Source organism: Thiofaba sp. EF100, assembly GCF_039822285.1.
Taxonomy (GTDB): Bacteria; Pseudomonadota; Gammaproteobacteria; order Halothiobacillales; family Halothiobacillaceae; genus Thiofaba.
Window position 1 is genome coordinate 56,178 of the sequence record NZ_JBAJEY010000002.1, and the last position, 113,063, is coordinate 169,240.

Here is a 113,063-nt window from a genome sequence, read left to right on the forward strand (position 1 = left end):
AGGACCAGGGCGCGCACCTGGCCGCGGCCGGGCGGGCCCTTGCGGGTCGCATTCAGGCGCTGCAGGAGCGGCAGGGTGAAGCCGGCGGTCTTGCCAGTGCCGGTCTGCGCCCCGGCCAGAAGATCCTTGCCGGTGAGCACGGCGGGGATGGCCTGGGCCTGGATGGGGGTGGGGGTGGTGTAGCCGCGCTCTTCGACGGCACGGACGATCTCGGCGGACAGGCCAAGGGAGGCAAAGGACATGGATTTCTTTTCCGAAAAAAACATCGGCCTGTCGCCGACCCTTTCCAGATCGAGGCGCCAGTCTAAGGCAGACGAGGGTGAGGGCACGGGGCCCGGAAGACACGCGCCGCAAGACTGATGCGGAGCAGGGTGCGCATTGTAGCAGAGTTGGACCGCCCAGCCCGCGACTTGTTCAATCGGATCTTCCTGCACTGCGCGGCCAGCCGAGGGCCGCGAGCAGCGCGGCGAGGATCCCGCTGCCCGAGGCCATGAGCAGGTCGTCCCAGTGCAGCGGCTTAAGGTGCAGCAGATCCGCCATGGAAGGCACCTGCACCAGCAGCAAGGACAGGCCGAGGGTCGCCGCAACGATCGTCCGCGCGGACCTGCCGCGCAGGCGGCTGAGTGTAGCGGCGAACCCCGCGCTGGCGGCGCCCAGAGTCATCAGCGCCATCGCCCGTGCATGCTCGACGTTGTTGCCGCCACCCAGGCTGTAGAGATAGTTGAGCAGCACAAGTCCGGTCGTCATGCCTCCGGCGAGGGCGATCGCCAACCACTGCCGCGCACCGAAGAAGCGCACCCGACGGCCACGGTGGGGCGGCGCGAGACGGTGGTTGCCGGGCAAGTCCTGGAAGGCCAGCAGGGCGGTGGGGTGGATGATCAGCTCCAGCCAGACGATATGGATCGGCAGGTAGAGCAAGGGGTAGCCGAGCAGCGGCACCAGCGCCGCCGTGACGACCAGCGGGATGTGCACCATCAGCAGGTACAGGAAGCTCAGCTGCAGGTTGGTGAACAGCTGGCGCCCCTCGGCGATGGCGCTCACGATGCTGCGGAAGTTGTCGTCCAGCAGTACGATGGCCGCCACCTCGCGCGCGCTCTGGGTGCCACGCCCGCCCATGGCGATGCCGATGTCGGCCGCCTGCAGCGCGGGTACGTCATTCACCCCGTCGCCGGTCACGGCCACGATCTCCCCCTGCCCCTGCAGGGCGCGCACCAAGGTCAGCTTCTGCGCCGGCGTGGCGCGCGCCACCACGTCGATCTCACGCGCAATGGCCCCCTGCGTGGCCCGGATACGCTGCTCCAGTTCGTCACCGACGATGACGACCGGCGCGTCCCCGCCGAGGCCAATCTCCCGCGCCACGGCCCGCGCGGTGGCCGGATGGTCGCCGGTGACCATGACGACCTGGATCCGCGCATCCTGGCAGGTCCGTACCGCCGTCGACGCCTCGGGCCGCACCGGATCCTCGAACGCGAGCAGACCGGCGAAGGCAAAGCCCCGATCCGGCTCACCGCCTGCCCAGGCCCCGTCCAGTTCCCGACTGGCGCAGGCGATGACCTTATGGCCGCTGCCGGCCAGCTCAGCGACGCGTGCCAGCCAAGTCCCGGCCTCGGCGGCGTCGATGGCGCACTGCCCAAGCACCACCTCGGGCGCCCCCTTCACTGCCGCCAACAGCCGCCCGCCCTCGCGCACCACACCGGTCTCGCGCTTGCGGTCCTCGGTGAACGGGAAGCTCTGCACCCGCTCGCCCCCGGCCGACGCCCCGAACGCCTCGAGGATGGCCCGGTCCATCGGGTCGCCGCTCTCCGCGCGCGAGGCGGCCAGGGCGGCCCGCCGGATCGACGCCTCGCCTGCGGGATCGGCCGGGAGGATGTGGGCGAGGATCAAACGCCCCTCGGTGATCGTGCCGGTCTTGTCGGAGCAGATGGCCGTCACCCGGCCGATGTTCTCGACCACCACCGCCCGCCGCACCAGGGCCTGGCGCCGGGCCAGGCGGTACACACCGACACCGAGGAAGAAGGTCAGCACCACCGGGAATTCCTCAGGAATGGCGGCCACGGCGAGGGTCACCGCACTGAGGATGGCGTCGACCAGCCCGTGCCCCTGGGCCAGCCGCACGGCGGCGAGCGCCACGCAGATGACCAGCGCGGCCACGATGAGGATGGTGACGAGCCCAGCCACCGCCTGCTGCAGCGGCGTGCGTTCGCGCGAGCCGCTCAGGGCCGAGCGGACGATCTCACCGTACAACGTCTCCGCCCCCGTCCAGACCACACGCAGGCGCGCCGTGCCGGTCAGCACGCGGGTCCCGGCCAGGCCCAGATGCCCGCCCTCGACGGGGAGCTCGTGGCCGTCGGACGGCCAACCGGACAGGGCCTGCTTGCGCACGGGATAGGCCTCACCGGTGAGCGCCGACTCGTCGACCTGCAGCCCTTCCGCCCGGACCAGCACGCCGTCCGCCGGGAAAGCCTCGCCCGGGCCGAGCTCCACCAGGTCGCCCGGCACCAGCTCCGTGGCGGGCAGGGTGACGGCCCGTCCGTCACGAATGACGCGGGCCTGGGTGGCGAGCTGCCGGCTCAAGCCCGCGACCGAGGCCTGGGTGCGCCGGTGCAGGAAGGCATCCATGCCGAAGATCGGAATCAAGGCCAGCAGCAGGATGACCGATTCGGTGAGCTCGCCGACGAAGGCGAACAGCCCGCTCGCCACCAACAGGAACCACAGCATCGGGTCCTTGAGGGTGTCGGCGATCAGGGTCCGCCAGTCGTGCGGCGGTGTTTCGATGATGATGTTCGGCCCGTGGCGCCCCCGGCGGGACGCGGCCTCCTCGGCCGTCAGGCCCCGCTCGTCGTCCCCGAGCCCGCCGAGGCGCCCGGTGGGCAGCAGACGGTTCACACGCGGCCCCGCGCCAGTCTCAGCGCCCCCTCAGCCAGCCCGCCACGTCCAGCGCGGCGTAGGTCAGGATGCCATCCGCCCCGGCGCGCTTGATCGACACCAGGCTCTCGAGCATGCACTTCTCCCAGTCCAGCCAGCCGTTCTGCGCGGCGGCCTTAAGCATGGCGTACTCGCCCGAGACCTGGTAAACGAAGGTCGGGGCGCGAAAGGTGTCCTTGATACGGCGCACGATGTCGAGGTAAGGCAGCCCCGGCTTGACCATCACCATGTCCGCGCCCTCCTGCAGGTCCAGCGCCACCTCGTGCAGGGCCTCATCCGAATTGGCCGGGTCCATCTGGTAGGTCGACTTGTTGCCCTTGCCCAGGTTACCCGCGGAACCCACGGCGTCGCGGAACGGGCCGTAGAAGCTGGAGGCGTACTTGGCGGAATAGGCCATGATCCGGGTGTGGATGTGACCTTCAGACTCCAGCGCCTCGCGGATCAGGCCGATGCGGCCGTCCATCATGTCGCTGGGCGCGACCACGTCAGCGCCCGCCTCGGCATGGGAGAGGGCCTGTTTCACCAGCGCCTCCACCGTCTCGTCGTTCAGCACATAGCCGGAGGCGTCGATCAGCCCGTCCTGACCGTGGGTGGTAAACGGATCCAGCGCCACGTCGGTCATCACTCCAAGCTCGGGGAAGCGGGCCTTCAGCTCGCGCACCGCGCGCTGGGCGAGCCCGTCCGGGTTCCACGCCTCGGCGGCATCCAGCGACTTCTTCTCCAGCGGGGTGACGGGGAAGATCGCCAGCATGGGGATGCCGAGTTCCATGGCCCGTTCGGCAGTGGAAAGCAGCACGTCGATGGACTGCCTCTCCACGCCCGGCATGGAGACCACCGGCTCCGTACGCCCCGCCCCTTCCAGCACGAACACGGGCAGGATCAGGTCATCGGCGCTCAAGCGGGTCTCGCGCATCAGGCGGCGGCTGAAATCGTCACGGCGCATGCGGCGCATGCGGGTCATGGAAAAGGCACGGTTGAACATTAGAGAATCCTCATTCAGCATGCATCCATTCTAACGACCCTTACCCGAGATTGGGCCATGGCATTCATCGAGTTCGCCTTCCTCCACCCCGGCGCCCATGAGCGCTTCCTCGAGGCCGCCCGCGCCCGCGGCCTGACCGCTTCCTGGCATGAGGATGCCATCGGCACCGGCGCCACCATCGTCCGCGTGCAGGAAGAAGGGCTCACCCCCGAGATCGAGGACGAGCTGGAGGCCCTCGCCCTCGAGCTGGACGAGGAAGGCCAGAGCTGGGCCGATGCCATCGGCGGGGACGTCCGCCTCTCCGCGGTCGGCATCGTCGTCCACCTTGCGGACGGCAGCCAGTCCCTCGCCCGCGTCGAGCCCGACATGGTGCGCCGCATCCTCACCGTCCTCAGCCCCGAGGAGCTCGGCCAGTTCGTGGCGAAGATCGCGGACGCGGTCGAAAACCCGGACGACTCGCCCCTCTGCAAGGCCTTTCATGAAGGCTGAGGCCCCGTCCCGCAACAGGGCGGGGTGAGGGGCCATGCTCGACCTCGCCGCCTGGCACGCTGAACCCCTCGACCAAGGCGAGGCCGAGACCCGCCTCGCAAGGCTTGGCACGGCCACGGCCTGGACGGAGCGCCTCGAGGCCCTACGTCTGCGCCTCATGCTCGGCCTACCCGCCACGATGCAGCGCGAGGTGCTCATGGCCGAGGCAGACGACGACCTCCAGCGCGCCGCCGTCGAGCTCATCACCGGCCAGGTCATGCTGGCACGGCGGATGAAGGGGGCGTGGGACTGGCTCGACGCGGCGGAAAAACGGCTGGCCCATCGCCTACCCGGGCCGGGCTACCTTGCGCTGCTGCGACGGCACGCCATGCTGCGGACGCTTCCCCTGTTCGACCAGCCGAAGGCCATGCGGCCTTTGAAGGAGTTGCTGGCGATTGCGGCGGCGACCGCCCGGCTTGAAGGGATGAAGCGGCCTGACTATGCAGGGGATCAGCGCGATACGTTGGGCTGAGTTGATTTGCGTGGGAGCAACTGTCTTGTTTGCGTAGCCCCCCGAGTCCCTTGGACGTTTGGAGGTGGGCCAAGACCCGAGCGTGGGCAGCCCCTCCCCCTGGAGGGGGGAGGGTTGGGGAGGGGGTGAGCGAAGCAGCGACGCAGCCATCGGCCCCGCAGGCTGCGCCAGCGTCGCGTTCAGGAGGTTTGTCGAGGTGCCCTGAAGGTCGAAGGCCGCGATCCAGGCTGTGTCAAAAGCCTTTGACACAGCCTGGAAATGCGAGCCATGGATGGCTCGCGCGAGAATCAATCACAATAAGTGATTGATTCTCGGAGCCCGTCGCGGGCATGTACCGCGACGTTCTCGAAGGCCGAACCCCGCAGGGGCTTCCGGCATGGATGCCGGAAGGGCGTGAGAGGAGGACCAGGCGAGTTTCAAAAGGGCAGGACAGCCCTTTTGAAACAGTCTGGATCGTGGGGCTTTATGGCTCTTGCTGCGCTCCTTCCAGACCAGGTGGGTTTCACCCTCTCCCCCATCCCCTCCCCCCCTGAAGGGGGAGGGGAGCAAGGAGGCATTCCGGTTGTGGGAGCCGCGTGCCGCGGCGGCACGCCGCCCACATCGGAGCCCACCCAGTGCCTACCGCAACCTCGCCAGCCCCTCGCTCAGGGTCGGGTAGCGCAGCCTCACCCCCAGCACCTCCTTCATCCGCCGGTTGTCCAGTCGGCGCGATTCGTTCAGGTACTCCAAAAGTCCGGGTGAGAAGGTCCGGCGGGCCTCTTCCAGACTCACGCAGGGCGGGCGGTGGAGTCCTGCGGCGTCGGCCAACCGGTAGAGATAGTCGGTCATGCTGGAGGGCTGATCGTCGCTGGCGTTGTAGATCCCGGCCGGGGCATCGTCCTCGCCCGCACGGACGGCGATGGCAGCGAGGTCATCGGCATGGATGCGGTTGCTCCACGGGGCCACCTCCGGGCAGACCACGGGCTCGCCGCGGCGGAGGCGCTCCAGCGGCAGCCGGCCAGGGCCGTAGATGCCGGGCACGCGCAGGATGACAAGCGGGATGGCATGGCGCGCGGCGAAGTCGGCAAGCTGCCGCTCGGCATCCACACGGCGGCGGGCGCGGTCGTTGCCGGGGTTCACGGAGCGGGTTTCATCGACCCAGGCGCCGCCGCAGTCGCCATACACCCCGGAGGTGGAGATGTAGACGATGCGCCGGGGCGGGCTGGGCTCGAGCGCAGCGAGCAGGTGGGTGGTGCGGCAGTCAGCCAGGCCGGCGGGCGACGGCGGCGCGAAGTGGAACAGGATCGCGCCGTGGGTCGGCAGGCGGAGCAGGGTCTGGGGATCATCCAGATCACCCTGCGCTGGGCGGGTGGGTCCGGTGTCCCGCCTAGAACGCACAAGGGCGGCCACAGGGCCGCCCTTCTCATGCCACAAGGCCGCGACGCGCCGACCGATATCGCCATAACCGACGATGAAGACAGGAGCAACGCCGTCGGGCACGGCGCTGGGTCGCCGCAAGGCGACACCCGAAGGGCGGAACCCATGGATGGATTGCGCCGCACGGCTCATTTGCTGCCAAACTTCTCCAGCAGCAGGTTGAGCTTTTCCTCGGCACTGAGCACCGGCGCGCTGGGCTCCTCCCTGCGGGCCGGGCGCTCGGCACGCGCGGGGCGGGGGGCACCGGCCTCGCGGCGCGGCTTGCGACCCTCGCCCTTGCCCTCGGCACGAGCCTCTCCCCGCGCACTGGCTGGCTTACGCGGCCGGCGGGGACGCTCGGCCGGCGCCTCACCGCCCTCACCCTCCCCGGCCTTCCGGACCGGGCGCTCAGGACGCTTCGGCAGCTTGGGCGCCAGTTCGGCCAGCCGCGCCTCGGCATGCGCCTTCTGATCCTCGGAAACCTCACCCACGGCCTCGCCCGCCAAATTCACGCGCGCATCGCCGCGCGCCACGGCGCGATGATAAGCCGCGCCCTGGGTGTAGTAGCGCAGGGCGCGGCGCAGCTCCTGCATCGAGAGGCCATGCCCCCCCTCGCCTTCACGCGCGGCCTGCAGCTCCTTGAGGATGCCCACGGCGAGAGGACGCACCTTGCGGCCGTCAAGGGAGAAGGCGGTGGGATAGGCCTCCGCCAGACGGGCGACAAGGGTACGGGGGTGACGCGCCTTGGACTGCTCGCCCACATCGGAGGTGGCGAGGGTCGGCTCGGCAACGGCTTCGGCAGTCACGGCCTCAGCCAATTCCGGGGCGGCATCGAGGGGATGCTGGTTTTCCATCGGGGGTCTCAAACGATAAAGGAAGGAAGTCGTCCATGGAACAGGGGCAAAGGTCCATCCAGCCTGAGGCTCAACTATGTTCAGTTTATCAGCATGTCCCCGAAGCCCGAATCCGGTCTCTGCGCTTCAAATGCTTCCCCTGCATCATCCTCGGTGGCATGAAGCACCCCGCCGACCATCCTGGACTGCAGCACATCTCGTCGACATTCCCCTCATGGCACAACGCTTCCCCAGAGTGCAAAGAGCAAGCTCATCGCACCACCAAAATGCCCTTGACTTTTTTTGCCATTGATGTTCAATCCAGAAACCACCCAGGCGCAAGGATATTCCTGCCCCATGCTTCCCCGCACTAAAAGCCTCGGTTTCACTCTCATCGAACTGATGGTCACTATTGCAGTGCTGGCCATCATCATGGGGATCGCCGTACCGAGCTTCATGTCCACCATCGTGAATGCGCGGTTGACGACAGCCGCCAACGATTTACTGGCGGCCATCCAACTCACCCGCACAGAGGCCATACGCACGCACGGCCGTGTCACCCTGTGCAAAGCCACTCCCACGGCCAACCAATGCGACACATCCGCCGCCTCCGACTGGGGACGAGGCTGGATGGTTTTCACGGATCCAGTGACACAAAGCCCTCCCCAAGTCGAGGGCACGAGCCGCATCGTCTCCAGAGGCGGAGGACAGCTATCCAGCGATCTCTCGATCAAGAGTGGCGCCACAGATCTTCAGCTCTACATCTCGTTCACGGGCGACGGGTCGAGCCGACAGATGAACGGCAACTTTCTCGCCGGCACTATCCGCATCTGCTCGAGCTCCTCCTTCGTGGGCAATGACGACCGTGCACGAGACATCGTCATCAACAGCGCCGGCCGAGCCACGATCCAACGTCCGACGGGCCTTCCGGCGAGTTGCCCCGCACCTTGAGCATCTTCGGCAAGCCATGAATCCTCTGTTTCTTTCTCAACGATATCAGCGCGGTGTCGGACTCATCGAAGTTCTGATCTCCACGCTCATCTTGTCCATCGGCTTACTGGGGATTGCCGCACTTCAGGCAAACGCGCTGAAAAACAGCCAAAGCAGCCTCACACGTAGTCAAGTCGTGATGCTCAGCTACTTCATGCTCGATGCGATGCGGGTCAATCGTGCGGCAGCGATCAACGGCTCTTACAATCTTGGCAAGACCTGCACCATCGTTGCCGATGCGGGCAACATCATTTCCCATGATCAGCATGTCTGGCTTCAGGCCATCAAAGAAAACCTCGGCGACAACGCATCGACCTGCGGCGAGATCACCTGCCAAGGCAACGACTGCGTTGTTCGGATCTACTGGGATGACTCACGGGGAACGTCCGGCAGTGCTGACCAGATGATAGAAACGAGGACGCGGCTATGACCCACGCAGCCGCAAGATCGGCCAAGAACGCTGCAGCGCTCAGTCCGAAGGGGAAACATCCCATGGGACCAAGAACAAGTATCTCTGGTTTCTCCCTCGTCGAATTGATGATCGCCCTCGTCTTGGGGCTAGTTGTCATCGGCGCTGCCGTAAGCATCTTTTTGTCCAATCAGCAAACCTTCCGCACCACCGAAAATCTCGCGCGCCTGCAAGAGAATGCCCGCTTTGCCTTCGAATCCATGGCCAGGGAGGTTCGTGAGGCGGGTGGAACACCGTGTGGCACGAAACCGGTAGCCAATGTCATCAATGGCGGTGGGGGCTGGTGGAGCTGGAATGCCCAGGGCCCACTCAGAGGGTATGCCGGGAACACCCCGGGGCCGCAGGCCTTCGGCACCACCCCCGGGCTGCGGGCAACGAATACCGATGCGATTCTTGTCCTCTCGGCGAGCCTTTTCGAGGGGGTCACGATCACTACCCATGACCCCACATCTGCGCAATTCAAGGTTAACAAGACCAATCACGGCATTCAGAATGACGAAATCGTCATGGCCTGCGACCGCCAATCGGCCGCCATCTTTCAAGTGACGAACGCCAACCAGGCCAATGCAACCATCGTCCACAACACAGGCGGGACATCGCCTGGAAACTGTAGCAAAGGACTGGGCATACCCACCGACTGCACCTCGGCGAATGGCACAGCAAAAACCTTTAGCAAAGGCGGCTTCATTGCACGCCTCAATGCCTCGTTCTGGTACATCGGCAACAATGCCCGGGGGGGACGTTCACTCTATCGGCTCAACTTCAGCGGCGCGCCGCAAGCACAAGCCCAGGAAATCGCCGAAGGGGTTACCGACATGCTCCTGGAGTATCTCCAAATCACACCAGGCACCCCGCCAACCCTCCCCGCCAGCTACGTGAGTGCAGCATCCGTAACAGATTGGGCGAACGTCGTCGCTGTACGACTCACGCTCATCATGGCCACCACCAATAACGTCGGCGTGGATGGTCAGGCGATCCCCCGCACCTTCATGCACGTCATCAGTCTGCGCGAGCGGGAGTTTGCGTCATGAATGCGTATCCCAAAACGCCCGAACACCAGCAAGGCGCAGCTCTGATCGTTGCATTGATCTTGCTTTTGATCATGACCATCCTGGGGCTCAGCAGCATTCGCACCACCGTCATGGATGAGAAAATGACAGCGGCCAGCTACGATCGCAGCCTCGCCTTCCAGGCCGCTGAGGCTGCCCTTCGCGCGGGTGAAGCCGTGGCCCTTGCGCAGTCTACCGCCTCCCCGAAAAACTCTGCCTTCCCCAATGCGGGGCTGTATACAGACAGCGATAGCAACTGCAATACATCCCCATGCAATGCACAAGGATTGTGCGCACAGCCTGACCCAGACTGTGATGCGCGTTGGCTCGATTCCACCTTTAACAACTGGGCCAATGCCGCCAAGGTCAATGATCTTGCCGGAACCCCGCAATACTTCGTCGAATACCTCGGCAATAACTTTCCCTGCAACCCCGAAGATGCAACCAGCCAGCCCAATTGCGCCCAGTACCGGATCACCGCCAGAAGCATTCCGGGCGCCAATCGGGCACAGGTCATGCTCCAATCAACCTACTTGACGAACTAGGGTGGTCAATGATGAAACGCCCATACACTTCTCTGGTTCTGGCTGCGGCCTTAGCGCAATGGACTGCACACGCCCATGGGGCCTTGACCATTCCTGCCGTGCCACTTCAAACCGGGGCCGCTGTGGCTCCCAACCTTTTCTACCTGCTCGATGACTCCGGGAGCATGCAGTGGGAAATCATGCCCGAGGATTATCTCTATGCTTATTACATGTTCCCACCGCCGGGTGAGGGACAAGGCACCGGATACGGCGGCGCCCATGTCTATGGGGGCGACATGTACCCGTATTACGTCATGAAATTCGATACCACGGCGAATGAAGCCGTATATTTGCGGTCTTCAACCATAAACGTTGTCTACTACAACCCTCGCCAGGAATACACCCCTTGGGCGAAGCACGATGGGACGAGCTTTGACCAAGCGGTTGCGACCAACGCCTATTACAACCCCTATGAGCCCGGGCGCGGAAGCATCGATCTCACCGCGCAGCAAACCCGCTCCGCTTATTGGAATAGTGGCTCATGGTCAAGCCATACCTTCTGGCCCATTACTTATTATGTTTACAAGGGCTCCGGAAGCACCACCGACAAGACGAACTACATTCGTTATCAATATCGTAACGGCGCCCTTTATGAATGGGATCTAGCCAAGAAAAGCAGTACGGAAAAGAGCATCTCCACAACCCCGTGGGGGCGCACCGCCGCACAAGAGCTCCAGAACTTTGCCAACTGGTTTAGTTACTATCGCTCCCGTATCCTCGCCGTTCGAGCTGGAACGAGCCTGGCATTCAGCACCCTTGGCGACAACTACCGTGTAGGCTTTGCCACCATCCATCAGACGGGCTGGAAGCACCCGCCCCCCAACAATCTTGGCTTTACCACAAGCGAGCGCCTTGATTTCTATACCCGCCTGTTCCAAACCCCGATAGGAACGTCTGGCACGCCGCTTCGCTCGGCGCTCGATGCCGTGGGCAAGCAGGTCGAGACCAACCTTGATTATTTCCGCCCGGACCCCGCGCTCTCGTGCCGTCAGAATTTCACCATTCTCACCACCGATGGCTACTGGAACGATTCGGACATCAACGGTGGGACCGTAGGAAACCAGGACAACACGGACGGCAGCACGATCACCCACGCCGATGGACAGACCACCTACAAGTACACAGCATCCCGCCCATTCAAGGATGACTGGAGCAACACTCTGGCCGACGTGGCCATGAAATACTGGAAACGGGATCTGCGCACCGATCTCAAGAACGATGTGGCGACCACCTCGGCAGACCCCGCCTTCTGGCAGCATATGGCCACCTACGCCCTTTCCCTCGGGGTGAGTGGGTCCCTGAACCCCACGACTGACTTGGCCGCATTGACCTCCGGGGCCAAGAGCTGGCCCAACCCGAGCAATTCGAATGCGGCCAAATCCGATGACCTGTGGCACGCCACGGTGGATGGCCATGGGGAGTTCGTCGCTGCCCAGAACCCACAAGAGTTTGCGGACGGGCTCAAGCGCACCCTTGGTTCCATCGCCAACCGTGTGGCGGCCGCATCCAACGTTGCAGGGAACAGCACCAAGATCGACACGGGGAGCATGGTCTACCAGGCCCGTTACAAGTCTGGGGTATGGACGGGAGAGTTACTCGCCTACGCCGTCACCCAAAGCGGTGCCTCATCGATCCCCTCCTGGAATGCCGCCACGCTGATCCCCAGCGCAAGCAGCCGAAATATTTTTTCCGTCACAAGCAGCGGCACCAAAATCACGTTCACATGGAACCAGATCGACAACACCCAGCAGGCGAACCTCGGCTCGGAGGATGTCCTCAATTATCTCCGGGGTGATCAAACCAAGGAGCAAAATCAGGGGGGGACCTTCCGCAATCGGGAGGGCCGTCTGGGTGACATCGTGAACTCCTCCCCTGTCTATGCCAAGACAAGCGATACCCTTTTCGTCGGCGCCAATGATGGAATGCTGCATGCGTTCAATGCACGTACGGGCGAGGAGCTTTTTGCTTACGTACCCCTTGGCACCTATGCGTATCTGAAACAGCTTTCGGATCCGACCTACAACCACCGTTATTTTGTCGATGGCGAGATCGCGGTGTCCGACCCGTCTGAGACGGGAGGGCAATCCTGGCTCGTTGCAGCCCTCGGGCGCGGTGGCAAGGGCTTGTTTGGCCTCGATGTAGGCAATCCGGCCGGGTTCCAGAAAAACGACATCCTATGGGACCTCACGGCCAATAACGGTGACCCGGACATGGGGTTCATCCTCGGCAAGCCCGTGATTACCAAGGTCGATGGTTTGGGTTGGCGGGTGATCACCGGTAACGGTGTCAACAGCACCAATGAAAAAGCCGTTCTTTACATCATCAACCCCACAACGGGTGCCGTCGACGCCAAGATCGACACCAACACGGGATCGCCCACACAGAGCAACGGCCTATCCACACCCGGCGTTTATGATGTGGACGGCGACGGCGATGTCGATGTGGCCTATGCCGGCGATCAGCTGGGAAACCTTTGGAAATTCAATCTGACCACCCGGACCGTGGCCTTTGGCGGACAGCCGTTCTTCATTGCTCGAAACAATGCCAACCAGGCTCAACCCATCAGCGGGGCTCCTCTGGTCGTCAAGAACAACCAGACAAACGACCCTCACATAGGGAAAGTCTTCATCTTCTTTGGCACGGGGCGTTACCTCACGAGCGATGACCCGAACAACAAGAGCGTTCAGACTTGGTACGGCCTGATTGACGAGAGCTCGACGATCAGTGACCGCTCCCTGCTTCGTCAGCGGACCATCAGTTATTCGACCCTGCAAAGTGGAAAGCTGGTGCGCACCTTCTCCAAGGCCGCCAACAATGACATGGTCGGGATGAAGGGATGGTATGCCGACCTCGTCACGAACAACGTGGCTGAAGGAGAACGCATGGTGGGCACCCAGATCCTCCTCAAAGCGGTAAATCCGGTGCTCATGGCCAGCAGCCGCATCCCGGAGGGGGATAGCTGCACCCCCGGCGGTCGCGGTTACATCAATGCCATTGATCCATTCACCGGAGGCAATCTGTCATTCACGTTCTTTGACGTGAACGATGATGCGAAATTCGATGCCACCGATAATCGCGGTGATGACCCCATTGCATCGATTGATCTGGGAGTGGGCATGCCCACCGACCCCGTGTGCATTGGCGATCAATGCTTTGTCTCAGGTTCCACGGGGCAACTCGGTCGTGTACGAGTGAACCTGGGGGGAGCCACGACCCCACGCCGGATCGGCTGGCGCGAAATCATCACTCAATGAAACGTCTTTCCAAGGGGCAGGGCGGGGATGCTTTGGGTCGTCTCCCCCTTCCAAGATGGGTATAGGGCATGAAAAATTTTGTGAAAAATCGTTTTTCTGCACTGCTCTTGGGCCTGGGGATGGCCTTGGCATGCCCCATAGGACTCCATGCGGAAGAAAATATGGTTCGCCCCCTCTTACTGGAAGAAGGGGGTAATCTTGGCTTCTTCGATCCAGGCAGCATGACCCTCCTGGTTCAAGGCAAGGTCTATCGCATCGACCCACAAATCACGCAGGTTCAGACCAAATCCAGCCAAGGATCAAGGCTCACGACTGCAAGCCAAATCAGCGACTTACCTGAGCGACTTGCAAAACTACGCGGCTATCCGCTGTCTTTTAAATCACGCCCGGATGGCGTGTTGGAATTGATCGTCTTAGATGAGCAGCTCAAATCCGCTTCCCTTGCGCCATGATGCAAGCTGGAAGCGGGGTTTTCTGATTTCCGGCCGCATCATTCATCCGGAGATCCCACAGCATCGTCAGAGATCGAGGCGGAAGGCATCGACGATGATGCGTGCGCCCAGGTCGACGATGACGATGTCCGGGCCGACGATGAAGCGGGCATAGCCGCGCGGCAGCGGCTGGAGGTCGCGCTCAATGTAGTGAGGCAGAGAGTAGTAGGGTACGCCGGGCGGCCAAGGCATACCGCGTGCCAGGCGCTTGGCATGGCCCGGGGGGATCTTGCCCTGCTTGGCCAGCCCCGGCGGCAGGTTGCGGCGGTAGTAGTCGTTGAGATAGATCCGTTCGCGGTTGGTGAAGGTGAACTGCAGGCTCAGGCTGGCGTCCCCGCGGCGGTCGTCGTAGTACCGGTCGTCGTAATGCCGATCATCGTAGTAGCGGTGATCGCGCTCCGGATCAGCATGGACGCAGCCACCGAGCAGAACGCTGCTGGCAAGGGCGGCAAGGACAAGGTGTTTGCTCATGATTCACCCCCCGCGGGTGCATTAGGGTTACGGTGGGCCGCCTCGACCGCGGGGCGCATCCGATTCAGCCACCACAGCCCTGGCAGCGCGGCGAGGAACGTCAGTACAAAGAATAGCGGCCAATCCAGCCATGTCACCACGCCGCCCGCCACTGGGCCGAGCAGCACCCGCCCCAAGGAGGCCAGCGCGGAGAGCAGGGCGAACTGGGTGGCGGAGTAGCGCACCTCGCACAGCCCCATCAGCAGGGCGACGAAGGCCGCGGTGCCCATGCCGCCGGCCAGGTTCTCCAGCCCCACCACCACGACCATGAGCGGATAATGCTGCGGGCTCAGGGACAGCGCGAAAAAGCCGAGGTTGGTGACGGCCTGCAGGATGCCAAACAGCATCAGGGCACGGAACAGGCCGAGGCGCATCAGCCACAGCCCGCCCGCCAGGGCGCCGATCAGGGTGGCCGCAAGGCCAAAGCCCTTGTTCACCAGCCCGACGTCGGTGGGGGTGAAGCCCGCGCCGCGGATGAGGAAGGCCGTGGTCAGGCTGCCGGCAAAGGCATCGCCCAGCTTGTAGAGGACGACGAGCAGGATGAGGCCCCAGGCCTCCGGACGGGCGAAGAAGGCGGCCAGCGGGCCCACGACCGCATCGCGAAGGCTGCGCGGCGCGGGCACGCCCGCCGGCTCCGGGGTGAGCAGGGTGACGACGAGGGTGCTGGCCATGAGGCCGGCCATCAGCAGGAAGGTGTTGGCCCAGCCCCAGTGCTCCCCAAGGATGAGCGCCCCGGCCCCCGCCACCAGCATGGCCAGGCGGTAGCCGGTCACCGAGAGGGCCGCCCCCAAGCCGCGCTCGGTGGGCTGGAGGACATCGGTGCGCAGGGCATCGAAGGCGATGTCCTGGGTGGCGGAAAAGAAGGCGATCAAGAGGGCTAGGCCTGCGATCAGCAGCAGCTGGTTGTGCGGATCGAGACTGGCCAGGCCGGCGAGCGTGAGGGCGAGCACGGTCTGGGTGAGCAACAGCCAGGCGCGGCGGCGACCGACCGGCAGCGGCACGAAGCGATCCACCAGCGGCGCCCAGAGGAATTTGAGGGTGTACGGCAGCCCGGTGAGGGCGAACAGGCCGATGGTGGCAATGGCGACCCCTTCCACCGTCAACCAGGCCTGCACGGTGCTGGAGGAGAGCGGCAGGGGCAGCCCGGAGGCAAACCCGAGCGGCAGCATCAGAAGCAGGCGGCGGTTGATGGGCATACAGGGGAGGGGCAGGCGTCTTCGATCGCGGCGACACGCCGCTCCCACGAGGAGCCGGGGCAGGAGTGGGAGCCGCGTGCCGCGGCGATGGGGGCCGGCAAGCCCGCCATGGCGGTGCAAGAACCCAGGATCTGCGCGGAGCTTTCCGACATCAGTCGCTGTCCGGATGCTGGCGCCGATCCTCGCGCAAAAGCTCGATCAGTGCCTGCATGTCGGCGGGGATGGGGGCCTCCCAGGCCATCACTTCCCCCGTCGCAGGGTGCGTAAGCTCCAGCCGGGCCGCGTGCAGGGCCTGGCGGCGGAAACCTCGCAGCATCTCGATCAGCTCGGGCGAAGCCCCTTTGGGCAAGCGCAGGCGGCCGCCGTAGTCCGGGTCGCCGACCAGCGGCAGTTTGAGGTGCGCCATGTGCACGCGGATCTGATGCGTGCGGCCGGTCTCCAGCTGCACTCGCAGCAGGGTGTGCTGGCGGAACTTCTCGGCCACGCGGTAGTGGGTCACGGCCTCACGGCCGGTCTCGGTCACCGCCATCCGCGTGCGCTCGCGCGGGTGGCGGCCGATCGGCGCATCCACCGTGCCCCCAGCAACCAGCTTGCCTTGCGCCACGGCGAGGTACTCCCGGTGCATGTCGCGCTCGGCCAGCTGCTCGACCAGGGCCTTGTGGGCCAAGGGCGAGCGCGCCACCACCAAAAGGCCCGAGGTGTCCTTGTCCAGCCGGTGGACGATACCGGCGCGCGGAAGCTGACGCAGCTCGGGGAAGTGGAACAGCAGCGCGTTCATCAGCGTGCCGCGCATGTTGCCCGCGCCCGGGTGCACCACAAGGCCGGCCGGCTTGTTGATGACGATGAGGTGCTCATCGCTGTACACCACATCGAGCGGGATGTCCTCGGGCTGGGCTTCGGTCTGCGCGGAAGGCTCGGCCAAAAGCTCGATGTGCTCGCCACCCACAACCTCAGTGCGCGGCGGAAGGCCCGCCTGGCCATTGACCAGGATCTTGCCCTCCTTCAGCCAGCTGGTGAGGCGCGAGCGGGAGTAGTCCGGGAACACCTGGGCGATGGCCTGGTCCAGGCGCATGCCGGCCTGCTCCACGGACAGGACGGCCCGGTTGGGATCGACCTCGTCCGCCGTCTCCTCCGGGTCCAGGATATCGTCAAATGCTAGGAGTGTGTCGTTCATGACGCCATGGTAGCAGAGGGCAGGGCGGGCCCGATGTTTCCGCCCTGCCCTTTCGTCATGAGCCATGGTTATAATCGGGCAAATTTATCCCCTGCGTTGCGCGAGGCGACTGCATGTTCCGCCCCTCCCTGCCCTTTCTCGCCCTGGTGCTCAGCGCCGCACTCGTTTCCGGCTGCTCCTGGTTCAAGGACAAGAAGGAGTCCCAGGAAGACCCCTATGCCACCGCCGCCGACATCTACAGCCAGGCCAGCCGCGCGCTGAAGACCGGGAATTACGAGGAGGCGATCAAGCAGTTCGAGACCCTCGAGGCGCGCTATCCCTTCGGCCCCTACGCCGAACAGTCCAAGCTGGAAGCGGCGTACGCCTACTACAAGTACGGCGAGCAGGAATCGGCCATCGCCACCGTCGACCGCTACCTGCAACTGCATCCGCGCGGCGAGAACGTCGACTACGCCCTCTACCTCAAGGGCCTGGCCAACCTCAAGCGCGGCGCCTCGCTGACGGACGAATACGTGAAGGAGCGCGACCCGGCCCGCCGTGATCAGGGCGCGCTGCAGGAGGCGTTCAATGCCTTCAGCGACCTGGTCCGCCGCTTCCCGGCCAGCAAGTACGTCGAGGACAGCCAGAAGCGCCTGCTCGAGCTGCGCAACCTGATGGCCGAACACGAGCTGTACGTGGCGCAGTACTACATGAAGCGCGGCGCCTGGCTGTCCGCCGCCAACCGCGCGCAGGGCCTGATCGAGCGCTACCAGGGGGCACCGAGCATGCCCGAGGCGCTGAAGATCATGGTCGAGGCCTACACCAAACTTGGCCTGACCGATCTCGCGGCGGATGCGCGCAAGGTGCTTGAACTGAACTATCCTGAAGCTGCCAAGACGCTGAAATAAGGAGCGCGGTCATGTGGGATTTGTTCGCGACCGTCCGCCACCGCCACTCGGTCCGCCACTTCCAGAGCGACATGCCGGTGGAGCGCGAAAAACTGAACGCGGTGCTCGAGATCGCCTGCGCCGCCCCCAGCGCGGGCGGCCTGCAGGCCTACCGCATCGTGGCGGTCGAGGGCAAGGATGCACGCGCAAGGCTCGCCCATGCCGCGCATGACCAGACCTGCCTGGCCGAAGCCCCACTCACCCTCGCCTTCGTCACCCAGCCGATGCGCTCCGAACAGGTCTACGGTGCGCGCGGCCGCGAGCTTTACGCACTCCAGGACGCCACCATCGCCGCCGCCTACGCCCAGCTGGCCGCCGTCGCCGCGGGCCTGGCCTGCGGCTGGGTCGGCGCATTCGACGAGACGGCTGTGCGCGGCGTGCTCGGCTGCGAGGGCGACGAACGCCCCGTGGCCCTGATCCCTATCGGCTACCCCGCCGAGCTGCCCCAGGAGACCCCACGCCGCCCCCTCGCGGAGATGGTGCGCACGCTCTGATCCCGCCGGAGGATCAGACGGCGGACTCGTCCTCCTCGCCGGTACGGATGCGGATGGCGCGCTCCACGTCCATGACGAAGATCTTGCCGTCGCCGATCTTGCCGGTCTTGGCGCTCTTGAGGATGGCATCGACGATCGCATCGGCCTTATCGTCGGCCACCACCACTTCGATCTTCACCTTGGGCAGGAAGTCGACCACGTATTCCGCGCCGCGATAGAGCTCGGTGTGCCCCTTCTGCCGGCCAAAGCCCTTCACCTCGGTGGCGGTCATGCCCGACACCCCCAACTCCATGAGCGCCTCGCGCACGTCGTCCAAGCGGAACGGCTTGATGATGGCTTCGATCTTCTTCATCGGCTGACTCCAGGATGCAAAAAGGCCCGCCGAGGCGGGCCGCGAAATGACCGCGTAAGGACAGAGATTACTCGACCTTGAGCGCGAGGAACAACGGCGAGCCATCGCGCAGCAGGCGCAAGGCCACGGGACGCCCCTTGGTCATGCGCTCGGCGGCCTGCTTGAGATCCGCCGCCGAGGCGAGCTTCACCCCGCCCAGCTCGAGCAGCACATCCCCCGGCCGCACCCCGGCGCGGGCCGCGGCCCCTTCGCCGACCGAGCGCACCAGCAGGCCATGCCCCACGCCCAGTTCCTGGCGCTTGGCGGCGTCCAGCGGCTGCACCTGCAACCCCAGCGGACCGAGCGCCTCTGCAGCGGCGGCGGGTTCTGCAGCCTGGGCGGACTCCTCCGGCAGGGCCTGGATGGTGACCGCCAGCGTCCGCTCCTTGCCCTCGCGGAGGACCTGGACCTCGGTCCGCTTGCCGATCTCGGCCCCCGCGACACGTGCGGGTAGTTGGGCATTGTCGTCGATCGGACGGCCATCGAAGGCGAGGATCACATCGCCTGCCTTCAGGCCCGCCTTGTCTGCCGGGCTGCCCGGCTGCACTTGGGCGATGAGCGCGCCACGCGGGCGGTCCAGGCCGAAGGACTTGGCAAGGTCGGCATCCACCGGTTGGATCATCACCCCGAGCCAGCCGCGGGTGACCTTGCCGTGCTTGCGCAGCTGGTCAGCCACCTGCATGGCGGTGTTGATCGGGATGGCGAACGACAACCCCATGTAGCCACCGGAGCGCGAGTAGATCTGCGAGTTGATGCCGACCACCTCGCCACGCGGATTGAACAGCGGGCCGCCGGAGTTGCCCGGGTTGACTGCGGCGTCGGTCTGGATGAACGGCACGTAGTTCTCGTCCGGCAGGTTGCGGCCGATCGCGCTGACGATGCCCTGGGTGGCGGTGAAGTCCAGTCCGAACGGCGAGCCGATGGCGAGCACCCACTCCCCGACCTGCAGCCGGTCGGAGTCACCGATGCGCACGGTGGGCAGGCCCATGGCCTCGATCTTGAGCACCGCCACGTCGGTGCGCTCGTCCAGCCCCAGCACCTTCGCCGGGAATTCGCGCTTGTCTTGCAGACGCACGTTGATGCTCTCGGCGTCCTTCACCACATGGGCGTTGGTCAGGATGATGCCATTCGCCTCGATGATGAAGCCGGAGCCGAGCGACTGGGCCGGCTTGACGTTGGGCAGGGCCCCCGGGGGGATGCCCTCAAAGAAATGACGGAACAGCTCGTTGAACGGATGCCCCTCGGGCAGGTCCGGCAGCATGCCGGGCGGCAGCCCCGGTCGTTTCGGCATCTTCTGGGTGGTGTTGATGTTGACCACCGCCGGTGAAACCTCCTTCACCATCTGCACGAAGTCCGGCAGGTCGGCCGCCTGAGCCGCCGGCAGCACGGCCAGTGGGGCGCCCAAACTCAGTGCAGCGGCCAGAAGGGAGATTTTGAGGATGCGATGCTTCATCGAACTCTCCTTGCACAAAAGGTGAGCATTGGAGCGCCAAGGATAAGGTCAGGTTCCGTCCGTCCAAGAGAGGCCCAGCGCCTCGACCCCGGCCGCAAGGTCCCCCATGGCTGTCTCCACGACCTTCCGCGCCCCCTTCAGCCCCAACTCGATGCGCCGCCGGGGCTGCTGCTCCGTCGGCAACACCGGCAGACTGAACAGCTTGAGCGTGGGGTAACGCGCCGTGAGCTCACGCATCAGGTCCAACAACTGGCTCTCGGTAGCATCCCAGACCCAGAGCGCGCGCTCGGCATAGTCGGCATCCCCCACATTAGCGTAGTGCTGGGCCAGCACCCAGTCGAGCATGGCATGCGCCATCTGCGGGAAGCCCGGCATGAAGTGCATTCCCCCGACCGAGAACCCGGGCACGTTGTTGTAAGGGTTGGGGATCAGTCCCGCCCCGGCGGGCAGGTCGGCCATCAGTACCCGGTGAGGGAAGGCTTCCGCCCCGAACTGGCCGACGATCAGGGCCTCGGCCTCGGGATGACGCACCAGCGGGCGGTCGAAGGCACGCGCGGCAGCCTCGCGGGTCAGGTCATCCGGGGTGGCGCCAATCCCGCCGAAGCAGAACACAACCTCCGCTGCCTCCCGCGCCTCGCGCAGGTTCTGCACCAGCAGCGCCATGTCGTCGCCGACCATACGCGCCCAGGCCAGGCGCAGGCCGCGTGCACCCAGCCGCTCGATGACCGCCGGCACATGGCGGTCCTGGCGGCGGCCGGAGAGCACCTCGTCGCCAATGACGATGACCCCGAACCTCACTGCTTCGCCCCCAGTGCCAGTGCACGCTGGCGGCTCGCCTCCCACTCGGCACGCATCGCCTCGGCGTCATACGGCCCCGCTTCCGGCCAGCCCTGGATATGCTGCACCACCAGCTCGGCGAGCATGTCCAGGTGATCGGCGCGGTCGTTCAGGGCCGGGATGTAGCTGTACTTCTCACCGCTGGCCTCCATGAAGTACTCGCGGTTTTCCTGCTCGATCTCCTCCAGGGTCTCCAGGCAGTCGGCGGAAAAACCGGGACAGATCACCTGCACATCGCGGATGCCCTGCGCGGGCAGGGCCTTGAGGGTCATATCGGTGTAGGGCTTGATCCACTCCTCGCGGCCAAAGCGCGACTGGAAGCTGACCTGCCATTCGCCCTCCGCGAGCCCCAGGCGCTCGGCCAACAGACGGCCGGTGACGTGGCATTCGCAGTGGTAGGGGTCGCCGCTGAGCAGGTAGCGCTCCGGCACGCCGTGGAAGGACATGAGCAGCCGCTGCGGCCGGCCATGCTGGGCCTGGTGCTCGCGGACTGAGGCGGCCAGCGCCTCGATGTAGGCCGGATGACGGTGGTAGTGGTTGATGAAGCGCAGCTCAGGCAGCCAGCGCGCCTTCTGCAGGGCCGCAGTCACCGCATCGAAGGTGGAGGCCGTGGTGCTGGCCGAATACTGCGGGTAGAGCGGCAGCACCAGCACCCGGCGCGCGCCCTGCATGCGCAGCTCCTCCAGCGCGCGGGGGATGGAGGGGTTGCCGTAGCGCATCCCCAAGGCCACCACCACCGGGCCGGGCAGCCGCTCGCGCAGGCGCGTCTGCAGGCCCTCGCGCTGGCGCTCGGACAGGTACAGCAGGGGCGAGCCGGTACCCGCGCCGTAGTGGTCCCACACCTCCGCATAGGCCTCGGCCGAGCGCTTGGGGCGGGTGCGCAGCACGATCCCGTGCAGGATCGGCCACCACTTCCACCGGGGCAGCTCGATCACCCGCGGGTCGCTGAGGAACTCGGCAAGGTAGGTGCGCAGGGCGTCCTCGGTCGGCGCGTCCGGCGTGCCGAGGTTGAGCAGCAGGATGCCGAGCTGTTCGGGGCTGCCATGGCGGTAGTCGTTTTCACCCAGGTACATGTCCGTCTCCAGGAGGGAAGACCCGACATTGTTGGCAGCGCGGACAGGCTTGTCCACCACACGAGATCAATAGCCAAAAGCTATCAAAACCATTAGAACAATCCATTATGCAGATCATCAAGAAGGCGGCTATCTTCGGCAGGAGCCCACACCACCGAGGAAAACAACATGAGCGTCCTGGTTGCCCGCCACGCCCCCGACTTCACCGCCGCCGCCGTCATGCCGGACGGCAGCATCAACGAGCACTTCCGCCTGTCCGACCTACGCGGCCATTACGTCGTGCTGTTCTTCTGGCCGCTCGACTTCACCTTCGTCTGCCCGTCCGAGATCATCGCCCACGACAACCGCATGGCGCGGTTCAAGGAGCTGAACGTGCAGGTGGTCGGCGTGTCGATCGATTCGCACTACACCCACTACGCCTGGCGCAACACCCCGGTGGACAAGGGCGGCATCGGCCCGGTGCAGTTCCCGCTGGTGGCCGACATCAAGCACGAGATCGCCCAGGCCTACGGCATCGAGCATCCGGATGGCGTCGCCCTGCGCGCCTCCTTCCTGATTGACCGCGAGGGCGTCGTGCAGCACCAGGTGGTGAACAACCTGCCGCTGGGACGCGAAGTGGACGAGATGATCCGCCTGGTCGAGGCGCTCCAGTACACCGAACAGCACGGCGAGGTCTGCCCGGCCGGCTGGCGCAAGGGTCAGGCCGGCATGAAAGCCACCGCCGAAGGTGTGGCCGAGTACCTGGCCGGCCACGCCCGCGAGCTGTAATCGCACACCTTCAGCCGGAACGGCCCAGTGCGCTCCCTCCTCAGCGCATTGGGCAAGCCGGCTTTTTTCTTCTGCCCCAGTGGGCACGGTGAGCATGAGGCCCCCCAGCCCTGTGATCTCCGTGCCCACTGTGGCTAAATAACCCCCATCACGAATCTGCTGGAGCACTTCGCCATGAGTCAGTCCAACCATGCCCGTCTGATCATCCTCGGTTCCGGCCCCGCCGGTTACACCGCCGCGGTGTATGCCGCACGCGCCAACCTCGAACCCATGCTGATCACCGGCCTGCAGATGGGCGGCCAGCTCACCACCACCACCGAGGTGGACAATTGGCCGGGCGACGCGCACGGCCTGACCGGCCCGGCGCTGATGGAGCGCATGCGCGAGCACGCCGAGCGCTTCAACACCAAGATCGTGTTCGACCACATCCACAGTGCCGACCTGAGCCAGCGTCCGTTCCGCCTTGTGGGCGACTCCAGCGAGTACACCTGTGACGCCCTGATCATCGCCACCGGGGCCAGCGCCAAATACCTCGGCCTGCCGTCGGAGGAGGCGTTCAAGGGCCGCGGCGTGTCCGCCTGCGCCACCTGCGACGGCTTCTTCTACCGCGGCCAGGACGTGTGCGTGATCGGCGGCGGCAACACCGCGGTGGAGGAGGCGCTCTACCTCTCCAACATCGCCCGCCATGTGCACGTCATCCACCGCCGCGACAAGTTCCGCTCGGAGAAGATCCTGGCCGACAAGCTGGAGGCCAAGGCCAAGGAAGGCAACGTGACCATCCATTGGCACAGCGAGACGGATGAGATCCTGGGCGATGACTCCGGCGTGACCGGCATCCGCATCAAGAACGTCCACACCGGCGAGAAGACCGACATCCCGCTGACCGGCGTGTTCGTCGCCATCGGCCACACCCCGAACAGCGGCATCTTCGCGGGCCAGCTGGAGATGAAGGACGGCTACATCAAGGTGCACAGTGGCACCGAGGGCAACGCCACCGCCACCAGCGTGCCGGGCGTGTTCGCCGCGGGTGACGTGGCCGATCACATCTACCGCCAGGCCATCACCTCGGCCGGCAGCGGCTGCATGGCCGCACTGGACGCCGAGCGCTTCCTCGAGGGCCAGTAAGCCTTGGACCTCGGCGCGGCCCTGACCATCGCCCTGCTGGCCGCCCTACTCGGCCAGGCCTGGGCACTGCGCATCCGCCTGGGGGCGCAGGCCAGCTGGCTGGTCGCTGCGCTGATGCTCAACGCCATGAGCCTGCCGGCCGCCATCCTGCTCTTGGGCGATGCCCGCGAGGGCCTGGGCCTGCTCGCGGGCTTTGGTGCCGTGCTGGCCTCCAGCGCGGCGGGGCTCGGGGCACTGATCTGGCTGCGCCGAATGGAGCGTCTGCAAAAAATGGAGGGGCTCCCCACAGACCATGGATGACATCACCCTGGGGCTTGCCCTCGCCGGCCTACTCCTCTTGATCGGCATGCAGCGCATGCAGGTGGGGCAGACCGCCTTCCCTTGGTTCGCGGCGGGCCTCGCCGTCGCCGTACTGGCGCCGCTCACCCTGGGCGGCGGCGAAAACCAGCTCATGCTGCTGGCCGCCCTCGGTCTCGGCGTGGCGCTCGCGCTCATCCTCGGCCTGGCCGCGAGCATGGCGGACCTCGCCGCCCGTCTGGCCCTGCTGCATGGCCTGACCGGCGCGGCCACCGCGCTGGTCGCAAGCCTCGCCCTCATCGAGCGCCTGCTCGAACCGGGCCTGCCGCTCGGACTGGCCTGCCTGGCGATCCTGCTCGGGGCCTTTTCCGCCGCCGGCGCGGCCGTCACCCATGCCCGCCTGGCCAATCTGCTCCCCCAGGTCTGGCGCCATATCAGCCAGGCCGGTGCGGGTATCCTGCTGCTGGCTGCAACCCTCGGCCTCGGCGTCATCCTGGCCCTTGGACTGCGCGAAGGTCCCGCCTGGCTGCTGCTCTTCCTCAGCCTCGCGGCGGCTTCGGGGCTGACCTTCACCTTGCCACTGGCCGAGCGCGAGGCGCCACTGGCCGCCTCGCTGTTCGGCTCGCTGTCCGGGCTCGCCCTTGCCCTGCTCGGGACCGCCCTCGACCTGCCACCGCTGGTGGCCACCGGCATCCTCTCGGCCGGCCTCACCCTGCTCCTCAGCCTGCACTTGAGCCACAGCGTCCAGCTGCCGCTGCGGCGGCTGCTGTGGGGAGCGCCCCCGGCGGAAAGCGAGGAGGTCCCCCACCCCGCCCACCCCCTGGGGGCAGAGGGGGTGGCGGAGCGCCTGCGTGCGGCGCGCGAGGTGCTGCTGATCCCGGGCTTCGGCTGCATCGCGGCCGGGGCGTGCAGTGAGCTGATCGAACTGGGCCGGCACCTTGAGGCGCGTGGCTCGCGCGTGCGGCTGCTCGCCCACCCCCTTGCCGGCCGCCTGCCCGGCCAACTGCCCCTGCTGCTGCGTGAGGCCGGTGCCCCCGCGGAATGGCTGATCGAATGCTGGCCCCAGGATGCGGACACGCCGGAGATGACCCTCACCGTCGGTGCGCACGACCTGATCAACCCCGAGCTGGCGCGCCCGGGCCTCCCCGACCTGCGCCGCGCATCGAGCCAGGGGCACGAGGTCATCCTGCTGATGAAGAGCCTGGCCGGCTTTTCCGGCTCGATCAACCCGCTGCTGGCCCAGCCGCATGTGCATCTCTGGCAGGAGGATGCCCGGGCAGGGCTGGAGCGGCTGAACGAACTGCTGCGGCAGGGATGAGCACGCCACGCGCCGATCTGCTGGAGGCGTTCAAGCGGACGATCTACCGCGTCCATCTGCCCGGGCACGCCCTCGATCTTCGCATCGGCTCCCGACACCCGCCGCTCGATGCCTTTCTGCACGCCATCGGGGCACGCCGCTGGATCGTCTTCAGCCCCTGCAACCCGGGCGCGCGCCTGCTGGATCCGGAAACCAACACGGCCCGCATGACCGCGCTGCGGGGAGACCTGGACAGCGAAGGGCTGCGCCACTTCCCGGCCGAAGGCCTCCCGCCCGAGGGCGAGGACTGGCCGCCGGAGCCCAGCCTGCTGATTCTGGATGCACCCCAGAGGCAGACCGCACGATGGGCACACCGTTTCGGCCAGCTGGCCTGGGTCGCTGGCGAGCTCGGTCAGCCCGCCGAGCTAGTCTGGTCGTCGCTGCCTAAGGTGTGACTGAGATCGTCGAGCGACAGAGAAAAGGCCGGGACATAGCGCGTCATGAAGTCGCGCACCGCCGGAAGCGTGGGGTAGAAGGACTCGATCTTGGCCAGCAGGACGGCCTCGGCGCGGCGAAACTCGCGGTTGCCGGCCTGCGCCTCCTCCAGGCATTTCAGGTAACCGGCGAGGCTGTCCGCCGCCTTGACCAGGCGCTGTTCGGCAGGGCTCTGCCGGGCACTGTCCAGCAGCGGCGCGTAGTCCTCGCGCAAATCCTCCGGCAGCAGTTCGAGCAGGCGGCGCTCGGCCTGCCGCTCAAGCGCCTTGTAGGCTTCGCGGATCGCCGCATTGCCGTACTTGACCGGGGTGGGCAGGTCACCGGTCAGGATCTCGCTGGCATCGTGGAGCATGCCGAGCACGGCGACGCGGTCGGCATCGAAGGCGCCGCCATGGTGGCGGTTGCTGATCAGCGCCAGCGCGTGGGCGATGATGGCCACCTGCAAGCTGTGCTCCTGGACGTTCTCCGCGCGCGTGTTGCGCATCAGGCCCCAGCGCTGGATCAGCCGCATCCGGGCGAGCATGGCAAAAAATGGGCTGGGCGGGCTCATGCGTCCACCTCCCAGTCCCCTATCACGCGGTTGCGCCCGCCCCCCTTGGCGGCATAGAGCGCACGGTCGGCCCGCTCCAGCAGGTCTTTGAGCGGGATGAAATGATCCGGGCCGCTGCAGGAGACGCCCACGCTGACCGAAACGAAGCTGCGGGTGGGGTGAGGCAGCCGCAGATCGGCCACGTGCAGCCGAAGCAGCTCACCCAGTGCCCAGGCATCCGCCGAGGTCACCCCCTCGAGCAACACCGCGAACTCCTCCCCGCCGAGGCGGGCCGCCATGTCCAGCGGGCGCCGCGCACGCTCGCCGATCACTTCCGCCACCTTGCGCAGCAGGCCATCGCCAGCTTCGTGCCCCCACTGGTCGTTGACCTGCTTGAAGTGGTCGATGTCGATCAGCAGCACCGCCATCGGCTGCTGCAGACGCTGGGATTGGCGGGTCAAGCGCTGGAAATGCTCGTTGAAGGCATAGCGATTGAACAACCCGGTCAGCGCATCATGGGTGGCCTGCTCGTAGAGCTGCGCATGGGTGCTCTCGAGCTCGCGCCGGCGCTGGGCCTCGCGCAGCCCGCGTACGCGCAGGAACACCAGCAGGAGGACGCCGAGCAGGACGAGCAGGACCGCTCCGCCGACGCGCTTGGCGATGTACATGCGCTGTTGCCACCATGCCCCGGCATCCGGCTGCACCCCCAGGACCCATCCGGTCGAGGGGATCGCGACCCGAGCCAGCAGATCGGTCCGCCGGGCCGCCTCCTCCGGGCTCAACAGCACGCCGCGCTGCCCATCCAGGCTGAGCGTCTCGAGCAGCTCTGTGAAGGGGGCAAAGCCAAGACGCACCCACAGCATGAACTCGTCGCCCCCGGAATCCCGCAGGGGAACCAGGAGCGAGAGTGACTCGCCCGGATGGTCGGTCAGCACATGGGACGCGTAGGAGTCCTCCGCACAGTAGGACGCCCAGGCCGAGGGGAAGTGAATGTCGCAATCCGCGACAGGAAAGAACGCGTACGACTCGTAGTTCATAAACCACTGCGAGAGCAGGGCATCCATTTGCACCTGCTCCTCCTGCCGGTCCCCGATGCGCTGCAGGTGATCGGCAAGGGCGGGCATCGAGCGGCTGAACAGTGCACCCTGGCGCTGGAGACGCTGCAACTCGAGCTCGAGCATGTCCGCCCCATGCCAGGCGGAGGATGTCGCCAAGGCCGCGCGCGAATCGCGATAGGCCTGCCAGTCCTGCCAGCCGAGGACGAGGAAGACCAGCGCCAGGCCCGCGCCGGCCAGCGGGATGGACCACAGGCCGCGCCGCTGCTGATGCTTCACACGCTCCTCCGCGGAGGAGGCATGCCGTCGGGCGGACTGCTCCGATCCGGGCGCTGATGAGGACTCGGTCTGCATGAAACGCTCCCTGTCACGCCTCCGGGTGACCACGAATGCTGCGCTATCTTAGCGCATACCGGGCGGCGCCGTGGCCCGCCGCAATGAAGTGCGGCCGCAATTCGTCACGCAGGGTCAGGGCGTAGGAATCAGTCATGCCCGCGATCATGTCGGTCAACAGTTGGGCCTCGCGGTAGCGCAGCGGCATGGTATTGCGCGGCGATTCGAACACCCGCCGGTAGTTCTCCGAGATGCGCCCATAGGCATAGGCGGCAAACGGGCTGCGGCGCGACGACTCGGGGCGGGCGGGATCGACGCGGTCCGTGATGGCGAACCAGAGCATGTCCATCAGCTCGTGGATGACCTCGAAGCCGGTCAGCTCCACCTGCAGCACGCTGGGGTGGCGGTAAATGTGGCGCAGGTTGAACTGGCGCAGGGCACCGATGAAGGCCCCCGCGCTGGAGGCGGCGAGCAGCTCGCCCTCGAAACGGCCGGCGAGCATCGCCTCGTGATGCCTCAACCAGGCCTCCGTGAGCGCGCGGGTCAGGGCGCCGATGGCGCGGATGCGGAACACCTGCATCGAGATGTCGTTCAGCTCCGCCGGCGACAGCCCCGCCTCGCGGTAACCGTTGTGCTCACGCTCGGCCGCATCGCACACCCAGGCCACGGTCGCGTCCGAACCCGCCGCATGGCGCAGGTGGGCGAGGATGTCATGGAACGACAGCAGGCGCTTTTTCACCGCATCCTCGGCATCCAGCACGCAGTAGGCGATGTCGTCGCAGGCCTCGAGCAAAAAGCAGAGCGGGTGACGGCGCCCCTCGCCGAGCCCGGTCGCCCCCCACACCTCCTCGACCAGCGCGGCCTCGGACTGGAAGAAGCCATGCTTGCGCCGCACCGGCACGGTCTTGTCGGTACGGTCGGAGGCCACCGGATACTTGATCAGCGCGGCCAGGGTGGCATGGGTCAGGTTGAGGCCGTAGTCGTCGTTGAGGATCTGCAGCTTGGTCAAAAGGCGCAGGGCCTGGGCATTGCCCTCGAAGCGCAGGAAGTCCTGCCGCATGGCCTCGGAGAGCCCATGCTCGGGGCCGAGCACGGTGTCCGCATGGCGCTCGAACCAGGTCTGGATCGCCCGCTCGCCCTGATGACCAAAGGGCGGGTTGCCGAGGTCATGGGCAAGGCCGAGGGTCGCGAGCAGGGCGGGGATGTCGCGCTCCACATGCGGCCGCCCGCGCCCGACGCCGTGGTTGAACACCAGGTCCACCCCCATCGCCCGCGCGAGGTTCGCCACCTCATGCGAGTGGGTCAGGCGGGTGCGTACCACGTCGTTGCGCTCGAGCGGAAAGACCTGCGTCTTGTCCGCCATCCGCCGCACCGGCGCAGCGTAGAGGATGCGGTCGTAGTCGCGCTCGATCTCGGTGCGCACCTCATGCCCGCCGAGCGGCATCGGCGCCTGCGAGCTGGGGCGGCGGCGGGCAGGGTTGAGAAGGCGTATCCAGTCAGTCATCAGTGTCCCATGGGAGCGGCATCACGCCGCGATCGGTACAATGCCGGCAAGCATAACGAATGAAGGGGGGATTGCCATGAAGATCGGCCTGCTCGGCACCGGCCTGCTCGGCGCGGCGGTGGTCGAACGCCTGCTCGCGCAGGGCTTTCCGGTCACCGTGTGGAACCGCACGCCGGACAAGAGTGCCCCCCTCGTTGCACTGGGGGCGCAGCAGGCCGCCACGGCTGCCGAGGCCATCGCGGCGAGTGAGGTCATTCTGCTGTTCCTCGCCGACCGCACCGCCTGCGAGGGCGTCCTGCTCGACCCCGCCACCCGCGCGGCCCTGCCCGGCAAGCTCGTGGTGCAGATGGGCACCCTCGGCCCCGAGGACAGCCGCCAGCTTGCCCAAGCCCTGACCAGCGCCGGGGCCGAGTATGCCGAATGCCCGGTGCTCGGCAGCCTGCCGGAGGCGCGCGCAGGCACGCTGATCCTGATGTACGGCGGGGATGAGGGGCTGTTCGGGCGGATCGAGCCCCTGCTGCGCGCGCTCGGCCCCGAGCCCAAGCGCATTGGCGACATCGGCCAGGCCGCGGCGCTCAAGCTGGCCATGAATCAGCTGATCGCTAGCGAGACCGCCGCTTTCGCCATGAGCCTCGCCCTGGTGCAGGCGAGCGGGGTGGCGGTGGAGGACTTCATGCACATCCTGCGCGGCAGCGCCCTCTACGCGCCGACCTTCGACAAGAAGCTCGAGCGCATGCTCCAGCACGACTACGCCCGCCCCAACTTCCCGCTCGACCACCTCATCAAGGACGTGCGCCTGTTCATCCGCGCCGCCGAAGGGGCAGGCATCGATGCAAGCCCCTTGGCCGCGCTGGAGGCCGTGCTCGGCGAGGTGTCCGCCCAGGGCCACGGCGGCGAGGACTACAGCGTGCTGGCGGAGGGTTTCAGGCCCGTGTGACCGGCGGGTTACAATCCCGCCGATTTTGCCCGTTGACGCGAGTACCACCATGCACCACCACCTCACCCCCATCCGCCGCGCCCTGCTCTCCGTGTCCGACAAGACCGGCCTTGTGGACTTCGCCCGTTTCCTGGCCAGCCGCGGGGTGGAGCTGCTGTCCACCGGCGGCACGGCGAAACTGCTGCGCGAGGCCGGCCTGGCGGTGAGGGATGTGTCCGAGCACACCGGCTTTCCGGAGATGATGGATGGGCGGGTGAAGACCCTGCACCCGAAGGTCCACGGCGGTATCCTCGGCCGGCGCGGGGTGGATGATGCCGTGATGGCGGAGCATGGCATCGCCCCCATTGACCTTGTGGTGGTCAACCTCTACCCGTTCGCCGAGGCCACCGCCAAGCCCGGTTGCAGCTACGAGGACGCGGTAGAGAACATCGACATCGGCGGCCCGACCATGGTGCGCGCGGCGGCCAAGAACCATCGGGATGTGACCATCGTGGTCAACCCGGCCGACTATGCCGGCGTGCAGGCGGAGATCGAGACCCAGGGCGGAGTCAGCGCCGCCACCCGCCTGGACCTGGCCGTGCGCGCCTTCGAGCATACCGCCGCCTACGACGGCATGATCGCCAACTACTTCGGCCGTCGCGTGCCCGCGCACAGCGCCGCGCCGGTGGCCGAGGCGAGCTGGGAGAAGCCCGCCGACTTCCCGCGCACCTTCAACATCCAGGTCGAGAAATACATGGATCTGCGCTACGGCGAGAACCCGCACCAGCGCGCCGCGTTCTATGTCGAGCCCAACGCCCCGGCCGGTAGCATCGCCCGCGCCACCCAGTTCCAGGGCAAGGAGCTGTCCTACAACAACATCGCCGACACCGATGCAGCGCTGGAGTGCGTGAAGCAGTTCGATGCCCCGGCCTGCGTGATCGTCAAGCACGCCAACCCCTGCGGCGTGGCCGTGGGTGAGAACATCCTTGCCGCCTATGACCGCGCCTACCAGACCGATACCGAATCGGCCTTCGGCGGCATCATCGCCTTCAACCGCCCGCTGGATGCCGCCACCGCCCGCGCCATCGTCGAGCGCCAGTTCGTCGAGGTGATCATCGCCCCCGAGGTCACCCCGGAGGCCCTGCAGGTCACCGCCGCGAAGAAGAACGTGCGCGTGCTGGCCTGTGGCCTGTGGGGTGAGGACGACAAGGGGCGGCTGGATTACAAGCGCGTCGCCGGCGGCCTGTTGGTGCAGGACCTTGACCAGGGCATGATCAGCGCCGCTGATCTAAAGGTGGTCAGCCAGCGCACGCCCACCGAGGCCGAACTGCGCGACCTGCTGTTCGCCTGGAAGGTGGCCAAGTATGTGAAGTCCAACGCCATCGTCTACGCCAAGGACGACGCCACCATCGGCATCGGCGCCGGGCAGATGAGCCGGGTCAACTCCGCCCGTATCGCCGCCATCAAGGCCGAGCACGCGGGCCTTGAGGTCAAGGGCGCGGTGATGGCCTCCGATGCCTTCTTCCCCTTCCGTGACGGGATCGACAGCGCCGCCGCCGCCGGCATCACCGCGGTGATCCACCCGGGCGGGTCGATGCGCGACGAGGAGGTGATCGCCGCCGCCAACGAACATGGCATGGCGATGGTGTTCACCGGGATGCGCCACTTCCGCCACTAAGCGACCAGCGCGGCACATCGCGGCGACACGCCGGTCCCACCCGCAGCAGTTCGTAGGAGGCCCGCCCCGGGCCGATCTGCCGGCCAAGTCGCGCCGAGGGCGGCGCTCCTACCGTGCTTCGCTGGACCCATGGGAGCCGCGTGCCGCGGCGATGCTTATCTCCCCTCACCCCTGCCCCTCTCCCGCATGCGGGAGAGGGGTTCTCAACAAACCAACTTTCGCCCCATGCTCCGCATCCTCACCCTCAATGTGAATGGCATCCGCTCCGCCGCGAGCAAGGGCTTCTTCGACTGGCTGCCCGCCCAGCAGGCCGACATCGTCTGCCTGCAGGAGCTCAAGGCCCAGGTCGATCAGCTCACCGACCCCGTCTTCTGGCCCGAGGGCTACCACTGCTACTACGAGCCCGCCGAGCGCAAGGGCTACAGCGGGGTGGGGCTGTACGCCCGGCGCGAGCCGGATGACGTGATCGCAGGCTTCGGGGTGGAGGAGTTCGACCGCGAGGGGCGCTACCTGGAGGCGCGGTTTGGCCGGCTGAGCGTGGTGAGCCTCTACCTGCCCTCCGGCTCAGCCGGGCCGGAGCGCCAGGCCAGCAAGGACCGCTTCCTCGAAGCCTTCCCGGCCAAGCTGCGCGAGCTGAAAGCGGCCGGTCGCAGCGTCATCCTGTGCGGCGACTGGAACATCGCCCACAAGCCGATCGACCTGAAGAACTGGCGCGGCAACCAGAAGAACTCGGGCTTCCTGCCGCATGAGCGCGCCTGGCTGGACGAGCTCTACGACAAGGAAGGCTGGGTGGATGCCTTCCGGGTGGTCAATCAGGAGGCCGAGCAGTACACCTGGTGGTCCAACCGCGGCCAGGCCTGGGCCAAGAACGTGGGCTGGCGGATCGACTATCAGGTCGTCACGCCGGACCTCGCGGACAAGGTCCTGGCGGCCTCGGTGTGGAAGGAGACACGCTTCTCGGACCATGCCCCGCTGATCATGGATTACGATCTGCCAGGGCTTGCGGCGGAACCCCCCCTAGTTTCCGCCCTTCGGGTCTTGCCATGCGGCGAGCCAACGCCGTTCCAGACGGCATTGTTGAGGCCTGACGGCAGGTCGCAGACGGGTTGCGAGCTGCAGCCCGGAAGGCTCAAATGACCCCAGCGACGGCCTCGGCGGCCCGTTTCACGTCGAGGAAGATCAGGCCCAGCTTGGCCTGCGGCTTGGCCAGTACGGTCAGCACCGCATCCTCCCCAGCGTGGGTCATCAGGATGTAGCCCCTATCCCCCTTGATCAGCACCTGCTCCAGACCACCGCGGGCCAGCTCCTTCGCCGTGCGGTCCCCCAGGGAGAGCAGCGCCGCGCTCATCGCGCCCACCCGGTCCTCGTCCATGCCCGCAGGCAGCAGGGCGGCCATCATCAGGCCGTCGGTGGAGACAATGGCGGAGGCCTCGATGTCGGCCGAGGAGCCATTCAGCTCGGAGAGAATGGAAGTCAGCATGTCAGCACGCATGGGCGTTTCCTTGTTCCTTGAAATGGCTTCTTCGCCTCAAGCGGCCGCGGCGCGCACGGCGCCGATCACGCTGTCGATCTTGGTCATCACCAGGCGGTCGATCAGGACCGGCTTCATCCCGGTGGACTCGCCCAGGATGTCGATGAAGCTCTGCAGATAGCTCTCGACGATCAGCGCCTGCACGGTCGCGGCCAGCCGCTGCAGGCTGCACATCACCTGCCCCGCCTCCGCGGCCCCCATCCTGTGCGCGAGGGCAGTCGAGATGTGCGCGAGGATGTGCGACCACATGGCGATCACCATGGGGTTCTTGCCCTGCGCTTGATGTGCACCAGTCCGACGAAGGCCTGCCAGGAGAAGAAGTCGCTGTCATGCGGTCCCTCGCAGGTGCGCCGCCACCAGTCCGCCAGGGACGCGGCGCGTGCGTCCATCTCGTCCGGATGGAAGATCTCCGCCGTCGCCGGATGGGCCAGCACGGTCCGGTAGAAGGACTCCACCAGCCCCTGCCCCATCTCGAGCAGCAAGTCCTTGTTGGCGGTGACGACCGCGCTGTCGGCGTCGGTGAACCGGGTGTGCGGCGGCATCTGGGCCAGGATGCTCTCAACCATGTCTTTCATGATCCCCTCTCTTCCTTTCTGAGGTTGTCGCCAAGCAGGCCTTGACGATACTCACACCATGATCATGGTTTTTCAATCGCATATTTATTGATGCGGACATAACTTATGTCCATTGCATCTGTAAGTGATTCGATGGCCTAGAAGTACCGCGACACGGACGACTTCTTCCTGAAGCCGCCCTTCCGCGAAATGCGTGAAGACGCTCAAATGACCTTGGCGACGGACTCGGCGGCCCGTTTCACGTCGAGGAAGATCAGGCCCAGCTTGGCCTGCGGCTTGGCCAGTACGGTCAGCACCGCGTCCTCCCCAGCATGGGTCATCAGGATGTAGCCCCTATCTCCCTTGATCAGCACTTGCTCCAGACCGCCGCGGGCCAGCTCCTTCGCCGTGCGGTCCCCCAGGGAGAGCAGCGCCGCGCTCATCGCCCCCACCCGGTCCTCGTCCATGCCGGAAGGCAGCAGGGCGGCCATCATCAGGCCGTCGGTGGAGACAATGGCGGAGGCCTCAATGTCGGCCGAGGAGCCATTCAGCTCGGAGAGAATGGAAGTCAGCATGTCAGCACGCATGGCAAAGCTCCTTCGAATCAAAGGGTCATCAGTCGGCCAATCAGTTTCTCGCTCATGCCGAGTTGCCGGATCAGGTTCTCCGCCACGCGAGAGACGTTCTGCGCGACCTTGAGCACCTTGACCACCTGGCCCTGGGCATCGAGCAGTGGGGCATATTCGGCATAGAGAAAGATCTCGCTGCCATCCTTGCGGATGCGGCGGAAGGTGCCGTGTTGGCGCTCGCCCTGCCCCAAGGCCGCCCAGAAGTCGGCATAGGCGGGGGATTGGGCGTACTTTGGCTCGCAGAAGAGGCGATGGTGCTGACCCTGGATCTCTTCCAGACCATACCCCATGGCCTCCAGAAAGATGGGGTTGGCCTCCAGGACCTCGCCGGCAGGGTTGAAGAGGATGACGGCGAACATCCGCTCCACGCTCGCCCAGGCCTGGGTCAGATCATCGGCACTCAGGTGTTTCATCGGGGCTCTCCAAATATTCGTATTCGAGAGCCTAGAGCTTCCTGAGCGATCAGACGAATGCATTTTTCTTTGCCCATCCATCAGCCTGGGAGGATGGTTCGGGGCAAGGATCAAGCCGTCCTTTCGAGCACGGCGGCAAAAAAACCGTCCGTCCCGTGCCTTGCCGGGTCGAGCCTGAGAAGCGCCTCCACCCCCGGTACTTCGATCCCCTGCGCGTGAAGGATCGCCTGCGCGGGCTGCAGGGCAAACTCGGGATGGCGGGCGAGAAACTGCTCGATGATGCGCTCGTTCTCCTCGGGCAGGATGGAGCAGGTGGCATAGACGATGCGCCCGCCCGGCTTGAGCAGGCGGACGCTGCCCTCCAAGAGCTCGAGCTGGGTGCGGTTGAGTGCCTCAAGGTCGAGCGGCCGCCACTTGAGGTCCGGGTTGCGGCGCCAGGTGCCGGTGCCGGAACAGGGGGCGTCGATCAGGATGCGGTCGAAGGTGCCCTTGGCGCGCTTGAGGTGGATATCGCTCATGCCGGAAATCGGCAGCGGGCGCACGTTGGACAGCCCCGCACGGCGCATGCGCGGGGTCAGCTTGTCCAGCCGGTGGGCCGAGATGTCGGTGGCCATGAGGCTGCCCTTGCTCTGCATGAGGGCGCCGAGCTGGAGGGTCTTGCCACCCGCGCCGGCGCACAGGTCGAGGACGCGCTCGCCGGGCCTGGGGTCGACCAGGTGGCCGACCAGCTGGCTGGCCTCGTCCTGCAGCTCGAACAGCCCCTCCTTGAAGGCCGGCAGATTGAACAGCGGGCGGCGATCCATCCTGCGCAGGCCGTGCGGGGCGTAGGGCGTGGGTTCGGTCGGCAGACCGAGTTCGTCCAGCGTGTGCTGGAGGGTTGCGCGATCGGTCTTGAGCACGTTGACGCGCAGATCGACCGGCGCGGGCTGGTTCATGGCGGCCATGAGCTGCAGCAGCCCCGCCTCGCCATAGACGGGCAGCAGGCGCTCGGCCAGCGCATCCGGCAGGTTGCCGCGCACGGCGAGCGGGGCGTCCTTGTCGCTTCTGGCCTGCAAACGATCGAGGGTATCGGCGGCCTGGCCTTGACCTAGCCACTTGAGGACGAAGTCACGTTCGGCCCAGCCCTGGTCGAGCAAAAAGCCGGCGACCAGGTGGTTCCACTGGCTTTCATTCACCTTCATCCACCACGCCAGGCTGCGACGGCTACGCAGTACACCGTACACGCTCTCCGCCACCACGCCGCGGTCACGCGCCCCCATCTGCGGGCGCTGGCGGAAGTGGTGATGGATGACCTGGTCAGCCGGCAGACGGCCTTTTGCGATCTCCTCGAGGATCTCCACCGCAAGGGCGAAGTGGTGGTAGCGGGCGCGAAAGACTGAACTCATATGGAAAATCCCATCAATGAAAATGGCCCGCTGGGTACGGGCCTTGAGCAGGTCAAGGGAACGGCTGGAAAGGGCATCGCGAAAAACGGAACGTGGCACGTTCCCTCCCCCCTGGCGGGGGAGGGTTAGGGAGAGGGGGCTGTCGTTTCAAGGCCTCACCACCCTCTCCCCCAGCCCCTCCCCCGTCAAGGGGGAGGGGGGCCACCATGGGCCACTGCCCGCGGCGCACCCCCGACCTGGGCTTTACGGGTGGTACTGGTACAGCCAGGTCTCGGTGATTGGCTTGCCGTCGAGCTCCAGATGGCAGCGCAGCTCGACCGGCTCATGGCCGTCCACGGTGATGTCGAACTCCGAGCGCCAGCGCGGGGTGTACCAGATGGCCTCGCTGCGGGTGAGCGAGACCTGCCCGCGCGAGGCGGAGACCACCACGGTCGGGCGCACGCCCCAGGGGATGGTCTTGAGGATCTCGCCATCCCACTCGATGACGATCTTCTTGGCATTGGCCGGGCGCTCCTTGCCGAATTCGCCACCGCGGCCCATGCGCAGGGCGACGGCGCGGGCGAGATCCTTCTTCGGGAAGTAGGGCGTGTCGGCCAGCCAGTGCAGGCGGTACTGGAAGCTGAAGCTGGTGCCAGCGCGGGCGGGCTTTTCCGGCACCCAGAACACGCCGATGTTGTCGTAGATCTCATCATCCGTGGGGATCTCGACCAGCTGCACGCGGCCCTTCCCCCAGTCGCCGATCGGCTCGACCCAAGTGGTGGGGCGCTTGTCGTAGTTCACACCGTCAAGGTAATGCTCATAGTTGCGATCGCGCTGGGCCAGGCCAAAGCCACGCGGGTTCTCGTCCATGAACGAGGAGAACATGATGCGGGTGGGGTTGTTGAGCGGCCGCACCAGGTGCTCCCCCGCGCCATTCCACATCACCAGGGTGTCGGAGTCGTGCACCTCCGGACGCCAGTCGTGAGAGTGGGCGGCGGGGTATTCGGCATACCAGAACATGGAGGTGAGCGGGGCGATGCCGAGGCGCTCCACGTCCTTGCGCAGGAAGATGTGATTCTCGATGTCCATCACCACGCCGCTGGTACGATGCAGGGCGAAACGGTAGGCCCCGGTGATGGAGGGGCCATCGAGCAGGGCATAGACGATCACCGGGTCGCCCTCGCGCAGGGCCGGCTCGAACCAGAAGGAGCGGAAATCCGGGAATTCCTCCGGCTCGGCGGCGCCGACGTTGAGGGCGATGCCGCGCGCGGACATGCCAACCTGACCAAGCTCGCCCACGGCGCGGAAATAGGCGCCGCCCTGAAAGGTGGCCCAGGGCTCCTGCTTGGTCCAGTCACCGATGCGGCGCGATTCCTGCACCCAGAAACCGGCGATGGCGGATTCGCCCGGACGGATGTCGTTCATCGGGCTCTGCGGGCCGAAGCTGAAGTAGTCCGGCTGGTAGATGATCTCGCGCGCCTGGCCGTTGTCCACCGCGAACATGCGCACGGTCTTCTGGAAGTAGTAGCCGACCGGGCGGAAGGTGATGGGGTAGACGGAGGGGCCGTCCTTCCACAGGGCACGGTCGTTCTTGAATTTGATCTTGCCCTGCTCGTCGTAGTCGATCTTCTTGACCGCCTCGGGATTCGGGCGGGCCGGCTCCTTGTAGGGCTGGCCGGCCATGTCCTTGGCCATCTTGATCAGCATGTCGAAGTCGAACGGCTTAGCCTCGCCGAACTTGAGGCCGGCGGCATCAAGAGCAGCGCGCGCCTCAGGGCCGATCAGGCCCCAAAGCGGCAGGCTGCTCAAGGCGGCAAGGAAGCTGCGGCGGGAAGTATCCACGGACATGCGGGGCTCCATAGGAAGTTTGTGGCAGGTCGACTGAGGATTGTACGTCGAATAGTGCGGGAGTCAGTCACCCAACTGCTGCCGCATCGCGTGGAAGCGCGCAAGATGCACCGCCTGGCGCCGGTTGCCCCAGCGGCCCGGCTCGACCTCGAACACCCCGACGAAGGGTGTGCCGCACTGTCGGCACCGGCCGCCCGCATCCAGGTTCCACGCGGTGATCGCGTAGCCGTCACGGCCGATGAGGGTGGCCCCGCAGTGGTGGCAATAGGTGGCCTGACCTTCGGGGTCGCGGATATTGCCGGTGAAGACATAGCGCATTCCCGCGTCCATGGCGATGCTGCGCGCGCGCTTGAGGGTCGCGGGCGGGGTCGGCGGGCGGTCGAGCATGCGGTAGTCCGGGTGGAAGGCGGAGAAGTGCCAGGGCACCTCCGGCCCGAGCTCCGTCACCATCCACTGGGCCATGGCGTGCAGCTCCTCGTCCGAGTCGTTCAGGCCGGGGATGAGCAGGGTGGTGACCTCCAGCCACACGCCGGTCTCGTGGCGGATGTAGCGCAGGGTGTCGAGCACGGGCTGAAGATGAGCCCCGGTGTGCTTCTTGTAGGTCTCCTCGGAAAACGACTTGAGATCGACATTGGCGGCGTCCATCCAGGCGTAGAACTCGGCGCGCGGCGCAGGACAGACGTAACCCGCGGTCACGGCCACGTTCTTCAGCCCACGCGCGCGGCAGGCCTTCGCCACGTCGATGGCGTACTCGTGAAAGATCACCGGGTCGTTGTAGGTGTAGGCGACGCTGCGACAGCCGGTGCGCAGGGCGGCCTCGGCGATGGTCTCGGGGCTCGCCTGATCCAGCAGGCGGTCAGTCTGCCGCGACTTGCTGATGTCCCAGTTCTGGCAATAGCCGCAGGCGAGGTTGCAGCCCGCCGTGCCAAAGGAGAGCACCGGCGTACCCGGCAGGAAGTGGGCAAGCGGCTTTTTCTCGATCGGGTCGATGACAAAGCCGCTGGAACGCCCGTAGGTGGTGAGGACGACCTGGTCCGCCACGCGGGCGCGCACGAAGCACAGGCCGCGCTGGCCCTCGTGCAGCTTGCAGAAGCGCGGGCACAGGTCGCACTGGATGCGCCCATCGTCCAGGCGGTGCCAGTACTGGGTCGGCACCACGTCGGGATCGGCGAGGGAGAGGTGTTCGGCTTCGCGGGTCATGAGGAAGAGTGGAGGGGATGTCCCTACTACATAGACGCCCCCCGTTCGCTATTCAACCCGCCCATCGGCACGCGAGGCTGCTATGTTCTGGTGTAAAGAGCGGCCGCCCCAAGAGGAGCCATGCCCATGGAGATTCGATCCCCTGCCTTCGCCAACCATGGCGCGATCCCGCGCGCCTTTACCTGCGACGGGAGCGACCATTCGCCACCACTCGAATGGAGCGGCCTGCCTGACGGGACGCAGAGCCTCGCCCTGATCGTCGACGACCCGGATGCCCCGGACCCCGCCGCCCCCACCCGGACCTGGGTGCACTGGATCCTCTACAACCTGCCGCCCGGGACGACCGGCCTCGCCGAGGGCATCTGCACCCTGCCACCCGGCACCCTCGGCGGGCTGAACGACTGGCGGCGTACCGGCTACGGCGGCCCCTGCCCCCCCGTTGGCCGCCACATCTATTTCCACAAGCTGTATGCCCTGGACTGCCTGCTACCGGACCTTAGCCTGCCCACCAAGGCGGCCCTCGAACACGCCATGGCCGGCCATGTCTTGGCGCAGGCCGAGCTGGTGGGTACCTACAAGCGCTGAGGGTCCGGGAACGGACCGGGAGGATGCATATGCTCTTGGGCATGGTTGAACTGGCCTGCGCGCGTGAGGCCGCGCGGGAGGTGCTGGAAACCCTCCGCCTGGATGACTACCTGTTCGAAGTCGAACCCAGCGAGGCCGGCTGGCGGGTGCGCATCGAGTGCGCCATCCCCCAAGGATGGGAAGCGGTGGAGATCGAGGTCGACGCCGATACCCTCGTCGCCAGCCGCAACGACAGCGCCCTGCGCCGCATGCTCGTCGAGGCGTGGCGGCCCCGGCTGGCACACTGCAAGCTCGGCTAGGCGGGCTTTAAAACCCGGCAGGCAGCCTCCAGCTTGTGGGCATTCAACCCTCGAAGGGTCTCGCCATGCCCCATGCCCGCCCCGCCGCCGTCGCCGGCCGCTTCTATCCCCTTGACCCCGCCGAACTGCGCCGGCAGCTGGAGGCCTACATGCCCGCCGGGCAGCCTGTCGCCGCCCGGCCCAAGGCTCTGATCGCCCCCCACGCAGGCTATGTCTATTCCGGCCCCGTCGCCGGCCGGGCCTATGCCCGGCTGGCCGGGGCAGGTGGCTCGATCGAGCGCGTCGTTCTGCTTGGGCCTGCCCACTTCGTCCGCCTACGCGGACTGGCCCTGCCGGAGGCGGAGGCCTTCGAAACCCCGCTCGGTCGCGTCCCAGTCGATGCGGCGGCGGCCCAGGCCATCGCCAGCCTGCCCCAAGTCGTCATCAGCGATCGCCCCCATGCCCCGGAACACAGCCTGGAGGTCCACCTCCCCTTCCTGCAACAAACCTTGGGCGCGTTCAGCGTGGTGCCGCTGGTCGTGGGCGACGCCACCTTCGAAGAGGTCAGCGAGGTGCTGGAGAGGCTGTGGGGTGGGCCGGAGACCCTGGTCGTGGTCAGCACCGACCTCAGCCACTACCTCGACCACGCCGCCGCGCGCCAGAGGGACGCGGCCACCGCCGCGGCGATCGAGGCCCTACGCCCCGAGGCCATCGGTTTCGATGCGGCCTGCGGCTGCATTCCCCTCGGCGGGCTGCTGAGCCTTGCACGCCGGCAGGGGATGGAGATTGAGCGGCTGGACCTGCGCAACTCCGGCGACACGGCCGGCCCGCGCCACCAGGTGGTGGGCTACGGTGCCTGGGCCCTGTACGAGGCGGCGGCATGACGACGCGGCATCCTCTGATCGAGCTGGCGCGCGCCTCCATCGCCCACGGCCTTGAGCACGGCCACGCCCTGCCGGTGCGGGTCGAGGAGCATCCCGCCGAATGGCAGGCCGAGCGCGCCTGCTTCGTCACCCTCAACCTCGAGCAAAGGCTCCGCGGCTGCATTGGCAACCTGCAGCCCATCCAGCCGCTGGTGCGAGACGTGGCGGAGAACGCCTTCAACGCCGCCTTCCGCGACCCGCGCTTTGCGCCCCTGCATCCCGCCGAGCTGGATGCGCTCGACATCCACATCTCCATCCTCGGCCTGCCGGAGATCATCGCGGCGGGGTCCGAGCAGGAACTGCTCGGGCAACTGCGCCCGGGCAGGGACGGCCTGATCATCGAGGCGCGCGGCCGGCGCGCCACCTTCCTGCCCTCGGTGTGGGCGCAGCTGCCCAAGCCGGCGGACTTCCTCATGCAGCTGCGGCACAAGGCCGGCCTGCCGCCGCGCGGCTGGGAGGAGGGGATGCGCGCATGGCGCTACGGGGTGGACGAGATCAGTCACTGATCCGCCCGGAGGAAAGAGATCGCCCCAAGGGAAATTCTGAAAAAATCCATCCATGGATTTTTTCAGCTCGTCTTATCAAGGCGCATGTCCGCGACGGACTCCGCGAATCAACGACGGAACGCGTTGTTCGCGTTGGGGCATCCTGCCCCAAACGGGAAACGCTGAATGATTCAGCGTTTCCCTAGGTGGGCTGCCCGGCAGCCTCCACCTCGATGCGGTTGCGTCCGCCCATCTTGGCCCGATAGAGCGCCTCGTCGGCGCGGGCGATGGCCACGTCCAGCGACGCATCCTGCGGGGTCAGGGTGGTCAGCCCCAGGCTCAGGGTATAGTGCAGCGGCTGGCCATCGCTGTACACCGTGCTCGCCGCCGCCTCGTCGCGCAGGCGCGCGGCCAGGCGCAGGGCCGCATCCAAGTCAGTGTCGGGCAGGAGGATCACGAACTCTTCCCCGCCATAGCGGGCAGCGATGTCCGCCGTGCGCAGGGTGACCATGAGCTGATGTCCGAGATGACGCAGGATCTCGTCCCCGGCAAGATGGCCGTAGGTGTCATTGATGCGCTTGAAATGATCCACGTCGAGCATGATGAGCGCGGCGGACGCCGTATGGCCACGCCGGATCCGCGCATGCTCGCGCTCGGCAAGCTCGAACAGGTGACGACGGTTGACCAGGCCGGTGAGCTCGTCGTGGGTGGCCTGGTGGCGCAGGGTCTCGAGCAGTCGCTTGCGCTCGGTGATGTCGTGAAAGGCGACCACAGCCCCGCGGATGCCGTCATCCCCCCCTACCGGCGAGACCCGCATGGAGATGGGCAGGCCCGTGCCGTCCTTGCGCCAGAACCACTCATCCTCCGCCTGCCTCACCTGGCCATCCTGCAGGGTCTGGTGGATCGGGCACTGTTCATGTGGATAGGGCGTGCCGTCCGGGTGCCGCCCATGGAACAGGGCGTGACTGTCCTTGCCCAGCACCTCGTCCTCGGACGCATAGCCCAACAAGCGCAGGGCCGCCGGATTGATGAAGGTGCAGCGCCCATCGGGCCCCACCCCGTAGACGCCCTCGGCCAGCGCCCCGAGCAGCTGGCGTTCCAGGGCGCTGCGGCGCTCGATCTCGCGCCCTTGGGCGCGGATGGTGGCATTGAGCCCCATCAGGTGACGCTGCTTGCGCCACACCACCACCAGCAGCCCCAGGTTGAGGGCCGCGAGCACCAGTGCGGCGATCAAGGCCATGCGATAGCGCTGCCACACGTCAGCGAGGGTGAAGTCCGGCGCCTGCTCGAAGGGGGGCAGCCGCAAAACGCGCAACAGCTCGCGCACCGGCTCGTAGTCCAGCGGGATGGTGAAACCCCAGATGCCGAGGCGCCGGGCGGTCTCGCCATCGTGCGGCAGATCCAGCAGCGCCGCCGCCATGCGACGCGCCAGGTCCTGCTCCACCTGCGGCAGGGCAGCGAAGGCCCATTCGGGATACAGGCGGGTGGAGCTGATGAAGGGGAAGTGCGGCAGATCCTGGCGGTTCAGCACCCGCACCTCGGAGAGGTCAATCCGCCCCTCACCCGCCAGCGCCTCCAGCACCCCGGTACGCACAAAGCCGACCTCGGCCCGCCCCTGCAACACGGCCTCCACCACCTTGTCGTAGGGCATCCCCGTCTCCAGCAGAAAGCGGCCGCGCGGAGGCACCAACCCCGCCTCCAGCATCTCATAAGCCTGCATCTGGTAACCGCCGAGGGACCCGACAAACGGCGCAGCCACGATACGCCCCTCGACGTCAGCCAGCGTGACGATAGGGGTGCGCGTGGTCGTGAAAATCACACCCCCGAAGGCAGAGAGCGGTCGACCTTGCCCCTGCAAGATCAGTGAGCTCAGCGGTGCCGTCAGATGGTACCGATGGGCCATGCACAAATAGTGCGCCGGGTTGGTGAGGACGAAATCCACCTCGCGACGCGCCAGCGCATGCTCAAGGTCGTCGTACCCCATGGCCCGCACCGCCACCGGCATCCCCAGCCGACCCTGCAGGTACTCCTCCAGCGGGGTCCACTGCGCCTGGACCTGGGCTTGCGGGCGCACGGCGAGAATGCCGATGGAAACCCCATCCCCGCCCAAACCGGCAACGGCCCCGGCCTGCTCCAGGGCAAGCGCCCCCCGCGCCGGGAGGAAGAGGCTGGCGAGCAGCAGGACGACGAGGAGGCGATGCAGAACAGCCGCGGTCATGCTTCCTCTCCTCCTCCGCCCGCAAAGACCCGCCCGAGCCAGTCCTCTGCGGGCTCGGGGCGGCCGTAGAGGAAGCCCTGGGCAATCACCTGGCCACGCTCGCGGAGGAAGGCCGCCTGGGCCTCGGTCTCCACGCCCTCGGCCACCACCATCAGCTTGAGGTGCGCGGCCATGGCAATGATGGTGTCAACGATCGCCGCGTCATCCCCGTCGTGCGGCAGGTCGCGGATGAAGCTGCGGTCGATCTTCAGTTCGTGGATCGGCAGGCGCTTGAGGTAGGCGAACGAGGAATAGCCCGTGCCGAAATCGTCGATGGAGAAGCGCACGCCAAGGCGTGCCAGTTCGAGCATGGTGGAGATCGTGCGACCGGGGTTGTCGATCACCAGCCCCTCGGTGACCTCCAGGACCAGCAGCCCGGGGTCCGCGCCATGCCGGGCGAGGGACTGGCTGACGCGGGCAACGAAGTCGGAGGCCGCGAACTGGCGCGGCGAGATATTGACCGCGATGCTCAAGGCCCGACCCTCGCGGCTGAGCTGGCCGAGGTGGAAGCAGGCGCGATCGAGCACCCAGTCGCCGAGCACGCCAATCATGCCGCTCTGCTCGGCGATGGGGATGAACTGCGCAGGCGAGATCATCCCCTGCTGCGGGTCGATCCAGCGCACCAGCGCCTCGAAGCCGCGCAGCGCCCCTGTTGCATCCATCTGCGGTTGGAGGAAGAGGCGGAACGGCCGTTCGCTTTCCCCGACGGCCAGCGCGCGCGCCAGGGCGTGCTCGAGATCGAACGCGACCCGCACCCGCTCGCCCATGCCCCGCTCGAAGAACTCGACCCGGTCGCCACCCTCGACCTTGGCGACATGCATGGCGAGGTTGGCCTGGCGCAAGGTCTCCTCGCTCGGCTCGGCGCCTTCCAACTCCGGCGGGGGATAGAGGGCGATGCCGAGGGAGGCCGACACCCGGAAGGTCTCCTCATGCACATCCAGCGGCTGACGCAGGGCGGAACGCAGAGCCTCGGCAATGCGCAGGGCCAGCTCGGCGGCCGCCGTGGCGTCGGCCCGCCCCGGCGGGAGCAGGACGGCGAACTCGTCGGCCGCCAGACGTGCCAGGCCGACACCCACCGGGGCATGCAGGCGCAGGCGCTCGCCCGCCGCGATGAGCAGGGCGTCGCCCCATTGCGGTCCCCGTCCCTCGTTGACGCTCTTGAATCGGTCGAGGTTGAGCACCAGCACCGCGCCATGCTGGCCGGTCTCGGCCGCCTGCGCCAGATGCTCGCGCAGGCGGGCAAGGAAGCCCGCGCGGTTGAGCAGGCCGGTCAGCGAGTCGTGCTCGGCGAACCAGGCACTACGCTCCTGAGCCTGCTTGAGCGCGGACAGGTCGGAGGCGTTGGCGACGTAATGCAGCAGCCGCCCACGCTCGTCACGCACCGCGGAGATGGTCTGCCAGAGCGGGATCAGCGTCCCGTCTTTGCGCCGATCCCAAATTTCACCCTGCCACTGGCCGGTGGTGTTCAGACCGTACCACAGCTGGCGATAGAAACCCGCATCATGCAGGCCGGAGCTCAGTTCCGCCGGCGTCTTGCCCAGCACATCTTCCTCCGCGTACCCCATGATGCGGGTGAAGGCCGGGTTCACGGCGATGATGCGTTGTTCGGGGTCGGTGATCAGCAGCGTTTCGTCGAGGTGGTCGAAGACGGTCTGCGCGAGGCGCAGGCGGGTCTCGGCCGCGCGCTGGGTGGTGACATCCTCGCCCACCGCCAGCACCATGCCGTCGAGCCGGCGCAGCGACCAGTTGATCCAGCGCATCGATCCGTCGGCAGCCGGCAGCGGGGCCTCGACGCCACGGATCTCGTGCAGCTCCCCGTCGCGCAGGCGGGCGAACAAGCGCGGGAAGGGCTCCCCGGATGGTTGTGTCAGGATGGAGAACGGCTGCTGCTCCAGCGCCTCCGGGGCGCAGTCGAGCCATTCGGCGACCCGCCGGTTGGCCAGCACGATGCGCTCCTCGCCATCCACGACCACCACCAGCGCCGGCAGGGCCTGCAGCAGGGTGTGATCGAAGTCGCGCTGCTCGCGCAGGGAGCGGGTCTCGCGCCCAAGCCATTCCACCATGCGGTCGAACGAGGCGGTCAGCTCCGCCAGTTCGAATACCCCGCGCCGGCCCACGCGGGCATTGAGATCCCCGCCCATCACCCGCCCCATCGTCTCGCGCAGGGCTTGCAACGGTGCGGCGACGCCGCGATCCAGCCAGAAGGCGAAGATCACCACCATCACCAATCCCAGCATCAGGAGCGGCAACTCATCGCGCAGGTTCTCCGTCCGCCGCGCGGCGACCCGCTCGCTGAGGTCGTAATCGATGTGAATCAACCCGCGTCGGGTACTGCTCAGCTCCCCCGGCGCCGACGGGTGGGCATAAGGAACCCATATCATCAGCCGCAATCCGTCGCGCATGAGATAAGGCTCGAGACCGGCGCTGATGCTGGCATAGCGCGCGGCATCAAGCATCGACTCCACCTCGGCCGCCTCTCGCCCCACCCAATCCAGCTGACTGGCGTAGAGCACCTTGCCATCCGGGTCGAACAGCGCGGTATGCACCTCCCCCTCCTCGGCCGCATGGAGCATGATCTCGCGCTCAAGCCGCGCCGGATCGCGCGCGAGGTCGACCTCGGCCTGGCGCGCCAGACGCGCCCCCTCCTCACGCAGATGGGCCTCGAGCTCCGCGATCAACCGCGAGCGCTCACTGAAGTCGAGCACCAGCAGCGACAGAAGGCTGAACGCCAGGGTCGCGCCGAACATCAACAGCGGCAGGAAGGTCTTCAGGCGGCGTGGCAGCAGGCGGTTCATGCGACGGGCAGGTACTCGGCGTGGACCAGGTCTTTGAACAGGCGTTGCTGCAGGATGCCATCGCCCGAGGGCAGGATGCCAGCACCCTGCAGGATCGCCGCCACCTCACGGGCGCGCTTGAGCAGAAGCGGATGGGAACCCTCCAGCAAGCGACGGTTGTGGCCGAGATCGGTCAATTGGAGCCCTCGCAGCCCGGCGAGCACCGTCTCCGGCCGCTGCCTAAGCCGCGCGCCGATGCGGTGGGCGGCGTCCATGCGGTTGAGAGCGAGGTCATGCACGGCACGCAGGGTGACCTTCACCAGATGCTGCAATGCGGCCCGGTGCTGGACGAGGGTGGAGGGATGGACCGCCAGCACGTCGACGATGGTGTCCGGGAGGGCGCGCGAATCGAAGAGGCGCACTGCCCCTTCCGCTTCCAGTTCGCTCAAGGCCGGCTCGAAGGTGATCAGGGCATCGATGCGGCCTGCACGCCAGGCCGCCGCGTGTTCGTGGAAGCCGAGGGACACCAGCTGCACCTGATCCGCCGCGAGCCCGCCGCGCTCCAGCAAAGCCGCAAGCATCAGCGCGCCCACCGCCGATTGCTCGACACCGATCCTCGCCCCCGCCAGGTCGGCGAGATGCATGGGATGGCGGGCCAGAACACCGTCCGCCCCAGCGGAGACGTCGAGCACCATCGGCACGATGAGCGGCACCCCCAGGGCTCGCGCGCGCAAGACCTCGTCGAGCGTCAGCGCCGCCGCCTCCACCAGCCCGCTGCCGAGCAGGTGCAGGGAGTCCGTGGCCGAGGGGGTCTCCACCAGCCGCACCCGGCCGGCGTCCAGCCAGCCATGCTGGCGGGCCAGGAACATCGGCTCGTATCCCAGCCATGGATGGACCGCCACGCGCAGGGGCGGGCGCGGAGCGCACCCACCGAGCAGGAGCGCGGAGGCGGCGAGCTTGGCGAGAAAACCCCGGCGGGAGAGAGGGTGCATCAGAGTCCGTCGGATGGCGTAATAACTGCACTATAGCAAAGCACTATAGCAAAGGGGTTGCCGGATGCTGGCCTGCGGCACGGCCCTAGGGAAACGCTGAAAAATTCAGCGTTTCCCGTTTGGGGCAGGATGCCCCAACGCGAACAACGACGCACGTCGTTGATTCGCGGAGGCCGTCGCGGACATGTGCCGCGACGAGACGACCTGAAAAAATCCATGGATGGATTTTTTCAGCGTTTCCCTAAGCCTGCCCGCCTCGCAGCCAAGCGGCCCACGCTGCGAACAGGCGCGTATCGCCGGCGCATACGGCAGAGCGCTTCTCGAGCGTGTTGTTGAACACCGCCTCGCCCTCCAGCGTGCAGCTGTGGCCACCCGCTTCCTCGAGGATGAGAAGGCCGCCGGCGTAGTCCCACAGCCCCTGCTTGCCGTGCAGGTAGACGTGGAAGCGCCCGGCGGCAACCCAGCACCAATCGAGGGCCACCGAGCCAATGGAACGTTGTGAGCCATAAGGTGCATCAACGGCCAGTCGGGTCGCAAGCTTGGGGGGAAGGCGCTTGAAATCCACGCAGGCGAGCGCCTTGCCAAGCGGAATGTCCGTTGTGGGCGGTGGCAGCCGCTCACCATTGAGCCAGGCGCCCTGGCCCTGGGCGGCGCTGAAGGTCTCATCGCGCATCACGTCGAAGACCACGCCGAGCACCACCCGGCCGCCGCGGATCAGGGCCAGCGAGGGGGCAAAGATCGGCACGCCCGCGGCAAAGTTGCTGGTGCCGTCGAGCGGGTCGAGGATCCACAGGCCGCTGTCGGCGTGTTGCATCAGGCGCTGCTGCTCGTCCTCGCCCATCTCCTCGCCGAGGAAGGGGATGCCTGGGAAGCGCGCGGCCAGCTCGCGCTGCACGCGGGCCTGCATGGCGAGGTCCGCCTCGGTCAGCCAGGAGCCGTCGGTCTTGAGGTGACGCTCGACGTTGCGAAAGCGCGGCAGAATCTCCTCCAGCGCGGCCTGGCGGACGAGGGCGGCGATGGCGTGGTGGTCGGGTTGAGGCATGGTGGGTTCTTACTCAAGGTTCGTGAAAAGAGGAAGCCACCCCTCTCCCTCTGGGAGAGGGGCCGGGGTGAGGGAAAAGTCCCCCCCCTCAAGGCCGCCGTGATGCCAGGTTGGGCAAGGGGGTGAACCGGCCAAGGAGGGCCGGTTCAGCTTTGCCGCGGCAGGATGCCGCGTCAAAGCGACCCCCTTGAACGGCCTGGCAGCACGGGAACCCGAAGGGCGGCCTTGCGGGTGCGCGTTTCTTTCCCCGATTTCTTTGCGCGAACAAAGAAATCGGGTCGCCCGCCTTAACGAGCGACTCTAACGAAGTTCAAAGCGTTGAGGCGGGCGAAATCAGACCTTCAACGGCCGGTTAAACAGTTTTCAACTCAGGGTTGGCGGCATGGTTTCGTCCGCCTCAAGCGGCCCTCCATGGCCCCACGACTGCCACCTGCCTAACCCCGTCACGCCGCGACCAAAAGGTGATTGCCCTCACCCCCGGCCCCTCTCCCGCGAGCGGGAGAGGGGGGCAGAAAGCCTTCCTTTCCCGCGCCTCCTCTCAACGCTCGACACTGTAAAACACATCCACCCCCGCCTTCACCCCGCTTTGAACCTGCACATAGAGATGCCGGGTCAGTTCATAGCGCAGAACGAAGGTTTGCAACCCCGCCTCCAGGCCCTGCGCGTAGCGCAAGTAGAGGCGCGGGGTGAGGTAGCGCCCCAGCACCAGGCTGAGTTCTCGGGTCCCCACGTCGCTCTCGATCGCCGCCTCCTCCAGGCCGAAGGCCTGGCCGATCCTTCCGGCAAGCATGTCGCCGCCGGCAAACCCTGCCGCGCGTGCGGCCTGCACCATGAGCGCGGCATCGCCGCTGCTGCCCTGCTGCAACGGCCGGCCGGTGACCAGGTAGGAGAGCACTTCGGCCTGCTCCATGGCCGGGACGGAGAAGAGGGCCAGCTCGGGACGGCTGGCACGTCCGGCGATGCGCACACCGGCGATGGTGCCGTCCAGGATGCCGCGGCGCACGGCACGGATGTCCAGCGCCGGATCGTCGAGCGGCGTGTCGGCGAAGATCAGTCGGCCCTGCTCGATCGCGAGGTCCTGGCCGTAGGCCTTGTAACGCCCGTCCATGATGGTCAGCTCCCCCCGGCCGACGGGACCGGGTAGGCCGGGACGGTCGATGACCTCCAGGCGGCCGGTGACGCGGCCGGTGAAACCCTTGCCGCGCACCCGCACCTTCTCGCCCAGGAGCAACTCGATGCGGGTATGCAGGACGTGAGGGCGTGCGGCCTGCGCCTCGCCGACGACGCGCACATCGGGCGAGAGACGCGCCGCGGCGGGCGTCTCCCCCCCCAGGTCGAACAGGGCCTCCGGCACCTCAACCCGCCCGGCAACAAGGGTCTCGCCCGGACGCAGGGCGATCTTCAGGTCCGGCGAGGCCTGCACGCTGGCCGAGGGGAGGCGCAAGGCCGTGAGATTGTCGCCCTTCAAGCCCAACTCGGCGCGCCAATCCGGCAAGCCGGCGAGGTCGACCCGGCCGTCCAGGCGCAGGCGCCCACTGCCCAGACGGGCACCACCCTGCAGGATCAGGTACGGGCCGGGACCGGCGTGGACGACCACCTCGCCCTCCTCGACACGGATGCCGAGGTCGGGCAGCACGACGCTCGCCTCCGAAACCTGCGCACCGCCGAACAGACTGGGCTGGCCGAGGGTTCCGGCGAGCTGGAGGCGCCCCGCCAGCACACCCTGCGGCTCGCGCAGGGCGGGGAGGAGGGCGGCGAGCATGAGCGGCTCGCGGTAATGGAGCTCGACTACCCCGTCCAACCGCTGCCCCGGGGGCCAGCCGTCCTCAATGCGGTGTCCCGGCAGGGCCAGGCGCGCCTCGAGGCGGTTGGAGGCATCCCGGCGCAGCACGACCGCAAGGCGGCTGTCGCCCCCCCCGAGGCGGGCCTCCATGCGCGCCACCTCCAGCGGCACGTCCAGCCACTCGCCGCGCCGGCTTCCGGGCACATGAACCACGGCCCGCTCGGCCCCAAGGCGGACGGTCACCGTGAGCGGCCCCTTCGACGCGGCCTCGAGCACGGCCTCGCCCGCAAGCCCGCCGGAGAGACGCAGGCGCTGCCGCGCCAGCCAAGGGTCGGCCCGGGCGAGGTCGAAACCGGCCAGCTCCACCCTCGCCGTGCCCCGCTGCCCTGCGGACCACGCGCCTTCCATGCACAGGCTGGCCTCCCCTTCGCCCCAGCACCAGCGTGGCAGCTCGACAGCGCGCGGCCCCACGACCCATTCCGTCGGTGCGACGGTGCGCCAATCCCCCAGCGGCGTGCGGCTCACCCGTCCCTCGGTCAGACGCAGGCGCTCCTGCGCCCCGTCCCAGCGCCCCGTCCCGGCCAGCCACAGCGCGGCCCCCGCCCGCCCCTGCGACAGTTCAAGCCTCAGGTCATGCGCCGCCGGCTGCCCCTCCAGCGTGAGGCGGGCGGACGCAAGCCGCACCGCCCCCGCATGGCTGACCTGTTCGGCCGCGAGCACCAGTGCCAGCGGTGCCCCGGGTTCCAGCCCGCCCCCGGCCCGCAGGCTCAGACTGGCGATGCGCCAATCCTGCCAGCCCAGCTGCTGCCCCACGAACGCCCCCTGAAGGCGCGGCGCCCGAGGCGTGCCCACCACCCGGGCCTGGCCGCGCAACGCACCCACCGCCCCCGGCAGCAGCTCGGCGAGGTCGGGGGTATCCATGACGAGGTCAAGGTCGAGGGCCTCACCCAGCACGCCATGGGCCTCGACCCGGCTGCGGCCGGAGCGCAGGTCGAGCTGCTCAAGCGCCAGCCTCGCACCGTCGAGCTGGCCGCGCAGGCGGGCCTCGACGGGGTAGCCTCGAAGCTCACCGTGCAGGCGTTCGACCTCGAGGCGGGCCACGGGTCGGCCATCCCGCAGCGCCCCAACGCTCTGGGCAACGGCCGACAGCCGGCCCGGCCAGGCAGGCAGCAGCACCTCGGGCCGCAGATCGCGGGCGATAAGATCGACCTGCCAGCGCACCTCGGGCGCCCAGTGCGCCTCACCCCTCGCCTCAAGCACCCCTTCCATGGCGCGCGCGGTCAGCTCGTCGAAGGCCAGGTGGGCGAGATCCCCCGAGCCCCGGAGCGCGATCACGGCGGCGGGTTGCCCCGGCGCGGCCAACTGCGCCTCCCCGGCGACGCGGTAGTCGGTGGGGGAGCCCCGCCACTCCAGTATTCCTCGGGACGATTCGAGCGCCGCCGGGCCGACCAGCGGCCAAGCGAGGTTCTGCCAATTCAGGCGGACCTCGCCGCGCAGCCCCACGGAAGGGAGGAGGCCCGCCCCCGGGCCGACATCAACGCCCGTCGCGGCGTGGGCACCGCTCCCACCTGCCGAACCGAGGGGCTTCTCCGACATCCCAACCCAGTCGATTCTCCCCTCGCCATGCAGCCTGCGCTCCCCCTGGTGCAGTTCGAGTTGGCTGACCTGTGCCCCCTGCAGATCGCCCGCGGCCGCAAGGTGCACCGCCCAGGCCCCGAGCTCAGGCAGCCCCTCCAGCAGCGCATTGAACACCACCTCGTCGGCATCCAGCGTGGCGTGCCACGGCAGCCCCGCGGTCAGCGGCTCCATCCCCCCTGTCAGCCGGGCGGTCAGGGGTTGGGTCAGCCGCTGCTCGAAGCTGATCTGGCGCAGCGTGCCCCCGAGCCGCCCCTCCCCCTCCAGCGGCGCCTTCAGCCCCGCCAAGGTCGCCTTCCAGCGCAGGGTCAGGGCGCCGGCATCGTCGGGGTTCAGTCCCCAGTGGCCCGCCGCCTCGAGCGTGGCCCAGGGGGTGTCCAGGGCAAAGTGCGCAAGGCGCATCTGGCCGTCGGCCAGCTGCACACCGGCCTCAAGACGGCGAATGATCTGGAACGCGTCCTCGCCCTGGTGCAGGGCCAGATCCTCGATCTGCAGCCGATCGAGCTGCACGTCCACCGGCAGGGCCCACCCGCTGGAGCGTTGGGTCGGCACATCGGAAGGCCCGCTGGGCGGCAGGGTCATGCGGATGCCCGAGACCGCAAGTGTGCTCACGTGCAACCGCCCGTACAGCAAGGCCCCCGGATGCCAGTCGAGCGTGAGATGGTCGACCGCAAGATCCAGCCCCGGCAGGCGCAGCGCGGCGCCTTTCACCTCGAGACGGCCGAGCACCCGCCCCTCCACCGCCTCGGCCGTCAGCCAGCCGCGCGCCTCAAGCTGCGCGGCGATGAAGCGGAGCCCATCGCTGCTTCCCAGCAGCCAGCCGCCCGCACCCAAGACGAGGATCAGGGCGAAAAGGGCCAGCCACGCCAGGCGCCTCACAGCTCCACCCCCAGGGTGAAATGGATGCGGAAGGCATCGGTCGGGTTGTCCACCCCGTGCGCCACGTCCAGGCCCACCAGCCCTACCGGCGAGCGCCAGCGCAGGCCCAGTCCCAAGCCGGTCTTGAGCTCGATTCGGCTGCCGTTGAAGGCATTGCCCGCATCGACGAACAGGGCCACCCCCCAGGGGTCGAGGAACATCCAGTCGTACTCGGCGCTGAGCACCACCAGGTGCCGGCCGCCCACCACCTTGCCCTCCTCGTTGACCGGGCCGAGCGACTTGTAACCATAACCGCGCACGCTCAAATCGCCGCCGGCGAAGTAGCGCAGCGAGATCGGCACCTTGTCGAAATCGTCGGCCCAGCTTGCGCCAAGGCTTGCGCGCAGCAGCCATTGGTCGTGCTGGCGCTGCGGGAGGGTCAGGCTTGCATCCGCACGCGTCTGCACAAGCGAGGTGTCGGACAGCAGGGCATCGAGCGCGCCGCGCGTCTCCAGATCCAGCCGCCAGCCGCCCCCCCGCGCATCGCGCGGGGGACGGTAGCCCAGCCGGAGGGCGGGGACCAACATCCGCGAGCGGACCTCGGGCTCGCCCTCCACCCGGTAGTTCTCCGTCAGCCAGCCGAGACTGACCTGGCGGCGCCAGAAGCCCTGCACGTCATTGGCGCCCCCCCTCAGCTGGAGGGTCTCGGTCTCGATGTCCGCCACCACCTCGCGGGTGTAATTGACCGCCGCGCCGAGATAGTCGGTGCGGGGGCTGCGCCCGGAGGTCAGCCAGGGGCGACGGTATTCCACCTCGGCCTGGGTATCGATCAGGGAGGCGCGCAGGCGGCCGAACAGACGATCGCCACGGGCGTTGAGATAGCGGCGCTCGACCTCGACCGAACCGCGCGGGCCGGTGTCGGTGCCAAGGCCTGCGCCGAAGCTGTAGCGCGTGCGCGGCCGCGCGGCGAGGCGCACCCCGACATCCACGACATGACGGGCCGGGTCCGAAGTGGGACTGACGTCGACCACGGTGAAATAGCCCGTGTCCGACAGACTGCGGTGCAGCTCCAGCAGGCGGGCGAGGCGGTAGGGGTCGCCCTCCTTCCAGGGGCGGAAGCCCTCGAGCAAGTCCGCATCAAAGCGCTGCGCCCCCTCCTGGGTGAAGGTGGTGGCACCGAAGGCATAGGTCTCGCCGCTGTCCATGCTCAGGGCGACGTCCGCCGTGCCAGCCTCCGGATCAACGATGATCTCATGGCGGATGAAGCGTGCATCGAGGTAGCCGCGCTCGCGCGCGAGCTTGAGCCAGTCGGCCTTGAACTCCTCGTAAGGGACATGCACCAGCGGGCCGTTGGGCACGAGGGGGAACTGTTTCGCGCGGGCGGTCAGAGGCTGATCCTCTTTGCCGGGACCGACCAGGTCCACCCGCACAGCGCGTATCCATACCACGGGGCCGGGCTTGAACCGGAGCACCATCCGCCAACCCGGCGCCTGATCCTGCACATCGACGGCCACCTCAGCGCGGTAGAAGCCCGAAGCCCGCATGGCATCCAGGGCCTCCTCCTCGGCGCGCCGCGCGAGGTGGTCGACCAGCAGGTCGTCGAGATAAACGCTGCTCTTCTGCCGCTCGGCGGAGAGGGCGCCGCGCACGCCAGGCTGGAGGTAGTCGGGCAAGCCCTCGAGCACCACCTCGATCCGCTGCGATGCCTGCTCTGACGCCGGTGCCTCCAGTCCCGCCGTTTCCTCGGCCCGGGCCAGAAGGGGCGCGAGCAGCAGCCACAGGATCAGGGCGCGTTTCAAATGGACTTCATCCTCCCTTTTCAGAGGGTTTCAAGAGGGCTGTCCTGCCCTTCTGAAACTCGCCTCGCACGTCCAGGCTGTTTCAAAGAGTTTTTAACAGCCTGTTTTCTCGAGGGCATCCAGCATCTTGTCCACCCTCCCCGGCGACACCGGGGCGGCAGTCTTGATCTCCTGGGCGAAGAGCTGCAGGCGCAGCTCCTCAAGCATGAAATCGAGGTTAGCACGCGCCTCGGCAGGGAGCGTCCCGCGCCCCACAAGGCGCGCGGCGCGGGCAAGCAGCGGCTCGAGCTGGGCGCGGCCCTGGCGGTCGCGCTCCGGGTTCTGGTCCAGCCGCTCCAGCCGGCGGGTCATGGCCTTGAGGTAGGCGGGCAGGCGTCGCCAGATCACATCCGGCGTGTCGAGGATGAAGTGACGGGCGAACAGGTGGTCGAGCTGGGCCTGGATGTCGCGCGCAGGCTCGACCCAGGACAGGGGGATCCTGCCGGTGAGCCTCTGGCGCAGGGTCTGCTGCTCGCGCAAAAGGCCGCGCAGGGCCTCGAGCAGCTTGAGCCCCTCGGCATACAGGCGCGGGCGGCAGGCGGACACCTTGGCCTCGAAGCCCGCCGGGTCGGACGGCCATCCGCCCTCCAGGAACACGGTGCGAGCCACACGCCAGACCACCTCGTCCTGCAGCTCAAGACAGGGGGCCTCGCTGCCCTTCACCCCCGGCAGGGCGGAGTACAGGAGACAGAGGGCGTTGTCGCGCGCCACCTCGCGCCGGAGCGCCTTCACCTCCTCGCGCGCGGCGAGCAGGAACAGCCGGGTGAGGCCGCGGGCGGTGGCCTCGCGCGCAGCCTCCGGGGTATCCAAGGGCGCGAGCGTCACGCTCTCGCCGGCATCGATCAGCGCGGGGTAGACCGTGGTCGAGCCGCCCTTGGTGTCGATGACCGTGACCTCGGGCAGTTCGCCAAAATCCCAGGTCGTCAGCCCCGATCGAGCCTCGAAGCGCTTGACGAAGGCCCGCTTGGCCGCCTGCCCAAGGTCTTGCTGCATCGTGGCAAGGTCACGTCCGCTGCCGCGCACCTCGCCCGCATCATCGACCAGCTCCACCCGCAGACGCAGGTGCGGCTCGATCTCGGCCAGCGGCCAGTCGTTGGGCTCGACCTGCGCGCCCAGCATGCGCCGCGCCTCGTCCGACAGGCGCTCGGGCAGGCGGCCGGGCGGCGGCCAGCGGTCGAGGCCGCCGGTAAGCCGCTCGACCAGGGCGCGCGCCACATCCGGGGCCGGCACCAGCTGGCGCCGCAGGTGCTTGGGCAAGGCGCGGATGAGGGCCTCGACCTTCTCCGGCAAAAGCCCCGGCACCAGCCATTCCGCGGCCCGCGCATCCAGCCGGTTGAGCTCGGCCAGCGGTACGGTCGCGGTCACGCCGTCGTCCTCGGCCCCCGGCTCGAAGTGGTACCTAAGCGGCACCTCGATCTCGCCCAGGCGCAGATGGTCCGGCAGGCGGCCGCCCTGCGCCGCCTCCGCCTCATGGCGCATCAGCGCCTCGCGGGTGAGGCGCAGGCGGGCATCCAGGGTCTTGTCCCTGCGCAGCGCGGCGGCCAGGGTGGGGCCGTCCACCACCTCGGGCGGCAGTGCGCGCTCGAAGAAGGCACACAGGGTCTCCTCGTCCACCAGGATGTCCGGCCGCCGGGCCTTGGCTTCGAGGGCGCGGATCTCGGCGATCAGGGCGGCGTTGTGGTGGACGAAGGGGGCGCGTTGCCAGGGGTGTTGGCGTGCTTCGGGCGTGGGTTGCCCCCTCTCCCCCCACCCCTCCCCCCGCGGGGGGGAGGGGAGATGGCCGCGTGGAGGGCGGGGGGGAGAGGGTGACTGCAGCGCCTGATGGATGGTCTCCAGCACCCCCTCGGGGTTCTGCATCACCTCGTTGTTCCAGAACCGCAGCACGCGGAAGCCCTGGGCCTCCAACCAGGCATTGCGCTGCTGGTCATAGGCTTCGGCCTCGGTGTGCTGGCCGCCGTCCAACTCGATGACCAGCCGCTTTTCCAGACAGACGAAGTCCACCACGTAGGGGCCGAGGGGATGCTGGCGGCGGAATTTGGTCCCTTCGAAGCGGTGGGCGCGGAGTTGTTGCCAGAGCTTTTGTTCGGCGTCCGTCGAGTTCTTGCGCAAGCTGCGGGCGAAGTCGCGCGGAGAAAGCCGCCCCCTCTCCCCCGGCCCCTCCCCCCCAAGGGGGGAGGGGCGCGTTCCCCTCCCCCCTTGGGGGGGAGGGGCTAGGGGAGAGGGGGTATCCCACGCCGAGCAAGACTCCAACGCCTGCACCACCCCCTCCCGAATAAAGATCCTCCGCGCCTCCGCAGGGTCGATGGCTGCGTAGTTCACCGAACGACGCACGACCACCGGCAGGCCGTACAGGCTCAAGGTCTCAAAGGCCGCCACGCGCCCGGACTCCGGCTGGTAGTGCGGCTCGCTCACCTCACGGGTGAGCAGGTGGCGGGCCAGGGGCTCGATCCAGCGCGGGTTGATCGCCGCGTTCATCGCTGCCCACAGACGGGTGGTTTCCAGCCACTGGGCAGACATCAGCCACCTCGGCGGCTGCTTGGCGAGTGCTGAGGATGGATGGATGGCAAGCCTGCGCCCCTTCACCCCCCGAAAGCTTACAGGCTCGGGGCGCTTGCCCTTGGCGGGGGTGGTTTTGCGCTCATCCTCCTCGCGCAGGGCGAGGTGGCCCAACAGTCCGGTCAGCAGGGCGCGGTGAATGGCATCCTCCGGCGCCTCTTTCTCGTTCTCCCTCACCCCCTCCTCATGGAACAGGCCGCGCAGCTCCTGGTGCAACGCGCGCCACTCGCGCATGCGCACATAGGAGAGGAAGTGCTGCTCGCATAGCCCGCGCAGCTTGGCCTGCGAGAGGTGGCGGGCCTGTTCCTCGTACCAGCGCCAGAGGTTGAGCAGGGTGAGGAAGTCCGACTGCGCATGCCGCCACGCCGCATGCGCCTGGTCGGCGGCCTGGGCCTTGTCGGCGGGCCGTTCGCGCGGGTCCTGGATGGACAGGGCACTGACGATGACGAGCATTTCCGCCAGGCAGCCGTCGTGCTGGCCGGCGAGGAGCATGCGGCCCAGGCGCGGATCGACCGGCAGGCGGGCGAGCCGCTCGCCCAGGGCGGTGAGCCGGCGCTCATCGTCCACCGCGCCGAGCTCGAACAACAGGTCGTAGGCGGCCTTGACCTGGCGGCCCTCCGGCAGGTCGAGGAAGGGAAAGTCCTCCACATGGCCGAGTTTGAGGCTCTCCATGCGCAGGATGACGCTTGCTAAGTTGGTGCGCAGGATCTCGGGGTCGGTCTGCGGTGGGCGGCGGGCGAAGTCCTCCTCGCTGTAGAGGCGGATGCAGATGCCGGGCCCCAGACGGCCGCAGCGCCCGGCACGCTGGCGCGCGGCGGCCTGGCTGATCGGCTCGACCTGCAGGCGCTGCACCCCGGCGCGCGGCGAGTAGCGCGAGATGCGCGCCAGGCCCGTGTCGATCACGTAGCGGATGCCCGGCACGGTGAGCGAGGTCTCGGCGACGTTGGTGGCAAGCACGATGCGCCTACCCGTATGCGGCTGGAACACCCGCGCCTGCTCGGCGCTCGAGAGGCGGGCGTAGAGCGGCAGGATCTCGGTGTGCTTGGGATGGTGCTTTCTTAAGGCCTCGGCCGCCTCGCGGATGGCGCGCTCGCCATCCAGGAACACCAGGATGTCGCCCGGCCCCTCGGCGGCCAGTTCGTCCACTGCATCGAGCAGGGCGCGCGGCAGGTCGCGGTCACGGTCGTCCTCATCGCCCACCACCGGCCGGTAACGGGTCTCTACCGGGTAGGTGCGCCCCTCAACCGAGAGCAGGGCCGCGCCGGGGAAGTGGGCGGCAAAGCGCTCCACGTCCAAGGTGGCGGAGGTGACGATGAGCTTGAGGTCCGGGCGGCGTGGCAGCAGGCGCTTGAGGTAGCCGAGCAGGAAGTCGATGTTGAGACTGCGCTCGTGCGCCTCGTCGATGATCAGGGTGTCATAGCGCGCAAGCAATGGATCGGCGTGGATCTCGGCGAGCAGGATACCGTCGGTCATCACCTTGATCAGCGTCTGTTCCCCGACCTTGCCGGAAAAGCGCACCTGGTAGCCCACCGCCTCGCCCAAGGGGGTGCCCAGCTCCTCCGCGATGCGACTGGCCACCGCGCGTGCGGCGATGCGGCGCGGCTGGGTGTGACCGATCAGCCCGCGCGCCCCGCGCCCGGCCTCGAGCGCGATCTTGGGCAGCTGGGTGGTTTTGCCGGAGCCGGTCTCGCCACAGAGGATCAGCACCTGGTGTTTTTCCAGCGCGGCGAGGATCTCGGCGCGGCGGGCCACCACCGGCAGCTCCTCGGGGTAACGCAGGCTTGGGAAAGCGGCGCGCCGGGCCTCGACCGCCTGACGCGAAGCCTCCAGGGCTGCGCTCAACTCGGCGAGCCCCCGATCGTAAGGCTTGCCCTCGCGCGCGCGGCGCATCAGGCTCGCCAGCCGTTTGGCGAGGCTGGGGCGGTCGCGACTCAAACAGTGCTCGAGGGCATCCGCCAGAGAGCTTAAGGCGGCTTCGTCATGAATATTCATCTTCATGCGGCATAGTATGCGTGAATTCGTTTGAAGAGGATGGAACGTGCGTTGGACCCTTACCCTTGCCGGCGTGTTTTTCCTGCTCGCCGACGCCGCGCTCGCTGCCCGCCCCATGATCACGGACGATGCCCGGGTGGTGGACACCGGGGCCTGCCAGCTCGAGACCTGGTTCAAGGGGCAGCGGGGCGGTGATGAATATTGGGCCGTGCCCGCCTGCTCGCCGACCGATTGGCTGGAGATCACCGCCGGGGCGAGTCTCTTGCTTGAGGAGGGCGTGAGGCGCTCGAGCGGCGATAGTGCCTTGCTGCAACTGAAAACCCTGCTCAAACGCCTGCCCGACTCCGGGCCGGGCTGGGGCGTCGGTTGGGTGGTGGGCAGCCTGAGCCGGGAGCATGAGCCGAGCGACCTGTTGGGCTCCTACTACACCTATGCCCCGATCAGCCTGACCCTCGGCGAGGGGGCCTTTCTGCACCTCAATCCCGGTTGGCTGCATGAGCGCGACACCGGACGCTCGGCCCTCACCTGGGGCGTGGGTACTGAGATCGATCTCATCCCGCGCCTTCAGGTCATCGCCGAGACCTTCGGCGAGGAAGGATTGGGCGGCTATTACCAGGGTGGCTTGCGCCTCTGGATCGTGCCCGATCACGTCCAGCTCGACACCACTTACGGCAACCGCTTTAGCGGCGGCGAGGGCTGGTGGACCGTGGGGTTGCGCCTGATTTCCGGACGCCTGTTCTGACCGGCTGCCGGGAAGGCATCGGCAAGCCCTCGATCCCAGCCTCCCGCCACTGCCCGGGGGCCAGCCCCTCCAGCGTCCACGGGCCCACGGCCCAGCGGATCAGGCGCAGGGTGGGAAAACCGACCGCGGCGGTCATGCGCCGCACCTGGCGGTTGCGCCCCTCGCGGAGGGTGAGTTCGATCCACGAGGTGGGAACGCTCTTGCGAAAGCGCACCGGCGGGACGCGCTCCCACAGCCAGGCCGGCTCGGCGATGCGGCGCGCCTCACAGGGCAGGGTCGGGCCGTCGTTGAGGATCACCCCGCGACACAGCTGCTCCAGGGCCTCATCCGTGACCTCGCCCTCCACCTGCACAAGATAGGTCTTCGCCAGCTTGTGCCGCGGGTCGGCGATGACCGCCTGCAGGCGTCCGTCATCGGTCAACACCACCAATCCCTCGCTGTCGCGGTCCAGTCGGCCGGCCGGATAGTAGCCCTTGCGGTCGATGAAGTCGGCCAGGGTCGCCCGCCCCGCATCATCGGTGAACTGGCAGAGGACGTCGAAGGGCTTGTTGAGCAGGATGACGGATGACATGGTCACCATTGTGGATGTGATGCGGGCATTTGAACAAACAATGGAAGCAATCCGGCGCCCCCTCGTCTTTAGCGGTACGGACATGGCGGACACAAGCCATGCCGCACCCAAGAAGGAGGATCCCATGTTCGCACGCCCACTGATGGCCGCCACCCTTGCCCTGGGTCTGGCTGCCCCGCTGACCGTCCTGTCCGCCCCGGCCATCCTAGCCGCCGAGGCCGCCGTGGTGCAGGAGAAGGTCGTCTATCACGTCAATGACAGCGCCAACGCCAGCGCCGCCCTGCGCAACATCAAGAACCACCTCGATGCCAGCCAGGCGGCCCGCATCGTGGTCGTCACCCACGGCCTGGGCATCGACTTCCTGCTCAAGGACGCCCAGGACGACAAGGGCAACCCCTACCAGCCGATGGTCGAGGGACTGAAGGCCCGCGGCGTAGATTTCCGGGTCTGCAACAACACGCTCACGGCGCGCAAGATCGATCCGGAACGCGTCATCGCCGAGGCATCCATCGTCCCGTCCGGGGTCGCCGAGATCGGCAAGCTCCAGGCCCGCGAAGGCTTCGTCTATCTCAAGCCCTGACCGGCTTCTGGAAACGCCCCGGACAGGAAGCAACTGAATTTTTCAGCGCTTCCCTCTGACCCCGGTCCGCCCGCGCGGCCCTGAAAAGGACGATTTTTCGACATGAAACGCACCCTGATGATCACGGGGGCGGCGGTTACGCTCGCCTGCTCGAACCCCACCTTCGCCACCAACTGGCTCCAGGTGCAGGGCAATGAACCCGCCGACGCACCGCTGTTCAAGCCGTTCGGCTTCCTCCAACCCACCTACACCCGGATCGACGCCGAACCGGTCACCGGCCTGGCCGGCGCGGCCGCCGCCTACAACGGCCAGGACCAGGTCGCCAACCTGGTCGGCCCCGACCTGGACGCCGACGCCAAGTTCCAGTTCTTCCGCGCCCGCCTCGGCGCGCGCGGCGTGCTCTCGCCCCTCTCCGACAAGATCAACTACTTCTTCCTGGTCGAGGGCGGGCGCAACGCCATCACCGCCGAGCATGATCTGATGGTCACGGACGCCTCGCTGACCTTCAACTTCATCCCTGGGGCGCGCCTGCGCGCCGGCCTGTTCAAGGTGCCCACCGGCGAGGAAGCCCTGGTCGCCGTGCACACCAGCTATCCCTACATCTATTTCACCGGCATGAGCGAGAACCTGCTGGTGGAGCGCCAGCTCGCCCCAAGTACGGCGAACGGCGCCGTCCCCGCCGGCCTGGCCAAGGCGGACGTCACCAGCGGCGGTTCCGGCTTCCGTGATGTCGGCATCCAGCTCTACGACTGGTTCAACACCGGGCCATGGGAGCTGTCCTATGCCGCCATGCTCTCCAACGGCGAGAGCATCGATCGGCTGGGCGATCGCGACGGCAACAAGGACCTGACCCTGCGCCTGCAGGCCTCGTACATCTTCGGCGGCAAGGGCCCCAACCGCGACGACCTGAGCCTCTACATCTGGCGCCAGGACGGTGAGCGCCGCTTCGGCACCACGGACTACGACCGGTTGCGCGAGGGCGCGGGCTTCATGTTCCGCAAGGGCGCCTACCGCGTCTCCGGCGAGTACATGCACGGCGAGGGCATGATCCTCAACGGCCCCAACCCGCCGTTCGTCGGCGCGCCCTTTTATACGGTTGGCCTGACGGACGAGGCCCGCGGCTGGTACCTGGAGGGCGGCTGGCGCTTCCATCCCAAGTGGGAGGTGGACCTGCGCCACGAGCGCTTCGACCGGATGACCGAAACCGCGGCCAATGAGCGGCAATTCACGACGACGACCCTCGGCCTGCAATACTTCATCAACCCGGACACCCGGATGACGGTGAACTACGAGCTGCGCGACGCCACGGTGAGCAACCCCCAGGCCATCCCGGCCGGACCCAACCGCGACAATGCGCTCAAGATTGCCGACAATCTCGGCAACCGCCTGAGCGTCCAGCTGACCTGGAAGTTCTGACACGAACAGGCCGTGGACCGGTCCCCGGCGACCGGCCCCGGCCCCTTTTTCCACGAGGACCGACGATTGAGTTTCCTCGCCCTTTTCACCACCCCGCGCGAGCTGCGGGAACGCCTGCGCCAGCAGCGGACGCGGCTCTACCGCATCGCCTACTCCTGGTGCCATGACGAGGCCCTGGCCGAGGACCTGGTGCAGGACACCCTGACCCGCGCACTGGAACGGGCCGGACAGCTGCGTGATATCGAGCGCTTCGACCCTTGGCTGTTCGCCATCCTGGCCAACCGCTGGCGCGACCATTTGCGCAGCCTGCGCCCACACGAGGACATCGACACGCTGGAAGAGCTGCTGCCGGATGGCGGCGACTCCCCCGAGCGCGCCGATGAGCGCGGGGAGATCGTCGACCAGGTACGCGCGGCCTTCGCCCGCCTGTCCATCGGGCAGCGCCAAGTCCTGACCCTGGTCGACCTGGAGGAGTTTTCCTACGCCGAGGTCAGCCATATCCTCGAGATCCCGATCGGCACGGTGATGAGCCGCCTCTGCCGAGCACGCCGACAGCTGCGCACCGAACTCATCAGCCTGCATGAACCGCGCGCGATGGGGCGCGAAACCCTGCGGAGGGTCAAATGATGGGCAAGCACACCCCCTCGGACGAACAGATCAATGCCTTTGTCGACGACGAACTGGCCCCACTCGAGCGCGCCCACTGGCTTGAGCGGATCAGCGACGAGGTCGAACTGCGCCAGCAGGCCTGCGAGCTGCGCATGCTCAAGGACATGGTGCGGGCCGGCTACCGGGAACCGCCGGGCCGCAGACCGTCCCATCCGCTCCGCCAAGGTCGCTGGGGGCAACGGGCCGTGGCCGCCAGCCTCCTGCTGGCGCTGGGACTCGGCCTTGGCTGGGTGACGCGCGGTGCGCTCGATACGCCAGGCGCACTGCAGTTCGCCACCTTGCAGCGCGTGGCCGCCGACCCTGCGCGCCTGGTGCTGCATGTCGACACCGGCACGCCTGAGCGCTTCGCCAGCCTGCTCGATCAGACCCAGGCATGGCTGGAGGAGGCCCGTCGGCATGGCAGGCCGCTGCAGGTCGCGGTCATTGCCAACAGCGGTGGGATCGACCTCCTGCGCGCCTCGACCACGCCCCAGGCCGAGCGCATCCGCGCCCTGCAGGCCGCCTACCCCAACCTCAGCTTCATCGGCTGCCGGCAAACGCTGGGCCGCCTCAAGGACAACGGACAGGACACCCGCCTGCTGCCGGGGGTGCAACTCGCGCCAGCCGCAGTCGATGCAATCGTCGAGCGGCTGCAAAACGGCTGGACCTACATCAAGGCTTGAGCAGGCGGCTACACCCCCAGCGGCTGGCCGCCCAAAAGGAAAAGGCAACCCGGAGGTTGCCTTTTCTCATCCGCGAGGATGGCCGGGCGATCAGGCGCGGCTCTTGAACTCGCCGGTGCGGGTGTCGATCAGGACCTTCTCGCCGATCTCGATGAAGGCCGGCACGGTGATCTCAAGGCCCGTGTTCAGCTTGGCCGGCTTGGTGACCTTGCCGGAGGTGTCGCCCTTGGCGGCCGGCTCGGTGTAGGCGATCTCGCGGGCGATGGTGGTCGGGAATTCGACGCCGATCGGGCGGTCCTCGTAGAAGGTGATCTCGACCACCTCTTCCATGCCGTCAACGATGTAGCCGACGCCATCGCCCAGATACTCGGCCTCGACCTCGACCGGGTTGTACTCGCTGTCCATGAACACATACAGCGGATCGGCGAAGTAGCTGTAGGTGCACTCCTTCTTGTCCAGGATGACCTGGTCGAACTTGTCGTCGGCCTTGTAGACCTGCTCGGTGTTCATACCATTGAGCAGGTTCTTGAGCTTCATCTTGACCACGGCGGCGTTGCGGCCGGACTTGTTGTATTCGGCCTTGAGCACGACCCAAGGCTGGCCGTCGGCCATCATCACGTTGCCGGCGCGGAATTCTTGTGCGGTTTTCATTCAGTCGGTACCAGAAGGGCTAAGCGGTTGTAAAACCTTGGCATTGTAGTGGGCCGCGGCAAACTTGACCAGTTGCGTGGCCAGATCATCGGTCTGCGCAAGCTGCCTTGAGCGCGCCCCGAACCAGGGTGCCCGTTCGCGCAACTGTTCCAGACTTGACCACCAGGATGGGGCCGCCTCGCCCGGATTCAAGGCCTCCTCATTCCAGGCACGCATCATGGCTGCGAAGGGCTCGCGGCCCGACTGCGCATGGCCGGCGTAGACCCCGACGAAGGCATCGAGCTTGTCCAGGTGGGCCATGTCCTCGGTCGGGTAGACGTGCCAAATGAAGGGCCTGCCCGACCAGATCGCCCGGGTGAGCGACTCTTCTCCGCGCACGAAGTTGAGGTCGCACAGCCACAACAGGCGGTCGTACTCCGCCTGCGGCAGGAAGGGGATGACGTGCAGGTGCAGGCTGCCTTCGATCATTGATGTGCCGGGTGCCAACGTGCGCTCCGGGAAGGCCTCGCGCACGCTGTTCAGCGTGCGCCCCTGGGGGACATAGACCGTCACCGGGCACGGGGCTTCCGCCAGCTCGCGCAGCATGACGGGCAGGGCGGGATGCTCGTAGGTGAACAACGAGAGGACGAGGCCGCCCTCCACGGGGGCGGGCATGCCCCAGGACTCGCACCAGCGCGCGCGCAGCGTAGGGTCGACCAGGAAGGCATCACGCGCGGCCAGCAAACCACGCTCGCGCAACAGGCCGCCGGTGCCGGGCTGGATGCCGGGGAAAAAGAAGTACTTCACCTGCCCGTCGCGCTGGGTAGAGGGCAGGCCGTGACAGCCCACGACCCAGTCCTCGGCGCTGAAGTATTCGAGATTGATCCACAGCGGTCGCAGCTCCCGCATGGCAGCGACATAGCCTTCCGGCAGGGTACAGCCGAAGGCCTCGATGACCACGGCGGCGGGCTGGACGGACGGAAAATCGCGGCTCCAGTGGCAGACCTCGATGCCATCGATCGGCTGCCGGGCAAGCTCAAGGCGCGTCGCGGGCACCAGCCGCTGCATGGTGGCGAGGTCATCGACCCACAGGCGCACGGACTGGCCATGCTCGTGCGTCAGCAGGCGGGCGAGGCGCCAGCAGGTGGCGATATCGCCGAAATTGTCGATGACCGTGCAGAAGATGTCCCAGTTTGCGCGCATATGAAGCCCGCTCAGCCCAGATGGTGAGCAAGCCAGGCACGCAGGTCGGCCAGTTCCTCGCCACCGACGCTGTGGGCCATGGGGTAGGTTCTGAAAACGAGATCGCGGCAGCCGAGCTCCCGCAGGGCGTCGCGTGCCCGCTCGGCCGAGGCGAGCGGCACCATGTCGTCTCGCGTGCCGTGGCCCATAAAGATGGGGGTGGCGAGTGCCGCCGGCTGGTGCTCTGCTGCCAGGACATGGCGCAGGGGCAGCCAGGTGGAAAGGGCCAGCACCCCGCCCAGGCGCTCGGGATGACGCAGCGCCGCGTGCAGTGCCACCACCCCGCCCTGCGAGAAGCCGCCGATGAAGATGCGCTCAGCCGGCACGCCTGCCGCGCGCTCGGCCTCGATCAGTTGCCGGGCCTGCGCTACGGCTTGGCGGATGCCCGCCTCATCGACAGGGGCGTCCGGGGTGAGGCCCAGAATGTCGAACCAGGCGCGCATGACGAAGCCTGCGTTCAGCGTCACCGGGCGCGGCGCAGCGTCCGGGCAGAGCAGCCGCCCGGACCACGACAAGGACTGGGCCAGCCCCCGCATGTCGTCCCCATCGGAACCGAGCCCGTGGAAGAGGATCAGGCTTTGGGGCGGCAGGGCGCGTTCGACGATCGGGGTTTCGGGCATGGGGCGGGGCTTGGATACGGATGAGGATGCCTAGAATAACGCGAGCACAAAAAAAGCGGCCCCATGGGGCCGCTCGTGTCGAAGAGCCGGACGCTTGCGATCCGGCGGCTTGCCGCGGATTAAACGGCAGCTTCTTCGGAGTCAGACTCGCCGGTGTTGTCCTTCCAGGACACCTTGATCTTGTCGCCAGCCTTGGCCGGGGCCTTGAAGGACAGGAACGGGTTCTTGGACACGGCGGCGGACATGTTGCCAGCCAGAACCACCTTGCCATTCACCTCAGCGGTCACTTCGGTGATGAACTTCGGGGTGATGTCTGCACCGGTGGTCTTGTCCTTGCGGTTGCCCGGCTCCATCGGGTGGGTGATCAGGCACTTGACTTCAGCCATGTCGCCAGCGACAGAGGCACGGATTTTGATGCTACCAGCCATTGAAATATCTCCTGGTGAATCAGTTCAAAGGGTGTGAAGGTCAGGGGAGGGGGCGATTAGCCGCCGCAACCACCGATGGTGACCTTGACCTCTTTCTTGGCCTGCATCAGCTTGCCGCCGGCCTTGACCACGCCGATGACGTTGGAGGTCTTGCCCATCTTGATGCGGGTGGACAGGTAGGCCGCAGCGCCGGTCAGGTCGTAGTTGCAGACCAGCGGCATTTCGTTGCCTTCTACCAGGATGGCGATGGCTTCGGCAGCGCCCTTGCCTTCAACGGTGACCGGTACGACAGCGCCGTTCTCGGCGATGTCCGGGGCCTTGACGGTAACGTCAGCGCTGTCAGCAGCGGAACCCACGCCCATGGCGCCTTGGAGGGCGTCACCTACGCTCTTGGCCTTGTAGGCCGCTTCCGGCCAGGCAGCGAAGACGGCACGCGGGGTCAGCAGGCCTGCGCCTACAGCAACGCCCACGGCACTGGCAGCCAGGCTGCCCTTCAGGAATACACGACGGTTGCTCTGCATGGTGTTCTCCTCATGTTTGAGTTGTGTGTCTAACACGCCAAGTATCAATGCATGGGGTGTGCCAACTTTGCCTCAGGCGGGAGTCGCCGCCTCCATGCCGCCCTCCGCAGGACAAGGAAGTCACGTAAAAACAGAGCCTTGGCGCCGCAATCGCGACCACCGGGCCGACACGGCGCGGTAGTCAGCCTCGCTGAAGCCGGCAGAGCCTCGACGCCAGGCGCCCTCCTGACATTGCATAAGGCAACGCCCAAACGTTGCACATTGCAATCATTCCTCGCCGAAGGTTTGCAATTTGCGCCATAGAGTGGACTTATTGATGCCCAAGGCGCGCGCCGTCTGCTCGCGGTTACCGTCCAGGCGGCGCAGGGTCTTGAGGATGTAACGCCGCTCCAACTCCTCCAGCGTGGGGTGGTCGGCATCGATGGGTGCCTCGTCAAGGGCCTCTGCGCCCCTGGCCCCGGCCAGGGCGTCGGGAGTGGCGTGGACGCGCTGCGTGGCAAGGCTTGCCGCGGCCGGCCTTGGGGTGGATTCCGCCAGCGGACGCAGGGGCGAGCCCCCCGGCATCCTGTCGATGTGCAGCACGGGTTGCTCGGCCAGCGCGACATGCCGCTCGATCAGGTTTTTCAGCTCGCGCACGTTGCCGGGCCAGTCGTAGGCCATGAGCAGGGCCATGCTGGCCTCGTCGAAGCCCTCCACGTCGCGGTGGTAGCGCTCGGCGAACTCGCGCACGAAATGACGGACGAGGTCGGGGATGTCCTCGCGCCGCTCCCGCAGCGGCGGCATGCGCAGTTTGACCACGTTCAGGCGGTGGTAGAGGTCATGGCGAAACTGCCCCTCCTCCACCATCTGCGCCAGGTCGCGGTTGCTGGCGACGACGAAGCGCACATCGATGTCGATCGGCTGCACGCCGCCCACGCGGGTGACCTGCTGTTCCTGCACCACACGCAGGAGCTTGGTCTGCATGGCATCCGAGATGTTGCCGATCTCGTCGAGGAACAGGGTGCCGCCGGAGGCCATCTCCAGCAGGCCGCGCTTGGTCTGGTGCGCGCCGGTGAAGGCCCCCTTCTCGTGGCCGAACAGCTCGCTCTCGAGCAGGCTGCCGGTGATCGCGCCGCAGTCGATCACCACGTACGGCTTGTCGGCAAAGTCGGACAGCTCATGCACCGCGCGCGCGGCCAGCTCCTTGCCGGTGCCGGACTCGCCCTCGATCATCACGTTCACGCGCACGTCGTGGATCTTCTCGATGACCTTGTACACCACCTGGATGGCAGCCGAGTCGCCCAGCATCCCGCCGTAGCGCCGCGCCGGCCTGCCCTGGCGCGGGCTGCGTTCGAGCTGCTCGCGCGTCAACTCGAGCAGCTCGTCCATCTCGAACGGCTTCTTGATGAAGTCGGTCGCGCCGAGGCGCAGGGCCTCGATCGCATCGTCCATGGTCGAGTAGCCGGTGATGAGGATGAATGGCAGGCGTGGGTGGCGTGCGCGCACCGCCTGCAAGAGTTCGATGCCGTTCATGCCCGGCATCTTCAGGTCGGAGATGACGAGCGATGGCGCGGGACCCTGGCCGAGCCGTGCCAGCGCCTGCCGCGGATCGCGGAACACCTCCACGGCGAAGGGTTCGCGCCGGGCGAAGCGGGCAAACAGCTCGCCGGAGCGCGGGTCGTCGTCGACGAACAGGACAGTGGGCTTGGATGAGGTCATGGGGTCGGGCCCTCGGGCGGGGTGATACGCGGCGAGGCGGGGGTCAGCGGGACCTCGAAGCAGGCCTCGACGCCGCTGGCATCCTCGCGGTTGCGGATGGAGAGCGTGCCGCCATGGTACTGGACGATGCCGAGGCTGATGGACAGGCCGAGGCCGGTGCCTTCGCCCACCCCCTTGGTGGTAAAGAACGGGTCGAAGATGCGCGCCAGCACCTCGGGCGGCATACCTGGCCCGCCATCGCGGACGCAGACGCGCAACCTTCCGCCCTCGCAGGCGCCGCTCACCTGAATGCGTCCCCCCGGGGGTGTGGCATGCAGGGCGTTCTGCAGCAGGTTGAGCAACACCTGCTGGAGCTGGTCGGCGTCGGCCTCGGCGGTGCAGGCCGGGTCGCAGGAGGTGAGGTCGAAATGCACATCCGCCGCCATCGCCTCCGGCTCCAGACGCTCCACCGTCTCGCGCAGCCAGGGGCAGACGCGGAACACGCGGTGCTCGGGCGGCAGCTGGCGGGCGAAGTTCATCACCCCGCGCACGATGCGGCTGGCGCGCTGGGCCTCCTCGCGCAGGTCATGCACATCCTCGCGCAAGTCCTGGGCCGCGCGCGGCAGACCGCGCTCGATCAGGGTGGCCAGCGAGAGGATGTTGTTGAGCGGATTGTTGATCTCATGGCCGATGCCGGCCGCCATCTGGCCGATGCTGGCCAGCTTGGCCTGCTGCATCGCCCGCCGTTCGGCCCGGCCGCGCTCATCCTCGGCGGCCCGCAGGCGGTCCGCCATGGCATTGAAATCAGCCTCCAGTTCACGAATCTCCTGGGTTTGGCTTTGCACCGCGACCCGCCGGGCAGGATTGCTGGCGAAGTCGCGCAGCGCCTCGCGCAGGCGCAGGATGGGACCGGCAATGTGACGGGCGCCCAGCACCGCGAGCAGGGCCGAGGCGATAAAGGCGAGCAGGACCAGCAGCCACAGCGCCTGGCGCAGGCCGGCGTAGGGGGCGTGCAGGGTGTCCCCGGGGACCGCGAAGGCCAGCACCCAGCCGGTCAGCTGGTTGGGATAGGGGTGGTACTCCTGATAATAGATGCGCCACTTGCCGTCGCGCGTGGTGAACACGCCAAAGGGGCGCTGCTGGATGTGCTCCCACAGCTCGGCCTGATCAAGGCTCTGCAGCCGCACCTCGTGCGGTTTGGGCGTGCTGAAGCGGGTCTCCAGCCGGTCGTGGTAGAGCAGAAGGCCGTTGCGCCGGGCGTTGTCCATGTTGCGCTCGACGATCAGCAGTTCAGCCCCCGGCGGGCGCGGCACCAGGCGCAGGATGCGGTCGAGGTACTCACCGAAGGTGTTCACCGCCAGCACCGCCGCCGGCCGGGGCCCATCCCCGAGCGGCACCAGGGCGGTGAGCATGGTCAGGGTCTGGCCGGTGAGCAGGTCCCAGCGGCTCTGCGGCAGCTGCATGAAGCTGATCTCACCCATGGGGAGCTGGCGCAGGCTGCGGGTGAAGGTGCTATCCATCAGCTCCTCCTCGGCATATTCCACGCTGCCGAGACTGGGATAGATGGCGGGGGAGGCGCGCCCGCCGCTCACCTTGATCAGGGTATTGCCCTGCCCGTCCAGCACCCGCAGGCTGCCCAGCCCCGGCACCGTGCGCTGCAGGGTGAGCAGGAACTGGGTGAGCTGGTTCCGCAGCGGCAGGAACTCCGGGTGGCGCGCCCCGTCGTTGGCGGCGCGCGCCACGGGCAGGAAGTCCTGCATCGCAGCCGACTGGGCGATGCCGCGGATCACCTCGCGCTCGTAGGCGAGGTGGTTGTCGATCTCGGTGCCGAGCGCATTGAGGCGGGCGTTGATATCGCGGTCGACCTCGTCGAGGTAGCGCTGCTCGCTCACTGCCAGCAGGACGAGCGTCAGCCCCAGCAACGGCAGGCCGGTGGCGAACAGGGTCCAGAGGAAAATGGTGCTGCGAAGACGCATGGGCGGACACTAGCGCAACCGGGGCCGCACGCAAAGCCGGACCGATTTGTCAGGCTCCCGAGGGCCGTATCCCGCCGGGGCTTCCGGCATGGATGCCGGAAGGGTCTTCGGTACGGGGGCCATACATCTCACGTTGACACCATCATGCCCATGCACTACTTAGAAAAGGCTGGGATTTTGTTGTCGCGGCCCCGCCGCCGCCTCCAGGCGACTCCGAATGTCCCGGCGGAGGATGTGAGGATGGCATCAACGCGGCGACTGCGCCGTTACCGGCGCGCGCTCGACCTGGCCCCCTGGGCCGCGCTGGCGCTCGGCGCCCTGCTGTCCGTAGGCGGATTCCTGTTCACTCTCCATGGCGCGAACCAGGCGGAGCAGGTGCGGCAGGAGGCCGACTTCCTGCGCGACGCCTCCGACGAGGTCGAGGTGCTGCGCCGCGAGCTCGAGCACAGCATCCATACCCTGCACGCCCTGCGCGCCCTGTTCGCCGCATCCGACACCGTCACCGAGGAGGAGTTCCTCACCTTCGCCACGATCATCCAGGACCGCCACCCCGGCCTGCACGCCCAGTTCTGGGTGCCCAGGGTGGAGGATGACTCCGGCGAGCACTACCCGGTGCATTTCGTCATGATCCGCGATGCCACGACGCGAGAGGCCCACCGGCTGGACATGGCGACCGAGCCCGAAATCCTCCCCCGATTGGAGGCGGCCCGCGACAGCGGCCAACTCGTCCTGCATCACGGCCCGCTCCTCTGCCGGAAAGAAGAAAGCCGGCGGATGCTGCTGCTGATCCTGCCGACCTACGGGGGCAACGCCCCTCCCTCGACCGTGGAGGAGCGGCGCACCCGACTCGAAGGATTCCTCATCCAGGGCATCCTGCTGGAACCGTTCGTGGAAGAGGCCCTGGGCAGGCTGGACAACCGCGGCATCAACCTGTGGCTGGGACTGAGCAGCGAAGCGGCCTCGGCCAAGACGCTGATTTATCACCACACCCACCTCGCCGCACCGCTGGCGGAGGGCGAGGTGCCCCCCGCACCGCTAACCGGCACGCTCCTGCGCGAAACCCTTGACCTCGGCCAGCAGCAGGTCGCCATCATCGCCGCCCCGGCGGCAGGCTTCTACCAGCCCGCGCCCCACCCCTGGACATGGCTGGTATTGCTCGGCGGCCTCGCCATCACCCTGCTCACGACCCTGTTCCTGACTGCCACCCGGCGCCACCTGCTGGAGCTGACCCAGGTCAGCCGCGCCCTGCATGTCATCAGCACCAGCAACCGCACCCTGCTGCGCGCCGACCGGGAAGAGGAGCTGCTGCAGAAGGTGTGCAACGACGCCGTGGCCCATGGCTACCGGCTGGCCTGGGTGGGATTCGCCGAACACGACGAGGACCACCGCGTGCGCGTCATGGCCAAGGCCGGTTTCGACGATGGCTATACCGCGCAGCTGAACCTGTCCTGGGCCGACGGGCCGCGCGGAAACGGCCCCGCAGGCGCCGCCATCCGCACCGGCCGGACGGTCATCGTCAGCGACATACAGAAAGCCCCGGACTTCTGCCCCTGGCGCGAGGCCGCCATCCAGCGCGGCTACCGCGCGGTGATCGGTCTGCCACTGAGGGCGGAAGGCCAGGCCTTCGGCGTGCTGGCCATCTATGCCGCCGAACCCAACGCCTTCACCCAGGACGAGGTGAATGTGCTGGAGGAGCTGGCCGACGACCTCGCCTACGGCATCGTCGCCCTGAGACTGCGCCAGGCGCATGTGGCGAGCGAGGCACGGCTCAGCTACCTGGCCTACCACGACCCGCTCACCGACCTGCCCAACCGCACGCGCTTCACCGACGAGGTTGCACGCGCGCTCGAACACGCACGCCGTCAGCAGGGGGCGCTCGCCGTGCTGTTCATCGACCTGGACGACTTCAAGCTGATCAACGACACCCAGGGTCATGGGGCGGGCGATGCCCTGCTGCGCCTGGTCGCCGCGCGCCTGAAGGCTGCCCTGCGCGCCGATGACCTGCTCGCCCGCCAGGGGGGCGATGAGTTCCTGGTGCTGGTGACCGGCAGGGATCACGCCCCCCGCCAGGAGGATGCCATCGTCCACCTGGCCACGGCGGTGGCGAGGAAACTTCTGCAGACCCTGCAGCAGCCCTTCCACCTGGGGGAGCTGGAGTTCTACCTGCGTGCCAGCATCGGCATCAGCGTCTTCCCGGACCATGCCGACAGCGTCGAGACCCTGCTGCAGTTCGCCGATGCCGCCATGTACCGCGCCAAGGCGCTCGGCACGGGCGGCTACCATTTCTACTCGACCGACCTCTCCGAACGCCAGCAGCAGCGGCTCAAGCTCGAGCGGCGCCTGCACAAGGCGCTGGAGCGCAACGAGTTCCGGCTCCACTACCAACCCCTGGTCGACCTCGCCAGTGGACGCATGATCGGGGCCGAGGCCCTCCTCCGCTGGCAGGATCCGGTCGATGGGCTGATCGCCCCAGCGGCCTTCCTGGAGGCGGCCGAGTCCTCCGGCATGATCAACCCGATCGGCGAGTGGGTACTCGGCGAGGCCTGCCGCCAGCTCGCTGACTGGCAGGCGCGCGGCATCCCCCTGAAGGTTGCCGCCAACCTGTCGGTGCGCCAGTTCCTGCACGTCGACATGACCGCGCTGGTGAGCCGCGTGGCCCGCGAGGCCGGCATCCCCTTCAGCGAGCTCGAGCTCGAGATCACGGAAAGCGCCATGATGCTCGAGCAGGGCGAACTGGAACGGCAGGTGCGTGCGCTGGCCGAGGCGGGGTTCAGCATCTCGCTCGACGACTTCGGCACCGGCTACTCCTCCCTCAGCCGCCTCGCGGAACTGCCCATCCACGTGCTCAAGATCGACAAGTCCTTCATCGACGGGATGCTGACCGACCCACAGCGCTGGGCCATCGTCGACACCGTGGTCCGCTTCGCCCGGCATCTTGGCATCCAGGCCCTCGCCGAGGGCATCGAGACCGCCGAACAATGGGCGGAGCTGCGCCGGATGGGTTGCCACGCCGGCCAGGGCTACCACTTCTGCCGTCCCTGTCCGGCCAGCGACCTCGAGGCCGCCTACCGCACCCCGCCATGGGGTACGCCACCGCCGGCCAACCCGCCGCCCTGGGTTGACCCATGAAGCCCCGCGTCGCCCTGCCCTTGCTCCTCATCGCCCTGACCGCCGCCGGACAGGACCGGGACGAGGCCGAGGACGAGCTGGACCGCATCGAGCGCCAGCTGGAGCAGGCACGCCAGGTGAACGAAGGGACGTTCCGCGTCGTCCCGCCTCCCGGCCGGCCGGTCCACGAGCACCACAACGTGGTGCACCTCGCGCCGTCCTCGCTCGCCACCGGCATGGCGCTCATGGAGCAATGCCACATCAACCTCGACCCGGTGCCCAGCACGCAGATCGTCTACAACCCCGGCACCCTGCGCAGCGTGCGCATCGTCGCCCGCAGCGGCATCGGCCGCGCCTGGGTTGCGGGGCACCGGGTCGAGCTGCGCGACGTGGCGCGCGGGGCGCGGATCTGCCTTGTGGCCGAGACGCGCATCGTCGAGCCCAGGCCGGATGGCAGCTACGTGCTGCGCAACGGGCCGTTCATGCGCCGCTTCCTCGATGGCTACTACCCGATGCGGGTGACGATGCGGGTGGAGATGCCCGGCCGAAGGCTCGCGCTGCTCGGCGCGGAGCCGGGGCCGGAAACCGGCTTCCGGGTGGAGGCGCGGGACGGCGCGCTGGCTTGGGATGTGTGGTTCGAGGGCGAGCTGCGCACCGCCGTCCGCTTCAGGGTGCGCTGAACGTCTCCGCCCACCACAACCGCGCGCGCAGCCCCCAGGGCGTGGTGTAGCCGGTCTCGACGAAGCGGATGCGGCCCGCCCCATCGACCACCAGGTGCAGCGGCACCCCCTTCACCCCAAGCCCGGCGACCAGGCGTCCGTCCGGGTCGTTCACCACGGGCAGCTCCACCCCCTCCCCGGCAAGGAAGGCGCGCACCGCCCCATCATCCCCCGAACGCCAGGCGATGCTGACCACGGGCACGTCGCGCGCCAGCCGCGCCATACCGGAAAGCTCCATGCGACAGACTGGGCACCAGCTACCCCAGACGTGCACGACGAAGCCGCGCCCGGCCAAGGCCGCCGTATCGACCGCTTGCCCCGCCAGGGTCTGGCCGGCCAGGCGGGGCAGCGTCTCGCTCGTCATCTCGGGCGCATGCCAGGCGCGCAGGGCGAGGATGACGGCGAGCAGCACGAAGGCCTCCAGCAACCAGCGCAGCAGCCGCGAGCGGAAAGGGCGTTTTTCTTGCGACATATAGAGCTATGATGCGGCAATGAGCCGCGTCAAGCCATCCATCCTCGCCGTCACCCCCCTCGCCCGGACCCGCATCTTCGAGGTCGAGGAGGTGCACCTGCGCTTTTCCAACGGGGTCGAGACCCGTTACGAGCGCCTGGTGGGCAGCCCGCACGGCGCGGTGCTGACCGTGGCCCTCAACGCTGCCGGCGAGGTGCTGCTGATCCGCGAATACGCCGTCGGTCTGCACCGCTACGAACTCGGCCTGCCGAAGGGCCGGATCGAGGGCGGCGAATCACCGCTTGCGGCCGGGGTGCGGGAACTGCGCGAGGAAACCGGTTTCGGCGCCCACCGCGCCGAGCTTTTGGGCGAGCTGACCCTCGCCCCCGGCTACAGCACCCAGCGCACCTTTGTTGTGCTCGCACGCGACCTGCACCACGCGCCCTTGCCGGGCGACGAGCCGGAGCCAATCGAGGTCGTCCCCTGGCCGCTCGAACGGCTCGGGGAGCTGATCGGCCTGCCCGAGTGCAGCGAGGCCCGCACCCTGGCCGCGCTGTTCATGACCCGTGAGCGCCTCGCCAGCGAGGGCCGGGGATGAATCGAGCGCCGCACCCCGAAGGGGCCTCGGGCAGGACGCCGAAGGCGGGTGAGCCCCGGATACCGATCGACGATGCGCTGCTCGAGGCCGTGCGCCGGCTGGCCATGGAGGCCGGCGAGGCCATCATGCGCATCTATGCCGGGGAGTTCGATATTGTCGCCAAGAGCGACCACACCCCGGTCACCGCGGCGGATCTCGCCGCCCACCGCCTGATCGAGGCCGGCCTGCGCGAACTCGCCCCTGGGCTGCCGGTGCTGTCCGAGGAGGGGGCGGACATCCCCTATGCCACCCGCCGGCAGTGGCCGCAGTACTGGCTGGTCGACCCGCTCGACGGCACCCGCGAGTTCATCAAGCGCAACGGCGAGTTCACCGTCAACATCGCCCTGATCGACGGCCAGGAGGCGGTGCTCGGCGTGGTTCACGCGCCTGCCCTCGGCCTCACCTACGGCGCCCGGCGCGGCGGCGGGGCGTGGAAGTGGGCGGACGCCCAGCCGCTGCGCATCCACGCCCGCCCCCGGGCGGCCACCCCGCCCTGCGTGGCCGCCAGCCGCTCGCACGGCAGCAGCCGCATCCAGGCCTACCTCGATGCCCTCGGCGCGCACACCCGGCTGTCCATGGGCAGTGCGCTCAAATCCTGCCTGGTGGCGGAAGGCACCGCGGACCTCTATCCCCGCCTCGGCCCCACCTCCGAGTGGGACACCGCTGCCGCCCAGTGCATCGTCGAGGAGGCAGGCGGGTTTGTCACCGACACCGCCATGCGTCGCCTCCGCTACAACAGCAAGGAATCGCTGCTCAACCCGGAGTTCTTCGTGTTCGGCGACGCGGGCATCGACTGGTCGTCCTTTTTGCCCGAACCCTGAGAAGATGCTAAAAAGGCCAGACGCAACAAACACCTAGGGAGGGGTTGCTGCGATGGCGTGCGAAGAACCAGGCTTACCTTCGCTCCACGTGCTGCTGGAGCACATGGCCGATGCCACCTACCTGCTCGCCCCCGAAACCTCGAACATCCTGTGGTGCAACCGGGCGGGGCACGAGGACCTCGGGCTCGATGCCGACGAGGTGCTGAACCACTCCGTCCTCAGCCTGCAGAAGGACGTCACCGGCCTGCCGCAATGGTCAGAGATCGCCACGGTCATCCGCGGCGCCCCCTGCTATACCTTCCTCGGCCGCCACCGCCACAAGGACGGCAGCGAGGTCCCGGTCGAGGTCTGCACCACCCATTTCGTCGACCACGGCCGGGAATACTTCCTCTCCGTCGCCCGCAACGTCAGCAAACGCCTGGCCCTCGAGCAGGATCTCCACACCCGCGACCACCGGCTCTGGTTCGCCCTCAACGAGGCCATGGACGGCATGTGGGACTGGGACGTTGTCACCAACGGCGTGTTCTTCAGCCCGCAGCTCAAGCGCATGCTCGGCTACGGGCCGGACGAGATGCCGCCGCACGTGGAGACCTGGAGCCGGAACATCCATCCCGAGGACCGCGACCAGGTCCTGTTCCTGCTCGACGAGCACCTCAAGGGGCGGCGCCTGCGTTACGAGGCCGAGTACCGCCTGCGCAACCGCAACGGCCACTACCTATGGGTGCACGACCGCGGCAAGGTCTGCGAGCGCGACGAACAGGGCAACCCGACGCGCATGGTCGGCACGGTGCAGAACATCACCGAGCGCAAGCTGCTTGAGGCAAGGCTGGAGAGCCTGGCCCATGTCGACGAGCTCACCCGGCTGCCCAACCGCCGCGCGGCCATGCTGCAACTGGAGAAGCTGCTGGCCCTGAGCGAGCGCACCGGGCATCCCCTCTGCCTTGGGATCATCGACATCGATCACTTCAAGGCCATCAACGACCAGCATGGCCACACCAAGGGCGACCAGGTGCTCGAACGCGTCGCCCAAACGCTGCGGGACACCCTCCGGCGCTCCGACCAGATCTTCCGCTGGGGCGGCGAGGAATTCCTGCTGATCCTGCCGGATACCGGCCCGGACGAAGGAGAGTACCTGTCTGCCCGGCTGCACCAGCAGGTCGCGGCCCTCGACTGGCCGGGCAGCCTGGGCATCGCCCCGGTCACGATCAGCATCGGCATCGCCTGCCACGCCACCGCGCGCGGCCAGGCAGAACGGCTCTTCTCCCTGGCCGACGCGGCGCTCTACCGCGCCAAGGAGCTCGGACGCAACCGCACCTGTTTCGCCGGCGAGGGACGGGAAACCGAAGACGCCTGAGGGATTCTCAACACGCGGCTGGGTCAACCCTGGCGCGCGCGCAGGCCGAGCTTCTCGTTGTCCCAGGTGGCCAGGTACTCGTCGGTCGGCGGCAGCTGCAGGTGGAAGCCCTGCTTGCGCAGATTGGTCATCACCGTCACCACATCCTCGCGCGCAAGCTTACGCTCCGGCGTCAGGCAAAGACGCATGGCCTCCGCGGGCTCGCGCCCCATGCGCTGGCGCAGGGCCTCGGGCACCTCGTCATACGGCATGTCGGCGCGCAGGTAGAGGTACATGCCGTCCTTCAGGCGGCTGCGGTAAATGATGCAGTCGATGGCGTCGCTCATGGGGTCGATTGAAAGATGAACCGTGGGGCGGGAGTGTACCACCTCCCGCACGACCTCCCCGCCGCATTGCTAAAACCATGATCTTCTGTTGAACTGCGATGATCGGCAGATAAAGGCGACAGAGCCCCTTGGCCAGTCCGTCATGATCAAGCAATCCGGGAGACTGGCCGCCCTCGGCCTGGCATGGCTGATCGGCATGGCCGAGGCAGCGCCGTTAAACAGCGAGGCGCGGGCGTTGTTCGCCGAACATGGCCCGGTGCGCCTGTGCGTTGATCCCGACTGGAAACCATTCGAGTTCATCGACGCCATGGGCCGCCACCAGGGCATGGCCGCCGACCTCTGGCGCCTCATGAGCGAGCGCACGGGCATCGAGATGCGGCTGGTCCCGACCCGGACCTGGCAGGAGTCGCTCGAACTGGCCCAGCGCCGCGAGTGCGACGTGTTCACGCTCGCCATGGCCACCCCCGAGCGTCAGGCGTACATGAACTTCACCCGCCCCTACCTGCGCTACCCCTTCGTCATCGCCACGCGCAGCGAGGCGCCGATGATCCGGAGCATCGAGGAGGTGCTCGACAAGCCGCTCGCCGCGGTCAGGGGCTATGCCTACACCGAGCTGCTGAAGGCCCGCCATCCCGGTATCCACTTCATGGAGGTCGACAACCTCGCCGAAGGACTCGAACGGGTCCGGGATGGCCGGGCCTACGGCATGATCGACTCGCTGGCCACGATCTCCAACGCCATCCAGCTCCAACGCCTGCACGAGCTCAAGGTGGCCGGCCGCCTCGCCGACCACTGGGAACTTGCGATCGGCGTACGCAACGACCGGCCCGAATGGCTGCCGATCTTCGAGGCGGCAATCGGCACGCTGACGCCAGAAGACTACCGCGCGGCCGAGAACCACTGGCTCGCCGCGTGGGTCGAGCAGCCGGCGGACGAACGCCTGATCCGCGCATTGGCCGCACTGGCTATCCTGGCCGTGCTCGCCCTGCTCTTGGTACTGTGGCGCCATCGCCTGCTGGGCCGCCATGCGTTGCAGATGCGGGCCGCCCACCAGCGCATCGCCGACCAGGCCGCGCGCCTGCATGAGAGCGAGCAGCGCTTCGAGCAGCTGGCCGAGCAGAGCCGCACCGTCGCCTGGGAGGTGGACGCCGAAGGGCGCTACACCTACGTCAGCCCGTCAGTGGAGACCGTGTTCGGCTACCGCGCGGATGAGATCGTCGGCCACAAGTTTTTCTACGATCTACACCCCGAACCGGGCAGGGAGGCCTTCAAGCAGATGGGTTACGAGGTCCTGGCCCGCAAGGAGCGCCTGGTGGACTTCGAGAACCCCATCCTGACCAAGGGCGGGGACATCATCTGGGTCAATTCCAGCGGCCTGCCCCTGCTGGACGAAGAGGGCAAGGTTCTGGGCTTCCGCGGCAGCGACACCGACATCACCGCACGCAAGCAGGCCGAGCAGGCGCTGCGGGCGGCGGAGGACAACTTCCGCCGGCTGGTCGAAAACATCCAGAGCGCCGTCTTCAGCATGACCCCCGACGGCACCTTCCTCTACGCCTCGCCAAGCTGGGTCGCCATGATCGGCTACCACCCGGACGAGGTCGTGGGGACCAACTTCCGCCGCTATGTCCACCCGGAGGACATCCCGCTCTGCGAGGCCACCCTCCAGGCCGCAGTGGTGACCGGCCACATCCCGCCGGCGGTGGAGTACCGCGTGCTGCACAAAGAGGGCGGCATACGCTGGCATCGCACCGTTATCGCCCCGGCGAAGGACGAGCACACGGGCATGATGACCTTCGTGGGCAATGCGGTGGACGTCACCACCGACTATGCACTGCGCACCGAGCTCAAGCACCAGGCGACCCACGACCCCCTCACCGGCGTGGCGAACCGGCGCCTGTTCATGGAAGCGCTCGAACGTGAGCTCGCGCGCAGCCGGCGCCATGCCCCGCCGCTGGCCGTTCTGATGCTGGACCTGGACCGCTTCAAACGGGTGAACGACAGCCACGGCCATGCCGCCGGCGACCAGGCACTCAGGATCTTCGTCCACCGCTGCCGCGAGACCCTGCGCGAGAGCGACTGGCTGGGGCGCCTCGGCGGCGAGGAATTCGCCGCGCTCCTGCCGGACACCGGAACCGACGAAGCGCTGGCCGTGGCCGAGCGCCTGCGCCAGGCCATCGCCGAGCAGCCCTTCCGCCTCGAGGATGGCACGGCCATCCGCATCACCACCAGCATCGGCCTGGCCCTGGCCGGGGAGTGCGACACGGCGGACAGCCTGCTCGCCCGCGCAGATGCCGCACTCTACGCGGCCAAGCAGGCCGGGCGTGACAGGGCGATCCTAGCGTCCGCCCCGGGCCCCATCCCCCCCTCCTGAGCGCCCTGCGGGCGCTCCATGCCACACCGCACCACCACCGGCCAGAAAGACGAAACCCCGCCGGAGCGGGGTTCTCAGTGTCATCAGGGGCCCTGACCGGGCCTGGGCGATCAGCCCTTGTGGTAGTCCCACACCTTCTGCACTTCGTTCTTGGAGCCGAGGATGACCGGCACGCGCTGGTGCAGCTTGGTCGGGGCCATCTCCATGATGCGCTCGTAGCCGGTGATGGACATGCCGCCGGCCTGCTCGACGATCATGGACATGGGGTTAGCTTCATACATCAGGCGCAGCTTGCCGCCCTTGTCGCGGGTCTTGCTGTCGATCGGGTACATGAAGATGCCGCCGCGGGTGAGGATGCGGTGCACTTCGGCCACCATGGAGGCGACCCAGCGCATGTTGTAGCGCTTGCCCAGCGGGCCGGTCTCGCCGGCGATGCAGTCGGCGACGTACTTCTGCACCGGCGCTTCCCAGAAGCGCTGGTTGGACATGTTGATGGCGAACTCGGCGGTGTCGGCCGGGATGGTGATGTTCGGATGGGTGAGCATGAACTCGCCCACGTCCTTGTCCAGAGTGAAGCCGTTCACACCGTTGCCGGTGGTCAGGATCATGATGGTGGACGGGCCGTAGATGCAGTAGCCGGCGGCGACCTGCTCGGTGCCGGCCTGCAGGAAGTCCTGCTCGGTCGGATTGGCCACGCCTTCCGGCGCGCGCAGGATGGAGAAGATGGTGCCGACGGTGACGTTGACGTCGATGTTGGAGGAACCATCCAGCGGGTCGTACACGCACAGGTACTTGCCGCGGCGGGCGGTCGCCGGCAGGTTGTAGACCTCGTCCATTTCCTCGGAGGCCAGCGCGGCCACCTGACCACCCCGCATCAGGGTGTTGGTGAACACGTCGTTGGTGATGATGTCCAGCTTCTTCTGGGTCTCGCCCTGCACGTTCTCGGTCTCGGCGGAGCCGAGCACGCCGATCAGGTTGCCCTTGTTGACGTAGCTGGAGATGACCTTGCACGCGCTGACGATGTCGTTCATCAGCAGGGTGAAGTCGCCGGTGGCGCCAGCGTGGGTACGCTGGTTCTCGATCAGGAAATGGGTGAGGCTGGTGCCGAGCTGCATGCCGAACTCCTTAGGGTGAGGGCAATATCTTGGAAATGTAACCCCGGCATAATAGCTTTGAGCCTTGCCAGCGACAATCGAAAGCCCCCATGCCCCGCAACATCCTCTATGCCCAGTCCGGCGGCGTGACCGCTGTCATCAATGCCTCTGCCTGTGGCGTGATCGAGACCGCACACCGGCATCCGGAAGCCTTCGGCAAGGTCCTGGCCGCGCGCGACGGCATCCTCGGCGTGCTGCACGAGGCGCTGTACGACCTCTCGCTGGAGGACGCCGACCAGATCGCCGCGCTGCGCCACACCCCCGGCGGGGCCTTCGGCTCCTGCCGGGTGGACCTGGATGATCCCGCAAACCACCCGGAGCAGTACGAGCGCCTGGTGGAGGTGCTACGGGCGCACGACATCGGCACCTTTTTCTACAACGGCGGTGGCGGTTCCATGCTCACCGCGGCCAAGGTGGCGCGTTTCGCCCGCGCGCGGGGCTTGGATTTGACCGTCATCGGCATCCCCAAGACCATCGACAACGACCTGCCGCAGACCGACACCAGCCCCGGTTTCGGCTCGGCCGCCAAGTACATCGCCACCAGCGTGCGCGAGGTCAGCCTGGACCTTGCGGCGATGGCGGGGACCTCCACCAAGGTCTTTATCCTCGAGGTCATGGGGCGCCACGCGGGCTGGCTGGCGGCCGCCGCCGGCCTCGCGTTCGAGGATGTCGACGATTCCCCGCTCATCCTGCTCTTGGCCGAGGTCGATTTCGATGAGGCGCGCTTCCTCGCCAAGCTGGACGAGGTCGTGGCCCGGCATGGCTGGTGCATCGTGGTCGCCGCCGAAGGGCTGATGTGCGGCGACCAGTTCTGCGCCCAGGCCGCCACCAGCCCGACCTTCGGCCACGAGCAGCTCGGCGGCCTGGCCCCACGCCTCGCCCAACTCACCCGCGGACACGGCTACAAGACCCATTGGGCGGTGTCCGACTACTTCCAGCGTTCCGCCCGCCATCTCGCCTCACGCGTGGACGTGGAGCAGGCCTATGCCTGCGGCGCGGCGGCGGTCAGCCTCGCGCTCGAGGGGCGCAGCGACGTGATGGTCGCCATCCGCCGCACCTCGGATGAGCCCTACCTGTGGACCCTCGAAGGCGTGCCGCTGGACGCGGTGGCCGACGTGGAGCTGCCGGTACCTGCGGACTACATCCGGGCCGATGGCTACGGCATCACCGCCGCGGCGCGCCGCTACCTGCGCCCCCTGATCCAGGGCGAGGACATCCCCCCCTTCCGCGACGGCCTGCCCGCCTTTGCCGAACTGCGCCTGGCGCGCGTGGCGAAAAGGCTGCCGCCATGGACGGGCAAACCCTAAGTCCATGGGCTACAGTTGGTTCGTCGGCACCATCGGAAGTGGACGAGCCATGCAGGACCTTTGCGGCTACTTTGACCTCACAGGGCAGAGCCTGTGGTTGGACAACCTCTCCCGCGCCCTCCTCCTCGAGGGCAGGCTGAAGCAGGCCATCGACCAGCTCGGCATCCGCGGAGTGACCTCCAACCCCAGCATCCTCGACCGGGCCCTGCGCGAAACGCCCGCCTACTACCGCGCGGACCTGCGCAACCTCTACCGCGAGCATGGCGATGCCGAGGCCGTCTACGAGCGACTGGTCGCGCGCGACGTGCAGATGGCCTGCGACCTGCTCACCCCCGTGTGGGAGGCGAGCGAAGGGTGGGATGGCTATGTCAGCTGGGAGGTCTCGCCTCATCTCGCCCACGATGTGGAGGGCACCGTGGCCGCGGCCGAGCGCCTGCGCGGGCTGGCCGGGCGAGACAACCTGATGATCAAGGTGCCGGCCACCCCGGCGGGCGTGCAGGCCTTCGCGGAGCTGGTCGCGCAAGGCGTCAGCGTCAACGTCACCCTGATCTTCGGCCTGCCCCAGCTGGCGGCCGTGTTCCGTGCCTATCTAGACGGGCTGCGGCGCTGGATTGAGGCTGGCGGCGAGGCGCGGGCGGTGCGTTCTGTGGCCAGCGTCTTTCTCTCCCGCGTCGATACCCTGGCGGATACCCGTCTGGAGGCGGAGGGCAGCCCCGAGTCCATGGCCCTGCGCGGCCGCGCCGCGCTCGCCCTGGCCGCCCGCAGCCAGGCCCTCTATGTGCAGATCTTCCACGGCCCCGAATTCGCCGACCTGCGCGCCGTCGGGGCCCGTCCGCAGACCCCGCTGTGGGCCAGCACCGGCACCAAGAACCCGGCCTACAGCGATCTGCTCTACGTGGAACCCATCATGTGGCCGGAGACCATCAACACCCTGCCGGATGCCACTCTCGCTGCCTTGGTCGATCACGGCCGGATCGGGCGCCACGCAGCGGCCGATCTGGCGCAGGACGAGGCGCATGTCGCACGCCTTGCCGGGCTCGGCATCGATCTCGACGGCGCCGTGGCCGCGCGCCTGCAGGAGGACGGGCTGGCCCTGTTCCAGGACAGCTACGACCGCCTGCTCGCCCTGGTCGCCACGGCCGCCCCGCCATCGGCGCCATGACCACCGTGAGCGAGTCGCCCACGGGCGCCGCCCCCGCGCCGCCCCGCCAGCTCGGCTCGACGGTCAACCGCATCGCCGGCACCGCCGCGCTGGTACTGACCTTGGCGGTGAGCGCGCTGACCTTCGTGTTTGGCTACCAGTACCAGATCGGCGCCCTGCAAACGGAGGCCGTCCTGCAGGCCCGCCTGCTTGGCGAGACAGCCGGCGGAAAGAAGGTCCCGGCCGACCTGAGCGGCCTCATCCCCCTCTTCCTGCGCGATACGCTGCACGGTGGAGCGGAGCACCGTGCGTTGCTGAACACGCGCGGCGATACGGTCGCGAAGGCGGGGCAGGTGCCCCGCCCCCCCGTCATCAGGCACCGGGCACCGATCCTCGTCGAGCAGCAGGTGATCGGCGTGGTAAGCCTGGAACGCTCGCTGCGACCGCTGCTGATCGTATCCGCCCTCATGCTTTTGCCTGGGGCCTTCCTCGGCTTCCTGCTCTACCACCTGCTGCGCCTCTACCCCCTGCGCACCCTGCGCTTTGCCCTGCAGGAGATCGCGGAGCGACGCCAGGCCGAGGACCGGCTCCAGCAGTCACTCTCCCTGTTCGCCGCCACCCTCGAATCCACCGCTGACGGCATCCTGGTGGAGGACGGCCAGGGGCGGATGGTGGTGGGCAACCAGCGCCTGATGACCATGTGGCGGCTGCCGGCCCCGATCGGCGAGATCGACAACGAGGAGGCCTGGTCACTGATCCTGCGCCAGCTGCGCGAACCCAACCACTTCCTGCGGATACGGCGTGAACTGGCCGCCGAGCCCGAGCGCGAGGGCCGCGAAACCCTGGAGCTGATCGATGGCCGGGTATTCGAATGGCACTCCCGCCCCGAGTGGGTGGAGGGGATGGCCATCGGCCGGGTGTCGAGCTTTCGTGATGTGAGCGAACGCCGCCGGGCCGAGGCCCTGATGGCGGTGGAGAAGCGTGTGCTGGAGATGGTGGTCGGCGGCGAGCCGATCTCGGCGGCGATGACCGAGCTCGCACGCAGCCTGGAGGAACTCTCCGGGCAGATGTTCTGCGCCATCCTGTTCCGCGAGAGCGAGGAGGCCACCACGTTCAGCATCTCGACCGGCCGCGGCCTGCCCAAGACCTATGCCGAGATCCTCACCGCTGAGCCCTCGGTCATCCCGGTGCGCTGCTGCGATGCCCGCATGCCCATGCCGGACCTCCCCGACATCCTCCAGGACGGCCGCTGGGCGACCTATCGTCGCTTCGTCGGCGGATTCGATGTGGTTCCCCATGCGGTCACACCCATCGCCTCCTCCAGCGGTCAGTTCCTCGGCCTGATCCTGCAGCACTACCGGCCAGGCACGAGCGCGCCCCCGCAGGATGCCGAGCTGATCCGCATCGGCAACAACCTCGCCTCCATCGCCATCGAGCGCCGCCAGGCCGAGGAGCGGCTGGACCACCTGGCGCATTACGACCCGCTGACCGGCCTGCCCAACCGCAGCCTGTTCCACGAGCGGCTCGAGCGCGCCCTGGTGCGCGCCAACCGCAGCGGCCATCAGGTCGCGGTGATGTTTCTCGACCTGGACCGCTTCAAGATGATCAACGACACCCTGGGGCACGAGGCCGGCGATGCGCTGCTCAAGACCGTGGCCCAGCGGCTGCGCACCTGCGTGCGGATGGAGGATACCGTCGCCCGCCTGGGCGGGGACGAGTTCACCATCATCCTCGAGAACATCACCCACGTGGATGACGTGGCCCAGGTCGCCCATAAGATCATCGACGCCCTGGCGCCCTCGATGCAGGTCAGCGGACACGAGGTGTTCGCCACCACCAGCATCGGCATCGCCCTCTACCCGAACGACGGGGTGCGCATCGAGGACCTGCTGAAGAATGCCGACACCGCGATGTACCAGGCCAAGGACCGGGGGCGCAACACGCACCAGTTCTACTCGCCGGAGATGAACCAGCGCACCCTCGAGCACCTGGAGCTGGAGAACGCCCTGCGCCGCGCGCTGGAGCGTGGTGAATTCCTGCTCCATTACCAGCCGAAGCTGGACCTCGCCACCGGCCTGGTCTGCGGCGCGGAGGCCCTGCTGCGCTGGCAACGGCCGGAGGTGGGGCTGGTCCCGCCGGGCGTGTTCGTGCCACTGCTGGAGGAGACCGGCCTCATCGACCAGGTCGGCGGATGGCTGCTGCACGCGGCCTGCGCACAGAACAAGGCCTGGCAGGATGCAGGCCTGCCGAAGGTCCGGGTGGCGATCAACCTGTCCGCGCGCCAGTTCCTGCGTACCGACATCGAGGCCATCGTGCGGCGGGCGCTGAACGAGACGGGGCTCGACCCCGCCTTCATCGAGCTCGAGGTCACCGAGAGCATGCTCATGCTCGATCCCGGGCATGCCGCCGAGGTGCTGCTGCGCATCCAGGCCATGGGGGTGACCCACATCGACATCGACGACTTCGGCACCGGCTACTCGTCGCTCGCCTACATCAAGCGCTTCCCCATCAGCGCGGTGAAGATCGACCAGTCCTTCGTGCGCGGCATCCCCCACGACGAGGAGGACGCCGCCATCGCCAGCGCGGTGGTCGCCATGGCCCACTCCCTGCGCATGCGCGCCATCGCCGAAGGGGTGGAGAACGACGCCCAACTCGCCTATCTGCGCGCACTGGGTTGCGACGAGATCCAGGGCTACCACTTCAGCAGGCCCCTGACCGCCGAGGCGTTCGGGGAGCTGCTGGCTCGCCAGGCAGCGGGCGGCAGCGAGGTTGCAGGAGAAGGCTTTGGCGCGGAGCAACTTCCCTCCCCCCTGGGGGGGGAGGGCCAGGGAGAGGGGGGCTGAGAGGGTTCAGTGCGCTGACACCCTCACCCCGCCCCAAGTCAGATCGGCGGCAGCGTTGGGATAGGGGGGGGCTCGGACTCGCCGGGTCCCGGCTCGGCGGCGCTCTGGAAGACGGCCTCGCCACCGAAGTTCATCCGCCACTCCAGGTCGCGGCGGGAGTCGCACTGGCGCAGCGCCTCCTCCTTGCTGATCAACCCCTGCTGGTAGAGATCGAACAGGGCCTGGTCGAAGGTCTGCATGCCGGTGATGCCACCCTTGGCCATGATGGCGGGGATCTCATCCACGCGGCCGCGGCGGATCAGGTCGCTGATGTAGGGCGAATTGAGCAGCACCTCGACCGCCGGCAGGCGCTTGCCGTCCACCCCCATCACCAGGCGCTGGGAGATGATGGCCTTGAGGTTGAGCGAGAGGTCCATCAACAGCTGGTCACGCGCCTCGGGCGGGAAGAAGCGCAGCACGCGGTCCAAGGCCTGGTAGCTGTTGGTGGAGTGCAGGGTGGAGAGGCACAGATGGCCGGTGTCGGCGAAGGCGATGGCGTGGCTCATCGTCTCCTTGTCGCGGATCTCGCCGATCAGGATCACGTTCGGCGCTTCGCGCATCGCCTCCTTCAGGGCGCTGGCATAGGAGTGGGTGTCCACCCCGACCTCGCGCTGGTTGATGATGGAGCGGCCGTGCCTGAAGGCAAATTCCATCGGATCCTCGATGGTCAGCACATGGCCGGTGCGGTTCTTCACCCGGTGGTCGATCATGGCGGCGAGGGTCGAGGACTTGCCCGAGCCGGTGGCACCGACCACCAGCACCAGCCCATGGCTCTCCATCACCAGCTCCCGCAGATGCAGCGGCAGGCGCAGCTCCTCGAAGCTCGGGATGCGCTCCTTGATGTGGCGGATGACCGCCGCGATCTCGCCGCGCTGCATGAACACGTTGACCCGGAAACGGCCGTGCCCCTCGATTGAAACCGCGAGGTTCAGCTCCAGCTCCCTCTCGAAACGGGCGATCTGCTCGGGCGAGAGGATAGGGAAGATGATCCGCTGCGTGCCACCGGGCGGCAGCGGGGACTGGCCGACCGGGCGCATCTCGCCCTCGATCTTGATCTGCGGCGGGGCGCCGGTGGTGAAGAACAGGTCGGAGCCACCGCGTTCGGAGAGCAGCCTAAGGTAGGGGTCGAGTTGCAGGGTCGCGCCGGGGACGTTGTTGCTCATGCCGCCTTACCCCATCCGCAGGCCGGAGCCGACGCCCTCGTCATCGTCCTTGAAGCTCATGTTCTCGGTGTCGGCCATCAGGTCGCGGGTCCGTCCGCGCTTGCTGTTCAATTTGATCGCCAGGCGCAGGTCGTTGACGGAATCGGCGTTGCGCAGGGCCTCCTCGAGGCTGATCTTGCCTGCCTCGTAGAGGTCGAACAGGGCCTGGTCGAAGGTCTGCATGCCGCTCTCGCGTGAACGCTTCATCAGGTCCTTCATGTCGTGCACCTTGCCCTGGAAGATCAGGTCGGCCATCAGCGGGGTGTTGATCAACACCTCCACCGCCGGCACCCGGCCCTTGCCGTTCTCGGCGCGGCACAGGCGCTGGGAGACCACGGCCTTGAGGTTGAGCGAGAGGTCCATCAACAGCTGGGCGCGGCGCTCCTCGGGGAAGAAGTTGATGATGCGGTCCAGCGCCTGGTTGGTGTTGTTGGCGTGCAGGGTGGACAGGCACAGGTGGCCGGTCTCGGCGAAGGCGATGGCGTGGTTCATCGTCTCGCGATCGCGGATCTCGCCGATCAGGATGACGTCCGGGGCCTGACGCAGGGTGTTCTTCAGCGCCACCTCGTAGCTTTCGGTGTCCACCCCCACCTCGCGCTGGGTCACCAGGCATTTCTTGTGCCGGTGGACGAACTCGATCGGGTCCTCGATGGTGACGATGTGCCCCTGGCTGTTCTCGTTACGGTAGTCCACCATCGAGGCGAGCGAGGTGGACTTGCCCGAACTGGTGGCGCCGACGAAGATCACCAGGCCGCGCTTGGTCATGGCCAGCTCACGCAGGATACCGGGCAGTTGCAGCTCCTCGAAGCTCGGGATGTCGGCGCGGATCAGGCGCAGCACCATGCCCACCGAGCCGCGCTGGGTGAAGGCGTTGACGCGGAAGCGCGCCACCCCGGGCAGGGCAATGGCGAAATTGATCTCGTGCCGGGCCTCGAACTCCGCGGTCTGCTTGTCGTTCATGATGGAACGGGTCAAGAGGTCGCAATGGGTGTTCGACAGGGACTGGGTGGTAAGCGCCGTCACCAAGCCGTTGAGCTTGACGGAAGGCGGTGCGCCGGCAGTGATGAACAGGTCGGAAGCCCCGCTCTCCACCATCCGCCGCAGGAGGTCGTGGATGTAGCCGATGGCCTGGTTGCGATCCATGAGGGTGCTCCTTAGAAGTCAGCCTTGTTGGCGGCTGCCGAGCGGGCCGTCTCACGGGTGATGATGTTGCGCGCCACCAGCTCCTTGAGGTTCTGGTCCAGGGTCTGCATGCCGTGCTGCTGGCCGGTCTGGATGGCCGAATACATCTGGGCGATCTTGTTCTCGCGGATCAGGTTGCGGATCGCCGGGGTGCCGACCATGATCTCATGCGCCGCCACCCGGCCGCCGCCGACCTTCTTGAGCAGGGTCTGCGAGATGACCGCGCGCAGGGATTCGGACAACATGGCGCGCACCATGTCCTTCTCCGCCGCCGGGAACACGTCGATGATCCGGTCGATGGTCTTGGCCGCGCTGGAGGTGTGCAGGGTGCCGAACACCAGGTGGCCGGTCTCGGCGCCGGTCAGGGCCAGACGGATGGTCTCGAGGTCGCGCATCTCGCCCACCAGGATCACGTCCGGGTCCTCGCGCAGGGCAGAGCGCAGGGCATTGGAGAAGCTGTGGGTGTCGCGGTGCACCTCGCGCTGGTTGATCAGCGCCTTCTTGCTCTGGTGCACGAACTCGATCGGGTCCTCGATGGTGAGGATGTGCGAGTACTCGTTCTCGTTGATGTGGTTGATCATCGCCGCCAGGGTGGTGGACTTACCCGAGCCGGTCGGCCCCGTCACCAGCACGATGCCGCGCGGCTGGTCGGCAATCTCCTTGAAGATCTTGGGCGCAGCCAGGTCCTCGAGCGACAGCACCTTGCTCGGAATGGTGCGGAAGACCGCGCCCGCACCACGGTTCTGGACGAAGGCGTTGACACGGAAGCGGGCGAGGCCGGGGATCTCGAACGAGAAGTCGGTCTCCAGGTTGTCCTCGTACTCCTTGCGCTGCTTGTCGTTCATGATGTCGTACACCATGCCGTGCACGTCCTTGTGCTGCAGCGCCGGGGCGTTGATGCGGCGGATGTCGCCGTCCACGCGGATCATCGGGGGTTCGCCGGCGGAGAGATGCAGGTCGGAGGCCCCGTTCTTCACCGAGAAGGCCAGCAAGGTTTCAATATCCATGGCGTACCCTGAACGAAGGATGGGAATTCAACGATGAGTGAAGGTACTTCGGTGACCGCGCCCGTGCAACCGCAGGCAGGCTGCACGGGGCTTGCGGCGGTGCGCGCAAGGCTCGCCCGTGCCCTGGCCGAAGCCGGCCGTGCGCCCGATGCGGCCCAGCTGGTGGCGGTCAGCAAGACCGTGCCGGCCGAGCGCCTGCGGGAAGCCTTCGCCTGCGGCCAGCGGGCCTTCGGCGAGAGTTACGTGCAGGAGGCCCTGGCGAAACAGGATGCGCTTTCGGACCTTGCCATCGAGTGGCACTTCATCGGCCCGCTGCAATCCAATAAGACCCGCCCGGTGGCCGAGCGCTTTGCCTGGGTGCACTCGGTGGACCGCCTGCGCATTGCCGAGCGCTTGAGCGCGCAAAGGCCGGCCGCGCTGCCGCCGTTGAATGTCTGTATCCAGGTCAACATCGACCGCGAGCCGACCAAATCCGGCGTGGCCCCGGAGGAGGTGAGGGACCTCGCACAGGCCGTGGCGCGGCTGCCGCGCCTGGCCTTGCGCGGCCTGATGGCCATCCCCGCCCCCGCCACGGCCCCGGCCACCCAGCGGGAGGCCTTCCGCCGCGTGCGCGCGCTGTTCGAGCAGCTGCGGGCGGAGGGGCTGCCGCTGGACACCCTGTCGATGGGGATGTCCGATGACCTCGAAGCCGCCGTGCTCGAGGGCGCCACCCTGGTGCGCGTGGGCAGCGCCATCTTTGGTGCGCGCCCGCGCCCTGGCCACTGACCACGGACTTTCTGCTAGTCTCCATCCACCGCAAAACCGCATCCAGGACACCATGAACGACAAACCCCTGATTGCCTTTATCGGCGGCGGCAACATGGCCCGCGCCCTGGTGGGCGGACTGATCCGCAACGACCATCCGGCGGAGCGGCTGTGCGTCGCCGACCCCCATGCCGAGGCCCGCGCCCAGCTCGAAGGCTTGGGCGTGTGCACCCTGGCCGACAACCTCAAGGCTCTCGAGCAGGCCCAGGTCGTCGTCCTCGCCGTCAAGCCGCAGGCGCTCGGCCCCGTGGCGCGCGAACTGGCGCCCGCCCTACGTCCCGAGCAGCTGGTGATCTCGATCGCCGCCGGGGTGCGGGTGGCCACCCTGCGCCGCTGGCTGGGCGGCCATGCGCGCATCGTGCGCGCCATGCCCAACACCCCGTCGCTGGTGCAGGCCGGGGCGACCGGCCTGTTCGCCCCGGACGAGGTCAGCGCCGCCGAGCGCGCCCTGGCCGAGTCCATCCTGCGCGCCGTCGGCACCACGGTGTGGGTGGCCGAGGAGCGGCTGATCGACGCCGTGACCGCCCTCTCGGGCAGCGGCCCGGCCTACGTGTTCCTGGTCATGGAGGCGATGCAGGCGGCGGGTGAGAAGCTCGGACTGGATGCCGCCACCGCGCGCCTGTTGACCCTCGAAACCGTGCTCGGCGCCGCGCGCCTGGCGCTCGAGTCCCAGGACGATCCCGCCGTGTTGCGCGCCCGGGTGACCTCGCCCGGCGGCACCACCGAGCGCGGCATCGCCGCGCTCGAGGCGGAGGGCCTGCGGCAGGGCTTTGCGGACGCACTCAAGGCCGCCTTCGAGCGCGCCGATGAGCTCGGCACGCTGCTGGACCAAGCCTAGGGAAGGCTTGCACAACGCCATCGCGGCGATACACCCCATGGATCCAGCGAGGCCGCGTAGGAGCGCCGCCCCCGGCGCGATCGGGCCGGAAGGTCGGCCCGAGGGCGGGCCTCCTACGATCGGCCGCGGGTAGGAGCCGCGTGTCGCGGCGATCGGGCCCTCAAGGCTTTCCCTCCGACCTCTTTGCCAGAATTCACCTCTAACGCCCAACACGCATGGAAACGAATCTCACCCAGCCGATGGTCCTCCTGCTGCGGATGGTGGTCGACATCGCCATCATCTTCCTCCTGCTGCGCTTTTTCCTGCAGGCGGCGCGGGCCGACTTCTACAACCCCATCACCCAATCCATCGTCCGCCTGACCAACCCGCTGCTCGAACCGCTGCGCCGTGTCATCCCGCCGGTCGCCGGGCAGGATGCCGCCTCCCTGCTCGCGGCAGTACTCCTGGCCCTGCTGTTCCTGTTTCTGGCCTACACCATCACCGGTGGCGTGTCCGCCTTCCTGCCCCTGCTGTGGCTCGCCCCCATGCATGTGCTGGAGGTTATGCTCGACATGCTGTTCTGGGGCATCATCATCCACGCCGTGCTCAGCTGGTTTCCGAACGCCCAGCGCGCCCCCGCGGCTCGCATGCTGGACCAGCTGATCACCCCGCTACTGCGTCCGATCCGCCGCCTCCTGCCGGACCTCGGCGGCATCGACCTCTCGCCCCTTGCCCTACTGCTTCTGGTGCAGATGATCAAGCTGATGGTGCTGCCGGTGCTGGTGGGGCTGGCGCTGTGAGCGATGCGCCCGAGTGGTTCCGCTGGGAGGGCGAGCGGCTGATCCTCAGCCTGCGCGTGCAACCCCGTTCGAGCAAGGCGGGGCTGGCGGACGTGCGCGAGGGGCGCCTGCGTGTGCATCTGAATGCACCGCCGGTGGACGGCGCGGCCAACAAGGCCCTGATCGAACTGCTGGCGGAGGCCTTCGGCGTGCCCAAGTCGCGGGTCGAACTGCTCGCCGGCCATACCGGAAGAGAGAAGCGCGTGGCGATCGACGCCCCGCGCATCCTTCCGCCACCCCTGCCGCCGCGCTAATATCGTCCTTCTACGTCTTTCCTGCCGAGCATCATGCCCACCGTTCTGCCGCCGGATTCCGTCGGTCTGGTGACCCCCCAGACCCTTGCCTTTGACGAGCCACTCACGCTCGACAGTGGCAAGACCCTGCCGCGCTACGAGCTGGTCATCGAGACCTATGGCACCCTCAATGCCGACCGCTCCAATGCGGTGCTGATCTGCCATGCCCTGTCCGGCGACCACCACGCTGCCGGCTACCACAGCATGGAGGACCGCAAGCCCGGCTGGTGGGACGCCGCCATCGGCCCCGGCAAGCCGATCGACACCAGCCGGTTCTTCGTCGTCTGTCTGAACAACCTCGGCGGCTGCCGCGGCAGCACCGGCCCCACCACGGTCAACCCGGAGACCGGGCGCGTCTACGGCCCGGACTTCCCCATCGTCACCGTGGCCGACTGGGTGCGCAGCCAGGAGCGCCTGATGCGCCGGCTCGGCATCAGCCAGTGGGCGGCGGTGGTCGGCGGCAGCCTCGGCGGGATGCAGGTCATGCAGTGGGCCATCAGCTTCCCGAACCTCTTGCGCCACGCGGTGGTGATTGCCGCCGCGCCCAAGCTCTCGGCGCAGAACATCGCCTTCAACGAGGTGGCGCGCCAGGCGATCTTCGCCGACCCCGACTTCCACGACGGTTACTACCAGGAGCACGGCGTGGTGCCGCGCAAGGGCCTGATGCTGGCGCGCATGCTCGGCCACATCACCTACCTCTCCGACGACGCCATGCGCGCCAAGTTCGGCCGCGAGCTGCGCGCCGGCAAGATCAACTTCGGCTTCGACGTCGAGTTCCAGGTGGAGAGCTACCTGCGCTACCAGGGCACGAGCTTTGTCGACCGCTTCGACGCCAACACCTACCTTCTGATGACCAAGGCGCTGGACTACTTCGACCCCGCGGCCGAATTCGACCATGACCTCTCCCGCGCCTTCGCCGAGACGCCCGCCGAGTTCCTGCTGGTATCCTTCACCACCGACTGGCGCTTCTCGCCCGCGCGCTCGCGCGAGATCGTCAAGGCCCTGCTGGATGCCGACAAGCGCGTCACCTACGCCGAGATCGAATCCAGCCACGGCCATGATGCCTTCCTGGTTCCGATCCCCGACTACATGAACGTGTTCCGTGCCTACATGGGCCGCGTCGCCGCAGACATCGAAGGGGGGGCTGCCTGATGCGCGTGGATCTCGAAATCATCGGCGACTGGATCAAGCCTGGCAGCCGCGTGCTCGACCTCGGCTGCGGCGAGTGCACCCTGCTGCGCCAACTGCGCGAGAGCCACGGCGTGACCGGCTACGGCCTGGAGCTGAACGTCGAGAAACTCACCCGGTGCGTCGAGGGCGGCATCCCCGTCATCCACGCCAATCTCGATCAGGGCCTCACCCCCTGGTTCGACGCGGACAGCTTCGACTACGTCATCATGACCCACACCCTGCAGGCCATGCGTCACCCGGAGCGCCTGCTGACGGAGATGGTCAGCATCGGCCGCGAGGCCATCGTCACCTTCCCCAACATGGGCTACTGGAAGAACCGCGTGCAGTACGCCCTGGGCGGGCGTATGCCGGTGACGCGCGCACTGCCCTACGGCTGGTACGACACGCCCAACATCCACCTGTGCACGGTGCGCGACTTCGAGACCCTGTGCGAGGAACTGGGCCTGCGCATCCTCGACCGCGAAATCGTCGATAGCCACCACCGCAGCGGCGCGCTGATGAGGCTCCTGCCCAACCTGATGGGCGAGGCGGCGGTGTACCGGCTGGAGAAGGCTTAACCCCCGGGAGGGCTCCCGGTGAAGAATGAAAAAAGCCCCGTGCGATTCGGTCCGCACGGGGCTTTTTCATTACGCGCCGCAGCGCGGCGCTGTGGCTCAGCGCAGGATGAAATACATCTTCGCCTTGTCCATGTTGTAGGTCCACGGCAGGCCCGCGTTCTTCCAGCCGTTGACGGAGCGGCGGCCATCCTTGGACAGATCGCCCTCGAAGCCATCGAACACGCTGTACACATGGGTGTAACCGGCCTTGGCCAGCAGGTTGGCCGACACCGCGCTGCGATCGCCCGAGCGGCAGGAGACAATGATCGTGCTGTCCTTGTTCAGGCCGCGCTTGTTGACCAGCTCCTCAACCTCGGCGACGAAGTTGCTGTTCAGCGAGCTGGCATAGACCTTCTTCTTCTCGTCATAGCCAGAGATATCGTTGAACTGGTAGGGAATGTTGGCATCCATCATGTCCCCCAGATTTCCGACATACTGGATCTCTTCCGGGGTACGCACGTCGATCAGCAGCACCTTATCGCCCTCTGCCTTCTTCATGTCATAGGCTTCCTTGGCGGTCAGATACAGCTTGAGGGTGGTCTGCTTCTTCTCGGGCACGGTCGCCGGATCGACTTCACCGGCCATCACAGGGCCCATGGTCATGACGCCGAAAACGGCGACAACGGCAAGAGACAGGATCTTCTTCTTCACTTGGCTTTCCTTTTATTGACTTGGTCCGACGAAAAACATTAGCAGATGCTAATTCGAAGCATGAATGTCAACCATGTATGCCTGCCAGGGAAATAGAAACTTCTCATGCACGCATCAAGCTCTATGCAAGCGGGTGAACCAACGGCAGGAGCGCGGTGTACACACCGAACAGCGCCACCGCGCCGCCCGCGAGTGAGCGGACCATGGGCTTGCGCAGGAAGCGCCCGAGCTGGGCGGCGAACACGCCCATCAGCAGCAGGTTGGGCAGGGTGCCGAGACCAAAGCCCAGCAGCAGCAGGGCACCCTGCGCGGGATGGCCTGAGGCCAAGGCCCAGATCAGCGTGCTGTAGACCAGGCCGCAGGGCAGCCAGCCCCACAAAAAGCCGAGCATGAGCGCCTGGCGCGGCGAGCGCACGGGCAAAAGACGGCGGGCGATCGGTTCGATGCGCCGCCAGATCACCCCGCCCGCCCGCTCGACCCGGGCAAGCCCCGCCCACCAGCCGGCCAGATACAGGCCGAGCATGACCATGAACAGGCCTGCCAGCACCTGCAACACCTGCTGCGCGGCATTGAACGCCACGAGGTCCATCGCCAGCCAGCCGAGCCCGCCCATGAGCGCACCGGCCACGGTGTAGGCACTGATACGCGCCAGGTTGTAGGCCAAGAGATAAGGAAACACCCGTGCGGGGGAGGCGCGCACCTCGGCCGGCAGGCCGAAGGTCAGCGCGCCGACGATCCCGCCGCACATGCCGACACAATGCACCCCGCCCAGCAGGCCAACGAGGAAGGCGGCAAAAAAGGAGGCTTCGGCAGGCATGAACAGGTATCCGGCAATCAATCCCCGCCCATGTTAGCGCCAAGCCTACGCGGCCGCGATGTCCACGCGCACAGCAATGTTCATGGCACGGTCATGCGCCCTCGCATAGAATGCCCGGTTATGGATTTTCAGCCCCGCGCGCTCGCCCCCCTCGCTGTCCGCTGGTCACGCCCCCTGGCCATGACCGCGGCCGTGGGCTGGCTGACCTGGACACTGGCGCAATGGACCTGGCAGATGCTCCCCGCACCACCCTCGCCCGCCTCCCCGAGCCTGTCCCCAGGGGCTGAGCCCGCACCATCCGTTGCCCAGCCCCCAAGGCTGGCCGAGACCATCAACGCCGCCGCCCCGTGGGGGCGGCCGCAGGTGCTCGATGGTGGATCCGCGCAGGACACCCGCCTGCCACTGGCCCTGCGCGGGGTGCTGGCCGGCCAGGGACTGGCGCTGATCGCGGCCAGCGGTCAGCCGGAGCGCGTCTACCGCGCGGGTGACCGCCTGCCGGGCGGCGCCATCCTACGCTCCGTGCTGGCCGACCACGTGCTGCTGGAGCGGGCCGGCACCCTGGAGCGTCTGGCCCTGCCCAAGGAGACGCTGCCGTCGGGGTCCGCGCCCGCATCGCCCCCCAAGGCCGCCGCCACTGGGAGCCTGCGCGCGCTGTTGCAGTCCTCGCCCGCCGAACTGGCGAAGCACTTCCGCCTGGAACCGGTGGTCGAGGCGGGACAGATCCGCGGCTACCGGATCCGCGCCCTGCGCGACCCCGCCCTGCTGCAGCGCGCGGGGCTGGAACCGGACGACATCCTGCTCAGCGTCAACGGCCGCTCGCTGCTCGAGGCGCCGGACATCGCGGGGCTGATGAACAACCTGCGCGACGCGGCCGCGCTGGATGCCGTCGTGCTGCGCCACGGCATCGAAACGCCGCTTCGGATCGATTTGAACGGATGAACCAGGCCATGCGACGCTCTCCGATGATTCTCGCGGCCCTCGCGCTGCTTGCCCTCCAGCCGCCGCTCCATGCGGCGGAGACCCCAGGCAGTGTCCCGGCTGGCAACGGCATGGTGACCCTCAACCTGCGTGATGCCGACCTCGAGGCTCTGATCGCCACCGTGTCCGAGGCCACGGGCAAGAACTTCATCGTCGACCCGCGGGTGAAGGCCAAGGTCAACCTGATCTCGGCCAAGCCGATGCCGCCGGACGAGCTGTACAACGTGTTCCTGTCCGTGCTTCAGGTGCACGGCTTCGCCGCGGTGCCCAAGGGCGAGGTGATCAAGATCGTGCCGGACGTGAATGCCAAGCAGGACGGCGTGGAGGTGGGGCCCGTGAGCGCCGCGCGCGGGGCCGACGAGCTGGTGACGGAGGTGGTCACCCTGCGCCACGTGCAGGCCGCCCCCTTGCTCACCGCGCTGCGCCAGCTCATGCCGCAGCAGGCCGCGCTGTCGGTGCATCCGGAATCCAACAGCCTGATCCTCACCGACCGCGCCGGCAACGTGGCGCGGATGAAGGACATCCTCGCGCGGGTCGATCACCCGGGATCGGATGAGATCGAAACCATCCGCCTCAAACACGCCTCGGCCACGGACATCGTCAAGACCCTGACCCAGCTGCGCAGCCGCATGAGCCCGAGCGGCGCCGCGGCGCCCGGGGCCGCCCCGGGCACGGACAGCCGCACCATGGCCAGCTTCGCCGCCGACGAGCGCACCAACAGCGTGCTGCTCTCCGGCGACAAGACCGAGCGCGAGAAGCTGCGCGCGGTGGTGGTGTACCTGGACACCCCGCTGGAGCGGGCCGGCAACACCCAGGTGTTCTACCTCAAGTACGCCCGCGCCCGCGAGCTGGTGCCCATCCTGCAGGGCAGCAACCGGCCGGTGGCGCGCGAGGGCAGCACGACCACGCTGGGCTCCTCATCCTCCAGCCTTGGCGGCGGGATGGGCGCGACGGCCAGCAGCACCACGAACGTGGGCGGCGGTACCGTGAATGCGGGCCTGGTCGGGGTTGGTGGACGGCAGGATGCGATCGTGATCGCCGACGAGGCGACCAATGCCCTGGTCATCACCGCCCCGCCGAACGTCATGCGCGAGCTGGAGTCGATCATCAAGCAGCTCGACATCCGCCGCGCCCAGGTGCTGGTGGAGGCCATCATTGCCGAGGTCTCGGACGACTTCTCGCGCAAACTCGGGGTGCAGATGGCCGCCGCCGGACGGGACGGCACTCAGCCGGCGGGGGTGGTGAGCTTCAACGGCCTGCTCTCCGCCATCACCGGCGCGGCCGCAGGCGGAGGCACAGCCATCGCCGGCGCGGCGCTGGCGAATCTTGGGGATGGCATGAACTTTGGTGTGGGGGATTTCTCCGGCAACACCCGCTTCGGCGTCATCGTCTCCGCCCTGGCGGGGGATGCCAACAACAACATCCTCTCCACCCCGAGCCTGTTGACCATGGACAACCAGGAAGCCAGCATCGTGGTGGGCAAGAACGTCCCCATCCTGACCGGCTCCTACGCCAGCACCGGCGCGGGCACCACCCCGACCACCCCCTTCCAGACCGTCAACCGCGAAGACATCGGCGTCAAGCTCAAGGTCAAACCCTCCATCAGCCCGGAGGGTGCGGTGCGGCTGGAGCTTGAACAGGAGGTGTCGAGCATCGACGCCACCGCCAAGAGCGACGCGGGGCTGATCACCAACAAGCGTAACGTGAAGACGGTGGTGCAGGCGCAGGATGGCGACATCGTCGTGCTGGGTGGACTGATGGACGAAACGGTCAACGACCAGGCCAGCAAGGTACCCCTGTTGGGGGACATCCCGCTGGTCGGCGAGCTGTTCAAGTACCGCAGCACCACGCGCGGCAAGCGCAACCTGATGATCTTCATCCGCCCCGTCGTGCTGCGCGATGGCGCCTCGGCCAACCGCTACACGGCGGAGAAGTACAACGCCTTCCGGGAAAAGCAGGTCGAGTTCTCGCACAACCCCCTCGGCTTTGCCGTGCCGAGCGACTACCCGCTCCTGCCTGAGCTGGGCGGCGGCTACCAGATCAACCTCCCGGGCGGTGCCACCCCGCCCGCGACCCCGTGATGCCCACCGTCCTGCCCTACGGTTTCGCCAAGCGCCACGGTCTGCTGATGCAGGCCGAGGGCGAGGGGATCGTGCTACTGCACCGCCCCCAGCCGGACGTGGCCGCCATCGGCGAGGCCCGGCGCGTCATCGGGCAGCCGTTCGCCCTGCGCGAGGTCGATCCCGCCACGTTCGACCAGCTGCTCGCCCGTGCTTACCAGCGCGGCTCGAGCGAGGCGATGGACAGCCTGGGCGAGCTCGGCGAGGTCGATCTCGCCCGCGCCGCGAGCAGTCTGGGCGAGCCGGCCGACCTGTTGGAGGCCCAGGATGACGCGCCGATCGTGCGCCTGATCAACGCCCTTCTGACCGAGGCGATCCGCGAGGAGGCCTCGGACATCCACATCGAAACCTTCGAGAACCGCCTGGTGGTGCGCTTTCGCGTCGACGGCCAGCTGCGCGAGGTGCTGGAGCCGCCGCGCGCGGTGGCCCCGCTGATCACCTCGCGCATCAAGGTCATGGCCCAGCTCGACATCGCCGAAAAGCGCCTGCCGCAGGATGGCCGCATCGCCCTGAAGCTCGCCGGGCGCCCGGTGGACGTGCGCGTCTCCACCCTCCCTTCCGCGCATGGCGAGCGGGTGGTGCTGCGCCTGCTCGACAAGCAGGCCGGCCGGCTCGACCTCGAACGGCTCGGCATGGCTCCGCATACCCGTGCGCGGCTGGAGCAGCTGATCCACCGTCCGCACGGCATCCTGCTGGTCACCGGCCCCACCGGCTCGGGCAAGACCACGACCCTGTATGCCGCGCTCTCCCGCATCAACGCGCGCGAGCGCAATATCCTCACCGTCGAGGACCCGATCGAGTACGACCTGGACGGCGTCGGCCAGACCCAGGTCAACCCCAAGGTGGACATGAGCTTTGCCCGCGGCCTGCGCGCCATCCTGCGCCAGGACCCGGACGTGGTGATGGTGGGCGAGATCCGCGACCTGGAGACGGCCGAGATCGCCGTGCAGGCCTCGCTCACCGGCCACCTGGTGCTCTCCACCCTGCACACCAACTCCGCGATCGGCGCCATCACCCGCCTGCGCGACATGGGGGTGGAGCCCTTCCTGCTCGCCTCCAGCCTGATCGGCGTGGTGTCCCAGCGCCTGGTGCGGCACCTGCTGCCTGAATGCCGGGAAGCCTTCATCCCGGATACTGCCGAGTGCGCCATGCTGGGCCTTGATGCAGCCACACCTCCTACGCTCTATCGCGCACGCCGCGAAGGCGATTGCGCCGCGCGCGCCTACAGCGGGCGCACCGGCATTCATGAACTGATCACCGTCGACGCCACCCTGGCGCGCATGATCCACGACGGCTCGAGCGAGCAGGCGATGGAGGCCCATGTGCGCAAGTCCAGCCCCAGCCTGCGCGAGGACGGCCTGGCCAAGGTCATGGCGGGTCTCACCAGCCTGGACGAGGTGCTGCGCGTGACGGTCGAGGACACGGGATCCTGAAACCATGAACATCATCCTGAACGGCGCAAGCCATGCCATCGAGGATGGCGCCAGCATCGCCACCCTGATCGAGCAGCTGGGCCTTGTCGGCCAGCGCCTGGCGGTCGAGGTCAACGGCGAGATCGTCCCGCGCGGCGAGCACGCAGCACACCTCCTGCGCGAAGGCGACAAGGTCGAGGTCGTGCGGGCGATCGGCGGCGGCTGACTCGACCTTGCTCGCGTCATCGCGGCGACACGCTCCCACAAGATCCGGTCAGGCGCGTGGGAGCAACTGTCTTGTTTGCGTAGGGCTCCCCCCGAGCCCCTTGGACGTTTGGAGGTGGGCCAAGACCCGAGCGTGGGCAGCCCCCTCCCCCTGGAGGGGGGAGGGTTGGGGAGGGGGTGAGCGAAGCAGCGACGCAGCCATCGGCCCCGCAGGCTGCACCAGCTTCACGTTCAGGAGGTTTGTCGAGGTGCCCTGAAGGTCGAAGGCCGCGATCGTGGGGCTTTATGGCTTTTGCTGCGCTCCTTCCAGACCAAGTGGGCTTCACCCTCTCCCCCATCCCCTCCCCCCTCCAGGGGGAGGGGAGCAAGGAGGGCACTCCGGTTGTGGGAGCCGCGTGCCGCGGCGAAATCCCTTCTGCAAGGCGCTCATGGCAACGGGGTGCCATTGTATTTTCTCGGACTTGCACGAAGACCTCACATCTTCATGCGAGCGCCCTGGCCCCCTTTACTCGGCGGGCTGCTGCACGATGGCCCGGACCACCTCCGCCGGCCCCTGGTGGTAGGGCCCCTCGTCCAGCACCACCTGCGCACGCTCCAGCAGCAGGATGCCCCCCTCGGCGAAGTCCTCCGCCAGCATCTCGGCCGAATAGAGCAACTCCGGCCGGCCCGGGCCACCGCTGCGGTAATGGACCTGCTCCAGGTCGAAGGCCTCCAGCAGCAGGACGCCCCCCGGCCGCAGGGCATGCAGCATCGCCCGGTGCACTGCGGGGCGGACGTCGGGCGGCAGGTGCAGGTGGACGGCGACCACGCCGTCGAAGGCCTGTTTCGGCCAGTCCCACAACGAAAGGTCGGCGCAGACGGTCCTGATCCGCACCCCGTGGCGCGCCGCAAGTTCCTCGGCACGCGCAAGCCCCGTCCCGCTCCAGTCCACGCAGGTGACGGTGTAGCCCTGGCGCGCCAGCCAGATGCTGTTGCGCCCCTGTCCGTCGCCAGGCAACAGGATGTGGCCACCTGCGGGCAGGCGATGCGCCTCGCGCACGACAAAGGCATTGGGCGCCTCGCCATAGGCGAGGGGCGTCTCGGCATAGCGGGCATTCCAGAAATCACGCGGAGAACTCATCGGCGATCCTCAATCGACATAGGGGCCGCGCATCAGGATCGGCTCCCCGTGCGGCTGGCCCAGGGCGATCAGGGCGAACGCGCCCTCCTCGCTGAGCAGGGGATTCCCCCCCTCCAGGCGCAGCCCCTCGCCCGCGCCCGCCTCCCCCGCATGGCAACGCAGCCGCCCGCGCAGCACATAGGCGAAGCCACGCCAGTGCTCCGGCGCGCGGGGCGTGAAGGTCTCGCCGGGGGCAAGCTCGAGCAGGGCGACCAAGGCGGGGGTATGCAGCCGGATCGGCCCCTCCGGATGGGTGATCAGCAGCAGCTCAAAGCCGGCGGCCACCACCCGGCGCGGCCGCGCCGGCCTCTGGTAGCCTGGCTCGATGCCCTTGAGCGCGCGAGGCAGGTTGATCCACAGCTGCAGCCCCTCGGCGGCCTGCTCGGCGCCCACCATTTCCGCGTGCACCATCCCCCTCCCGGCGCTGAAGGCCTGCACCTCGCCCGCGCGCAGGGTGGCATCGTTGCCGAGATTGTCGGTATGCCGCAGTTCGCCCGCGAGCAACAGGGTGATGGCCTCGAAGCCGCGGTGCGGATGATCGGGGAACCCCGCCCCCGCGCCGGCATGGAAGTGGTCGAAGAACACGAAGGGGTCGATCGGACCCTGCCGCGCGGTGGGCAGCAGGCGCCGCACCGAGGCGCTCGCGCCCTCCTCAAGATGGTCCGGCCGGATGGGACTGCTCATGTGGGTTCTCCCTCAAGGCACCGTGTGTGCGGTGAAGTGTAGCGCCCGGCGGAGTCAGGCGTGGCGATGCCCCCATCACAGACTGTTTCAAAAGGGCTGTCCTGCCCTTTTGAAACTCGCCTCGTCGCGGTACACGCCCGCGACGGGCTCCGAGCATCAATCACTTATTGTGATTGATGCTCGCGCGAGCCATCCATGCCTCGCATTTCCAGGCTGTGTCAAAGGCTTTTGACCCAGCCTGGTCAGTGCGGGGGTCAGGCCGGACGGGGCTTGTCAGGCAGGCTCTCCTGCCAGAACACCACGCGGTTCCGCCCGGAGGACTTGGCATGGTACAGCGCCCGGTCGGCACGGGTCAGCAGATCCACAGTGCTGGGCAGGGCATCGACCCGGGCCGTGGCCTGCACGCCGCCGATGCTGATGGTGGGGTGGATGACGCCGCCATCCGCAAGGGCGATGCTCATGGCCTCCACCGCAACCCTCAGGCGCTCGGCCAGCTCGCGGGCACCCCGCTCGTCGGTATCCATCAACAGCACTCCGAACTCCTCCCCGCCGAGCCGGCCGAACAGGTCCTGATGGCGCAGGGTGGCCATCGCGGTCGCGGTGACCTGACGCAGCACCTCGTCGCCCGCAAGGTGGCCGCGGGAGTCGTTGACCTGCTTGAAGTGGTCGAGATCCAGGATCAGCATGGCCAGCGGGCTGGCGTGCAGCGCCCCCTCCCGCAGCCGCTGGCCGACCTCCAGCATGAACTGGCGCCGATTGAGTGCGCCGGTCAGGCCATCGATGGTGGCCAGCCGCTCCAGCTCGTGCTCGCGCCGCTTGCTCGGCGTGATGTCCTGGAAGGTGAACAGAATCAATGCCTCCTCGCCATCCGGCATCAGGGCGGCCGATACCGACAGCCAAAGGATGCTCCCATCACGGTGGCGGACGCGCAGCTCGTGCTGGCGCGCGATCCCCTGGTCTCGCAGGGTGGTCAGCAGGGCATCCCGTTCGCCAGGGTCGACATAGAAATCCACCGTCCGGGAGCCGAGCAACTCGCCACGGCTGAAGCCGACGGTATGGGCCGCGGCATCGTTGATTTCGATCAGAAGGCCATCCTCTGCCCGGCTCATCACCATGGGCGAGGGCAGGGATTCGACGATCTGACGCAGGCGCTCACGGCTGGCCTCGATCAGCGCGGTCCGCTCAGCCACCCGTTCCTCGAGATGGGCATTGAGCTCGGCCAGGGCATGCATGGCCCGGCGCCGCTCGCCGTCCAGCGCACTCGCAAGCAGGACGATCGCCCCCAGCACCACGATGCGCAGCTGCAGGGCCGTCATGGCCTGCTCCGCACCGAGCGCAGCGAAAGGCCCCCGCCCCAGCAGGGTTCCGGCCAACATGATCAGAAAGGCGACAGCGAGCAGGGTGTAGGCATCGCGCAAGGAGGCACGGAGGGCGATCCAGATCAGCGGCAGGAGGATGAGGGGCACCAGCCCCGATGCGACGGGCCCCTCCATGGGCTGAAAAAACGCCCAAGCCGTCAGGCCGAACAGCAGGCAGGCGGAGGCGATGGCCTCGAACCAGCCATGAACCGGGGCGCGGGGCCTGGGGTCGCGCCACCACAGGTAAAAGACCGGGGCGAGCAACACGGCGCTCGAAATATCCCCGATCATCCAGCGCATGAAGGTGGGCACGAGCCCAGCCTCGCCCTGCCCCTCGATGAAGGCGACGCCCGTAGCGCCGAAGGCCGCCGAGACCAGGGCATTGAGCCCGCCCAGCAGGAGGAAGAACGCGGCAACGCCCAGGGCTGTGTCGAAGGGACGTTGCACCTCACTGACCGCTCGGCGGAACAGCGCCATGCCCAGCACCGGTCCGAGCACATTGCCCAGGGTGACCCACAAGGCGCCGGTGGTGCCCCAGCCCATGAGGAGGTCGTTGGCCAACCACGAGCCGAGGGCGACACCGGGCATCCAGCGCATGCCCCCCGCCAGGATGGCGAACACCGCAAGGCCAGTGGAGGGCCACAGGGGGGCCGGAAGATCGAAGAAGACCGTCACCAGCCCCGCCAGGGCGACATAGCCCAGCGCAACGAGCAGATTGGCTCTGACGGCGGATGCGGACATGCGGACGCCTCCGACGTGATGGCGGATGAAGCCCACCCTAACCCCGTCCCGCCAGGGTCAAGGCGCGCGCCCAAGCCGGGGCATATCCCAGCTTGCCCATCAAGCCTAGTTCATGCTGGATTCTTGCAGAAGGAAATCAGTGCACCAGCCGGCGGCGCGCGAGGATCACCGCGAGGGCAAAACTTGCGGCGGCAAAGGCGGCTAGCACGGCAAGGTTGAGCAGCGGGCGAGCGGGCTCGGTGCCAACGATCAGCGGGCGGATCAGCTCCACCGCGTGAGTCAGCGGCAGCCAGTCGACGAGGGCGCGCATCGCCTCGGGCAGGGTGTCGACGGGGTAGAACACCCCGCACACCAGCAGCATCGGGGTGATGACGAGGACGAAGTAGTAGTTGAAGAAGTCGTAGTTGCTCGCCCGCGCGCTCATGACGATGGCCGGCCCGGCGAAGGCCAGGCCGGTGAGGAAGGCGGCCGGCAACGCCCACAGGGCAGAGAAGCCATGCACCACGCCGAGCAGGGCCGCGACCAGCAGGATGCCCGCCGCGCTGAAGGCCGACTTGGCCGCGCACCAGAGCATCTCGCCAAGCAGGATGTCCTGGATCTGCAGCGGTGTGGCGAGCATGGCCTCGTAGGTCTTCTGCGGCACCATGCGGGTGTAAACCGAATACATGCCCTCGAAGGTGGCGGTGTTCATGGCGCTGGAGGCGACCAGGCCCGAGGCGAGAAAGGCTAAGTAGGACAGCCCGTCCAGGGTGCCGACGAAGGTGCCGAGGCCGAGCCCCAGGCCGAGCAGGTAGAGCGCGGGCTCGCCCAGATTCATCACCAGCGCAGGCCAGAACAGCCGGCGCCAGACCAAGAAGTTGCGCCGGAAGACGGCCAGGGCCCCGGGGATGGACAGGTCGAAGGCCATCAGCCGTCCCTCAGCTCGCGCCCGGTCAGGCGCAGGAACACGTCCTCCAGGCCGGCCGGGCGATGCAGCACGGTCAGGCCGGGGTGCCCGCCGAGCTGCGCCATGCAGGCCACGCTGTCGCGGGTGTGGATGACCAGGCTGCCGCCGTGCCGCTCGACGCGGCAGTCGGCGGGGATGTCGAGCGGCGGCGGTGCATCGACCGGCAGGCCGCGCACCTCGATCACCTCCGGCTCGACATGGCGGGCAATCAGCTCGCGTGGCGATCCCTGATCGAGGATGCGACCGTGATCCATCACCACCAATTCGTCGCACAGCCGCTCGGCCTCCTCCATGTAGTGGGTGGTCAGCAGCAGGGTGGTGCCACGCGCGCGCAGCTCCTCCAGCCGCCCCCACAGCAGATGGCGCGCCTGCGGGTCGAGGCCGGTGGTCGGCTCGTCCAGCACGACCAGCTCGGGGGCGTTGATCAGGGCACGGGCCAGGGTGAGGCGCCGCTTCATGCCACCGGAGAGGCTCTCCACGCGGGCGTCGCGCCGGTCCTGCAACCGCGCGAACTCGAGCAGGCCCTCAATGCGCTCCTCGACAAGCGGGCGCGGCAGGCCGAAGTAGGCGGCGTAGATGCGCAGGTTTTCGACCACGGTGAAGTCGGGGTCGAGGGTGTCGGCCTGCGGCACGATGCCGATCCTGGCGCGGATCGCGCGTGCCGCCTCCGGCATAGGCATGTCCAGGACGGCAAGCTCGCCCGTGGTCGGAGGGATGAGGCCGAGCAGCATGCGTAGGGTGGTGGTCTTGCCCGCGCCGTTCGGGCCAAGCAGACCGAAGCAGATGCCGCGCGGCACGCACAGATCGATGCCATCCACGACCCGCAGGCCGTCGTAGACCTTGCTCAGGCCGCGGACAACGATGGCCGGGGTGGACATCGGCAGGGCGAGGGGCTTACTGGCCGAGGGCGGAGAGGCGCTGAGCCCGCACCTTGTCGAGCCAGTTGCGGCAGTAGAGGGTCTCGGGATGATCCGCACCCAGGTTCTTCTCATGGATCTGCGCGGCGCGGCTGAGCGACTGCTCGGCCTCGTTCAGATGGCCGGCCATGGCCAGATTCACCCCCATGCCGGAGAGGCTGCGCGCCACGGCAGCATCGTTCGGCCCGAGCACCTTCTCGCGGATGGAGAAGCTGCGCTTGTAGGCGGTATTGGCCTCCTCATGCTTGCCGAGCAGGGCCTGCACATTGGCCAGGTTGTAGATGTCCTTCGCCACCTCGGGATGATCCAACCCCAGGGCACGTTCGTCGATGGCCAGGGCACGTTCGTAGAGCGGCTCAGCCTCGGCATAGCGGTCGTTTTGGTAGTAAAAGCCGGCCAGCTGGCTGGCACTGGTGGCCACGGCAAGATGGTTGGGCCCCAGCGCCGACTCGTACATGGCAAGCGCGCGCTTGTAATCGGCCTCGGCCTCGGCCGGTTTGCCTTGCTGGGCCAGCAGGGCGGCGCGGTTGCTCAGCGCCGTCGCATGGTGCTTGCTGTTGGGAGCAGACCTCTCCGCCTCGGCCAGGGCCTGGCGGCAGAGGGTCTCAGCCTCGGCCATCTTCTGGCCACTCACGGCCTCGAGACAACGCTGGTTCTTTTCCTCCGCCGCCGGCGCGCTGGAGACGGCGGCGACACTCGCCACACTGTAGGCCGCAGCCGCGCCGGCGGCGGCCTTGGCCGCTTTCTTGGCCGTGCTGGGTGACTTGGCATGCGCTTTGGCTGCGGTCTCTGGCTTGACCTCCGCGGCGACAGTCGAGCCAAGGGGCATCATCAAGGCAGTCAAGGCGATCAGGTAACGAAAACGCATGGTGCTCTCCCAGCAAAAGAGGCAAAAACGAGAAGAGGAAATAAGATTGCGTCAGGGCACAGGTTAAGCCGCCCGCAGACTTAGAGAAACAGGATGGTGCCGGAAGAGGGACTCGAACCCTCACGCTGTCGCCAGCGGCGGATTTTGAGTCCGCTGCGTCTACCGATTCCGCCATTCCGGCACGGGGAGAGCCGATTCTACATGCCCGGAGCGCCGGGGGCCAAGGGCGGCATGGTATCCTCGCCCGCCATGAAGCCTTCCTTTATGAAAGTCAGCGATTTCGATTTCGATCTGCCCGAAGCACTGATCGCCCAGACCCCCTTGCCCGAACGCTCCGGCGCCCGCCTGCTGGTGGTGGATGGCGCAGCCGGGACCTGGCGCGATGCCGCCGTGCGCGATCTGCCCACCCTGCTCCAGCCCGGCGATCTGGTCGTGTTCAACGATACCCGCGTGATCCCGGCGCGGCTGCATGGGCAGAAAGACAGCGGTGGCAAGGTGGAGGTGCTGATCGAGCGCCTGCTGAACGCGCGCGAGGCCCTTGCCCACGTGCGCGCCAGCAAGGCGCCCAAGCCTGGCACCCGACTGCACATGGAGGGCGGGGTGGTGCTGGAGATGCTCGGGCGGGCGGATGAACTGTTCCACCTGCGGCTCGTCGAGGGGGGCGCGTCTTTGCTTGCGGCGCTGGAGGCCCACGGCCACATGCCCCTGCCGCCCTACATCGAGCGTGCGGACACGGCGAGCGACCGCGAGCGCTACCAGACCGTGTTCGCCGACCGCCCCGGCGCGGTGGCCGCCCCCACCGCCGGCCTGCACTTCGATGAGGCCCTGCTCGAGGCGATCCGGGCGCGCGGCGTGGAGACGGCGCGGGTGACCCTGCACGTCGGCGCGGGCACCTTCCAGCCAGTGCGGGTGGAGAACGTGGCCAAGCACCACATGCATGCCGAGTGGATCGAGGTGCCCGAGGCCACGGTCGAGGCCATCCGCGCCACCCGCGCCCGCGGCTGTCGGGTGGTGGCCATCGGCACCACCGCCGTGCGAGCGTTGGAGTCCGCCGCCCAGGCGCACGGCGGGGAGCTCGCCCCCTGGCAGGGCGATACCCGCCTGTTCATCACCCCAGGCTACACCTTCCGCGTGGTCGACGCCCTGTTCACCAACTTCCACCTGCCGCGCTCCACCCTGCTCATGCTGGTGTGCGCGTTCGGCGGTTATGAGACCGTGATGGGGGCCTATCGCCACGCGGTCGCCTCGGCTTACCGTTTCTTCAGTTATGGCGACGCGATGTTTCTGACCCCGCATCCGTCCGCCGTGGATCGTTCCAGCCATGAAGTTTGACCTGCTCACAACCTGCGGCCATGCGCGCCGCGGCCGCCTGACCTTTGCCCGCGGCACCGTCGAGACCCCCGCCTTCATGCCGGTGGGCACCTACGGTACGGTCAAGGCCATGACCCCGGAGGAGCTGCGCGAGATCGGCGCGGAGATCATCCTCGGCAACACCTTCCACCTCTGGCTGCGGCCGGGGGTGGAGGTGATCAAGAAGCACGGCGACCTGCACGACTTCATGCACTGGAGCGGCCCGATCCTGACCGATTCGGGGGGCTTTCAGGTGTTTTCCCTCGCCGGCCTGCGCAAGATCAGCGAGGAGGGGGTGCGCTTCCAGTCGCCGGTCGATGGCAGCAAGGTGCACCTCGACCCCGAGACCTCGATGGCGGTGCAGCACGCGCTCGGCTCCGACATCGTGATGATCTTCGACGAGTGCACCCCCTACCCCGCCACCGAGTCGCAGGCGCGTTTCTCCATGGAGCTGTCCCTGCGCTGGGCGGAGCGCAGCAAGAAGGCGCATCTTGAGTTGCAGGGGGAGGATGCTGCCGCCCTGTTCGGCATCGTCCAGGGCGGCATGTACCCCGCCTTACGCGAGGCCTCGGCGGCGGGGCTGATGGAGATCGGCTTCGACGGCTACGCCATCGGTGGTCTGTCGGTCGGCGAGCCGGAGGAGGAGCGGCTGAAGGTGCTGGACGCCACCACCCCGCTCCTGCCGCAGGATCGTCCGCGCTACCTGATGGGCGTGGGCAAGCCGGAGGACATCGTTGAGGCGGTGCGCCGCGGGGTGGACATGTTCGACTGCGTGATGCCCACCCGCAATGCGCGCAACGGCCACCTGTTCACCCAGTGGGGCGATGTGCGCATCCGCAACGCCCGCTACAGTGATGACACCCGTCCGATCGACCCGCACTGTACGTGTTACACCTGCCGCAACTACAGCCGCGCCTACCTGCGCCACCTGGACAAGTGCAACGAGATGCTCGGCGGGCGCCTGAACACCATCCACAACCTGCACTACTACCAGCAGCTGATGCGGGAGATCCGCCAGGCGATTGCCGAAGATCGTTTCGAGGCCTGGAGGGAGGCGTTCTACCAGAAGCGCCGGGCGGGCATCGACGCCGCGGACTGACTCCACCCACCCCTGTGGCATAATGCCGGACGATTTGCCTTAACCACCCCCAAGGGTATTAATCCTCATGGACATCATTTCCGTCGCCATGGCCGAGGCCCCGGCCGCCGCTGCCCAGCAGCCCGATCCCTTGATGAGCTTCCTGCCGCTCATCCTCATCTTCGCCGTCATGTACTTCCTCCTGATCCGCCCGCAGATCAAGCGCCAGAAGGAGCACAAAAAGCTCATCGACGCCCTGACCAAGGGGGACGAGGTGCTGACCTCCGGCGGTCTGGTCGGCCGGGTGGTCGAGCTGACCGATGCCTTCATCACCCTCGAGGTGGCCGAGGGCACCACGATCATCGTGCAGCGTTCCGCCGTGACCACCGTGCTGCCCAAAGGCACCCTCCGCGATCTGCGCGGCGCCTGATCCCTCGCCAAGGCCCCCGCAAGCGTGGGGCCTTCGTTTTTTTGACCGGGCGGCGGCCCGGGCCCCCAATGACGGGAGCGAGTGCATGAACCGCTATCCACTCTGGAAAAACCTTCTCATCATCCTTGTGCTGGTGCTCGGGCTGATCTATGCCCTGCCCAACATCTACGGCGAGGACCCCGCCGTGCAGGTGAGCGCGCGCAGCGCCGTCGTCGGTGAGGCGGAACGTGCGCGCATCGAGCGGGCGCTCTCCCAGGCCGGCCTGGCGCCCAAGCGCATCGAGCTTGCCGGCCAGCAGCTCCTGGCGCGCTTTGCCGACACCGAAACCCAGCTCAAGGCGGCCGATGTGCTGCGCAAGGAATTGGGGCGCGGCTACATCGTCGCCCTCAACCTCGCGCCCAACACCCCGGCCTGGCTCACCGCGCTGGGAGCCAAGCCGATGTACCTTGGCCTGGACCTGCGCGGCGGCGTGCACTTCCTGATGGAGGTGGACATGGACGCGGCACTCCGGCAACTGCGTGAGCGCACCGTCGAGGACCTGCGCAGCTATCTGCGCAGCGAGAAGCTGCGCTACCTGACCGTCGGCCTGGAGGGCGAGGACGTGCTGGTGCGCTTTGCGGATGCCACCGAGCGTGAGGCGGCGCGCAAGGCCATCGCCCGGCAGTACCCCGACCTCGAACTTGCCGAGCGCGACGACGGCAAGGACTTCTTCCTCACCGCCCGCTTTGGCGAGAAGGCCGTGCTGGCCGAGCGCAAGGCCGCGCTGGAGCAGAACATCACCACCCTGCGCAACCGGGTGAACGAGCTGGGCGTGGCCGAGCCGGTCATCCAGCAGCAGGGCGATAGCCGCATCGTGGTGCAGCTGCCGGGCGTGCAGGACACCGCGCGCGCCAAGGAGATCCTCGGTGCCACCGCCACCCTGGAATTCCGCCTGGTCGAGGGCAGCCCGGCCGACTGGGAGGATGCCGCCAAGAGCGGCCGCGTCCCGGTCGGGGCGCGCCTCTACCCGCAGCGTGACGGCGGCCCCGTGCTGCTCAAGCGCCAGGTCATCATCACCGGCGATCAGATCGTCGGCGCCGCCTCCGGCATCGAGCAGCAGAGCGGCTCGCCTGCCGTGTTCGTCAACCTGGACGGCAAGGGCGCGCGGCGCATGAGCGAGGTCACCGGGCAGAACATCGGCAAGCCGATGGCGGTGGTGTTCATCGAGAACAAGATCGAGACGGTTGAGGAAAACGGCCAGCTGGTGAAGAAGAAGTACGTGGTGGAGGAGGTGATCAACATCGCCACCATCCGCGACCAGCTCTCCAACCGCTTCCAGATCTCCGGCCTCGCCAACGGCAACGAGGCGCGCGACCTGGCCCTGCTGCTGCGCGCCGGTGCCCTGCGCGCGCCGATCGAGATCATCGAGGAGCGCACGGTGGGTCCGAGCCTGGGTGCCGACAACATCAAGGCGGGCGTGACCGCGGCCGTCGTCGGCTTCGTCGCCGTGGCCGTGTTCATGGTGCTCTACTACAGCCTGTTTGGTGTGTTCGCCAACGTTGCCCTGCTCGCCAACCTGGTGCTGATCGTGGCCGTGCTCTCGCTCTTGCAGGCCACCCTGACCCTGCCGGGCATCGCCGGCATCGTCCTCACCCTCGGCATGGCGGTGGACGCCAACGTGCTGATCAACGAGCGCATCCGCGAGGAGCTGCGCAACGGCAACACGCCGCAGGCCGCCATCCATGCGGGCTACGAGCGCGCCTTCGCCACCATCCTGGATGCCAACCTCACCACCCTGCTCGCCGCGCTGGCGCTGTTCGCCTTCGGCAGCGGGCCGATCAAGGGCTTTGCCGT

The 113,063-nt window shown here is 67.5% G+C and carries 101 protein-coding genes, 1 tRNA gene and 1 pseudogene (2 of these 103 cut by a window edge); 50 read left to right on the top strand and 53 right to left on the bottom strand.

Features of this window, described 5'->3' with window-relative positions:
* The 3 genes from V6D91_RS04630 to hemB all read right to left on the bottom strand — a co-directional run.
* A protein-coding gene (locus V6D91_RS04630; RefSeq protein WP_347318196.1) for a DEAD/DEAH box helicase crosses the window boundary here: on the bottom strand, positions 1-242 show its start. The gene continues 1,183 nt to the left of window position 1, outside the view; the window shows 242 of its 1,425 coding nt (coding positions 1-242); its start codon is at positions 240-242; its stop codon lies beyond the left edge, outside the window.
* 172 nt (positions 243-414) lie between these two features.
* Positions 415-2,886 carry a cation-transporting P-type ATPase gene (locus tag V6D91_RS04635; RefSeq protein WP_347318198.1) on the bottom strand — a complete coding sequence of 824 codons (2,472 nt, stop codon included), beginning with the start codon at positions 2,884-2,886 and terminating at the stop codon, positions 415-417.
* Between the two features lie 19 nt (positions 2,887-2,905).
* Entirely contained in the window at positions 2,906-3,907 is a 1,002-nt protein-coding gene (gene hemB / locus V6D91_RS04640) for a porphobilinogen synthase (RefSeq protein WP_347318200.1), read from the bottom strand.
* A 57-nt stretch (positions 3,908-3,964) separates the two neighbouring features.
* Here hemB and V6D91_RS04645 point away from each other — a divergent pair, with 57 nt between their 5' ends.
* Both V6D91_RS04645 and V6D91_RS04650 read left to right on the top strand, forming a co-directional pair.
* Positions 3,965-4,396 (top strand): hypothetical protein, encoded by a 432-nt coding sequence (locus tag V6D91_RS04645; RefSeq protein ID WP_347318202.1) that lies wholly within the window; start codon positions 3,965-3,967, stop codon positions 4,394-4,396.
* A 34-nt stretch (positions 4,397-4,430) separates the two neighbouring features.
* Entirely contained in the window at positions 4,431-4,907 is a 477-nt protein-coding gene (locus V6D91_RS04650) for a hypothetical protein (protein WP_347318204.1), read from the top strand.
* 618 nt (positions 4,908-5,525) lie between these two features.
* On the opposite strand, the gene V6D91_RS04655 is transcribed toward V6D91_RS04650, so the two are convergent.
* Both V6D91_RS04655 and V6D91_RS04660 read right to left on the bottom strand, forming a co-directional pair.
* Positions 5,526-6,404 (bottom strand): SDR family oxidoreductase, encoded by an 879-nt coding sequence (locus V6D91_RS04655; RefSeq protein ID WP_347318205.1) that lies wholly within the window; start codon positions 6,402-6,404, stop codon positions 5,526-5,528.
* Positions 6,405-6,451: 47 nt separating this feature from the next.
* Entirely contained in the window at positions 6,452-7,156 is a 705-nt protein-coding gene (locus tag V6D91_RS04660) for a ProQ/FINO family protein (protein ID WP_347318206.1), read from the bottom strand.
* 336 nt (positions 7,157-7,492) lie between these two features.
* Between V6D91_RS04660 and V6D91_RS04665 the strand changes: the two genes are divergently transcribed.
* From V6D91_RS04665 to V6D91_RS04690, 6 genes are all read left to right on the top strand, one after another.
* A complete protein-coding gene (locus tag V6D91_RS04665) occupies positions 7,493-8,086 on the top strand; it encodes a GspH/FimT family pseudopilin (RefSeq protein ID WP_347318207.1) in 594 nt (197 codons plus the stop codon).
* Between the two features lie 16 nt (positions 8,087-8,102).
* The gene (gene pilV, locus V6D91_RS04670) at positions 8,103-8,555 is read left to right on the top strand and encodes a type IV pilus modification protein PilV (RefSeq protein WP_347318209.1); all 453 of its coding nucleotides are present in this window, start codon (positions 8,103-8,105) and stop codon (positions 8,553-8,555) included.
* Positions 8,552-9,625: a PilW family protein gene (locus V6D91_RS04675; RefSeq protein WP_347318210.1), complete on the top strand. Its 1,074-nt coding sequence runs from the start codon at positions 8,552-8,554 to the stop codon at positions 9,623-9,625. The genes pilV and V6D91_RS04675 overlap by 4 nt, the downstream gene beginning before the upstream one ends.
* Positions 9,622-10,188 carry a PilX N-terminal domain-containing pilus assembly protein gene (locus V6D91_RS04680; protein ID WP_347318212.1) on the top strand — a complete coding sequence of 189 codons (567 nt, stop codon included), beginning with the start codon at positions 9,622-9,624 and terminating at the stop codon, positions 10,186-10,188. Before V6D91_RS04675 ends, V6D91_RS04680 begins: the two co-directional genes overlap by 4 nt.
* An 11-nt stretch (positions 10,189-10,199) precedes the next feature.
* Positions 10,200-13,481, top strand: a complete 3,282-nt coding sequence (locus tag V6D91_RS04685) for a PilC/PilY family type IV pilus protein (protein ID WP_347318214.1) — start codon at positions 10,200-10,202, stop codon at positions 13,479-13,481.
* A 68-nt stretch (positions 13,482-13,549) separates the two neighbouring features.
* Complete coding sequence (locus tag V6D91_RS04690) at positions 13,550-13,933, top strand: hypothetical protein (protein ID WP_347318215.1); 384 nt, start codon at positions 13,550-13,552, stop codon at positions 13,931-13,933.
* Positions 13,934-13,999: 66 nt separating this feature from the next.
* Here the strand turns inward: V6D91_RS04690 and V6D91_RS04695 are convergent, their stop codons facing one another.
* The 3 genes from V6D91_RS04695 to rluD all read right to left on the bottom strand — a co-directional run bounded on the left by V6D91_RS04695 (position 14,000) and on the right by rluD (position 16,852).
* Entirely contained in the window at positions 14,000-14,443 is a 444-nt protein-coding gene (locus V6D91_RS04695; protein WP_347318217.1) for a hypothetical protein, read from the bottom strand.
* Positions 14,440-15,678: an MFS transporter gene (locus V6D91_RS04700; protein WP_347318219.1), complete on the bottom strand. Its 1,239-nt coding sequence runs from the start codon at positions 15,676-15,678 to the stop codon at positions 14,440-14,442. The genes V6D91_RS04695 and V6D91_RS04700 overlap by 4 nt, the downstream gene beginning before the upstream one ends.
* A 151-nt stretch (positions 15,679-15,829) precedes the next feature.
* Positions 15,830-16,852 (bottom strand): 23S rRNA pseudouridine(1911/1915/1917) synthase RluD, encoded by a 1,023-nt coding sequence (gene rluD, locus V6D91_RS04705; protein ID WP_347318221.1) that lies wholly within the window; start codon positions 16,850-16,852, stop codon positions 15,830-15,832.
* A gap of 113 nt (positions 16,853-16,965) precedes the next feature.
* Here rluD and V6D91_RS04710 point away from each other — a divergent pair, with 113 nt between their 5' ends.
* Both V6D91_RS04710 and V6D91_RS04715 read left to right on the top strand, forming a co-directional pair.
* Complete coding sequence (locus V6D91_RS04710; protein WP_347318223.1) at positions 16,966-17,739, top strand: outer membrane protein assembly factor BamD; 774 nt, start codon at positions 16,966-16,968, stop codon at positions 17,737-17,739.
* Between the two features lie 11 nt (positions 17,740-17,750).
* Positions 17,751-18,272: a nitroreductase family protein gene (locus V6D91_RS04715; RefSeq protein ID WP_347318225.1), complete on the top strand. Its 522-nt coding sequence runs from the start codon at positions 17,751-17,753 to the stop codon at positions 18,270-18,272.
* 13 nt (positions 18,273-18,285) lie between these two features.
* On the opposite strand, the gene V6D91_RS04720 is transcribed toward V6D91_RS04715, so the two are convergent.
* The 4 genes from V6D91_RS04720 to hemH all read right to left on the bottom strand — a co-directional run bounded on the left by V6D91_RS04720 (position 18,286) and on the right by hemH (position 22,026).
* Positions 18,286-18,624, bottom strand: coding sequence for a P-II family nitrogen regulator (locus V6D91_RS04720; protein ID WP_347318227.1), 339 nt, complete (start codon positions 18,622-18,624; stop codon positions 18,286-18,288).
* Positions 18,625-18,691: 67 nt separating this feature from the next.
* Entirely contained in the window at positions 18,692-20,116 is a 1,425-nt protein-coding gene (locus V6D91_RS04725; RefSeq protein WP_347318229.1) for a DegQ family serine endoprotease, read from the bottom strand.
* A 48-nt stretch (positions 20,117-20,164) separates the two neighbouring features.
* Positions 20,165-20,914 (bottom strand): molybdopterin-binding protein, encoded by a 750-nt coding sequence (locus V6D91_RS04730; protein WP_347318231.1) that lies wholly within the window; start codon positions 20,912-20,914, stop codon positions 20,165-20,167.
* Positions 20,911-22,026 carry a ferrochelatase gene (hemH, locus tag V6D91_RS04735; protein WP_347318233.1) on the bottom strand — a complete coding sequence of 372 codons (1,116 nt, stop codon included), beginning with the start codon at positions 22,024-22,026 and terminating at the stop codon, positions 20,911-20,913. The genes V6D91_RS04730 and hemH overlap by 4 nt, the downstream gene beginning before the upstream one ends.
* A gap of 168 nt (positions 22,027-22,194) precedes the next feature.
* Here hemH and V6D91_RS04740 point away from each other — a divergent pair, with 168 nt between their 5' ends.
* The 5 genes from V6D91_RS04740 (at position 22,195) to V6D91_RS04760 (ending at position 25,968) form a co-directional block, all read left to right on the top strand.
* On the top strand, positions 22,195-22,794 hold the full coding sequence (locus V6D91_RS04740; RefSeq protein ID WP_347318234.1) for a peroxiredoxin: 600 nt from the start codon (positions 22,195-22,197) through the stop codon (positions 22,792-22,794).
* Positions 22,795-22,968: 174 nt separating this feature from the next.
* Positions 22,969-23,919, top strand: coding sequence for a thioredoxin-disulfide reductase (gene trxB / locus V6D91_RS04745; protein ID WP_347318236.1), 951 nt, complete (start codon positions 22,969-22,971; stop codon positions 23,917-23,919).
* 3 nt (positions 23,920-23,922) lie between these two features.
* Positions 23,923-24,219, top strand: a complete 297-nt coding sequence (locus V6D91_RS04750; protein WP_347318237.1) for a hypothetical protein — start codon at positions 23,923-23,925, stop codon at positions 24,217-24,219.
* Positions 24,212-25,534, top strand: a complete 1,323-nt coding sequence (locus V6D91_RS04755; protein ID WP_347318239.1) for an NAD(P)(+) transhydrogenase (Re/Si-specific) subunit beta — start codon at positions 24,212-24,214, stop codon at positions 25,532-25,534. The genes V6D91_RS04750 and V6D91_RS04755 overlap by 8 nt, the downstream gene beginning before the upstream one ends.
* Positions 25,531-25,968, top strand: a complete 438-nt coding sequence (locus tag V6D91_RS04760) for a DUF3293 domain-containing protein (protein WP_347318241.1) — start codon at positions 25,531-25,533, stop codon at positions 25,966-25,968. Before V6D91_RS04755 ends, V6D91_RS04760 begins: the two co-directional genes overlap by 4 nt.
* Here V6D91_RS04760 and yfbR read toward each other — a convergent pair.
* The 3 genes from yfbR to dgt are packed head-to-tail and all read right to left on the bottom strand — an operon-like array spanning position 25,926 to position 29,429.
* Entirely contained in the window at positions 25,926-26,558 is a 633-nt protein-coding gene (gene yfbR, locus V6D91_RS04765) for a 5'-deoxynucleotidase (protein ID WP_347318243.1), read from the bottom strand. The two genes, V6D91_RS04760 and yfbR, sit on opposite strands and share 43 nt — an antisense overlap.
* A complete protein-coding gene (locus V6D91_RS04770) occupies positions 26,555-27,946 on the bottom strand; it encodes a GGDEF domain-containing protein (protein ID WP_347318244.1) in 1,392 nt (463 codons plus the stop codon). The genes yfbR and V6D91_RS04770 overlap by 4 nt, the downstream gene beginning before the upstream one ends.
* A gap of 43 nt (positions 27,947-27,989) precedes the next feature.
* Positions 27,990-29,429, bottom strand: coding sequence for a dGTP triphosphohydrolase (dgt, locus tag V6D91_RS04775; protein WP_347318246.1), 1,440 nt, complete (start codon positions 29,427-29,429; stop codon positions 27,990-27,992).
* 76 nt (positions 29,430-29,505) lie between these two features.
* Between dgt and V6D91_RS04780 the strand changes: the two genes are divergently transcribed.
* The 3 genes and pseudogenes from V6D91_RS04780 to V6D91_RS04790 form a co-directional block, all read left to right on the top strand.
* Complete coding sequence (locus V6D91_RS04780) at positions 29,506-30,366, top strand: NAD(P)-dependent oxidoreductase (RefSeq protein ID WP_347318248.1); 861 nt, start codon at positions 29,506-29,508, stop codon at positions 30,364-30,366.
* Positions 30,367-30,415: 49 nt separating this feature from the next.
* Entirely contained in the window at positions 30,416-32,023 is a 1,608-nt protein-coding gene (gene purH / locus V6D91_RS04785; protein WP_347318249.1) for a bifunctional phosphoribosylaminoimidazolecarboxamide formyltransferase/IMP cyclohydrolase, read from the top strand.
* Between the two features lie 225 nt (positions 32,024-32,248).
* Positions 32,249-33,013, top strand: a pseudogene (locus tag V6D91_RS04790) (exodeoxyribonuclease III); the annotation flags it as partial.
* Between the two features lie 139 nt (positions 33,014-33,152).
* Here V6D91_RS04790 and V6D91_RS04795 read toward each other — a convergent pair.
* The 8 genes from V6D91_RS04795 to amrS form a co-directional block, all read right to left on the bottom strand.
* Positions 33,153-33,515 (bottom strand): roadblock/LC7 domain-containing protein, encoded by a 363-nt coding sequence (locus tag V6D91_RS04795; RefSeq protein ID WP_347318251.1) that lies wholly within the window; start codon positions 33,513-33,515, stop codon positions 33,153-33,155.
* A gap of 36 nt (positions 33,516-33,551) precedes the next feature.
* Positions 33,552-33,815, bottom strand: coding sequence for a hypothetical protein (locus V6D91_RS04800; RefSeq protein ID WP_347318253.1), 264 nt, complete (start codon positions 33,813-33,815; stop codon positions 33,552-33,554).
* On the bottom strand, positions 33,809-34,129 hold the full coding sequence (locus V6D91_RS04805) for a protoglobin domain-containing protein (RefSeq protein WP_347318255.1): 321 nt from the start codon (positions 34,127-34,129) through the stop codon (positions 33,809-33,811). Before V6D91_RS04805 ends, V6D91_RS04800 begins: the two co-directional genes overlap by 7 nt.
* Before the next feature lie 203 nt (positions 34,130-34,332).
* Positions 34,333-34,695 (bottom strand): roadblock/LC7 domain-containing protein, encoded by a 363-nt coding sequence (locus V6D91_RS04810; RefSeq protein ID WP_347318257.1) that lies wholly within the window; start codon positions 34,693-34,695, stop codon positions 34,333-34,335.
* Positions 34,696-34,712: 17 nt separating this feature from the next.
* Complete coding sequence (locus V6D91_RS04815; RefSeq protein ID WP_347318259.1) at positions 34,713-35,150, bottom strand: PAS domain-containing protein; 438 nt, start codon at positions 35,148-35,150, stop codon at positions 34,713-34,715.
* 110 nt (positions 35,151-35,260) lie between these two features.
* Positions 35,261-36,535, bottom strand: coding sequence for an RsmB/NOP family class I SAM-dependent RNA methyltransferase (locus tag V6D91_RS04820; RefSeq protein WP_347318260.1), 1,275 nt, complete (start codon positions 36,533-36,535; stop codon positions 35,261-35,263).
* A 243-nt stretch (positions 36,536-36,778) separates the two neighbouring features.
* The gene (locus V6D91_RS04825) at positions 36,779-38,362 is read right to left on the bottom strand and encodes a glucan biosynthesis protein D (RefSeq protein ID WP_347318261.1); all 1,584 of its coding nucleotides are present in this window, start codon (positions 38,360-38,362) and stop codon (positions 36,779-36,781) included.
* Between the two features lie 63 nt (positions 38,363-38,425).
* The gene (gene amrS, locus V6D91_RS04830; protein WP_347318263.1) at positions 38,426-39,562 is read right to left on the bottom strand and encodes an AmmeMemoRadiSam system radical SAM enzyme; all 1,137 of its coding nucleotides are present in this window, start codon (positions 39,560-39,562) and stop codon (positions 38,426-38,428) included.
* Positions 39,563-39,688: 126 nt separating this feature from the next.
* Here amrS and V6D91_RS04835 point away from each other — a divergent pair, with 126 nt between their 5' ends.
* From V6D91_RS04835 to amrA, 4 genes are all read left to right on the top strand, one after another.
* Complete coding sequence (locus tag V6D91_RS04835) at positions 39,689-40,147, top strand: YbhB/YbcL family Raf kinase inhibitor-like protein (protein WP_347318265.1); 459 nt, start codon at positions 39,689-39,691, stop codon at positions 40,145-40,147.
* Between the two features lie 23 nt (positions 40,148-40,170).
* The gene (locus V6D91_RS04840; RefSeq protein WP_347318267.1) at positions 40,171-40,446 is read left to right on the top strand and encodes a hypothetical protein; all 276 of its coding nucleotides are present in this window, start codon (positions 40,171-40,173) and stop codon (positions 40,444-40,446) included.
* A 65-nt stretch (positions 40,447-40,511) separates the two neighbouring features.
* Positions 40,512-41,309, top strand: a complete 798-nt coding sequence (amrB, locus tag V6D91_RS04845) for an AmmeMemoRadiSam system protein B (protein WP_347318269.1) — start codon at positions 40,512-40,514, stop codon at positions 41,307-41,309.
* On the top strand, positions 41,306-41,854 hold the full coding sequence (gene amrA / locus V6D91_RS04850; protein WP_347318270.1) for an AmmeMemoRadiSam system protein A: 549 nt from the start codon (positions 41,306-41,308) through the stop codon (positions 41,852-41,854). The genes amrB and amrA overlap by 4 nt, the downstream gene beginning before the upstream one ends.
* Before the next feature lie 181 nt (positions 41,855-42,035).
* Here the strand turns inward: amrA and V6D91_RS04855 are convergent, their stop codons facing one another.
* From V6D91_RS04855 to hrpA, 7 genes are all read right to left on the bottom strand, one after another.
* A complete protein-coding gene (locus V6D91_RS04855) occupies positions 42,036-44,051 on the bottom strand; it encodes a diguanylate cyclase (protein ID WP_347318272.1) in 2,016 nt (671 codons plus the stop codon).
* Positions 44,048-46,885, bottom strand: a complete 2,838-nt coding sequence (locus tag V6D91_RS04860; protein WP_347318273.1) for an EAL domain-containing protein — start codon at positions 46,883-46,885, stop codon at positions 44,048-44,050. The genes V6D91_RS04855 and V6D91_RS04860 overlap by 4 nt, the downstream gene beginning before the upstream one ends.
* On the bottom strand, positions 46,882-47,856 hold the full coding sequence (locus tag V6D91_RS04865) for an ABC transporter substrate-binding protein (protein ID WP_347318274.1): 975 nt from the start codon (positions 47,854-47,856) through the stop codon (positions 46,882-46,884). The genes V6D91_RS04860 and V6D91_RS04865 overlap by 4 nt, the downstream gene beginning before the upstream one ends.
* Positions 47,857-48,097: 241 nt before the next feature.
* Complete coding sequence (locus V6D91_RS04870; RefSeq protein WP_347318276.1) at positions 48,098-48,898, bottom strand: inositol monophosphatase; 801 nt, start codon at positions 48,896-48,898, stop codon at positions 48,098-48,100.
* A 538-nt stretch (positions 48,899-49,436) separates the two neighbouring features.
* On the bottom strand, positions 49,437-53,195 hold the full coding sequence (locus tag V6D91_RS04875) for a translocation/assembly module TamB domain-containing protein (RefSeq protein ID WP_347318278.1): 3,759 nt from the start codon (positions 53,193-53,195) through the stop codon (positions 49,437-49,439).
* Entirely contained in the window at positions 53,192-54,973 is a 1,782-nt protein-coding gene (locus tag V6D91_RS04880; protein WP_347318279.1) for an autotransporter assembly complex family protein, read from the bottom strand. The genes V6D91_RS04875 and V6D91_RS04880 overlap by 4 nt, the downstream gene beginning before the upstream one ends.
* Positions 54,974-55,066: 93 nt before the next feature.
* On the bottom strand, positions 55,067-59,566 hold the full coding sequence (hrpA, locus tag V6D91_RS04885; RefSeq protein WP_347318281.1) for an ATP-dependent RNA helicase HrpA: 4,500 nt from the start codon (positions 59,564-59,566) through the stop codon (positions 55,067-55,069).
* Positions 59,567-59,606: 40 nt separating this feature from the next.
* Between hrpA and V6D91_RS04890 the strand changes: the two genes are divergently transcribed.
* Entirely contained in the window at positions 59,607-60,302 is a 696-nt protein-coding gene (locus V6D91_RS04890; RefSeq protein WP_347318283.1) for a hypothetical protein, read from the top strand.
* Here the strand turns inward: V6D91_RS04890 and V6D91_RS04895 are convergent.
* Positions 60,241-60,873, bottom strand: coding sequence for a pseudouridine synthase (locus tag V6D91_RS04895; RefSeq protein WP_347318284.1), 633 nt, complete (start codon positions 60,871-60,873; stop codon positions 60,241-60,243). The two genes, V6D91_RS04890 and V6D91_RS04895, sit on opposite strands and share 62 nt — an antisense overlap.
* Before the next feature lie 124 nt (positions 60,874-60,997).
* Between V6D91_RS04895 and V6D91_RS04900 the strand changes: the two genes are divergently transcribed.
* The 4 genes from V6D91_RS04900 (at position 60,998) to V6D91_RS04915 (ending at position 64,200) form a co-directional block, all read left to right on the top strand.
* Positions 60,998-61,453, top strand: a complete 456-nt coding sequence (locus V6D91_RS04900) for a DsrE family protein (protein ID WP_347318285.1) — start codon at positions 60,998-61,000, stop codon at positions 61,451-61,453.
* 102 nt (positions 61,454-61,555) lie between these two features.
* Complete coding sequence (locus tag V6D91_RS04905) at positions 61,556-62,869, top strand: hypothetical protein (protein ID WP_347318286.1); 1,314 nt, start codon at positions 61,556-61,558, stop codon at positions 62,867-62,869.
* Positions 62,870-62,935: 66 nt separating this feature from the next.
* Positions 62,936-63,496, top strand: a complete 561-nt coding sequence (locus V6D91_RS04910; RefSeq protein WP_347318288.1) for an RNA polymerase sigma factor — start codon at positions 62,936-62,938, stop codon at positions 63,494-63,496.
* Positions 63,493-64,200, top strand: a complete 708-nt coding sequence (locus tag V6D91_RS04915; RefSeq protein ID WP_347318290.1) for a hypothetical protein — start codon at positions 63,493-63,495, stop codon at positions 64,198-64,200. Before V6D91_RS04910 ends, V6D91_RS04915 begins: the two co-directional genes overlap by 4 nt.
* 90 nt (positions 64,201-64,290) lie before the next feature.
* Here V6D91_RS04915 and efp read toward each other — a convergent pair whose 3' ends face one another.
* The 7 genes from efp to V6D91_RS04950 form a co-directional block, all read right to left on the bottom strand.
* Positions 64,291-64,851: an elongation factor P gene (gene efp, locus V6D91_RS04920; RefSeq protein ID WP_347318292.1), complete on the bottom strand. Its 561-nt coding sequence runs from the start codon at positions 64,849-64,851 to the stop codon at positions 64,291-64,293.
* A complete protein-coding gene (gene earP, locus V6D91_RS04925; protein WP_347318294.1) occupies positions 64,852-66,033 on the bottom strand; it encodes an elongation factor P maturation arginine rhamnosyltransferase EarP in 1,182 nt (393 codons plus the stop codon).
* 11 nt (positions 66,034-66,044) lie between these two features.
* A complete protein-coding gene (locus tag V6D91_RS04930) occupies positions 66,045-66,692 on the bottom strand; it encodes an alpha/beta hydrolase-fold protein (protein WP_347318296.1) in 648 nt (215 codons plus the stop codon).
* A gap of 119 nt (positions 66,693-66,811) precedes the next feature.
* A complete protein-coding gene (soxZ, locus tag V6D91_RS04935) occupies positions 66,812-67,120 on the bottom strand; it encodes a thiosulfate oxidation carrier complex protein SoxZ (RefSeq protein WP_347318298.1) in 309 nt (102 codons plus the stop codon).
* A 56-nt stretch (positions 67,121-67,176) separates the two neighbouring features.
* The gene (soxY, locus tag V6D91_RS04940) at positions 67,177-67,641 is read right to left on the bottom strand and encodes a thiosulfate oxidation carrier protein SoxY (protein WP_347318300.1); all 465 of its coding nucleotides are present in this window, start codon (positions 67,639-67,641) and stop codon (positions 67,177-67,179) included.
* Positions 67,642-67,908: 267 nt separating this feature from the next.
* Positions 67,909-69,339 carry a sigma-54 dependent transcriptional regulator gene (locus tag V6D91_RS04945; protein WP_347318302.1) on the bottom strand — a complete coding sequence of 477 codons (1,431 nt, stop codon included), beginning with the start codon at positions 69,337-69,339 and terminating at the stop codon, positions 67,909-67,911.
* Positions 69,336-71,294: a sensor histidine kinase gene (locus V6D91_RS04950; protein WP_347318304.1), complete on the bottom strand. Its 1,959-nt coding sequence runs from the start codon at positions 71,292-71,294 to the stop codon at positions 69,336-69,338. Before V6D91_RS04950 ends, V6D91_RS04945 begins: the two co-directional genes overlap by 4 nt.
* A 240-nt stretch (positions 71,295-71,534) precedes the next feature.
* On the opposite strand from V6D91_RS04950, the gene V6D91_RS04955 reads away from it, so the two are divergent.
* Positions 71,535-74,423, top strand: a complete 2,889-nt coding sequence (locus V6D91_RS04955) for an EAL domain-containing protein (RefSeq protein ID WP_347318306.1) — start codon at positions 71,535-71,537, stop codon at positions 74,421-74,423.
* A complete protein-coding gene (locus tag V6D91_RS04960) occupies positions 74,420-75,082 on the top strand; it encodes an alpha/beta hydrolase (protein ID WP_347318307.1) in 663 nt (220 codons plus the stop codon). Before V6D91_RS04955 ends, V6D91_RS04960 begins: the two co-directional genes overlap by 4 nt.
* Here V6D91_RS04960 and V6D91_RS04965 read toward each other — a convergent pair.
* Positions 75,069-75,593, bottom strand: coding sequence for a protein disulfide oxidoreductase (locus V6D91_RS04965; protein WP_347318308.1), 525 nt, complete (start codon positions 75,591-75,593; stop codon positions 75,069-75,071). The genes V6D91_RS04960 and V6D91_RS04965 overlap by 14 nt on opposite strands.
* Positions 75,594-75,612: 19 nt before the next feature.
* On the opposite strand from V6D91_RS04965, the gene nudE reads away from it, so the two are divergent.
* From nudE to V6D91_RS04980, 3 genes are read left to right on the top strand one after another with little or no spacing between them, the layout of a single operon-like run.
* The gene (gene nudE / locus V6D91_RS04970; RefSeq protein WP_347318310.1) at positions 75,613-76,170 is read left to right on the top strand and encodes an ADP compounds hydrolase NudE; all 558 of its coding nucleotides are present in this window, start codon (positions 75,613-75,615) and stop codon (positions 76,168-76,170) included.
* The gene (gene cysQ, locus V6D91_RS04975) at positions 76,167-77,030 is read left to right on the top strand and encodes a 3'(2'),5'-bisphosphate nucleotidase CysQ (protein ID WP_347318311.1); all 864 of its coding nucleotides are present in this window, start codon (positions 76,167-76,169) and stop codon (positions 77,028-77,030) included. The genes nudE and cysQ overlap by 4 nt, the downstream gene beginning before the upstream one ends.
* Before the next feature lie 52 nt (positions 77,031-77,082).
* The gene (locus tag V6D91_RS04980; protein WP_347318312.1) at positions 77,083-78,384 is read left to right on the top strand and encodes a diguanylate cyclase; all 1,302 of its coding nucleotides are present in this window, start codon (positions 77,083-77,085) and stop codon (positions 78,382-78,384) included.
* Positions 78,385-78,407: 23 nt separating this feature from the next.
* Here V6D91_RS04980 and V6D91_RS04985 read toward each other — a convergent pair whose 3' ends face one another.
* On the bottom strand, positions 78,408-78,710 hold the full coding sequence (locus V6D91_RS04985; RefSeq protein WP_347318314.1) for a YcgL domain-containing protein: 303 nt from the start codon (positions 78,708-78,710) through the stop codon (positions 78,408-78,410).
* Positions 78,711-78,852: 142 nt separating this feature from the next.
* Between V6D91_RS04985 and V6D91_RS04990 the strand changes: the two genes are divergently transcribed.
* Entirely contained in the window at positions 78,853-81,081 is a 2,229-nt protein-coding gene (locus tag V6D91_RS04990; protein ID WP_347318316.1) for a diguanylate cyclase, read from the top strand.
* A gap of 110 nt (positions 81,082-81,191) precedes the next feature.
* On the opposite strand, the gene V6D91_RS04995 is transcribed toward V6D91_RS04990, so the two are convergent.
* Positions 81,192-82,196, bottom strand: a complete 1,005-nt coding sequence (locus tag V6D91_RS04995; RefSeq protein WP_347318318.1) for a class 1 fructose-bisphosphatase — start codon at positions 82,194-82,196, stop codon at positions 81,192-81,194.
* 89 nt (positions 82,197-82,285) lie between these two features.
* On the opposite strand from V6D91_RS04995, the gene V6D91_RS05000 reads away from it, so the two are divergent.
* Genes V6D91_RS05000 through V6D91_RS05010 form a run of 3 tightly spaced genes read left to right on the top strand, consistent with a single transcriptional unit; the run spans position 82,286 to position 87,526 of the window.
* The gene (locus V6D91_RS05000) at positions 82,286-83,542 is read left to right on the top strand and encodes a 6-phosphofructokinase (RefSeq protein ID WP_347318319.1); all 1,257 of its coding nucleotides are present in this window, start codon (positions 82,286-82,288) and stop codon (positions 83,540-83,542) included.
* Positions 83,543-83,546: 4 nt separating this feature from the next.
* On the top strand, positions 83,547-84,704 hold the full coding sequence (gene tal / locus V6D91_RS05005) for a transaldolase (protein ID WP_347318321.1): 1,158 nt from the start codon (positions 83,547-83,549) through the stop codon (positions 84,702-84,704).
* The gene (locus V6D91_RS05010) at positions 84,701-87,526 is read left to right on the top strand and encodes an EAL domain-containing protein (protein ID WP_347318323.1); all 2,826 of its coding nucleotides are present in this window, start codon (positions 84,701-84,703) and stop codon (positions 87,524-87,526) included. The genes tal and V6D91_RS05010 overlap by 4 nt, the downstream gene beginning before the upstream one ends.
* 38 nt (positions 87,527-87,564) lie before the next feature.
* On the opposite strand, the gene V6D91_RS05015 is transcribed toward V6D91_RS05010, so the two are convergent.
* From V6D91_RS05015 to V6D91_RS05025, 3 genes are read right to left on the bottom strand one after another with little or no spacing between them, the layout of a single operon-like run.
* Positions 87,565-88,728, bottom strand: a complete 1,164-nt coding sequence (locus V6D91_RS05015) for a PilT/PilU family type 4a pilus ATPase (protein WP_347318325.1) — start codon at positions 88,726-88,728, stop codon at positions 87,565-87,567.
* A 6-nt stretch (positions 88,729-88,734) separates the two neighbouring features.
* Complete coding sequence (locus V6D91_RS05020) at positions 88,735-89,910, bottom strand: PilT/PilU family type 4a pilus ATPase (protein WP_347318327.1); 1,176 nt, start codon at positions 89,908-89,910, stop codon at positions 88,735-88,737.
* 11 nt (positions 89,911-89,921) lie between these two features.
* The gene (locus tag V6D91_RS05025) at positions 89,922-90,956 is read right to left on the bottom strand and encodes a type IV pilus twitching motility protein PilT (RefSeq protein ID WP_347318329.1); all 1,035 of its coding nucleotides are present in this window, start codon (positions 90,954-90,956) and stop codon (positions 89,922-89,924) included.
* A gap of 33 nt (positions 90,957-90,989) precedes the next feature.
* Between V6D91_RS05025 and V6D91_RS05030 the strand changes: the two genes are divergently transcribed.
* From V6D91_RS05030 to metW, 6 genes are all read left to right on the top strand, one after another.
* On the top strand, positions 90,990-91,721 hold the full coding sequence (locus V6D91_RS05030; protein ID WP_347318330.1) for a YggS family pyridoxal phosphate-dependent enzyme: 732 nt from the start codon (positions 90,990-90,992) through the stop codon (positions 91,719-91,721).
* A 52-nt stretch (positions 91,722-91,773) separates the two neighbouring features.
* The gene (gene proC / locus V6D91_RS05035; RefSeq protein WP_347318332.1) at positions 91,774-92,598 is read left to right on the top strand and encodes a pyrroline-5-carboxylate reductase; all 825 of its coding nucleotides are present in this window, start codon (positions 91,774-91,776) and stop codon (positions 92,596-92,598) included.
* A 215-nt stretch (positions 92,599-92,813) separates the two neighbouring features.
* Positions 92,814-93,377 (top strand): YggT family protein, encoded by a 564-nt coding sequence (locus V6D91_RS05040; RefSeq protein ID WP_347318335.1) that lies wholly within the window; start codon positions 92,814-92,816, stop codon positions 93,375-93,377.
* Positions 93,374-93,670, top strand: a complete 297-nt coding sequence (locus V6D91_RS05045; protein WP_347318336.1) for a DUF167 domain-containing protein — start codon at positions 93,374-93,376, stop codon at positions 93,668-93,670. Before V6D91_RS05040 ends, V6D91_RS05045 begins: the two co-directional genes overlap by 4 nt.
* 33 nt (positions 93,671-93,703) lie before the next feature.
* Entirely contained in the window at positions 93,704-94,861 is a 1,158-nt protein-coding gene (locus tag V6D91_RS05050) for a homoserine O-acetyltransferase (RefSeq protein ID WP_347318338.1), read from the top strand.
* The gene (gene metW / locus V6D91_RS05055; RefSeq protein ID WP_347318340.1) at positions 94,861-95,457 is read left to right on the top strand and encodes a methionine biosynthesis protein MetW; all 597 of its coding nucleotides are present in this window, start codon (positions 94,861-94,863) and stop codon (positions 95,455-95,457) included. Before V6D91_RS05050 ends, metW begins: the two co-directional genes overlap by 1 nt.
* A gap of 96 nt (positions 95,458-95,553) precedes the next feature.
* Here the strand turns inward: metW and V6D91_RS05060 are convergent, their stop codons facing one another.
* A complete protein-coding gene (locus V6D91_RS05060) occupies positions 95,554-96,147 on the bottom strand; it encodes a rhodanese-like domain-containing protein (RefSeq protein WP_347318342.1) in 594 nt (197 codons plus the stop codon).
* 121 nt (positions 96,148-96,268) lie between these two features.
* Positions 96,269-96,964 carry a sulfite exporter TauE/SafE family protein gene (locus V6D91_RS05065; protein WP_347318344.1) on the bottom strand — a complete coding sequence of 232 codons (696 nt, stop codon included), beginning with the start codon at positions 96,962-96,964 and terminating at the stop codon, positions 96,269-96,271.
* 120 nt (positions 96,965-97,084) lie between these two features.
* Here V6D91_RS05065 and V6D91_RS05070 point away from each other — a divergent pair, with 120 nt between their 5' ends.
* Genes V6D91_RS05070 through thiS form a run of 4 tightly spaced genes read left to right on the top strand, consistent with a single transcriptional unit; the run spans position 97,085 to position 101,700 of the window.
* Positions 97,085-97,903 (top strand): type II secretion system protein N, encoded by an 819-nt coding sequence (locus V6D91_RS05070; protein ID WP_347318345.1) that lies wholly within the window; start codon positions 97,085-97,087, stop codon positions 97,901-97,903.
* Between the two features lie 8 nt (positions 97,904-97,911).
* The gene (gene gspD / locus V6D91_RS05075; protein WP_347318347.1) at positions 97,912-100,023 is read left to right on the top strand and encodes a type II secretion system secretin GspD; all 2,112 of its coding nucleotides are present in this window, start codon (positions 97,912-97,914) and stop codon (positions 100,021-100,023) included.
* A complete protein-coding gene (gene gspE / locus V6D91_RS05080; protein WP_347318349.1) occupies positions 100,023-101,495 on the top strand; it encodes a type II secretion system ATPase GspE in 1,473 nt (490 codons plus the stop codon). Before gspD ends, gspE begins: the two co-directional genes overlap by 1 nt.
* A gap of 4 nt (positions 101,496-101,499) precedes the next feature.
* Entirely contained in the window at positions 101,500-101,700 is a 201-nt protein-coding gene (gene thiS, locus V6D91_RS05085; protein ID WP_347318351.1) for a sulfur carrier protein ThiS, read from the top strand.
* A gap of 504 nt (positions 101,701-102,204) precedes the next feature.
* Here the strand turns inward: thiS and V6D91_RS05090 are convergent.
* The 7 genes from V6D91_RS05090 to V6D91_RS05120 all read right to left on the bottom strand — a co-directional run bounded on the left by V6D91_RS05090 (position 102,205) and on the right by V6D91_RS05120 (position 108,553).
* Positions 102,205-102,819 (bottom strand): class I SAM-dependent methyltransferase, encoded by a 615-nt coding sequence (locus V6D91_RS05090; RefSeq protein ID WP_347318353.1) that lies wholly within the window; start codon positions 102,817-102,819, stop codon positions 102,205-102,207.
* A 9-nt stretch (positions 102,820-102,828) separates the two neighbouring features.
* The gene (locus tag V6D91_RS05095) at positions 102,829-103,542 is read right to left on the bottom strand and encodes a pirin family protein (RefSeq protein ID WP_347318355.1); all 714 of its coding nucleotides are present in this window, start codon (positions 103,540-103,542) and stop codon (positions 102,829-102,831) included.
* Positions 103,543-103,796: 254 nt separating this feature from the next.
* Positions 103,797-105,641 carry a diguanylate cyclase gene (locus V6D91_RS05100; protein WP_347318357.1) on the bottom strand — a complete coding sequence of 615 codons (1,845 nt, stop codon included), beginning with the start codon at positions 105,639-105,641 and terminating at the stop codon, positions 103,797-103,799.
* A 136-nt stretch (positions 105,642-105,777) separates the two neighbouring features.
* Positions 105,778-106,548: an ABC transporter permease gene (locus V6D91_RS05105; protein ID WP_347318359.1), complete on the bottom strand. Its 771-nt coding sequence runs from the start codon at positions 106,546-106,548 to the stop codon at positions 105,778-105,780.
* Positions 106,548-107,465, bottom strand: a complete 918-nt coding sequence (locus V6D91_RS05110) for an ATP-binding cassette domain-containing protein (protein ID WP_347318362.1) — start codon at positions 107,463-107,465, stop codon at positions 106,548-106,550. Before V6D91_RS05110 ends, V6D91_RS05105 begins: the two co-directional genes overlap by 1 nt.
* 16 nt (positions 107,466-107,481) lie before the next feature.
* Positions 107,482-108,372, bottom strand: a complete 891-nt coding sequence (locus tag V6D91_RS05115; protein ID WP_347318364.1) for a tetratricopeptide repeat protein — start codon at positions 108,370-108,372, stop codon at positions 107,482-107,484.
* 94 nt (positions 108,373-108,466) lie between these two features.
* Positions 108,467-108,553, bottom strand: a tRNA-Leu gene (locus V6D91_RS05120).
* An 83-nt stretch (positions 108,554-108,636) separates the two neighbouring features.
* Between V6D91_RS05120 and queA the strand changes: the two genes are divergently transcribed.
* The 4 genes from queA to secD form a co-directional block, all read left to right on the top strand.
* A complete protein-coding gene (gene queA / locus V6D91_RS05125; RefSeq protein WP_347318365.1) occupies positions 108,637-109,704 on the top strand; it encodes a tRNA preQ1(34) S-adenosylmethionine ribosyltransferase-isomerase QueA in 1,068 nt (355 codons plus the stop codon).
* The gene (gene tgt / locus V6D91_RS05130; protein WP_347318366.1) at positions 109,694-110,821 is read left to right on the top strand and encodes a tRNA guanosine(34) transglycosylase Tgt; all 1,128 of its coding nucleotides are present in this window, start codon (positions 109,694-109,696) and stop codon (positions 110,819-110,821) included. Before queA ends, tgt begins: the two co-directional genes overlap by 11 nt.
* Before the next feature lie 67 nt (positions 110,822-110,888).
* A complete protein-coding gene (yajC, locus tag V6D91_RS05135) occupies positions 110,889-111,230 on the top strand; it encodes a preprotein translocase subunit YajC (RefSeq protein ID WP_347318368.1) in 342 nt (113 codons plus the stop codon).
* 85 nt (positions 111,231-111,315) lie between these two features.
* Positions 111,316-113,063: the 5' portion of a protein translocase subunit SecD gene (gene secD, locus V6D91_RS05140; protein ID WP_347318370.1), read on the top strand. Its footprint extends 121 nt past the window's final position; the window shows 1,748 of its 1,869 coding nt (coding positions 1-1,748); the start codon lies at positions 111,316-111,318; its stop codon lies off the right edge, out of view.

What these genes read in the sequence shown, in the direction of transcription:
- amrA (WP_347318270.1), top strand. Translation starts at nt 41,306, where the DNA reads ATGACGACGCGGCATCCTCTGATCGAGCTGGCGCGCGCCTCCATCGCC.
- V6D91_RS04980 (WP_347318312.1), top strand. Translation starts at nt 77,083, where the DNA reads ATGGCGTGCGAAGAACCAGGCTTACCTTCGCTCCACGTGCTGCTGGAG.
- V6D91_RS05115 (WP_347318364.1), bottom strand. Translation starts at nt 108,372, where the DNA reads ATGCGTTTTCGTTACCTGATCGCCTTGACTGCCTTGATGATGCCCCTT.
- V6D91_RS04795 (WP_347318251.1), bottom strand. Translation starts at nt 33,515, where the DNA reads ATGCGTGCTGACATGCTGACTTCCATTCTCTCCGAGCTGAATGGCTCC.
- V6D91_RS04835 (WP_347318265.1), top strand. Translation starts at nt 39,689, where the DNA reads ATGGAGATTCGATCCCCTGCCTTCGCCAACCATGGCGCGATCCCGCGC.
- V6D91_RS04945 (WP_347318302.1), bottom strand. Translation starts at nt 69,339, where the DNA reads ATGACCTCATCCAAGCCCACTGTCCTGTTCGTCGACGACGACCCGCGC.
- V6D91_RS04780 (WP_347318248.1), top strand. Translation starts at nt 29,506, where the DNA reads ATGAAGATCGGCCTGCTCGGCACCGGCCTGCTCGGCGCGGCGGTGGTC.
- V6D91_RS04995 (WP_347318318.1), bottom strand. Translation starts at nt 82,196, where the DNA reads ATGCAGCTCGGCACCAGCCTCACCCATTTCCTGATCGAGAACCAGCGT.
- V6D91_RS04990 (WP_347318316.1), top strand. Translation starts at nt 78,853, where the DNA reads ATGATCAAGCAATCCGGGAGACTGGCCGCCCTCGGCCTGGCATGGCTG.
- V6D91_RS04965 (WP_347318308.1), bottom strand. Translation starts at nt 75,593, where the DNA reads ATGTCGCAAGAAAAACGCCCTTTCCGCTCGCGGCTGCTGCGCTGGTTG.
- V6D91_RS04810 (WP_347318257.1), bottom strand. Translation starts at nt 34,695, where the DNA reads ATGCGTGCTGACATGCTGACTTCCATTCTCTCCGAGCTGAATGGCTCC.
- V6D91_RS05010 (WP_347318323.1), top strand. Translation starts at nt 84,701, where the DNA reads ATGACCACCGTGAGCGAGTCGCCCACGGGCGCCGCCCCCGCGCCGCCC.
- proC (WP_347318332.1), top strand. Translation starts at nt 91,774, where the DNA reads ATGAACGACAAACCCCTGATTGCCTTTATCGGCGGCGGCAACATGGCC.
- V6D91_RS04915 (WP_347318290.1), top strand. Translation starts at nt 63,493, where the DNA reads ATGATGGGCAAGCACACCCCCTCGGACGAACAGATCAATGCCTTTGTC.
- hemB (WP_347318200.1), bottom strand. Translation starts at nt 3,907, where the DNA reads ATGTTCAACCGTGCCTTTTCCATGACCCGCATGCGCCGCATGCGCCGT.
- amrB (WP_347318269.1), top strand. Translation starts at nt 40,512, where the DNA reads ATGCCCCATGCCCGCCCCGCCGCCGTCGCCGGCCGCTTCTATCCCCTT.
- V6D91_RS04650 (WP_347318204.1), top strand. Translation starts at nt 4,431, where the DNA reads ATGCTCGACCTCGCCGCCTGGCACGCTGAACCCCTCGACCAAGGCGAG.
- V6D91_RS05040 (WP_347318335.1), top strand. Translation starts at nt 92,814, where the DNA reads ATGGAAACGAATCTCACCCAGCCGATGGTCCTCCTGCTGCGGATGGTG.
- V6D91_RS05110 (WP_347318362.1), bottom strand. Translation starts at nt 107,465, where the DNA reads ATGTCCACCCCGGCCATCGTTGTCCGCGGCCTGAGCAAGGTCTACGAC.
- V6D91_RS04855 (WP_347318272.1), bottom strand. Translation starts at nt 44,051, where the DNA reads ATGACCGCGGCTGTTCTGCATCGCCTCCTCGTCGTCCTGCTGCTCGCC.
- gspE (WP_347318349.1), top strand. Translation starts at nt 100,023, where the DNA reads ATGCCCACCGTCCTGCCCTACGGTTTCGCCAAGCGCCACGGTCTGCTG.
- V6D91_RS04825 (WP_347318261.1), bottom strand. Translation starts at nt 38,362, where the DNA reads ATGTCCGTGGATACTTCCCGCCGCAGCTTCCTTGCCGCCTTGAGCAGC.
- V6D91_RS04805 (WP_347318255.1), bottom strand. Translation starts at nt 34,129, where the DNA reads ATGAAAGACATGGTTGAGAGCATCCTGGCCCAGATGCCGCCGCACACC.
- dgt (WP_347318246.1), bottom strand. Translation starts at nt 29,429, where the DNA reads ATGACTGACTGGATACGCCTTCTCAACCCTGCCCGCCGCCGCCCCAGC.
- V6D91_RS04955 (WP_347318306.1), top strand. Translation starts at nt 71,535, where the DNA reads ATGGCATCAACGCGGCGACTGCGCCGTTACCGGCGCGCGCTCGACCTG.
- pilV (WP_347318209.1), top strand. Translation starts at nt 8,103, where the DNA reads ATGAATCCTCTGTTTCTTTCTCAACGATATCAGCGCGGTGTCGGACTC.
- V6D91_RS04755 (WP_347318239.1), top strand. Translation starts at nt 24,212, where the DNA reads ATGGATGACATCACCCTGGGGCTTGCCCTCGCCGGCCTACTCCTCTTG.
- metW (WP_347318340.1), top strand. Translation starts at nt 94,861, where the DNA reads ATGCGCGTGGATCTCGAAATCATCGGCGACTGGATCAAGCCTGGCAGC.
- V6D91_RS05025 (WP_347318329.1), bottom strand. Translation starts at nt 90,956, where the DNA reads ATGGATATTGAAACCTTGCTGGCCTTCTCGGTGAAGAACGGGGCCTCC.
- nudE (WP_347318310.1), top strand. Translation starts at nt 75,613, where the DNA reads ATGAGCCGCGTCAAGCCATCCATCCTCGCCGTCACCCCCCTCGCCCGG.
- V6D91_RS05030 (WP_347318330.1), top strand. Translation starts at nt 90,990, where the DNA reads ATGAGTGAAGGTACTTCGGTGACCGCGCCCGTGCAACCGCAGGCAGGC.
- V6D91_RS05090 (WP_347318353.1), bottom strand. Translation starts at nt 102,819, where the DNA reads ATGAGTTCTCCGCGTGATTTCTGGAATGCCCGCTATGCCGAGACGCCC.
- cysQ (WP_347318311.1), top strand. Translation starts at nt 76,167, where the DNA reads ATGAATCGAGCGCCGCACCCCGAAGGGGCCTCGGGCAGGACGCCGAAG.
- V6D91_RS04720 (WP_347318227.1), bottom strand. Translation starts at nt 18,624, where the DNA reads ATGAAGAAGATCGAAGCCATCATCAAGCCGTTCCGCTTGGACGACGTG.
- V6D91_RS05070 (WP_347318345.1), top strand. Translation starts at nt 97,085, where the DNA reads ATGGATTTTCAGCCCCGCGCGCTCGCCCCCCTCGCTGTCCGCTGGTCA.
- V6D91_RS04700 (WP_347318219.1), bottom strand. Translation starts at nt 15,678, where the DNA reads ATGCCCATCAACCGCCGCCTGCTTCTGATGCTGCCGCTCGGGTTTGCC.
- V6D91_RS04985 (WP_347318314.1), bottom strand. Translation starts at nt 78,710, where the DNA reads ATGAGCGACGCCATCGACTGCATCATTTACCGCAGCCGCCTGAAGGAC.
- V6D91_RS04950 (WP_347318304.1), bottom strand. Translation starts at nt 71,294, where the DNA reads ATGCGTCTTCGCAGCACCATTTTCCTCTGGACCCTGTTCGCCACCGGC.
- hrpA (WP_347318281.1), bottom strand. Translation starts at nt 59,566, where the DNA reads ATGAAGATGAATATTCATGACGAAGCCGCCTTAAGCTCTCTGGCGGAT.
- queA (WP_347318365.1), top strand. Translation starts at nt 108,637, where the DNA reads ATGAAAGTCAGCGATTTCGATTTCGATCTGCCCGAAGCACTGATCGCC.
- V6D91_RS04860 (WP_347318273.1), bottom strand. Translation starts at nt 46,885, where the DNA reads ATGAACCGCCTGCTGCCACGCCGCCTGAAGACCTTCCTGCCGCTGTTG.
- V6D91_RS04740 (WP_347318234.1), top strand. Translation starts at nt 22,195, where the DNA reads ATGAGCGTCCTGGTTGCCCGCCACGCCCCCGACTTCACCGCCGCCGCC.
- thiS (WP_347318351.1), top strand. Translation starts at nt 101,500, where the DNA reads ATGAACATCATCCTGAACGGCGCAAGCCATGCCATCGAGGATGGCGCC.
- tgt (WP_347318366.1), top strand. Translation starts at nt 109,694, where the DNA reads ATGAAGTTTGACCTGCTCACAACCTGCGGCCATGCGCGCCGCGGCCGC.
- soxZ (WP_347318298.1), bottom strand. Translation starts at nt 67,120, where the DNA reads ATGGCTGGTAGCATCAAAATCCGTGCCTCTGTCGCTGGCGACATGGCT.
- V6D91_RS05100 (WP_347318357.1), bottom strand. Translation starts at nt 105,641, where the DNA reads ATGTCCGCATCCGCCGTCAGAGCCAATCTGCTCGTTGCGCTGGGCTAT.
- V6D91_RS04865 (WP_347318274.1), bottom strand. Translation starts at nt 47,856, where the DNA reads ATGCACCCTCTCTCCCGCCGGGGTTTTCTCGCCAAGCTCGCCGCCTCC.
- V6D91_RS04905 (WP_347318286.1), top strand. Translation starts at nt 61,556, where the DNA reads ATGAAACGCACCCTGATGATCACGGGGGCGGCGGTTACGCTCGCCTGC.
- trxB (WP_347318236.1), top strand. Translation starts at nt 22,969, where the DNA reads ATGAGTCAGTCCAACCATGCCCGTCTGATCATCCTCGGTTCCGGCCCC.
- V6D91_RS04675 (WP_347318210.1), top strand. Translation starts at nt 8,552, where the DNA reads ATGACCCACGCAGCCGCAAGATCGGCCAAGAACGCTGCAGCGCTCAGT.
- V6D91_RS04645 (WP_347318202.1), top strand. Translation starts at nt 3,965, where the DNA reads ATGGCATTCATCGAGTTCGCCTTCCTCCACCCCGGCGCCCATGAGCGC.
- V6D91_RS04665 (WP_347318207.1), top strand. Translation starts at nt 7,493, where the DNA reads ATGCTTCCCCGCACTAAAAGCCTCGGTTTCACTCTCATCGAACTGATG.
- amrS (WP_347318263.1), bottom strand. Translation starts at nt 39,562, where the DNA reads ATGACCCGCGAAGCCGAACACCTCTCCCTCGCCGATCCCGACGTGGTG.
- gspD (WP_347318347.1), top strand. Translation starts at nt 97,912, where the DNA reads ATGCGACGCTCTCCGATGATTCTCGCGGCCCTCGCGCTGCTTGCCCTC.
- tal (WP_347318321.1), top strand. Translation starts at nt 83,547, where the DNA reads ATGGGCTACAGTTGGTTCGTCGGCACCATCGGAAGTGGACGAGCCATG.
- V6D91_RS04840 (WP_347318267.1), top strand. Translation starts at nt 40,171, where the DNA reads ATGCATATGCTCTTGGGCATGGTTGAACTGGCCTGCGCGCGTGAGGCC.
- V6D91_RS04820 (WP_347318260.1), bottom strand. Translation starts at nt 36,535, where the DNA reads ATGAGTTCAGTCTTTCGCGCCCGCTACCACCACTTCGCCCTTGCGGTG.
- V6D91_RS05000 (WP_347318319.1), top strand. Translation starts at nt 82,286, where the DNA reads ATGCCCCGCAACATCCTCTATGCCCAGTCCGGCGGCGTGACCGCTGTC.
- V6D91_RS04760 (WP_347318241.1), top strand. Translation starts at nt 25,531, where the DNA reads ATGAGCACGCCACGCGCCGATCTGCTGGAGGCGTTCAAGCGGACGATC.
- V6D91_RS04660 (WP_347318206.1), bottom strand. Translation starts at nt 7,156, where the DNA reads ATGGAAAACCAGCATCCCCTCGATGCCGCCCCGGAATTGGCTGAGGCC.
- V6D91_RS04680 (WP_347318212.1), top strand. Translation starts at nt 9,622, where the DNA reads ATGAATGCGTATCCCAAAACGCCCGAACACCAGCAAGGCGCAGCTCTG.
- V6D91_RS04960 (WP_347318307.1), top strand. Translation starts at nt 74,420, where the DNA reads ATGAAGCCCCGCGTCGCCCTGCCCTTGCTCCTCATCGCCCTGACCGCC.
- V6D91_RS04930 (WP_347318296.1), bottom strand. Translation starts at nt 66,692, where the DNA reads ATGCCCGAAACCCCGATCGTCGAACGCGCCCTGCCGCCCCAAAGCCTG.
- efp (WP_347318292.1), bottom strand. Translation starts at nt 64,851, where the DNA reads ATGAAAACCGCACAAGAATTCCGCGCCGGCAACGTGATGATGGCCGAC.
- V6D91_RS04815 (WP_347318259.1), bottom strand. Translation starts at nt 35,150, where the DNA reads ATGAAACACCTGAGTGCCGATGATCTGACCCAGGCCTGGGCGAGCGTG.
- yfbR (WP_347318243.1), bottom strand. Translation starts at nt 26,558, where the DNA reads ATGAGCCCGCCCAGCCCATTTTTTGCCATGCTCGCCCGGATGCGGCTG.
- soxY (WP_347318300.1), bottom strand. Translation starts at nt 67,641, where the DNA reads ATGCAGAGCAACCGTCGTGTATTCCTGAAGGGCAGCCTGGCTGCCAGT.
- V6D91_RS04690 (WP_347318215.1), top strand. Translation starts at nt 13,550, where the DNA reads ATGAAAAATTTTGTGAAAAATCGTTTTTCTGCACTGCTCTTGGGCCTG.
- purH (WP_347318249.1), top strand. Translation starts at nt 30,416, where the DNA reads ATGCACCACCACCTCACCCCCATCCGCCGCGCCCTGCTCTCCGTGTCC.
- V6D91_RS04870 (WP_347318276.1), bottom strand. Translation starts at nt 48,898, where the DNA reads ATGCCTCAACCCGACCACCACGCCATCGCCGCCCTCGTCCGCCAGGCC.
- V6D91_RS04695 (WP_347318217.1), bottom strand. Translation starts at nt 14,443, where the DNA reads ATGAGCAAACACCTTGTCCTTGCCGCCCTTGCCAGCAGCGTTCTGCTC.
- yajC (WP_347318368.1), top strand. Translation starts at nt 110,889, where the DNA reads ATGGACATCATTTCCGTCGCCATGGCCGAGGCCCCGGCCGCCGCTGCC.
- V6D91_RS04800 (WP_347318253.1), bottom strand. Translation starts at nt 33,815, where the DNA reads ATGGTGATCGCCATGTGGTCGCACATCCTCGCGCACATCTCGACTGCC.
- V6D91_RS05050 (WP_347318338.1), top strand. Translation starts at nt 93,704, where the DNA reads ATGCCCACCGTTCTGCCGCCGGATTCCGTCGGTCTGGTGACCCCCCAG.
- V6D91_RS05015 (WP_347318325.1), bottom strand. Translation starts at nt 88,728, where the DNA reads ATGAGCAACAACGTCCCCGGCGCGACCCTGCAACTCGACCCCTACCTT.
- hemH (WP_347318233.1), bottom strand. Translation starts at nt 22,026, where the DNA reads ATGTACCTGGGTGAAAACGACTACCGCCATGGCAGCCCCGAACAGCTC.
- V6D91_RS04900 (WP_347318285.1), top strand. Translation starts at nt 60,998, where the DNA reads ATGTTCGCACGCCCACTGATGGCCGCCACCCTTGCCCTGGGTCTGGCT.
- V6D91_RS04770 (WP_347318244.1), bottom strand. Translation starts at nt 27,946, where the DNA reads ATGCAGACCGAGTCCTCATCAGCGCCCGGATCGGAGCAGTCCGCCCGA.
- rluD (WP_347318221.1), bottom strand. Translation starts at nt 16,852, where the DNA reads ATGAACGACACACTCCTAGCATTTGACGATATCCTGGACCCGGAGGAG.
- earP (WP_347318294.1), bottom strand. Translation starts at nt 66,033, where the DNA reads ATGCGCGCAAACTGGGACATCTTCTGCACGGTCATCGACAATTTCGGC.
- V6D91_RS05095 (WP_347318355.1), bottom strand. Translation starts at nt 103,542, where the DNA reads ATGAGCAGTCCCATCCGGCCGGACCATCTTGAGGAGGGCGCGAGCGCC.
- V6D91_RS04710 (WP_347318223.1), top strand. Translation starts at nt 16,966, where the DNA reads ATGTTCCGCCCCTCCCTGCCCTTTCTCGCCCTGGTGCTCAGCGCCGCA.
- V6D91_RS04715 (WP_347318225.1), top strand. Translation starts at nt 17,751, where the DNA reads ATGTGGGATTTGTTCGCGACCGTCCGCCACCGCCACTCGGTCCGCCAC.
- V6D91_RS04685 (WP_347318214.1), top strand. Translation starts at nt 10,200, where the DNA reads ATGAAACGCCCATACACTTCTCTGGTTCTGGCTGCGGCCTTAGCGCAA.
- V6D91_RS04725 (WP_347318229.1), bottom strand. Translation starts at nt 20,116, where the DNA reads ATGAAGCATCGCATCCTCAAAATCTCCCTTCTGGCCGCTGCACTGAGT.
- V6D91_RS04895 (WP_347318284.1), bottom strand. Translation starts at nt 60,873, where the DNA reads ATGTCATCCGTCATCCTGCTCAACAAGCCCTTCGACGTCCTCTGCCAG.
- V6D91_RS05105 (WP_347318359.1), bottom strand. Translation starts at nt 106,548, where the DNA reads ATGGCCTTCGACCTGTCCATCCCCGGGGCCCTGGCCGTCTTCCGGCGC.
- V6D91_RS05065 (WP_347318344.1), bottom strand. Translation starts at nt 96,964, where the DNA reads ATGCCTGCCGAAGCCTCCTTTTTTGCCGCCTTCCTCGTTGGCCTGCTG.
- V6D91_RS05020 (WP_347318327.1), bottom strand. Translation starts at nt 89,910, where the DNA reads ATGGATCGCAACCAGGCCATCGGCTACATCCACGACCTCCTGCGGCGG.